Genomic DNA, 112519 nt, shown 5'->3' on the forward strand with positions numbered 1-112519 from the left:
TACCACCCCTTCCCATCCCGAACAGGACCGTGAAACGACTCCACGCCGATGATAGTGCGGATTGCCCGTGTGAAAGTAGGTAATCGTCAGGCTCCCATGCAGAAAACAGAAACCCCACCCAACAAGGTGGGGTTTCTGCGTTTACGGCCGCTTTAAACTCACTATAAGTGAGAGCTACGAGTTCGGAACAGTCAAGCAGGCCTTGACACAAAGCGGTTGTTCCCTCATAATCGTCAGTTCTCTGCGGAGGGGTGCCCGAGTGGCTAAAGGGGGCAGACTGTAAATCTGTTGGCTTACGCCTACGTTGGTTCGAATCCAACCTCCTCCACCAGAATGAAAGTTGTAGCAGTTGTTGGGAATCCATGAATCCTTGCGGGTGTAGCTCAATGGTAGAGCAGAAGCCTTCCAAGCTTACGACGAGGGTTCGATTCCCTTCACCCGCTCCAGTGACATAGAAGCAGCGCCCATGTGGCTCAGTGGTAGAGCACTCCCTTGGTAAGGGAGAGGTCGGCAGTTCGATCCTGCCCATGGGCACCAGTGATGCATAGTGATTGTTTGCGCGCGGCGCAACGTACGGATAAATCCTCTTAGGAGTCGAATATGGCCAAGGGTAAGTTTGAGCGGACCAAGCCGCACGTGAACGTCGGCACGATCGGTCACGTTGACCACGGCAAGACCACGCTGACGGCAGCGATCACGACGGTTCTGACCAAGAAGTTTGGCGGCGAAGCAAAGGCATACGACCAGATCGACGCGGCGCCGGAAGAAAAGGCGCGTGGTATCACGATCAACACGGCGCACGTCGAGTACGAAACGGCTAACCGCCACTACGCACACGTCGACTGCCCGGGCCACGCTGATTATGTGAAGAACATGATCACGGGCGCAGCGCAGATGGACGGCGCGATCCTGGTGTGCTCGGCTGCAGACGGCCCGATGCCGCAAACGCGCGAGCACATCCTGCTGGCGCGTCAGGTTGGCGTTCCGTACATCATCGTGTTCCTGAACAAGTGCGACATGGTGGACGACGCTGAGTTGCTGGAACTGGTCGAGATGGAAGTTCGCGAACTCCTGTCGAAGTACGACTTCCCGGGCGACGACACGCCGATCATCAAGGGTTCGGCCAAGCTGGCGCTGGAAGGCGACACGGGCGAGCTGGGCGAAGTGGCGATCATGAACCTGGCCGACGCGCTGGACACGTACATCCCGACGCCGGAACGCGCAGTTGACGGCGCGTTCCTGATGCCGGTGGAAGACGTGTTCTCGATCTCGGGTCGTGGCACGGTGGTGACGGGTCGCGTTGAGCGCGGCATCGTGAAGGTCGGCGAAGAAATCGAAATCGTCGGTATCAAACCGACGGTGAAGACGACCTGCACGGGCGTGGAAATGTTCCGCAAGCTGCTCGACCAGGGCCAGGCAGGCGACAACGTTGGTATCCTGCTGCGCGGCACGAAGCGTGAAGACGTGGAGCGTGGCCAGGTTCTGGCGAAGCCGGGTTCGATCAACCCGCACACGCACTTCACGGCTGAAGTGTACGTGCTGAGCAAGGACGAAGGTGGTCGTCACACGCCGTTCTTCAACAACTATCGTCCGCAGTTCTACTTCCGTACGACGGACGTGACGGGCTCGATCGAGCTGCCGAAGGACAAAGAAATGGTCATGCCGGGCGACAACGTGTCGATCACGGTGAAGCTGATCAACCCGATCGCGATGGAAGAAGGTCTGCGTTTCGCAATTCGCGAAGGCGGCCGTACGGTCGGCGCTGGTGTGGTTGCCAAGATCCTCGAGTAACGCCAGATAGTTCTCGTTGATCGGTAGTTTCGGGGTTGGCGGTGTCGCCAACCCCAAGTGGTTTAGGGGTATAGCTCAACTGGCAGAGCGTCGGTCTCCAAAACCGAAGGTTGGGGGTTCGATTCCCTCTGCCCCTGCCAAATCTCGCGTCATATGCGACGCTTCGTTAAGGTGTTATGGCGAATCCTTCCGTCGAAACTGTAAATACATCCAGCGACAAGCTGATGCTCGTCGCTGGCGTATTGTTGGTCTTGGCCGGGTTCGTGGGGTTCTTCTGGCTCAGCGGCCAGGAATGGTACGTCCGCGGAGCCGCCTTGGCTGTTGGTGCGGTAGCGGGTGTTGCAGTGGGTCTTCTCTCCGCGCCTGGCAAGGGTTTCATCGCTTTCGCCAAAGATTCGTACAAGGAAGTCCGTAAAGTTGTTTGGCCGACTCGCAAAGAGGCTACCCAAACAACACTGGTGGTATTCGGCTTCGTGTTCGTCATGGCTATCTTTCTTTGGGTGAGTGATAAATCCATCGAATGGGCGATTTTCTCGGTGATTCTGGGTTGGAAATGATATGAGTGATACTCCGGCATCCCCGAGCGGCAAGCGTTGGTATGTGGTGCACGCCTACTCCGGAATGGAGAAGAGTGTGCAGCGGGCGCTTCAGGAGCGCATCGAGCGCGCTGGCATGCAAGACCAGTTTGGTCAAATTCTCGTGCCGACTGAAGAAGTCGTCGAAGTGAAAGGCGGTCACAAATCGGTGACCGAACGTCGTTTCTTCCCGGGCTATGTGCTCGTAGAAATGGAAATGACGGACGAAACGTGGCACCTTGTGAAAAACACGGCAAAGGTTACAGGTTTCGTTGGCGGTGCGCGTAATCGGCCGAGCCCGATATCTCCGCGAGAAGTCGAAAAAATCATGTCGCAGATGCAGGAAGGCGTGGAAAAGCCGCGCCCCAAGACCTTGTTCGAAGTAGGCGAGATGGTGCGAGTGAAGGACGGCCCATTCACGGATTTCAACGGCAGCGTCGAAGAAGTGAATTACGAAAAGTCGCGCGTCCGTGTTTCCGTTACAATCTTCGGCCGCGCAACGCCAGTCGAGCTGGAATTCGGGCAAGTCGAAAAGTTGTGATCCAGAATTTTGCGGGGTGCGCCGATTGGCGCGCCTCGTCTTTCGCGCTTACGGTCCGCGTAATGACCGTTGAGGAGCGCAAGTAGTCGGCTATTCGGCGAACGCGCGCTACTACTCACTGAACGCTCGCACGCATCACAGCGGCGTTCCAACGAGGTTTTCAACATGGCAAAGAAAATCATCGGCTTTATCAAGCTGCAGATTCCTGCAGGTAAAGCCAACCCGTCGCCGCCGGTTGGTCCGGCACTGGGCCAACGCGGCCTGAACATCATGGAGTTCTGCAAGGCGTTTAACGCCCAGACTCAGGCTATGGAACCGGGTCTGCCGATTCCCGTCGTGATTACCGCGTTCGCGGACAAGAGCTTCACGTTCGTTCTGAAGACGCCGCCGGCTACCGTTCTGATCAAGAAGGCAGCAAAGATCGACAAGGGTTCGAGCAAGCCGCATACCGACAAGGTCGGTAAGATCACCCGAGCGCAAGCTGAAGACATCGCCAAAGCCAAGATGCCTGATCTGACGGCGGCTGATCTGGATGCGGCGGTTCGTACGATCGCTGGTAGCGCCCGCTCGATGGGCATCACCGTGGAGGGCGTGTAAATGGCTAAGCTTTCGAAGCGTCTGCAAGCATTTGCAGCCAAGGTTGATCGTCAAAAGCTTTATGCGATCGACGAAGCTCTGTCGCTCGTGAAGGAATGCGCAAGCGCGAAGTTCGATGAGTCGATCGACGTAGCAGTGCAACTCGGCATCGACGCGAAAAAGTCGGACCAGGTGGTTCGCGGCTCGGTCGTTCTGCCGGCGGGTACGGGTAAGTCGGTTCGCGTCGCTGTGTTCGCGCAGGGTGAAAAGGCCGAACAAGCGCGAGCAGCTGGCGCAGAAATCGTCGGCATGGAAGATCTGGCTGAACAAGTCAAGGCCGGCAAGCTGGACTTCGACATTGTGATCGCTTCGCCGGACACGATGCGCGTGGTCGGTACGCTTGGTCAGATCCTCGGCCCGCGCGGCCTGATGCCGAACCCGAAGGTTGGTACGGTTACGCCGGACGTCGCCACCGCAGTAAAGAACGCCAAGGCTGGTCAGGTGCAATTCCGTGTCGACAAGGCCGGTATCATCCACGCGACCATCGGCCGGGCATCGTTCGAGCCGACGGCTCTGCGTAGCAACCTGAACGCTCTTGTCGACGCGCTGCAAAAGGCAAAGCCGGCAACGAGCAAGGGTGTCTACCTGCGCAAGGTTGCGTTGTCGAGCACGATGGGTGTTGGCGTTCGCGTCGACCAGGCATCGATCGCAGCACAGTAAAAAATTTCATCGCCTCGGCGAGAGTCGGGGCAGTTTTTGGGCTTTGGGCGGTTGCGAAATGGCAGTCTGCATTGAGCAACCGGTTGTCAAAGACCGTTGGCGGGCACGCATCAGGTAGGCGAGTCCTTAATGCAAAGCCAACGCAGATGGCGAACCCGAAAAAGTTTTGTAGTGATGAAGCTGGTTGACGCCCGCAGCAATGCGGGTGTCAGGCGGTCGAAATACTCCTGACTGGTCGGACGCCGTTATTGAACGCGGTACGCAAGGCGCACGCTGCGCGTATCGAATCTGGAGGTTAACCGTGCCACTTAACAAAGAAAGCAAGCAGGCCGTCGTCGCTGAGGTTGCCGCGCAAGTCGCGAAAGCCCAGACCGTGGTTCTGGCTGAGTATCGTGGAATCGCGGTTGGCGATCTGACCAAGCTGCGCGCGAAAGCGCGTGAGCAACAGGTTTATCTTCGCGTGTTGAAGAACACGCTGGCGCGTCGCGCTGTTGAAGGTACCCCGTTTGCTTCGCTGGCAGAGCAGATGACTGGTCCCCTGATCTACGGCATCTCGGAAGATGCAATTGCAGCTGCTAAGGTCGTCAACGACTTCGGCAAAACCAATGACAAGTTGATCATCAAGGCTGGTTCCTACGAAGGCAAGGTGATGGACAAGGCTGGCGTGCAAGCGCTGGCAAACATCCCGAGCCGCGAAGAACTGCTCTCCAAGCTGTTGTACGTTATGCAAGCACCTGTTTCTGGCTTTGCGCGCGCTTTGGCCGCGTTGGCAGAAAAGAAACAAGGCGAAGAAACCGCTGCGTAACGCACTTCAGTCGAGCGTGATTGATCGCTGGCTGTATCCGAATTCAATTTAGGAGTATTTCAAATGGCAATCGCAAAAGAAGACATCCTCGAGGCAGTAAGCTCGATGTCGGTTCTGGAACTGAACGAGCTGGTTAAGGCGTTCGAAGAAAAGTTTGGCGTGTCGGCAGCTGCAGTTGCAGTGGCGGGCCCGGCGGGCGCAGCTGCGGCTGTTGCTGAAGAGCAAACCGAATTCACGGTTAACCTGACGGAAGTCGGCGCGAACAAGGTTTCGGTTATTAAGGCTGTTCGCGAACTGACGGGTCTTGGCCTGAAGGAAGCGAAGGACCTGGTCGACGGCGCACCGAAGCCCGTTAAGGAATCGGTACCGAAGGCTGCTGCTGAAGAAGCCAAGAAGAAGCTGGAAGAAGCCGGCGCGAAGGCTGAAATCAAGTAAGTTTCAGCGCGTTGTGCGAAGGCTGGCGGTTTTCCACCGCCGGCCTTTTTGTGCTTTGTGGGGGCCACGTTTTTGCATGAAGTTCTTGGCAAGAACGTGACACCCAGAAGCCAAAGAAAATCGCCTATCGGCAACATTGACCGGCGTTTCTCTTTGTCTTCTGAAGCGACTGCAGAAGGCAAGTTTGGTCGGGTAGCGGGCAACACAGGCATCCGCTGCCGTCAGCCAGCGGTTGGTAGCGGCCAACCACCAAGCTTCTAGGCTCGTTCAAGCCATCGGACGGCCATCGGGTCTCAGTCGGTGAACACTCGGGTTGTCTCATCAAGGTATCCTGCCTCGACAACAATGCCCGCCGTGATTCGGAGATCGTATGCAATATTCCTTCACCGAGAAGAAGCGTATTCGCAAGAGTTTTGCGAAGCGCCCCATCGTTCACCAAGTACCTTTCCTGCTGGCTACCCAGCTTGAATCATTCAGCACGTTTCTGCAAGCAGACACGTCGTCCACGCAACGCAAGCCGGAAGGCCTGCAAGCTGCGTTTACTTCCGTTTTTCCGATTGTTTCGCACAACGGGTTCGCTCGTCTGGAGTTCGTCAGCTACATGCTGTCGCCGCCGGCATTCAACATCAAGGAATGTCAGCAGCGCGGTTTGACTTACTGTTCGGCACTGCGCGCGAAAGTGCGCCTGGTGCTGCTTGACAAGGAATCGCCGAGCAAGCCAGTCGTCAAGGAAGTTAAGGAACAGGAAGTCTACATGGGCGAAATTCCGCTCATGACGCCGACTGGTTCGTTCGTCATCAACGGCACGGAGCGTGTGATTGTTTCGCAGCTCCATCGTTCGCCGGGCGTGTTCTTTGAACACGATAAGGGCAAGACGCACAGCTCGGGCAAGCTCCTGTTTTCGGCACGTATCATTCCTTACCGCGGTTCGTGGCTCGACTTCGAGTTCGACCCGAAAGATGTGCTGTACTTCCGCGTCGACCGTCGTCGCAAGATGCCGGTTACGATTCTGCTGAAGGCAATCGGCCTGACGCCGGAGCAGATCCTCGCAAACTTCTTCGTGTTCGACAATTTCACGCTGATGCCGGAAGGCGCGCAGATGGAATTCGTGCCCGAGCGTCTGCGTGGTGAAGTCGCGCGCTTCGACATCTCGGACCGTGACGGCAACGTGATCGTCCAGAAAGACAAGCGGATCAACGCAAAGCACATTCGCGATCTGGACAACGCCAAGACCAAGTTTATCTCGGTGCCGGAAGATTATCTGCTCGGCCGTGTGCTTGCGAAGAACGTTGTCGACGGCGACACCGGTGAAGTCATCGCGAATGCGAACGACGAAATCACGGAAACCGTCCTCGAAAAGCTCCGCGAATCGAAGATCAAAGACATCCAGACGCTCTACACGAACGATCTGGACCAAGGTCCGTACATCTCGTCGACGCTGCGTATCGACGAAACCGCGGATAAGATGGCCGCACGTATCGCGATCTACCGCATGATGCGTCCGGGCGAACCGCCGACCGAAGAAGCGGTCGAGGCGTTGTTCAACCGTCTGTTCTACAGCGAAGACGCTTACGACCTGTCCAAGGTGGGTCGTATGAAGTTCAATCGTCGCGTGGGCCGCGACGAGATCATCGGACCGATGACGCTGCAAGACGACGACATCCTCGCCACGATCAAGATCCTGGTCGAGCTGCGTAACGGCAAGGGCGAAGTGGACGATATCGACCACTTGGGCAATCGTCGTGTGCGTTGCGTCGGCGAACTGGCGGAAAACCAGTTCCGCGCAGGTCTCGTGCGTGTCGAACGTGCTGTGAAGGAACGCCTCGGCCAAGCCGAAAGCGAAAACCTGATGCCGCACGACCTGATCAACTCGAAGCCGATCTCGTCGGCAATTCGCGAGTTCTTCGGTTCGTCGCAGCTGTCGCAGTTCATGGACCAAACGAACCCGCTGTCGGAAATCACCCACAAGCGCCGTGTTTCGGCACTTGGCCCGGGCGGTTTGACGCGCGAGCGCGCTGGCTTTGAAGTCCGCGACGTGCACCCGACTCACTACGGTCGTGTGTGCCCGATTGAAACGCCGGAAGGTCCGAACATCGGCCTGATCAACTCGCTCGCTCTGTACGCGCACCTGAACGAATATGGCTTCCTCGAAACGCCGTATCGCAAGGTCGTGGACAGCAAGGTGACGGATCAGATCGACTATCTGTCGGCGATCGAAGAAGGCCGTTACGTGATCGCTCAGGCGAACGCGGCAGTGGCTGCCGACGGTTCCCTGACCGACGAACTGGTGTCGTCGCGTGAAGCAGGCGAAACGCTGATGGTCACGCCGGACCGCATCCAGTACATGGACGTGGCGCCGTCGCAGATCGTGTCGGTGGCAGCATCGCTGATTCCGTTCCTCGAGCACGATGACGCGAACCGCGCATTGATGGGTTCGAACATGCAGCGTCAGGCTGTGCCGTGTCTGCGTCCTGAAAAGGCCGTCGTCGGTACGGGTATCGAACGCACGGTGGCAGTCGACTCGGGCACGACGGTTCAGGCATTCCGCGGTGGTGTGGTCGATTACGTCGACGCAGGCCGTATGGTGATCCGCGTGAACGACGACGAAGCCGTTGCTGGCGACGTCGGCGTGGACATCTACAACCTGATCAAGTACACGCGCTCGAACCAGAACACGAACATCAACCAGCGCCCGATCGTGAAGGTCGGCGACATCGTGTCGCGTGGCGACGTGCTGGCTGACGGCGCATCGACCGACCTCGGCGAACTGGCTCTCGGCCAGAACATGCTGGTCGCGTTCATGCCGTGGAACGGCTACAACTTCGAAGATTCGATCTTGATCTCGGAAAAGGTGGTTGCTGACGACCGCTATACCTCGATCCATATCGAAGAACTGAACGTCGTTGCTCGCGACACGAAGCTCGGACCGGAAGAAATCACGCGCGACATCTCGAACCTGGCTGAAGTGCAACTCGGCCGTCTCGACGAGTCGGGCATCGTCTACATCGGCGCGGAAGTCGAAGCAGGCGACGTGCTGGTCGGTAAGGTGACGCCGAAGGGCGAAACCCAACTGACGCCGGAAGAAAAGCTGCTGCGCGCGATCTTCGGTGAAAAGGCTTCGGACGTGAAGGATACGTCGCTGCGCGTGCCGTCGGGCATGAGCGGCACGGTCATCGACGTGCAGGTGTTCACGCGTGAAGGCATTCAGCGCGACAAGCGTGCGCAACAGATCATCGACGATGAACTGAAGCGTTATCGCCTCGACCTGAACGACCAGCTGCGCATCGTGGAAGGCGACGCGTTCCAGCGTCTCGCGCGCATGCTCGACGGCAAAGTCGCGAACGGCGGTCCGAAGAAGCTGGCGAAGGGCACGAAGATCGAACAGGCTTACCTGCAAGATCTGGATCACTACCACTGGTTCGACATCCGCCTCGCGGACGAAGAAGCAGCGGCACAGCTCGAAGCGATCAAGGACTCGATCGAACAGAAGCGTCATCAGTTCGACCTGGCGTTCGAAGAAAAGCGCAAGAAGCTTACGCAGGGCGACGAATTGCCGCCGGGCGTGCTGAAGATGGTCAAGGTGTATCTGGCAGTCAAGCGCCGTCTGCAGCCTGGCGACAAGATGGCCGGTCGTCACGGTAACAAGGGTGTCGTGTCGAAGATCGTGCCGATCGAAGACATGCCGTACATGGCCGACGGCCGTCCGGCTGACGTCGTTCTGAACCCGCTCGGCGTGCCGTCGCGGATGAACGTGGGTCAGGTTCTCGAAGTGCATCTGGGTTGGGCCGCGAAGGGTCTGGGCTGGCGTATCGGCGAAATGCTGCAACGTCAGGCGAAGATCGCTGAACTGCGCGAATTCCTGATCAAGATCTACAACGAGTCGGGCCGCGCCGAAGAGCTAGACAGCTTCACCGACGACGAAATCGTCGAACTGGCAAAGAACCTGCGCGAAGGCGTGCCGTTTGCAACGCCGGTGTTCGACGGTGCGACGGAAGAGGAAATGTCGCGCGCGCTGGATCTGGCATTCCCGGACGACATCGCGAAGAACCTCGGCATGACGCCGTCGAAGAATCAGGTTCGTCTGTACGACGGCCGCACGGGCGAGATGTTCGAACGTACGGTGACGGTCGGCTACATGCATTACCTGAAGCTGCACCACCTGGTCGACGACAAGATGCACGCGCGTTCCACGGGCCCGTACTCGCTCGTGACGCAGCAGCCGTTGGGCGGTAAGGCGCAGTTCGGTGGCCAGCGTTTCGGTGAAATGGAAGTGTGGGCGCTCGAAGCGTACGGCGCATCGTACGTGCTGCAAGAAATGCTGACGGTGAAGTCGGATGACGTGACAGGCCGGACCAAGGTGTATGAGAACCTGGTCAAGGGCGATCACGTGATCGATGCAGGCATGCCGGAATCCTTCAACGTGTTGGTGAAGGAAATCCGCTCGCTGGGTATCGACATCGACCTCGACCGCAACTAATCGGACTACGGAGAGAAGGCAATGAAAGCTCTGCTCGATCTATTCAAGCAAGTCCAACAACCCGAAGTTTTTGACGCGATCAAGATCGGTCTGGCATCGCCGGACAAGATCCGTTCGTGGTCGTTCGGCGAAGTGAAGAAGCCGGAAACCATCAACTACCGGACGTTCAAGCCGGAACGCGATGGCCTGTTCTGCGCGAAGATCTTCGGGCCGATCAAAGACTACGAATGCCTTTGCGGCAAGTACAAGCGCCTGAAGCATCGTGGCGTGATCTGCGAGAAGTGCGGCGTCGAAGTGACGCTGGCGAAGGTGCGTCGCGAACGGATGGGGCACATCGAGTTGGCCTCGCCGGTCGCTCACATCTGGTTCCTGAAGTCGCTGCCGTCGCGTCTGGGCATGGTGCTCGACATGACGCTGCGCGACATCGAACGCGTGCTGTACTTCGAAGCCTATGTGGTGATCGATCCGGGCATGACGCCGCTGAAAGCGCGGCAGATCATGACCGAAGAGGATTACTACAACAAGGTCGAAGAATACGGTGACGAGTTCCGTGCCGAGATGGGCGCAGAAGGCGTTCGCGAGCTGCTGCGCGCGATCAACATCGACGAACAGGTCGAGATGCTGCGCACCGAACTCAAGAACACGGGTTCGGAAGCGAAGATCAAGAAGTACGCGAAGCGCCTGAAGGTGCTCGAGGCTTTCCAGCGTTCGGGCATCAAGCCTGACTGGATGGTGCTCGAAGTGCTGCCGGTGCTGCCGCCGGAACTGCGTCCGCTGGTGCCGCTGGACGGCGGCCGTTTCGCGACGTCGGACCTGAACGACCTGTATCGCCGTGTGATCAACCGTAACAACCGGTTGAAGCGTCTGCTCGAATTGAAGGCGCCTGAAATCATCGTCCGCAACGAAAAGCGGATGCTGCAGGAAGCTGTCGATTCGCTGCTCGACAACGGTCGTCGTGGCAAGGCCATGACCGGCGCAAACAAGCGTCCGTTGAAGTCGCTCGCTGACATGATCAAGGGTAAGGGCGGTCGTTTCCGTCAGAACTTGCTCGGTAAGCGCGTTGACTATTCGGGCCGTTCGGTGATCGTGGTCGGCCCGACGCTCAAGCTGCATCAGTGCGGTCTGCCGAAGCTGATGGCGCTCGAACTGTTCAAGCCGTTCATCTTCAACAAGCTTGAAGTGATGGGTGTCGCTACCACCATCAAGGCTGCGAAGAAGGAAGTCGAGAACCAGACGCCGGTGGTGTGGGACATCCTCGAAGAGGTGATCCGCGAACATCCGGTCATGCTGAATCGCGCGCCGACGCTGCACCGTCTTGGCATTCAGGCTTTCGAGCCGGTGTTGATCGAAGGCAAGGCGATCCAGCTGCACCCGCTCGTTTGCGCGGCGTTCAACGCCGACTTCGACGGTGACCAGATGGCTGTTCACGTGCCGCTGTCGCTGGAAGCGCAGATGGAAGCGCGCACGCTGATGCTGGCGTCGAACAACGTCCTGTTCCCGGCCAACGGCGATCCGTCGATCGTGCCGTCGCAGGATATCGTGCTCGGCTTGTACTACGCGACCCGCGAAGCGGTGAACGGCAAGGGCGAAGGCCTGACGTTCACGGGCGTCTCGGAAGCGCTGCGTGCTTACGAGAACAAGGAAGTCGAGCTGGCCTCGCGCGTCAACGTGCGGATCACGGAAATGGTCCACAACGAAGACAAGTCGGAAGGCGCGCCGGCGTTCGTGCCGAAGATCACGCTGTATGCAACTACCGTTGGCCGTTCGATTCTGTCGGAAATTCTGCCGCCGGGTCTGCCGTTCTCGGTGCTGAACAAGCCGCTGAAGAAGAAGGAAATCTCGCGCCTGATCAACACCGCGTTCCGCAAGTGCGGTCTGCGTGAAACGGTGATTTTCGCCGATCAGTTGATGCAGTCGGGTTTCCGTCTGGCAACGCGCGCTGGTATCTCGATCTGCGTCGACGACATGCTCGTGCCGCCGCAGAAGGAAACCATCGTCGGCGACGCCGCAAAGAAGGTGAAGGAATACGACCGCCAGTACATGTCGGGTCTCGTCACGTCGCAAGAGCGCTACAACAACGTGGTCGACATCTGGTCGGCAACGTCGGAAGCGGTCGGCAAGGCGATGATGGAGCAGCTGTCGACGGAACCGGTAGTCGATCGCGACGGCAACGAAACGCGTCAGGAATCGTTCAACTCCATCTACATGATGGCGGACTCGGGTGCTCGTGGTTCGGCAGTTCAGATTCGTCAGCTGGCCGGTATGCGTGGCCTGATGGCGAAGCCGGACGGCTCGATCATCGAAACGCCGATTACGGCGAACTTCCGTGAAGGCCTGAACGTGTTGCAGTACTTCATCTCGACCCACGGCGCACGTAAGGGTCTGGCTGATACGGCACTGAAGACGGCAAACTCGGGTTACCTGACGCGTCGTCTGGTCGACGTGACGCAAGATCTGGTGGTGGTCGAGGACGATTGCGGTACGTCCAACGGCGTCGCCATGAAGGCGTTGGTCGAAGGTGGTGAAGTCGTCGAAGCGCTGCGTGACCGTATCCTGGGTCGCGTGACGGTGGCTGACGTCGTCAATCCGGAAACGCAGGAAACGTTGTACGAGACGGGCACCCTGCTCGACGAAGACGCGGTCGAGGAAATCGAACGCCTCGGCATCGATGAAGTGCGCGTGCGTACGCCGCTGACTTGCGAAACGCGTTACGGCCTGTGCGCAGCCTGCTACGGCCGCGACCTGGGCCGCGGCTCGTCGGTCAACGTCGGTGAAGCAGTCGGCGTGATCGCCGCGCAGTCGATCGGTGAACCGGGCACGCAGCTCACGATGCGGACGTTCCACATTGGTGGTGCGGCATCGCGTGCGGCAGTGGCTTCGTCGGTTGAAGCGAAGTCGAACGGTACGGTGCGTTTCACGGCAACGATGCGTTACGTCACCAACGCGAAGGGCGAGCAGATCGTCATCTCGCGTTCGGGTGAAGCGATGATCACCGACGACCACGGTCGCGAGCGCGAACGTCACAAGGTGCCGTACGGCGCGACGCTGTTGCAACTGGACGGCGCGCAGATCAAGGCCGGCACGCAATTGGCGCAGTGGGATCCGCTGACGCGTCCGATCATCACCGAGTGGGGCGGTACGGTGAAGTTCGAAAACGTCGAAGAAGGCGTGACGGTTGCGAAGCAGATCGACGATGTGACGGGTCTCTCCACGCTGGTCGTGATCGACGTGAAGCGCCGTGGCTCGCAAGCTGCGAAGACGGTGCGTCCGCAGGTCAAGCTGCTCGACGCGAACGGCGACGAAGTCAAGATCCCGAACACCGAGCACTCGGTGCAGATCGGCTTCCAGGTCGGCGCTCTGATCACCGTGAAGGACGGTCAGCAAGTGCAGGTCGGTGAAGTGCTCGCACGGATCCCGGTTGAATCGCAGAAAACGCGTGACATTACCGGTGGTCTGCCGCGTGTGGCCGAACTGTTCGAAGCGCGCTCGCCGAAGGACGCTGGCATTCTGGCGGAAGTCACGGGCACGACGTCGTTCGGTAAGGACACGAAGGGCAAGCAGCGTCTCGTTATCACGGACCTCGAGGGCAACCAGCACGAGTTCCTGATCGCGAAGGAAAAGCAGGTTCTGGTGCACGATGGTCAAGTCGTCAACAAGGGCGAAATGATTGTCGACGGGCCGGCTGATCCGCACGACATTCTGCGTTTGCAGGGCGTCGAAGCGCTGGCGCGTTACATCGTGGACGAAGTGCAGGACGTGTATCGTCTGCAGGGCGTGAAGATCAATGACAAGCACATTGAAGTGATCGTCCGTCAGATGCTGCGCCGTGTGCAGATCGTCGATAACGGTGACACGCGTTTCATCATGGGCGAACAAGTCGAGCGGTCGGACATGCTCGACGAGAACGACCGGATGGCTGCGGAAGACAAGATCCCGGCAACGTACGAAAACGTCTTGCTCGGTATCACGAAGGCGTCGCTGTCCACCGATTCGTTCATCTCGGCGGCATCGTTCCAGGAAACGACCCGCGTGCTGACCGAAGCGGCGATCATGGGCAAGCGCGACGACCTGCGTGGTCTGAAGGAAAACGTGATCGTCGGCCGTCTGATTCCGGCCGGTACGGGTCTCGCGTTCCACAAGGCACGCAAGAGCAAGGAACTGTCCGACCGCGAGCGTTTCGATCAGATCGCAGCGGAAGAGTCGTTCGAATTCGGTACGCCGGAAACCCCGGCTGCCGAGCAGCAGCACTCTGGCGAATAAGTGCAGGCGGCGAGAGCCGCTTTCACTGAACGCTGATAAAACCGCCCGGTTTCGACCGGGCGGTTTTTTTTCGCCTTTTGATCGGGCGCGTCATTTGCCGGCAGTCGATTTGACGCAGCGCTGTTAGTCTCCGCTCAGTCATGGTCATGGGAAAAGACATGGCGAGATTGGGCGATTCGCACACACGCATCTTCAGATTTCCTAAGCCGAACGGCTAACGCGTGCAAACGTTTCGGGCGGCGTGCCGAGGGGTTGGTAAAATCCGCCCACCGGCATCGCGCTGTCCAACCTCTATCTCATGTCCCGTTCGCTCCAGATCCTCAACGAAGTCTTCGGCTATCCCGCGTTCAGGGGGCAGCAGGGCGAAATTGTCGAGCATGTCTCGGCCGGCGGCGACTGTCTGGTGCTGATGCCCACCGGCGGCGGCAAGTCGTTGTGTTATCAGATTCCTTCCCTGGTACGCCGCGAAGGCGGATTCGGCACGGGCATTGTCGTTTCTCCGCTGATCGCGTTGATGCAGGACCAGGTGGCGGCGCTCACCGAAGTGGGCGTGCGCGCAGCCTATCTGAACTCGACACTGTCGAGCGCCGAGGCAATGGCGACCGAGCGCGCGTTGCGCGAAGGCGAGATCGACCTGCTTTACGTGGCGCCCGAACGTTTGATGACGCCGCGTTTCCAGGAATTGCTTGAGCGCACGCGTATCGGCCTGTTCGCGATCGACGAAGCCCATTGCGTATCGCAATGGGGGCACGATTTCCGTCCTGAATATATTCAGCTGTCGGTATTGCACGAGCGCTTCCCGAATGTGCCGCGCATCGCGCTCACGGCTACCGCTGACGACATTACGCGCGACGAGATCATCCATCGTCTGGCGCTAGACGATGCGCGCATTTTCGTGTCGAGCTTCGATCGCCCGAACATCCGCTATCGCATCGTCGAAAAGGACAACGCGCGCACGCAGTTGCTCGACTTCATCCGCGCCGAGCATTCGAGGCCGGACGGCACCACCGACGCCGGCGTCGTCTATTGCCTGTCGCGTCGCAAGGTGGAAGAAACGGCGGAATGGCTCAAAGAGAAGGGCATGCGCGCACTGCCTTATCACGCCGGCATGGAGTTCGAAATCCGCCAGAAACATCAGGAAATGTTCCAGCGGGAGGAAGGCATCGTGATGTGCGCGACGATTGCGTTCGGCATGGGCATCGACAAACCGGACGTGCGCTTTGTCGCGCATCTGGACTTACCGAAGAGCGTCGAGGGCTATTACCAGGAAACCGGGCGCGCGGGCCGCGACGGCATGCCGGCGAACGCGTGGATGGCCTACGGTCTCGGCGACGTCGTGCAGCAGCGCAAAATGATCGACGAATCCGATGCGGACGACGCCCACAAGCGCGTGCAAACCGGCAAGCTCGACGCGTTGCTCGGTCTGTGTGAAGCCGCGACTTGCCGTCGGGTGCGCTTGCTCGCTTATTTCGGCGAGACGAGCAAGCCTTGCGGCAATTGCGACAACTGTATTGAGCCGCCAGACACATGGGACGCGACGCGTGAGGCGCAGATGGCGCTTTCCTGTGTATTTCGCGCGCAGCGAGCGAGCGGCTTTCATTTCGGCGCCGGGCATCTGATTGACATCCTGCGCGGCAACCGCAGCGAAAAGATCATGCAGCGCGGCCACGAGAAGCTGACCACGTTTGGAATCGGCGCGTCGTTGGGCGAGCCGGAATGGCGTGCGGTGTTCCGCCAACTGGTTGCGTTCGGCTACCTCACCGTGGATCACGAAGGTTTCGGCTCGCTGGTCCTGACCGAGGCCAGCAAGCCGGTGCTCAAAGGCGAACAGAACGTCACCATGCGCCGCTATGTGAAACCCACACGTAGCCGCCAGTCGTCCGCGCGTACCAGTGAGCGCGCCGACCCGACTATCGGTATGGGGCCGCGTGAACGCGCACGCTGGGAGCGTCTACGCACGTGGCGTACCGAAACGGCGAAGAGCGACGGCGTGCCCGCCTACGTGATTTTCCACGACGCGACGCTCGCGGAAATCGCTCGTAACGGCCCCGATTCCATTGAGGATCTGCGTGGCATACCCGGTATGGGCGTGCGTAAACTCGACCGTTTCGGCGACGAATTGCTCGAAGTCGTCGCGGCTGACTAAGGTCCGGTTGCTGTCCTTGCCGCTCGGCAGGGGTGCGAAACATCGCAACCTGTTGACTCCCTTAGTATTTTCGGAATATTATGCTAGGTTCCGGTTCTTGGAATGCCCGCGCGCGAAGATGATTTGTGCGCGAGTAACCGGGTCCGGAAGTTCGATGCGCAATCGTTTCTGCTTTGCCCGGAAACAGATGCGTCGATTTTGTTCAATTTCAGGAATAAACAATGCCAACCATCAATCAACTGGTTCGCAAAGGCCGCGCGTCGGAAACGACGAAGAGCAAGAGCCCGGCTTTGCAGGACTGCCCCCAGCGTCGCGGCGTGTGCACCCGTGTGTACACCACGACGCCTAAGAAGCCTAACTCGGCACTCCGTAAGGTTGCCAAGGTTCGTCTGACGAACGGCTTCGAAGTTATTTCTTACATCGGTGGTGAAGGCCACAACCTGCAGGAACACTCGGTCGTGCTGATTCGTGGCGGCCGTGTCAAGGACTTGCCGGGTGTGCGTTACCACATGGTTCGCGGCTCGCTGGATACTCAGGGCGTCAAGGATCGTAAGCAAGCTCGCTCGAAGTACGGTGCGAAGCGTGCCAAGGCTGGCAAGTAATTAGCCGGTCCGTAGTTTTAGGTCGCCTGTAAAGGCGGTATTAGCGGTGGTGCCGGATTCGCCGGTGCTGTCGAGTAAGTGGTCACCCGACCAGGCTGGTAAGTCGTAAGAGATGAATCGGGTTAGTTGGTGGCCGCGGGGCTGAATAGCTCCAACTGAAAAGTCAAAGGAAGAAACATGCCGCGTCGTCGCGAAGTCCCCAAGCGGGAAGTGTTGCCGGATCCGAAATTCGGTAACGTTGATGTAGCTAAGTTCATGAACGTGCTGATGCTCTCCGGCAAGAAGTCGGTTGCTGAGCGCATTGTGTACGGCGCTTTCGAACAGATCCAGACCAAGGGTGGCAAGGACCCGCTGGAAGTGTTCACGGTAGCGCTCAACAACGTCAAGCCGGTGGTCGAAGTGAAGAGCCGCCGCGTTGGTGGTGCGAACTATCAGGTTCCGGTCGAAGTGCGCCCGTCGCGTCGTATGGCATTGGCGATGCGTTGGCTGCGTGAAGCCGCGAAGAAGCGCAGTGAGAAGTCGATGGCCCTGCGTCTGGCAGGTGAACTCTCCGAAGCGGCCGAAGGCCGTGGCGGCGCAATGAAGAAGCGCGACGAAGTTCACCGGATGGCAGAAGCCAACAAGGCGTTCTCGCACTTCCGTTTCTAAGCTTCCCGGTTTCGGGTTAGCAAAAAACGGAAAGAAATTCCGGGCGGGTGCGCTTGCAAAGCGCCTCGCCCGTTTGTGTTACAGCGCGATGGGTATTTTCTCGCATCGCGTCATCCCAATAGAGGATCAAAGTGGCTCGCAAGACACCTATCGAGCGCTACCGTAACATCGGTATTAGCGCTCACATCGACGCCGGCAAAACGACGACGACCGAGCGCATCCTGTTCTATACCGGCGTGAACCACAAGATTGGTGAAGTTCACGACGGCGCTGCGACCATGGACTGGATGGAGCAGGAGCAGGAACGCGGCATCACGATCACGTCCGCTGCTACCACGGCGTTCTGGAAAGGCATGGCCGGCGACCGCGCTGAGCACCGTATCAACATCATCGACACCCCGGGCCACGTCGACTTCACGATTGAAGTTGAGCGCTCGATGCGCGTGCTCGATGGCGCGTGCATGGTGTACTGCGCTGTGGGTGGCGTGCAGCCCCAGTCGGAAACCGTGTGGCGTCAGGCTAACAAGTACCGGGTTCCCCGTCTCGCGTTCATCAACAAGATGGACCGTACCGGCGCGAACTTCTTCAAGGTCTACGATCAGCTCAAGCTGCGTTTGAAGGCCAACCCGGTTCCGGTCGTGGTGCCTATCGGCGCTGAAGAAACGTTCACCGGCGTGGTTGATCTGCTGAAGATGAAGGCGATCATTTGGGACGAAGCGTCCCAAGGCACGAAGTTCTCGTACGAAGACATCCCGGCAGAACTCGTCGACACGTGCAACGAATGGCGCGAGAAGATGGTCGAGGCTGCCGCTGAGTCGAGCGAAGAGCTGATGAACAAGTACCTCGAAGAAGGCGAATTGACGGAAGCTGAAATCGTCAAAGGCCTGCGCGACCGTACGATCGCTTGCGAAATCCAACCGATGCTGTGTGGCACCGCGTTCAAGAACAAGGGCGTGCAACGGATGCTGGACGCCGTGCTCGACTTCCTGCCGTCGCCGATCGACATTCCGCCGGTCACGGGTGAGCTTGAAAACGGTGAAAAGGCTGAGCGTCGCGCAGCTGACGACGAGAAGTTCTCGTCGCTCGCATTCAAGATCATGACCGACCCGTTTGTCGGCCAGTTGATCTTCTTCCGTGTCTACTCCGGCACGACGAAGTCGGGCGACACGCTGTTGAACGCGACCAAGGACAAGAAGGAACGTCTCGGTCGTATTCTGCTGATGCACGCAAACCAGCGTGAAGAAATCAAGGAAGTGCACGCAGGCGACATCGCTGCTGCCGTTGGCCTGAAAGATGCAACGACGGGCGACACGCTGTGTGATCCGCTGCACCCGATTGTGCTCGAGCGCATGATTTTCCCGGAGCCGGTGATTTCGCAGGCGGTTGAGCCGAAGACGAAGCCTGACCAGGAAAAGATGGGGCTGGCGTTGAATCGTCTGGCTCAGGAAGATCCGTCGTTCCGCGTTCAAACGGACGAAGAATCGGGCCAAACCATTATTTCGGGTATGGGCGAGCTCCACCTGGAAATTCTGGTCGACCGGATGAAGCGCGAGTTCGGCGTCGAAGCAACGGTTGGCAAGCCGCAAGTGGCTTACCGCGAAACGATCCGGGGCAAGGCGGAAGACGTGGACGGCAAGTTCGTCAAGCAGTCGGGTGGTCGCGGCCAATACGGTCACGCGGTCATCACGCTCGAGCCGAATGAGCAAGGCAAGGGCTACGAATTCCTGGACGAGATCAAGGGTGGTGTGATTCCGCGTGAATACATTCCGGCAGTCGACAAGGGTATCCAGGAAACGCTGAAGGCTGGCGTGCTGGCAGGCTTCCCGGTCGTTGACGTGAAGGTTCACCTGACGTTCGGTTCGTACCACGACGTTGACTCGAACGAAAATGCGTTCCGCATGGCCGGTTCGATGGCGTTTAAGGAAGCAATGCGCAAGGCTCAGCCGGTCATCCTTGAGCCGATGATGGCTGTTGAAGTCGAAACGCCCGAAGATTACATGGGCAACGTGATGGGCGACTTGTCGGGCCGGCGCGGTATTGTTCAGGGCATGGAAGACATGATTGGCGGCGGCAAGATCGTTCGTGCCGAAGTCCCGTTGTCGGAAATGTTCGGCTACTCGACGTCGCTGCGTTCGCTGAGCCAAGGTCGTGCAACGTACACGATGGAATTCAAGCACTACGCTGAAGCACCGCGCAACGTGTCGGAAGCGATCATCAACGCCAAGTCGAAGTAATCGCGCGGCAAAGTCATTCAACGATTAACTTTTTGAAAGAAGAGAAACATGGCTAAAGGTAAATTCGAACGGACCAAGCCGCACGTGAACGTCGGCACGATCGGTCACGTTGACCACGGCAAGACCACGCTGACGGCAGCGATCACGACGGTTCTGACCAAGAAGTTTGGCGGCGAAGCAAAGGCATACGACCAGATCGACGCGGCGCCGGAAGAAAAGGCACGTGGTATCACGATCAACACGGCGCACGTCGAGTACGAAACGGCTAACCGCCACTACGCACACGTCGACTGCCCGGGCCACGCTGACTATGTGAAGAACATGATCACGGGCGCAGCGCAGATGGACGGCGCGATCCTGGTGTGCTCGGCTGCAGACGGCCCGATGCCGCAAACGCGCGAGCACATCCTGCTGGCGCGTCAGGTTGGCGTTCCGTACATCATCGTGTTCCTGAACAAGTGCGACATGGTGGACGACGCTGAGTTGCTGGAACTGGTCGAGATGGAAGTTCGCGAACTCCTGTCGAAGTACGACTTCCCGGGCGACGACACGCCGATCATCAAGGGTTCGGCCAAGCTGGCGCTGGAAGGCGACACGGGCGAGCTGGGCGAAGTGGCGATCATGAACCTGGCCGACGCGCTGGACACGTACATCCCGACGCCGGAACGCGCAGTTGACGGCGCGTTCCTGATGCCGGTGGAAGACGTGTTCTCGATCTCGGGTCGTGGCACGGTGGTGACGGGTCGCGTTGAGCGCGGCATCGTGAAGGTCGGCGAAGAAATCGAAATCGTCGGTATCAAACCGACGGTGAAGACGACCTGCACGGGCGTGGAAATGTTCCGCAAGCTGCTCGACCAGGGCCAGGCAGGCGACAACGTTGGTATCCTGCTGCGCGGCACGAAGCGTGAAGACGTGGAGCGTGGCCAGGTTCTGGCGAAGCCGGGTTCGATCAACCCGCACACGCACTTCACGGCTGAAGTGTACGTGCTGAGCAAGGACGAAGGTGGTCGTCACACGCCGTTCTTCAACAACTATCGTCCGCAGTTCTACTTCCGTACGACGGACGTGACGGGCTCGATCGAGCTGCCGAAGGACAAAGAAATGGTCATGCCGGGCGACAACGTGTCGATCACGGTGAAGCTGATCAACCCGATCGCGATGGAAGAAGGTCTGCGTTTCGCAATTCGCGAAGGCGGCCGTACGGTCGGCGCTGGTGTGGTTGCCAAGATCCTCGAGTAAAATCGCGGGTTGAACTTGCAGTAAGTGGTGCCCGGAGCCGGGCGCCGGCCCACAGCGGGCGCCCGGCTCTACGTTCTTTTGCTATCTGGCGGCGCAATACCGCCTCGCTCTTTCCAAGGAATTGTCATGCAGAACCAAAAAATCCGCATTCGCCTGAAGGCTTTCGACTATCGCCTGATCGATCAATCGGCAGCTGAAATCGTCGACACGGCAAAGCGCACTGGCGCGATCGTTCGTGGTCCGGTGCCCCTGCCGACTCGCATCCAGCGCTTCGACATCCTGCGTTCGCCGCACGTCAACAAGACGTCGCGCGATCAGCTCGAAATCCGTACGCACCAACGTCTGATGGACATCGTTGACCCGACGGACAAGACTGTCGACGCACTGATGAAGCTTGATCTGCCGGCTGGCGTAGACGTCGAAATCAAGCTGCAATAAGGCTTCCAGCGGTTGCCTAGTCCGCAGGGCAACGCTAAGTCATTGATTGCTTGCGGAAAACGAAAGGCCTCGCTATAATAGTGGGCTTTTCGCGCATTTGCGCAAAAAAGTCGGTGTGCTGCAGCATGGATTCATGCCCGAAACGGCGCCGGCATTTTGTAAATTAGCCCCGACCAATCGCAGTCGGGAATGGAGAAAACGATGAGCCTTGGACTCGTAGGTCGCAAGGTTGGCATGACCCGTATCTTCACGGCAGAAGGGGATTCGATTCCCGTTACCGTGCTGGACGTGTCCGACAACCGCGTGACGCAGATCAAGACTGTTGAAACCGACGGCTACACGGCCGTGCAGGTTGCATTCGGTACGCGCCGTGCATCGCGCGTGACGAAGCCGTTGGCCGGTCATCTCGCCAAAGCCGGTGTTCAAGCCGGTGAAATCCTCAAAGAATTCCAGATCGATGCCGCTAAGGCCGCCGAGTTGTCGAACGGCACCGTGGTCGGTCCCGAGCTGTTCGAAGTAGGCCAGAAAGTCGACGTGCAAGGCGTGTCGATTGGTAAGGGCTATGCCGGTACCATCAAGCGGTACAACTTCGCATCCGGCCGTGCATCGCACGGTAACTCGCGCTCGCACAACGTGCCGGGTTCGATCGGTATGGCGCAAGATCCGGGTCGCGTTTTCCCGGGTAAGCGCATGACCGGTCACATGGGTGACGACACGGTAACGGTGCAAAACCTCGAGATCGCTCGTATCGACGCTGACCGCAAGCTGTTGCTGGTCAAGGGCGCCGTTCCGGGTGCGAAGGGCGGCAAGGTATTCGTTACGCCGGCCGTGAAGACTCGTGCCGTGAAAGGAGCGAAATAATGGAACTTAAGCTCCTGAATGCCAATGGTCAGGAAGGTGCAGGCGTTAGCGCGTCGGACGTCGTGTTCGGTCGCGATTACAACGAAGCCCTGATTCACCAGGTCGTGGTTGCGTACCAGGCGAATGCGCGTAGCGGCAACCGCGCGCAGAAGGATCGTGAGCAAGTCAAGCACACGACCAAGAAGCCGTGGCGCCAGAAGGGTACGGGCCGCGCTCGTGCCGGTATGTCGTCGAGCCCGTTGTGGCGCGGCGGTGGCCGTATCTTCCCGAATTCGCCGGAAGAAAACTTTTCGCACAAGGTTAACAAGAAGATGCATCGCGCAGGTCTCTGCTCGATCTTCTCGCAGCTGGCCCGCGAAGGCCGCATCTCGGTGGTCGACGAGCTGACGCTCGAAGCGCCGAAGACGAAGCTGCTGGCCGAAAAATTCAAGGCGATGGGTCTCGACTCCGTGCTGGTGATTACCGATACGGTTGACGAAAACCTGTACCTCGCGTCGCGCAACCTCGCCCACGTGGCAGTTGTCGAGCCGCGTTACGCCGACCCGCTGTCGCTGATCTACTTCAAGAAGATCCTGATCACGAAGGCTGCGGTCGCCCAGATCGAGGAGTTGCTGTCATGAGCGAGATTCGCAAGAACGATCATCGTTTGATGCAGGTCCTGCTCGCGCCGGTGATCTCCGAAAAGGCGACGCTGGTGGCCGACAAGAACGAGCAAGTTGTGTTCGAAGTCGCGCCCGATGCTACGAAGCAGGAAGTGAAAGCTGCAGTCGAGCTGCTGTTCAAGGTGGAAGTCAATTCCGTCAACGTGCTGGTCTCGAAGGGCAAAGCCAAGCGCTTTGGTCGCTTCATGGGCAAGCGCAAGGACGTGAAGAAGGCCTATGTCTGCCTGAAGCCCGGCCAGGAAATCAACTTTGAAGCGGAGGCCAAGTAATCATGGCAATCGTTAAAGTTAAGCCGACTTCGCCGGGTCGCCGCGCGATGGTCAAGGTGGTCAACAAGGATCTGCATAAGGGCAAGCCGTTCGCACCGCTGCTCGACGCGCAATCCTCGACCGCCGGCCGTAATAACAACGGCCACATCACCACGCGTCATAAGGGTGGTGGTCACAAGCATCACTATCGTGTTGTCGATTTCCGTCGCAACAAGGACGGCATCGCAGCGAAGGTCGAGCGCCTTGAGTACGATCCGAACCGCAGCGCGAACATTGCGCTGGTTCTGTACGCAGACGGCGAGCGCCGATACATCATTGCTCCGAAGGGTCTCACCGTCGGTCAACAACTGATGTCGGGTTCCGAAGCGCCGATCCGCGCTGGTAACACGCTGCCGATCCGCAACATTCCGGTCGGTACGACGATCCACTGCATCGAAATGTTGCCGGGCAAGGGTGCGCAAATGGCGCGTTCTGCAGGTACGTCGGCGATGTTGCTGGCTCGTGAAGGCATCTACGCACAGGTCCGCCTGCGCTCCGGTGAAATCCGCCGCGTTCACGTTGAATGCCGCGCGACGATTGGTGAAGTTGGCAACGAAGAGCATAGCCTCCGTCAAATCGGTAAGGCTGGCGCGAACCGCTGGCGCGGTATCCGCCCGACGGTGCGTGGCGTTGCAATGAACCCAGTCGATCACCCGCATGGCGGTGGTGAAGGCAAGACGGCTGCAGGTCGCGATCCGGTGAGCCCGTGGGGCACGCCTGCGAAGGGTTATCGCACCCGCAGCAACAAGCGCACGACGAGCATGATCGTCCAGCGCCGTCACAAGCGTTAAGGAGTAGGCAATGGCACGTTCTGTAAAAAAAGGTCCGTTCTGCGACGCCCATTTGCTGAAGAAAGTTGAGGCGGCAGCAGCTTCGCGGGATAAGAAGCCGATCAAAACCTGGTCGCGTCGCTCGACGATCCTCCCGGATTTCATCGGTCTGACGATCGCCGTCCACAACGGCCGTCAACACGTTCCGGTGTATGTTTCGGAAAACATGGTCGGCCACAAGCTTGGCGAGTTCGCACTGACCCGTACGTTCAAGGGTCATGCAGCCGACAAGAAGGCTAAGAAATAAGGGGCTCATGATGGAAGTGAAAGCAATTCATCGCGGTGCCCGCATCTCGGCGCAGAAAACGCGCCTTGTGGCTGACCAGATCCGCGGTTTGCCGGTCGACAAGGCGCTGAACGTTCTGACGTTCTCGCCGAAGAAGGCTGCGGGAATCGTGAAAAAGGTTGTGCTGTCGGCGATCGCGAATGCGGAGCATAACGAAGGCGCTGATATCGACGAGCTCAAGGTAACGAGCATCATGGTCGACAAGGCTGCCTCGCTGAAGCGTTTTACTGCGCGCGCTAAGGGCCGCGGTAACCGCATCGAGAAGCAATCCTGTCACATCACTGTGACGGTCGGGAATTAAGGGGTCATACGATGGGACAGAAAATTCATCCGACTGGCTTCCGTTTGGCCGTCAGCCGCAATTGGGCGTCGCGTTGGTACGCGAACAACAACAATTTTGCGGCAATGTTGCAGGAAGACATCGGTGTTCGTGAATACCTGAAGAAGAAGCTGAAAAACGCTTCAGTTGGCCGCGTCGTTATCGAGCGTCCGGCAAAAAACGCGCGCATCACGATTTACAGCTCGCGTCCGGGTGTCGTCATCGGTAAGAAAGGCGAGGATATCGAACTGCTGAAGTCGGAACTGCAACGCCGCATGGGCGTTCCGGTCCACGTCAACATCGAAGAAATTCGTAAGCCGGAAACCGATGCGCAACTGATCGCCGATTCGATCACGCAACAGCTTGAGCGTCGGATTATGTTCCGCCGCGCAATGAAGCGTGCAATGCAAAACGCAATGCGGCTGGGTGCTCAAGGCATCAAGATCATGAGCGCAGGCCGCCTGAACGGTATCGAAATCGCTCGTACGGAATGGTATCGCGAAGGTCGCGTGCCGCTTCATACGCTGCGCGCTGATATCGACTACGCAACTTCGGAAGCGAAGACGACGTACGGCATCATCGGTGTGAAGGTGTGGGTCTATAAGGGCGATACGCTCGGCCGCAACGATGCACCGGTGGTTGAAGAAGTCGCCGAAGAAAAGCGTCCGCGCCGCAATGCACGTCCGGGTGGCGATCGCCGTCCGCGTCGCGATGGTGAAGGTGGTGGTCCGGCAGGTGCACGCCGTGGCGCTCCTCGTCGTGCTGGCGGTGACGGTAAGACTGGAGAATAACGATGCTGCAACCGAAACGCAGAAAGTATCGCAAAGAACAGAAGGGTCGTAACACCGGTGTCGCCACCCGCGGTAACGCAGTGTCGTTCGGTGAGTTCGGCCTGAAGGCTATCGGTCGCGGTCGCTTGACTGCACGCCAGATTGAAGCAGCGCGTCGTGCAATGACGCGTCACATCAAGCGTGGTGGCCGTATCTGGATCCGCATTTTCCCGGACAAGCCGATCTCGCATAAGCCGGCTGAAGTACGGATGGGTAACGGTAAAGGTAACCCTGAGTACTACGTCGCAGAGATTCAACCGGGCAAGATGCTGTACGAAATGGACGGCGTAACCGAAGAGCTGGCACGCGAAGCGTTCCGTCTGGCTGCAGCTAAGCTGCCGCTTAAGACGACGTTTATCGTGCGTCAGCTCGGCGCCTAAGGAGCAAATGATGAAGGCTTCCGAACTTCACCAGAAAGATCAGGCCGCGCTCAACAAGGAGCTGTCGGACCTGTTGAAGGCGCAATTCGGCCTGCGCATGCAACTCGCGACCCAGCAGCTCACGAACACGAGCCAGCTGAAGAAGGTTCGTCGCGACATCGCACGTGTGCGGACCGTCCTGACTGAGAAGGCGAACCAGAAATGAACGATAGCGTAAAAACCTCGCTCAAGCGGACGCTGGTCGGCAAGGTCGTCAGCAACAAGATGGACAAGACGGTCACCGTGCTGGTTGAGCACCGCGTGAAGCACCCGATCTACGGCAAATACGTTGTGCGTTCGAAGAAGTACCACGCGCACGACGACGCGAACACGTACAACGAGGGCGACCTCGTTGAAATCCAGGAAACACGTCCGATTTCGAAGACGAAGGCCTGGGTTGTTGCTCGCTTGGTCGAGGCTGCTCGCGTCATCTGACGCCGCAAAGTTGTAGAAGTAATTGAAATCGCAGTAAGTTTCGCTTGCAAGACCGAGGTTATGTGATATGATCTCGGTCTTCCCTCTTTTATGGGAGCCCCGTCGCGGGCGAAGTTGGTGGGGGAAGCGGTTCGGGCGCCAGTCCGCTCCGTAGGATTCACCGGATTGCGATGGCGGGTTTCGTTTGCCGTCGCTGCTGTTCATACCCAAGCAGCCGATTGGCTGACGGGACCAAGACTGACCGGGTACGCCATGGTGGTGTGGCCGGATTAAGTTGGGAAAGATAAACCATGATCCAGACCGAAACTCGGCTTGAAGTGGCCGACAACACGGGTGCACGTGAAGTCATGTGCATCAAGGTGCTCGGCGGCTCGAAGCGTCGTTATGCCAGCATTGGCGACATCATCAAGGTGACCGTCAAAGAAGCAACGCCGCGCGGGCGCGTGAAGAAAGGCGAGATTTATAACGCCGTGGTGGTTCGCACCGCCAAGGGCGTGCGCCGTCAAGACGGCTCGCTGATCAAGTTTGATGGCAACGCCGCCGTGTTGTTGAATGCCAAGCTCGAACCTATTGGCACCCGTATTTTCGGGCCTGTCACGCGCGAGTTGCGCAGCGAACGATTCATGAAGATCGTTTCGCTGGCACCTGAAGTGCTGTAAGGAGTCGCGATGAACAAGATTCGCAAAGGTGACGAAGTTATCGTCATCACCGGCAAAGATAAAGGCAAGCGCGGCGTCGTGCTGTCCGTTGGCGAAAGCAAAGTTATTGTCGAGGGCATCAATCTCGTCAAGAAACACGTCAAGCCGAACCCGATGAAGGGTACGACGGGCGGTGTGGAAGCCAAGACGATGCCGCTGCAAATTTCGAACGTCGCATTGGTCGACGCGAATGGCAAGGCGTCGCGTGTAGGCATCAAGGTCGAAGGAGACAAGAAAGTCCGTTTCCTTAAAACGACCGGTGCCGAGCTGAGCGCCTGACGCTGCGGAGTAAAAAAATGGCTCGTTTGCAAGAGTTTTACAAAGACAAGGTTGTACCCGGCCTCATCGAGAAGTTCGGTTACAAGTCCGTGATGGAAGTGCCGCGTATCACCAAGATCACCCTGAACATGGGTCTTGGCGAAGCGGTCGCTGACAAGAAGATCATCGAAAACGCCGTCGGCGACCTGACGAAGATCGCAGGCCAGAAGCCGGTGATCACGAAGGCACGCAAGGCAATCGCTGGCTTCAAGATCCGTCAAGGCTATCCGATCGGTGCAATGGTGACGTTGCGCGGTCAGGCAATGTACGAATTTCTGGATCGTTTCGTGACGGTTGCGCTCCCCCGTGTGCGCGACTTCCGTGGCGTGTCGGGTCGTGCGTTCGATGGTCGTGGCAACTACAACATCGGTGTGAAAGAGCAGATCATTTTCCCCGAAATCGACTACGACAAGATCGACGCACTGCGTGGGCTGAACATCAGCATCACGACGACTGCGAAGACCGACGACGAAGCAAAGGCTCTGCTCGCCAGCTTCAAGTTCCCGTTCAGAAACTGAGGTTACCGTGGCTAAACTGGCACTGATCGAACGTGAAAAGAAGCGTGCTCGCCTCGCTGCTAAGTATGCTCCCAAGCGTGCGGAGTTGAAGGCGATCATTGGCGATATGAGCAAGTCGGACGAAGAGCATTACGCAGCACGTCTGGAACTGCAACAACTGCCGCGCAACTCTAACCCGACCCGTAAGCGCAATCGTTGCGCAATTACCGGTCGTCCGCGCGGTACGTTCCGTAAATTCGGGCTGGCGCGTAACAAGATTCGCGAAATCGCGTTCCGCGGCGAGATCCCTGGCCTGACCAAGGCGAGCTGGTAATAGGAGAAACGTAAATGAGCATGAGTGATCCTATCGCCGATATGCTGACTCGCATCCGCAATGCGCAGATGGTTGAGAAAGTCTCGGTGACTATGCCCTCGTCGAAAGTCAAGGTTGCGATTGCGCAAGTCCTTAAGGACGAAGGCTATATCGATGATTTCGCAGTGAAGTCCGAAGGTGCGAAATCTGAATTGAACATCGTGTTGAAGTACTACGCTGGCCGTCCGGTGATCGAGCGCATTGAGCGCGTCTCGAAGCCTGGTCTGCGTGTGTACCGCGGCCGCAACGACATCCCGGTGGTCATGAATGGCCTCGGCGTGGCAATCGTGTCGACGCCGAAGGGCGTGATGACGGACCGTAAGGCGCGTGCAACGGGCGTTGGCGGCGAAGTCATCTGCTACGTCGCTTAAGGCCGAAAGGAGAGAAACATGTCTCGAGTAGGTAAAAGCCCGATCGCGCTGCAAGGCGCAGAAGTGGCCCTGAGCGACGAACGCATTACCGTCAAGGGTCCGCTGGGTACGATTTCGCAGGCTGCTAACAGCCTTGTGAAGGTGGTGAACGACAACGGCACGCTGAAATTCGAGCCGGCTGACGAAAGCCGCGAAGCGAATGCGATGTCGGGCACGATGCGCGCACTGGTTGCGAACATGGTGAACGGCGTGACGAAGGGTTTCGAGCGCAAGCTGACGCTGGTTGGCGTCGGTTACCGCGCACAGGCGCAAGGCGACAAGCTGAACCTGTCGCTGGGTTTCTCGCACCCCGTGGTGCACCAGATGCCGGAAGGCGTCAAGGCTGAAACCCCGACGCAAACCGAAATCGTGATCAAGGGGATCAATAAGCAACAAGTTGGCCAGGTCGCTGCAGAAGTGCGCGGCTATCGCCCGCCGGAGCCCTACAAGGGCAAGGGTGTGCGTTACGCCAACGAGGTTGTGATCCTCAAAGAAACGAAGAAGAAGTAAGGGTGCGCAATCATGGATAAGACTCAATCTCGCCTGCGCCGCGCTCGTCAGACGCGTATCAAGATCGCTGAGCTGCAGGTCGCGCGTCTCGCCGTGCATCGCACGAACACGCACATCTATGCGCAAGTGTTCTCGCCTTGCGGCACCAAGGTGCTCGCTAGCGCGTCGACGCTCGAAGCCGAAGTGCGTGCGCAACTCGCTGATCAGACGGGCAAGGGCGGCAACGTCGCTGCTGCTACTCTGATTGGTAAGCGCATTGCAGAAAAGGCTAAGGCTGCCGGCATCGAATCCGTCGCCTTCGACCGTTCGGGTTTCCGTTACCACGGCCGCGTGAAAGCGCTGGCTGATGCGGCGCGCGAAGCCGGACTCAAGTTCTAAGGGAAGAATTCGTCATGGCAAAGATGCAAGCGAAAGTTCAGGCTGACGAACGCGACGACGGCCTTCGTGAAAAAATGATTTCGGTCAATCGCGTGACCAAGGTCGTGAAGGGTGGCCGGATTCTCGGTTTCGCCGCTCTGACCGTGGTTGGCGACGGTGATGGCCGCGTCGGTATGGGCAAGGGCAAGGCGAAGGAAGTGCCGGTTGCTGTTCAGAAGGCGATGGAACAGGCTCGCCGCAACATGTTCAAGGTGCCGTTGAAGAACGGGACTCTGCAACACGAAGTGCACGGTAAGCACGGCGCATCGATGGTCCTCTTGGCTCCGGCCAAGGACGGTACTGGTGTGATCGCTGGCGGTCCGATGCGCGCAGTGTTCGACGTGATGGGCGTGCAGAACGTTGTGGCCAAGAGCCACGGTTCGACGAACCCGTATAACCTCGTTCGTGCAACGCTCGACGGTCTGCGCAAGCAGTCGACGCCGGGTGATATCGCGGCGAAGCGCGGCAAGTCCGTCGAAGATATTCTGGGCTAAGGTGGACACCATGTCTGATAAAACTGTCAAGGTCCAGCTCGTCAAGAGCCTGATCGGCACCCGTGAAACGCATCGTGCAACGGTGCGTGGTTTGGGCCTGCGCCGACTCAACTCGGTTAGCGAGTTGCAGGACACGCCGGCTGTGCGTGGCATGATCAACAAGGTTTCGTACCTCGTTAAGGTCATCAGCTAAGCGGCTGACCAGGACTCAAGGAGTTGATAATGGAATTGAATAACCTGAAGCCGGCTGAAGGCGCGAAGCACGCAAAGCGTCGCGTTGGTCGCGGCATCGGCTCCGGCCTAGGCAAGACCGCCGGCCGTGGTCACAAGGGTCAGAAGTCGCGTTCGGGCGGCTTTCACAAGGTTGGCTTCGAAGGCGGTCAAATGCCGCTGCAGCGTCGCCTGCCGAAGCGTGGCTTTACCTCGCTGACGAAGGAATTCGTTGGTGAAGTGCGCCTCTCTGATCTCGAGAAGCTGCCGGTCGACGAAATCGATCTGTTGGCTCTGAAACAAGCCGGCCTGATTGGCGAGATGATCACGAGTGCCAAGATCATCAAAACCGGCGAGTTGAAGCGCAAGGTCGTTGTGAAGGGTCTGGGTGCGACGAAGGGTGCGCGCGCTGCTATCGAAGCAGCCAGCGGCTCGTTCGCCGAGTAACGCGCAAGTCGATTTTGCCGTCACTAGCATTAGCATCGGAGAAGGTACTTGGCTAACAGTCCGAGTCTCGCAAAACCCGGTCGCGGCGCGGCGAAGTTTGGCGATCTGCGTCGGCGAGCAGTGTTTTTGCTGCTGGCGTTGATCGTCTATCGTATCGGCGCGCATATTCCGGTGCCGGGTATTGACCCGGACCAACTGGCAAAGTTGTTCCAAAGCCAGTCTGGCGGCATCCTTGGCATGTTCAACATGTTTTCGGGTGGTGCGCTTTCGCGGTTCACGATTTTTGCGCTGGGGATCATGCCGTACATTTCGGCGTCGATCATCATGCAGCTGCTGGCGATTGTGTCGCCGCAGCTGGAGGCGTTAAAAAAGGAAGGGCAGGCGGGACAGCGGAAGATTACGCAGTACACGCGTATCTTCACGGTTCTGCTGGCGACGTTCCAAGCATTCGGCATTGCCGTCGCACTGGAAAATCAGCCGGGCCTAGTGATCGATCCGGGGATGGTGTTTCGTTTGACGACGGTCGTGACGCTGGTGACTGGCACAATGTTCCTGATGTGGCTGGGTGAGCAGATCACGGAGCGGGGGCTTGGCAACGGTATCTCGATCATCATTTTCGGTGGTATTGCGGCCGGTTTCCCGAACGCGATCGGTGGTCTTTTCGAACTGGTGCGAACCGGTTCGATGAGCATCATCTCGGCGATTATCGTGGTCGCGCTGATTGCTGCAGTGACGTATCTGGTGGTGTTCATTGAGCGCGGCCAGCGCAAGATTCTTGTGAATTACGCCAAGCGGCAAGTCGGCAACAAGATTTACGGCGGACAGTCCTCGCATTTGCCGCTGAAGTTGAACATGTCGGGTGTGATTCCGCCGATCTTTGCATCGTCGATCATTCTCTTCCCGGCAACCATCCTGAACTGGTTTAGTTCGGGGTCGCGTACCAGCTGGTTCGCAGACACGCTGCACAACGTGGCCGAAGCTCTTAAGCCCGGTCAACCCGTGTACGTGTTGTTGTACGCGTTGGCGATCGTCTTTTTCTGTTTCTTTTACACCGCGTTGGTGTTCAACAGCAGAGAAACGGCCGACAACCTGAAGAAGAGTGGCGCTTTCGTCCCAGGCATCCGCCCGGGCGATCAAACGGCGCGATACATTGACCGCATCCTTACGCGTCTAACGCTGGCCGGTGCGATCTATATCGTGTTTGTTTGTCTGCTGCCCGAGTTTCTGGTACTGCGCTGGAACGTGCCGTTTTATTTTGGTGGAACGTCGCTGCTGATCATTGTCGTCGTCACAATGGATTTCATGGCGCAGGTGCAGTCGTACGTTATGTCGCAACAGTATGAATCGCTGCTGAAGAAGGCTAATTTCAAAGGCGGCGGCGTCCCGATGCGTTGAAAGGACTTATGGCCAAAGACGATGTTATCCAGATGCAGGGTGAAGTCATCGAAAACCTGCCTAACGCTACCTTCAGGGTGAAGCTGGAAAACGGCCATGTCGTATTGGGACACATATCCGGCAAGATGCGGATGCACTACATCCGAATCTTGCCGGGCGACAAGGTGACGGTTGAATTGACGCCTTACGATCTGTCGCGTGCGCGGATCGTGTTCCGGGCGAAGTGATTTGAAAAAAGGGTAATATCATGAAAGTGATGGCATCGGTTAAGCGCATTTGCCGCAATTGCAAGATCATCAAGCGCAAAGGCGTTGTGCGCGTGATTTGCAGCTCTGATCCGCGCCACAAACAGCGTCAAGGCTGAACGCCACGCTTTTTGCTAGCGCTTTTTGTTTGAGGAAAAACAATGGCTCGTATCGCAGGGGTTAACATCCCGAATCACCAGCATACCGAAATCGGCCTGACGGCTATTTATGGTGTCGGCCGCACGCGCTCGCGCGACATTTGCGTCGCTGCTGGTGTGGCATTTTCGAAGAAGGTCAAGGACCTGAACGACGCAGACCTCGAAAAGCTGCGTGAAGAAGTCGGCAAGTTCATCGTTGAAGGCGATCTGCGCCGTGAAACGACGATGAACATCAAGCGCCTGATGGATCTCGGCTGCTACCGTGGCGTGCGGCATCGTAAGGGCTTGCCCCTGCGCGGCCAACGTACGCGTACGAATGCCCGTACGCGCAAGGGTCCGCGTCGTGCAGCGCAATCGCTGAAGAAGTAAGCGGAACTGACAGTTACAGGAAAACGTAATGGCTAAGGCTTCGAACAACTCCGCGGCGCAACGCGTTCGCAAGAAGGTCAAGAAGAACGTCGCCGAGGGCGTGGTTCACGTTCACGCGTCGTTCAACAACACCATCATCACGATCACCGATCGCCAAGGCAATGCACTTGCTTGGGCAACGTCGGGTGGTCAAGGCTTCAAGGGTTCGCGTAAATCGACCCCGTTTGCAGCTCAGGTGGCAGCCGAATCGGCGGGTCGCGTGGCGATGGAATACGGCGTGAAGAACCTCGAAGTGCGGATCAAGGGTCCCGGTCCTGGCCGTGAGTCGGCGGTGCGCGCGTTGCATGGTCTTGGCATCAAGATCACCGCGATCTCCGACGTGACTCCGGTCCCGCATAACGGCTGCCGTCCGCCGAAGCGTCGTCGTATCTAAGACGCCGATTTTACGAGCGCCTGTTGCCGCCCTGTGCGGCGGCAGGCCGCTTGTGCTATTGAACTGACTAAGCCCACCGTTCGACCCAAAGGGTTCGAACTAGCGTGAGTGCAAGCACTTACGTGATTAATCATAGAAGGAATCAACGTGGCACGTTATATCGGCCCTAAGGCCAAGCTGTCCCGCCGTGAAGGCACTGACCTCTTCCTGAAGAGCGCCCGTCGTTCGCTCGCTGACAAGTGCAAGCTTGACAGCAAGCCTGGTCAACATGGCCGCACTTCGGGTGCACGTACGTCCGATTACGGCACGCAGCTGCGCGAAAAGCAAAAAGTGAAGCGCATCTATGGCGTTCTCGAGCGTCAATTCCGTCGTTATTTCGCTGAAGCCGATCGCCTGAAGGGCAACACGGGTGAAAACCTGCTGCAGTTGCTCGAATCGCGTCTGGACAACGTCGTGTATCGCATGGGCTTCGGCTCGACGCGTGCTGAAGCGCGTCAGCTGGTCAGCCACAAGGCGATCACGGTGAACGGCGTCGTGTCGAACATCCCGTCGATGCAAGTGAAGGCAGGCGACGTCGTTGCCGTGCGCGAACAGAAAAAGAAGCAAGCGCGTATTCTCGAAGCGCTGTCGCTGGCTGAGCAAGGCGGTCTGCCGAGCTGGGTCGCTGTGGATTCGAAGAAGTTCGAAGGCACGTTCAAGTCGAAGCCGGAACGCAGCGACATCGCTGGCGATATCAACGAAAGCCTGATCGTCGAATTGTATTCGCGGTAATCGGATTAATGGCCGGGGCACCCCGATTGCGTTGCGCAAGGGGGCGTCTCGGCTGTTTATTTTCAGGTTGTTACCGGTCAGCCTTATCGGTGTAACGAGCCGAGGGTATTGAAAAGGAAAACCTATGCAAACCAGTTTGTTGAAGCCCAAGATCATCGCAGTTGAATCGCTTGGCGAGAGCCATGCGAAAGTGGTCATGGAACCGTTTGAACGCGGTTACGGCCACACCTTGGGTAACGCGCTTCGGCGCGTGCTGTTGTCGTCGATGATCGGCTATGCACCGACCGAAGTGACGATCGCAGGCGTCGTACATGAATATTCGACGCTCGACGGTGTGCAGGAGGATGTGGTCAACCTGTTGTTGAACCTGAAGGGCGTGGTCTTCAAGCTGCATAACCGTGACGAAGTGACGGTTACGCTGCGCAAGGATGGCGAAGGCGTAGTCACCGCTGGCGACATCGAACTCGCACACGATTGCGAGGTGATCAACCCGGATCACGTGATTGCGCATCTGTCGAAGGGCGGTAAGCTCGACGTTCAGATCAAGGTCGAAAAGGGCCGCGGCTATGTGCCGGGCAATGTCCGTCGTTATGGCGAAGAGTCGGCCAAGATCATCGGCCGTATCGTGCTGGACGCGTCGTTCTCGCCGGTTCGCCGCGTGAGCTACGCCGTTGAAAGCGCTCGCGTCGAACAGCGTACCGACCTCGACAAGCTTGTGATGAACATCGAAACGAACGGTGTGATCTCGCCGGAAGAAGCGATCCGCCAATCGGCTCGCATTCTGGTCGATCAACTGTCCGTGTTTGCTGCTCTGGAAGGCACCGAAGCAACGGCGGAAGCGCCGTCGCGTGCGCCGCAGATCGATCCGATCCTGCTGCGTCCGGTCGATGATCTCGAACTGACGGTTCGTTCCGCGAACTGCCTGAAGGCCGAGAACATTTACTACATCGGCGATCTGATCCAGCGCACGGAAAACGAACTGCTCAAGACCCCGAATCTGGGTCGCAAGTCGTTGAACGAAATCAAGGAAGTACTGGCGTCGCGTGGTTTGACGCTTGGCATGAAGCTCGAAAACTGGCCGCCGGCAGGTCTGGACAAGTAAGTCGAGAGTCATACCGGGACAGAACCCGCTGCTGCACTGGCAAAGACGCGGATTTTCCTTTAAAATCCGCGTCTTGTCTTTTTTCACTACCGGCCCGTGCACTCATACCTTCGGGTGAAGCGAGTGCGATAGAAGAGCTGGACCAAAACTCTGAATCGAAGGAATTAACATGCGTCACCGTCATGGTTTGCGGAAACTGAACCGCACGAGCAGTCACCGTCTGGCAATGCTCCGTAATATGTCCAACTCGCTGATCGCGCACGAAATCATCAAGACCACGCTGCCGAAAGCAAAAGAACTCCGTAAAGTTGTTGAGCCGCTGATCACGCTCGGCAAGAAGCCGTCGCTGGCAAATCGTCGTCTGGCGTTCAATCGCCTGCGCGATCGTGATTCGGTCACGAAGCTGTTCGAAGTTCTGGGCCCGCGTTACGCTACCCGTCCGGGCGGCTACCTGCGCGTGCTGAAGTTCGGCTTCCGCAATGGCGACAATGCGCCGATGGCACTGGTCGAACTGCTCGACCGTCCGGAAGTTGAAGAAGTTGAAGTGCAAGAAGCTGAGTAAGCTTTTAGCATCAAAAGAAAGCCAGGCGCCGGGCCTGGCTTTTTTGTTTTCGGGAGCCGAAAGCCGGCTGGATCAATATCCTTGCGACCAAACGCCCCGGGGTCCTCGATATCCTTGCGACCAAACACCCCGGGGTCCTCTGTTCGCCGTGGTCTCGTCTGCGAGAGCGTGGGGCTAGGTGATACGATATCGGCACCTGAATCGTGCGTCGCCGGAGCCTGTTGTGAGCCTGAGTGTGACCTTGATTCTGACAACGGTTCCGGATGCGGCCGTTGCTCAGAAACTTGCTACGGACGCGTTGGCCGCGCGGCTATGCGCCTGTGTCACGCAGCTAGGCGCCGTGCAGTCCAATTTTCACTGGCAGGGCACGATCGAGTCCGCGCAAGAGATCCAGTTGCTGTTCAAGACCAGTGCCGCGCGTGCGGTGGAACTCGAGCAGTACATTCGCACACACCATCCCTACGACACGCCGGAAATCCTCTCGTGGCAAGCGACGGCATCGGCCGCCTACGGCCAGTGGATCACCGCTGAAACCCAACGTCCCCTCCATGTTTAACGGTCTTGACCGGCGTGCGCGCGTGGCGCTGCACACCGTACTTCTGCTGCTCGCCAGCCTCGTCCTCGTTCAGTTCGGCACGTTGGCCCGCGCGGCAGACGACTTTCTGGACCCGGCCGTTGCGTTCAAATTCAGCGCGACGGAGAAACCGGGCGAGGTCGACGTGACCTACAAGATCGCGGACGGCTACTACATGTACCGTGAGCGCTTTGCCTTCGCGACCCGTAATGGGACGGCCACGATCGGTGAGCCGCAATTGCCGGCTGGACACGTCAAGTTCGATCAGACCTTCAACAAGAATGTCGAGACGTATCGTAACGAGTTGACGATACGCATCCCGATCAAACAGGCGGCCGGCCCTTTTGATCTGGCCGTGACGTCACAAGGCTGTGCTGATGCCGGCATTTGCTACCCGCCGATGGAACGCGTTTACCACGTCAGCGGTGATGCGTTGCAGGCAGCCGCGAGCACGGCGGCTCCAGCCGCCGCGCAGCAATCGGCGGCAGCCGCCGGCACGCCCTGGTATGAGCGCGCCACGAGCGCGGATTATGCGCAGTCGCTGCTGCAAGGCGGTGGGTTCTTCGCGATCATCGGGCTTTATTTCGTCGCCGGCGCGGTGCTCAGCTTGCTGCCGTGCTCGTATCCGATGATTCCGATCCTGTCGGCGATCATCATCGGTGAGGGAGCGCGAGTGACGCGCGCTCGGGGCTTTGCTTTGTCGCTGGCGTATGTGATCGGCATGGCGCTTGTGTACACCGCGCTGGGCGTTGCTGCTGCGATGGTCGGGCAGAGTCTCGGGGCGTGGCTGCAGAATCCCTGGGTGCTCGGCGCGTTCGGTGTTCTGCTGACGATTTTCGCGCTGACACTGATCGCGGGCTTTGACATCGCGTTGCCGCAGCGTTGGCAGGACGGTGTGTCGCGTGCATCGACGGGGCGCTCGGGTGGCAAGTTCGCTGCGGTCGCCGTGATGGGCGCGTTGTCGGCGCTGGTGGTCGGCGCCTGTATGACGGCGCCGCTGTTCGCCGTGCTCGCGTTCATCGCGCATACCGGCGACGCGGTGCTCGGCGGCGCGGCGCTGTTCTCGATGGGCCTAGGCCTTGGCGTGCCGTTGCTGATCCTCGGGCTGGGCGCCGGCACGCTGTTGCCGCGAGCCGGCGCGTGGATGGATGGCGTCAAGGTCTTCTTTGGCGTGGTGTTGCTCGCGGCTGCGCTGTGGATCGTCTGGCCGGTGCTCGGCGCGACCGCAACCATGCTGTTGAGTGCGCTCTGGCTGCTGATCGCCGCGGCGTCGCTCGGGCTGTTCTCGGCGCCGGGCGTGGACACCTCGGTCTGGCGTCGGTTGAGCCGGGGTTTCGGTGCGGCGCTTGCTATCTGGGCTGCGGTGCTGCTGGTCGGCCTGGCGGCTGGATCGTCCGACCCGCTGCGGCCGCTTGCCGTGTTGGCCGCGCGCGGTGAGCAGGCGTCTGTCGCGAATGCGTCCAATAAGCCTGGTACGGCGCCTCAGGACGATCTGACGTTCGCGACGGTCCGCTCTTCGACTGAGCTCGACCAGGCCGTTAAAACGGCCGCTCAACCCGCCATGCTCGACTTCTATGCTGATTGGTGCGTCAGCTGCAAGGAGATGGAGAAGTTCACCTTCAGCGATCCGCGTGTCCAGGCCAAATTGAAGCAGATGAATCTGCTGCGCGCGGACGTTACCGCGAACAATTCGGACGATCAAATGCTGCTCAAGCGTTTCAGCCTATTTGGCCCTCCCGGCATTATTTTCTTCGATCAGGCCGGAAAGGAAGTGCTGCGCGTGGTTGGGTACGAGTCCGCGGATAAGTTCTTGCGCAGCCTGGACCGGGCGAGCGCGCCGGGGGCGTGAGCTGACTGGCGCAGCTTGATGAGTTCCACGCGTGGCGTGGCCGGTGGCACGCAAGGGCGTCGAATTGCCTGCCGCGCTGTCAGATTCGACTCCCGTAACGCTCACGCGAATTCTGTTCAGGTGCAGTCGCAACACGCGGAATCCGAGAACGTCTGCACGTCAAAGTGAAAAGGCAACCGCGTCACCCGACCAAGGACGAACCGATGCGCTCCAGGAAAACAAACAACGCCGCGCGTCACCACCGCTGTGGGAAGTCGTCAAAAGTTGCCGGGGCGCTGACGGTCGCCCTTCTGCTGGCGCAAGTGCTGTTTACATCTCAGGCTTTTGCCGCGAGCGAATCGACCGTTCCGACCGAATCGCCCAACGCAACCACTTCAACGTCCGCCCCGGAAGTGATCCAGCGCGACGGCAAGTATTACCTCTACCAGAACGGCAAGCCCCTCACCGCCACTGGCTACGACGATCTCGAAATTGAACAACACGACAATTTTCCCGATCTCGCCGAAGCCCGGCTCGGCTCGGAATACGGACTGCTGGACGCGAAAACGGGCAAGGTCGTGCTGCCGTTCGTGTATCAAAGCGTCAAAACCGGCACGCTCGACAGCATCGGCCTGATTCAGGTGCGCAGAGACGATCGAATCAGCTTCGTCCAGGGCGATGGCCGTCCGGCAAAGTCCCCGAGCTACGACGCGATAGGCGATTTCGACGAATCCGGGCAAGCCCTCGCCGAACGTGACGGCAAGTTGTTCGTGCTCACGTTCGGCAATGGGCAGTTGCGAGGCGAGGACGCCGCGCCCCGATATCTGCCGAGCATCGTCTTGCCGCCTGGACTACGGGAACGCGCCACGAATCCGAACGGTCCGCTGAATGGTACCTACGTGGCGGCACCGTATCCGGATCTGAAAACGGCGTGGGACGCATGGCGCAAAGGGCAACTGCTTGAACCCGCGCAACCGGCAGTCGTGGTGAAGGGCGATATTGCCTACGTGTCGTTCGGCATCCTGGTGGGGCCGCAGTTGCCTGCCATGCCCAATACGTTGCGCGCCTGCCAGAGCGAGCATGGCCTGGTACTGCGCGGCATGTCTGAAGTACGGGGATGCGCATCGACTGCGAAGCCGCTGTTGCGCTTCCAGCGCGAGGCGGACGGTTCACTGCGGTGTAACGACTGCGACAGCGGTATGCCGCATAAATGGCTACGCCTGCCAGCGGCGACGCAGTCGCTGGTAGGCATCGGAGTCGGCATTGCGAGGCCGGTGAACGACACGGGCGCGTTGGTGCGCGCAGTGATGCCAGGGGCGCCGGCGCAACTCGCTGGCGTGAAGCCCGGCGATCGCATCACGAGCATCGACGGGCAGTCCACTGCGGCGATGTCGCTCGAACAGATCACCGCGTTGATTCGGGGTCAGCCTTCCACCACGGTGACGCTGGGGATCGAGCGAGAGTCGCGGCAACTTGAGTTACGTGTCGAGCGCAAGGCGATCGTGGTCGAGGCCGACTAGCCGGCGCCGGGCGGACAAGCGGGTTGCGGCGAGGAGGCTGGCGCATGGCGAATTGCGAGCAAGCGCCTAATGGCAGCGTCGCGACGCGCGTGCACCTGCAAGGGTCCGACAATACCCACGATACCCACAGCGCTCATCGCTCCCCCAGAGCGTGCTGCGCAGAGCGCAAAGCCGCCCCAAAAAAACGGAGGCGCGACCAAAGCCGCGCCTCCGTTTTTCTCCCTGCCTTAACTCACGCCAACAAGCTCACGCCAAAAGCTCACGCCAAAAGCTCACGCCAAAAGCGCACGCCAAAAGCGCAGCCGCATCAACTCACTTCTGCGAACGCAAAATCTTCGCGGCATCCAGCGCGAAATAGGTCAGCACGCCGTCCGCGCCAGCGCGCTTGAACGCCAGCAGCGATTCCATCATCGCCTTGTCGTGATCGAGCCAGCCGTTCTGCGCGGCCGCTTTCAGCATCGCGTACTCGCCGCTCACCTGATACACGTACGTCGGAAACTGGAACTCGTCTTTCACGCGACGCACGATATCCAGATACGGCATGCCCGGCTTGACCATCACCATGTCCGCGCCTTCGTTGATGTCCGCTTGCACTTCGCGCAGCGCTTCATTCGAATTGGCCGGGTCCATCTGGTAGGTCATCTTGTTGCTCTTGCCCAGGTTCGTCGCAGAACCCACAGCGTCGCGGAATGGGCCGTAAAACGCCGAGGCGAACTTGGCCGCGTAAGCCATGATCCGTGTATGGACATGGTCTTCGCTTTCGAGCATCTCGCGGATAGCGCCGATGCGCCCGTCCATCATGTCCGACGGCGCGACGATATCGACGCCCGCTTCAGCCTGCACACGCGCCTGTTCGACGAGGATCTCGACGGTTTCGTCGTTGATCACGTAACCGTTTTCGTCGAGCACGCCGTCCTGCCCGTGGCTCGTGTACGGATCGAGCGCCACGTCGGTCAGCACGCCGAGCTCGGGGAAGTGCTTCTTCAGTTCGCGAACCGCGCGCGGAATCAAACCGGCAGGATTGGTTGCTTCGCGGCCGTCGGGCGTTTTCAGCGTGGGTTCGATCGCCGGAAACAGCGACAGCACGGGCACGCCCAGCTCGACGCATTCTGCGGCCACGCCCATCAGCAGATCGACGGACACGCGCTCGACGCCCGGCATCGACGGTACGGCTTGCCGCACGTTGGTGCCTTCGACGACAAACACGGGGTAGATCAGGTCGTTGGTGGTGAGGATGTTTTCCCGCATCAGGCGACGCGAGAAATCGTCACGGCGCATGCGGCGCGGACGGTAGTGCGGATAAAAGCTCATATCGACTCGAAGATCGTGGATGTGTGGAGTGGGCAAGTAACGCCTGCCTCCGCTCCCGGAAACTTTTCGAGACAATGGTATATCATACCGATCGAGCAAGGCGCCCTGCGCTGACCTCCCCGCTTCTCCTCCCTGAGCGGGTGCCTGTCGTTTTTTCGATTAGGCTGTTTGACCCGCCGTTAAAGCGGCGGGTTTTTTTATGGGCGGCCGGAAAAGCCGTCTGGCCTTGCTCCCGGCAGCCGCAGGGATTATTGCGCGGCGTCCGCTTCGCCCGCCGCATTAGGGATCAGCCAGCTTTCAACCAGCTCGTGCGCTTCATCGATCCCAACGCGTTTGAGCGCCGAGAACAACTGGGCGGTCAACTCGCCCCGATAGCCGGCGGTACGATATTCAGCCAGGCCTTTCTGCGTTGCGCGTAACGCGTTCACGCTTTCCTGACGCGTCAATTTGTCGCATTTCGTGAGCAGCGTGTGGATCGGCTTGCCGGTCGGCGCGAACCACTCGATCATGCGCCGGTCCAGATCCGTCAGCGGGCGGCGCGAGTCCATCATCAGGATCATGCCGCGCAATTGCGAGCGCGATTGCAGATAGGTGGACAGCAGCGCCTCCCAGTGCGCCTTGGCTGCGCCCGGCACTTCCGCGTAGCCGTATCCCGGCAGGTCGACCAGATACGCGGTTGGCTCGTCTTCCTTGCCCACCGAGAAATAATTGATGTGCTGCGTGCGGCCCGGCGTCTTGCTGGCGAACGCGAGGCGCTTCTGGTTGCACAGGATATTGATGGCCGTGGACTTGCCCGCATTCGAGCGCCCGGCAAAGCAGATCTCGGGTTGCGCGGTGGCCGGCAGATCACGCAAGTGATTGACCGTCGTGAAAAAGCGGGATTGGTGGAGCAGGAAGGACATGATCAGGCCGGTATTCGAGACGCCGGGGAACCCGGAGTGGGGACGGGTCAAGCCCGACTGGCGTCTTAGCGATTAGCGAGTTATTGTACAATACGATGGTTTACTGAAAACCTGAGGGGGCCAGCCCGCGTGCCTTGGCGGCTCTTCACGGGTCTGTCGGTCGCTGTCGTAGTTTGCAAAATCTTCAAGAAAACGCTGGGCTGTCCCAGGTTTTCCGCCCCGAAGAAAGTCCCTCAGGGACTCTCTAAAAATCCCACAAGACGAGACAGGGTGTGCGAATGAATCGACTGAGCAAGACTCTGATGGTGCTTCATGTAGCGGCAGGTCTTTCAGGTTTGGCAATTCAGGCACGAGCAGCAGATCCGGCAAAACCGGACATCAATCGGGGGCAGGCAATCGCGGTGCAGGTGTGCGCGTCATGCCACGGGGCCGACGGCAACAGCGCCGGCAGTGCGTATCCAAAGCTGGCGGGCCAGCATCCCGAATATCTCGTCAAGCAACTCAAGGACTTCAAGACCCAGCCCGGCGCGAAGCAGCCCGCACGCAACAATGCGATCATGGCGGGCATGGCAGCCGCGCTGTCCGATCAGGACATGGTCAACGTCGCGGCCTATTTTTCGACGCAGACGCCTAAGCCCGGCTACGCGCACAACAAAGACACCGTGCCGCTCGGTCAGAAGATTTATCGCGGCGGGATCGCGGACAAGGGGGTGCCGGCGTGCGCGAGCTGCCACGGGCCGACCGGTCAGGGGATTCCGTCGCAGTATCCGCGGCTGTCGGGGCAATGGGCCGAGTACACGGTAACGGAGTTGCTGGCGTTCACGCAGGGTCCGGGCGCACGCAACAACAATGAGGCGATGCATGCCATTGCCACACGGTTGTCGGATAGTGAGATCAAGGCAGTCGCCGATTACATCGCGGGCCTGCATTAAAGGGTTCGCACGCAAATGCAACCGGCCCGCCGAGGCCGGTACAAAACAAGAAAAGGGTGGGGGCGTCGTGCCTACGACAGCCCTGCACCCTTTTTTGCTGTTCAGTCGGAGTATGAATGAGCGTCACCACGTCGGGTTTGCAGTCGAAGTCGGGCAATCGCATTGCGCGCAGTGTCATCGAAGTTTTGAGTTCGATGCGGTTCGCCATTTCGTTGCTCGTGATTTTGTCGATCGCCAGCATCATCGGCACCGTTCTCACGCAGGACGATCCGTATCCCAACTACGTCAATCAGTTCGGCCCGTTCTGGGCGGACATTTTCCGCTCGCTGAGCTTGTACACCGTGTACAGCTCGTGGTGGTTCATGCTGATTCTCGGTTTCCTGATGGTGTCGGTGTCGCTGTGCGTGATCCGCAATGCGCCGAAGATGCTTGCCGACGCGAAAAGCTGGAAGGACAAGGTTCGCGAAGGCAGCCTGCGCGCGTTCCATCACAAGGGCGAATTCGCGGTGAACGGCACGCGCGCGCAGACTTCGACGGTGCTCGCCACGCTCTCGGCCAGGCTTGGCTACAAATTCGTCACGCGTGAGTCGGAAGGCGCCACGCTGATCGCCGCGAAGCGCGGGGCGTTGACCAAGTTCGGTTATATCTCGGCGCACATCGCGATCGTCGTGATCTGCCTTGGTGGTCTGCTCGACAGCAATCTGCCGATCAAGCTGCAAATGTGGCTGTTCGACAAATCGCCGATCCGCGCCAATACGGTGATCAACGACATTCCGCCGGAGCATCGTCTGTCGCAGTCCAACCCGACGTTCCGCGGCTATGCGTGGGTGCCGGAAGGGCAGCATGTCTCCACGGCGATCCTGAACCAGCCGGACGGCTCGCTGATCCAAGACCTGCCGTTCTCGATCGAGCTGAACAAGTTCATCGTCGACTATTACTCGACGGGCATGCCGAAGCTGTTCGCGAGCGACATCGTCGTGGTCGACCACAAGACCGGCGCGCGCGTGCCGGCGCGCGTCGAGGTGAACAAGCCGTTCACTTACGACGGCGTGTCGATCTATCAGTCGAGCTTCCAGGACGGCGGCTCGCAGATGCAGATGACAGCCTTCCCGATGAGCGGCGCGAGCGCGAAGACTGCGCCGTTCGGCGGCACGATCGGCGGCAATGCGCCGTTGGGCACGGCCACGCCGCTGGCCGACGGCCAGACGGTGGAATTCACCGATTTCCGCGCGATCAACGTCGAAAACGTGTCGAACGGCAGTGGCCAGAACGACGCGCGCGGCGTCGCCGCGCATCGGACGTTGAAAGAGGCGTTCGACGAACGGCTCGGCTCCGGCGCGAAGTCGTCGAAACCGCTGGATCTGCACAATGTCGGCCCGTCGGTGCAGTACAAAGTGCGCGACAAGGACGGCCAGGCGCGCGAGTACAACAACTACATGCTGCCGGTGGATGTCTCCGGCGAGCGGATGTTCCTCGCCGGCATGCGCGTGAATCCGGACGATCCGTTCCGCTACCTGCGCATTCCCGCCGACAGCGGCGGCACGGTCAAGGAATGGATGAACCTGCGCGCCACGCTGGAAGATCCGGCCATGCGCGCCGCGGCCGCGCACAGCTTCGCGCTGCGCTCGGTGCCGGGTTCGAATACGGAACTGCAGCAGCATCTCGAAGAAAGCGCGCTGCGCGTGCTGACCCTTTTTGCCGGTGCGGACAACAGCATCAAGCTGCCGAATGGCCAACCGGTCGGCGGCTTCCAGGCGATTGCCGGGTTTATCGACCATTCAGTGCCGAAGGGCGAGCAGGAAAAGGCCGCCGGTCTGTTGCTGCGCATGCTGGAAGGCTCCACCTGGGATCTGTGGCAACTGTCCCGTCAGCAGCTCGGCGAGCCCGCGGCGACGGCCAACGCCGACGCGAGCCGTTTCATCCAGAGCTCGATCAACGCGATTTCCGACAGTTTTCTGTATGGTTCGCCGGTCTATTTACAGCTCGACTCATTCAAGCAGGTGCAAGCTTCGGTATTTCAGTTGACGCGCGCGCCGGGCAAAAAAGTCGTGTATCTTGGCAGCCTGCTTCTCGTATTGGGCATCTTCTCGATGTTCTATGTCCGCGAACGGCGCCTCTGGTTCTGGCTCAAAGACACCGATCACGGCACGAATGTCGTGATGGCCATGTCGAGCGCGCGTAAAACGCTCGACTTCGAGAAAGAGTTCGTCCAGACGCGCGACGCTGTCGGCGCCGCACTGGGCGCCAAACTCACTGAAGCATCCGGCGGCTCCGACAAGCCCGGCCACCCCGGCGCGCCGTCCGCAAGCTCACAAGATTCGACCCGGTAAGATCATGGACTTGACTCAGGTTTCCTCCTCCTCCTCACCCGCGCGCCCGAAAAAGGCCAGCGCGGAAGAGTCGTTCAACGCGCTGAATGTCGCGCAATACGACGAACGGCCGTTTTTGAAACGGCTCGGCGTCGTCGACTGGCTGTTTGCCCTCGCGATGGTCGCGGGAGCCGGGTTCGCGCTGTCGCGCTATCACCCGTTCATGAATTACTACGACAAGCTGGTGCTGGTGTGCGCGGTGCCGGTGTTCATGGTGCTCGGCTGGCGCTGGAAACCGGTGCGTCCGCTGATGGTGGGTATTGCGGCGCTGTCGTTGCTGGCCATTCAGATTTACCACGGCGACCTGAGCCGCGCGGATAACGCGTTCTTCCTCAAGTACTTCCTGTCGAGCCAGTCCGCGATTCTGTGGATGAGCGCGCTGTTCGTGTTCGCCACTGTGTTCTACTGGATCGGCCTGCTGTCGCGCTCGCCGACCGGCGCCGCGATCGGTTCGAAGATGACGTGGGCCGCGGTGCTCATGGGTTTCGTCGGTCTGATGGTGCGGTGGTACGAGTCGTACCTGATCGGCGCGGACGTCGGCCATATTCCTATCTCGAACCTGTACGAAGTGTTCGTACTGTTCAGCCTGATCACCGCGCTGTTTTATCTGTACTACGAGCAGCACTACAGCACCCGCGCGCTTGGCGCGTTTGTTCTGCTGGTGATCAGCGCGGCCGTCGGCTTCCTGATGTGGTACTCGGTCGCGCGCGACGCGCAGCAGATCCAGCCGTTGGTGCCGGCGCTGCAAAGCTGGTGGATGAAGATCCACGTGCCGGCGAACTTCATCGGCTATGGCAGCTTTGCGCTGTCGGCCATGGTGGGTGTCGCGTATCTGTCGAAAGAGCGCGGCGTGCTGGCCGACCGTCTGCCGCCGCTCGACGTGCTCGACGACCTGATGTACAAGTCCATCGCCGTCGGTTTCGCGTTCTTCACGATCGCGACGATTCTCGGCGCGCTGTGGGCCGCGGAAGCGTGGGGCGGCTACTGGAGCTGGGACCCGAAGGAAACCTGGGCGCTGATCGTCTGGCTGAACTACGCGGCCTGGCTGCATATGCGCCTGATGAAAGGCCTGCGCGGTGCGGTCGCGGCATGGTGGGCGCTGACCGGCCTGCTGGTGACGACCTTCGCGTTCCTCGGCGTCAACATGTTCCTGTCGGGCTTGCATAGTTACGGCAAGCTGTAAGATCTGCCGCTTCGAACCGACCAAGAACCGCCGCGTGCTTCGCACCGGCGGTTTTTTTATGGCTGGCGGAATATTTGCTGCATCCAGGGTGTTGGCTCTGAGAGTACCTACGGTGTGGCAGGACAGTGACCCGAACGAACAGGCGATTGCGCCGTCTGACCTGACAACCTGGACGACCTGGACAGGCCGAACAACCCGGCGGCGGACCAGTAAGGAGTTGCACGATGTGGATCAAGCGAAGCGACAGAATTCAACTCAGCGGCGACGATATCGCGCGCAGCGAAATCACGCCGCGGCGCGTCTTCGAGAATCGGCGGCGCGTGTTGCAGGCGGCCGGCGCGATGGCGCTCGGCAGTCTGATCGGCGTGAATGGCGAGGCGTTGGCGGCGTACTCGTCGCCGGATCCGAAGGCGCAGAAACTGGCGGCGAAGACCAACGCCCGATTCGTCGCGCTGGACAAGATCACGCCGTTCAAGGACATCACCACGTACAACAACTTCTACGAGTTCGGCACCGATAAAGCCGATCCCGCGCAGAACGCGGGGACGTTGCGGCCGCATCCGTGGAAGGTGAGCGTCGAAGGCGAGATCAAGAATCCGAAGGTGTACGACATCGACGAACTGCTGAAGCTCGCGCCGCTCGAAGAGCGCGTGTACCGGCTGCGCTGCGTCGAAGGGTGGTCGATGGTGATTCCGTGGATCGGCGTGCCGCTCGCCGAGTTGATCAAGCGCGTGCAGCCGACCGGCAATGCGAAGTACGTGCAGTTCATTACGCTGGCCGATCCGTCGCAAATGCCGGGACTGTCGGCACCAGTGCTCGACTGGCCATACTCCGAAGGTCTGCGCATGGACGAGGCGATGAATCCGCTCACGCTGCTGACCATGGGGCTGTACGGCGAGGTGTTGCCCAATCAGAACGGCGCGCCGGTGCGCATCGTCGTGCCGTGGAAATACGGCTTCAAGAGCGCGAAGTCGCTGGTGAAGATCCGCTTTCTCGACAAGCAGCCGAACACCAGTTGGAACACGTACGCGTCGAACGAATACGGCTTCTACTCGAACGTGAATCCGAATGTCGATCACCCGCGCTGGAGTCAGGCGACGGAGCGGCGCATCGGTGAAGACGGGTTCTTTACGCCCAAGCGCAAGACGCTGATGTTCAATGGCTACGGCGATCAGGTCGCGTCGCTGTATCAGGGCATGGACCTGAAGAAGAATTTTTGAGCGAACGGCTTCGACGATATGGCTTCCGATACGCAACCTGTCACTCAGACCGAACCACGCAAGGCGGCGCGTTCAGCTTCAACGGCGTCGAGGCGTCCGGCGAGCGGCGCGCGCTGGATCGTGCCGGCGAAAATCGCGGTGTTCATCGCCGCGTGGTATCCGCTCGCGCGCATCGTGCTGTTCGGCGTGACCGATCGGCTCGGCGCCAATCCGATCGAGTTCATCACACGCTCCACGGGTTTATGGACGCTGGTGTTCCTCTGCATCACGCTGGCGGTGACGCCATTGCGCAGGCTGACCGGTGTGGCCGCGTTCGTGCGGTTTCGGCGCATGCTCGGGCTCTACGCATTTTTCTACGCGACGCTGCATTTCACGACCTACCTTTGGTTCGACAAGTGGTTCGATGTCGCCGCGATTCTGAAGGACATCGGCAAGCGGCCGTTCATCACGGTCGGCTTCGCGGCGTTCGTGTTGCTGATCGCGCTGGCCGTGACGTCGCCGCGCGCGATGGTGCGCAAGCTCGGGCGACGCTGGCAGATGCTGCATCGTTCGATCTATGCGATCGGCGCGCTCGCGATCCTGCATTTCTGGTGGATGAAGGCGGGCAAACACGATCTGGTTTTACCGAAGATCTACGGCACCATCATGGTGGCGCTGCTGGGCTGGCGCTTGATCGTATGGTTGCGCGAACGGAGAGTGAAGGCGCGATAACCGGCGAGCTTCGCGTTCATCAGCAAAGCGCGCCGAAAGGAAAAAGGGCGATGCCATTTCACGCGGCATCGCCCTTTTTTGCTTGCTCGTGACTTATATCGTCACGACGCCGACGTTTACGCCGGCAAGATCGTTTCACCCGCAAACAACTGCTTGACCTCTTCGCGTGCGCGAACCAGATGCACCTGTGTACCATCCACCATCACCTCGGCCGCACGCGGACGGGTGTTGTAATTGGAGCTCATCACGAAGCCGTACGCGCCGGCCGAGCGAATCGCCAGCAGGTCGCCGGATTCGACCGCGAGCAGGCGCTCACGACCCAGCCAGTCGCCGCTTTCGCACACCGGACCCACCACGTCGTACACGTGAGCCGGCACGTCGCGTTTCAGCACGGGGTCGATGGCGTGATACGCCTCGTACATGGCGGGACGCGCGAGATCTGTCATCGCCGCGTCGACGATAGCGAAGTTCTTTTCCGCGCCCGGCTTCAGAAACTCGACGCGCGTAAGCAGCACGCCCGCATTGCCGACCAGCGAACGGCCCGGCTCGAAATACACTTCGCGATGGCCGTGGCCGCGCGCTTCGATACGATCCAGCACCGTGCGAACGAATTCGCCGATTTCCGGCGGCGTTTCATCGTCGTATGTAATACCGAGACCGCCGCCCACGTCGATGTGGCGAATCTTCACGCCGTCCTGCTCGATCTGCTCGACCAGTTCCAGCACCTTGTCGACCGCGTCCAGATAGGGCGCGACTTCGGTGATCTGCGAACCGATATGGCAGTCGATGCCGACCACCTCGAGATTCGCCATTGCCGCAGCCGCTTGATACGTGGCGCGCGCGTCTTCGAAAGCGACGCCGAACTTGTTCGACTTGAGCCCGGTGGAAATGTACGGATGCGTTTTCGCGTCGACGTCGGGATTGACGCGCAGCGAAACCGGCGCCTTCTTGCCCATTGCCGCAGCCACCGCGTTCAGACGATCAAGCTCGGGAATCGATTCGACGTTGAAGCATTTGACGCCGGCCGCGAGCGCGTCGCGCATTTCGTCCGCATGCTTGCCGACGCCGGAAAACACGGTGTTTTCCGCTTTGCCGCCAGCTGCCAGCACGCGCGCCAGCTCGCCGCCCGACACGATGTCGAAGCCCGCGCCGAGCCGCGCGAACACGTTCAGCACCGCGAGATTGCTATTGGCCTTGACGGCCACATGCACGGTGGCGCGACGGCCGGCGCAAGCGCCCGCATACGCGTTCCATGCAGCGGTGAGCGCGGCGCGCGAATAGACGTACAGCGGTGTGCCGAACTGCTCGGCGAGGGAGACGGCGGACACGCCCTCGGCGTGCAGCACGCCGTCGACGTAGTCAAATGCGGATCGAGTCATGCGAAAGTCTTATTGAACGGGTGTGGCGGCAGAGGCAGGCAGCGGTGCCGCCGTAGCGGAGGCAGCGGAAGCGGGCGGCGTGGCGAGTTCGGTTTCCGGCGCCAGCGAGAGCGGCGAGCCCGAGGTGTCCGGCACCTCGCCCATGGGGCTCGGCGTGTCCGGATTCACGGTGGGGTTGGTCGCGGCCGGTGGTGCCTGCGTGCGATCGGCCGGCTTCGCCGGTAGCGGCGGTACGGTCGGCAAATAGAGCGAACCGCGTTGTCCGCAGCCAGCCAGTGCACAACCTGCGAGAATGGCTAAACCCGCTACAATCGCGCGGCCGGGCGCCGCCGCGCGCATCCGAGATACGACTCGCATGACTGTCCCTGAATAAATAATCGATGGAGTTTAGCATGTCCGATAGTGATTACCTGACCCGCGCGGAAGCCGCGCTAGCCGCCATCGAACGCGCGGTTGACGACATCGCCGCCGACATCGAACTCGAGCGCAGCGGCAACGTGCTGACCCTCGAATTCGAGAATCGCACGAAGATTATCGTCAACCTGCAACCGCCCATGAGCGAGATCTGGATCGCCGCGAAAGCGGGCGGTTTCCACTTCCGTTTCGTCGACGGCGCATGGCGCGATACCCGCAACGGCACGGAGTTTTTCTCCGCGCTGTCGGAGTACGCGACACAACAGGCTGGCGAGCCGGTTCACTTCGAAGCGTAAGCGCGGCGTCGACCAGACTGCGTAAAGCGTAAGGCGTAAACGAAAACCGCCGCGTATCGAACGCGGCGGTTTTTGCATTTCTGGTGGCCTGAAAAACCGCCAAGCCAGGAAGAAACGGCCTCAGTGCCCGCGGAACAGATTCATGATGTCCTGCTTTTCCTGCTCCCCGACCTGCTCGGGCGCAGCCGCCGCACCGCTCGCTTCGGCGTCGAGCGCCGCCTGACTGACCCCTACCGTCGAAACGAAACCGTTGCCCGGGGTGAAGTCGTCGAAATACAACTCCGAGCCGATTTCGGTGACGCCTTCCGGCATGGGCATCTTGTACTCAGGCACGCCCTTGAGCGCGCGGCTCATGTACTCGATCCACACCGGCAACGCCAGGCCGCCGCCGGTTTCACGGTCGCCGAGACTGCGCGGATTGTCGTAGCCGATCCACGCGATCGCCGTGAGCGTGTGCTGATAACCGGCGAACCACGCGTCGCGCGAATCGTTGGTCGTGCCTGTCTTGCCGCCGAGGTCGGTGCGTTTCAACACGTTGGTCTTCGCGCCCGTGCCGCGTTGCGCGACGCTCAGCAGCAGGCTGTTCATCACGTAAGCGTTGCGCGATTCGATTGCGTGCGGCGCGCTTTGCGCGGCCACCAGCGGCTGCGCGTGCGCGACCACGATGCCGCGCTGATCGGTGACTTCGGCGATCAGATACGGATTGACGCGATAACCGCCGTTGGCGAACACCGAGAACGCGCCCGCCATCTGGAGCGGCGTGACGAGACCTGCGCCGAGGGCCATTGGCAGATAGGCGGGGTGACGGTCCGCGTCGAAGCCGAAACGCGTGATGTACTGCTGCGCGTACTTCGTGCCGATCTGGTTCAGGATCCGGATCGACACCAGGTTCTTCGACTTCTGCAGCGCGGTGCGCATGGTCATCGGGCCGTCGAAACCGCCGCCGTAGTTCTTCGGCTCCCATGCCTGGCCACCGGTCTCCGCGGCGCTGAAAAAGAGCGGCGCGTCGTTAATGATGGTGGCCGGTCCCAGTCCCTTTTCGAGCGACGCCGAATAGATGAACGGCTTGAAGCTCGAACCCGGTTGGCGCCATGCCTGGGTCACGTGGTTGAACTTGTTCTTGTTGAAGTCGAAGCCGCCGACCAGCGCGCGAATCGCGCCATCTTGCGGGATCACGGAAACGAACGCGCCTTCCACCTGCGGCAATTGCGTGACCGACCAGTTGCCGTCGTCGTTCTTCATCAGACGGATGATTGCGCCGGGGCGCACCCGCTGATTCGGCTGCGCGCGCGGACCGAGCGCGGCTTGCGCGAAGCGCAGGCCGTCGCCCTGAATGGTCGCGACGTTGCCGTCGATAAACGTGGCCTGCACCTGTTTCGGATTCGCCGAGGTCACGACCGCGGCAATGATCTCGCCGTTGTCCGGATGTTCGAGCAACGCGTCGTCGATCGCCTGTTCGCGGTCGTCCGCGTCGGACGGCAGATCGATGAACGCCTCCGGGCCGCGATAACCGTGACGCCGCTCGTAGTCCATCAGCCCTTTGCGCAGCGCGCGGTAGGCGACGTCCTGATCGGCCGAATCGATCGTGGTGACCACGTTCAGGCCGCGCGTGTACGCCTCTTCGCGGTACTGCGCGTACATCATCTGGCGCACCATTTCCGCGACGTACTCGGCGTGCACGCTGAACTCCTTGCCCGCGCCCTTGACCACGAGCGGCTGTTTGCTCGCTTCGTCGTACTGCTCCTGGGTGATGTAGTGCAGCTCATACATACGCTGCAGGATGTACTGCTGACGCACCTTCGCGCGCTTCGGATTGACCACCGGGTTATATGCCGACGGCGCCTTCGGCAGACCCGCGAGCATGGCCGACTCGGCCAATGTCAGGTCCTTCAGGTCCTTGCCGAAGTAGACCCGAGCCGCGCTCGCGAAACCGTAGGCGCGCTGCCCGAGATAGATCTGATTCATATACACCTCGAGAATCTGATCTTTCGTCAGCTTCGACTCGATCTTGTACGCGAGCAGCATCTCGTAAATCTTGCGCGTGTAGGTCTTTTCGCTCGACAGGAAGAAGTTGCGCGCCACCTGCATGGTGATCGTGCTCGCGCCCTGCGTGGCGTGGCCGTTGGTCAGCGCGACGATGCCGGCGCGCGCGATACCGGTGAGGTCGACGCCGCCGTGATCGTAGAAGCGCGCGTCTTCAATGGCGAGCACCGCCTTTTTCAGGCTATCCGGCACGTCCTGGATATGGACGATGTCACGCCGTTCTTCGCCGAATTCGCCGATCAGCACATGGTCTGCCGTGTAGATGCGCAGCGGCACCTTGGGCCGGTAGTCGGTCAATGCGTCAAGCGACGGCAGATTCGGCGTGGCGACGACCAGCGCATAGCCGAGCACCAGCAGCACGCACAGAATGCCTGCGACGATCAGACCGACAAAGCCGATGATGAGCTTCAGCCACAACGGGCGTTTGCGCTTCTGCGGCGCGGGCGGCGGGGACGTAGGAGACGTGGATTGCATAGTGGCACCAAAAAACAGTCCCGCGATTATAGCCGCCTCGCTTTTCAGCTTTCGGCCGGCTTACGGAGGTTGCCCGATAAGCCTGCGCGCCACGCGGGATTGACTTCACTGTAGCCGCTTTGATGCCGCGCGGGGGCGCGTGTCACGCAACGTTAGCCATTCGGCTGAGTGTCGCTCAACGCTGCGCTTGCGCACAATTCTTCCTCGTTACTCGCGTTCGAATGGTTCGCAGCGCGAGTCTGAGGGAGGGCATATGTCGTTAATAAATTCCTGGTTCGAGGTCTTGCAGACCGGCTCGCCGCGTTTCGCCGCGGGGATCGACGTGGGTTCTCAAAGCGTGCGTCTGGTCGTGATCAGTCAGCGAGCGTTGCCGGTTTCTGAGCTGCAGATCGAATACGTGTCGACCGTGCCGCTCGCACCCGGCGCGATGGCGGGCACCGAGATCGCCGACCGGCACGCGGTGGCGCGTGCCTTGCGCGAAGTGTTCGCCGGTCTGCCGCGCGCCTGTGCAGCGCAGGCGTTGCGTTGCGCCATGGCGGTGCCCGCCTCGGCCACGGTCATGACCTCGGTGCCGCTGGCGCGGCTTGCCGCACAAAGCGGCTGCGCGGAAGACGGCGGGCATGAACTGGTCGAGCTGGAGCCGGCGGTGATGAATGAGGTCGAGCGGATTGCGGGGCTCGAACGGCATGCGCTGGCGGTCGACTGGTACGTCGACGAAAGGCCCGGCGCGAGCCGCGCGGTGACGATCGCCGCCACCGCGCGCCAACATCTCGAGGCGCGTATGGAATGCGCGGCGGCGGCCGGCATTTCGCTGACCGCCGTCGACGGCGAGCCGCAAGCGGCTCTGCGCGCCATGCGCTATGCGGCAAGTCATGAACTCGATCCGCACCAGCCGTACATCGCACTGTGGATCGGTACGGACGGCGTCTACGGATGGCGTTTCGCCGAAGACTGTCTGGTCCACGAGATGCGTTATCCGGCACCCGAACACACGGATCTCGCCGATGCGTTGCGTGACCTGGGTCGTGGGACCGAGCTCCGCTGCGCGTTCCTGAGCGGCGAAGTGGATCTGCTCGACGGGGTCGGCTTTTCGATGGTGGATATCGCCGATGTGTTGAGCTGTCCGGTACTGCCCTTCGACCTGGCGCTGCTCGGCGACCTCCAGCGGGCGCAGACCGATGCGTTGTTGCACGAGCCGGAAGGCGCGGTGGCGTTCGGGCTGGCGTTGCGCGGGGTGTTCGAATGATGGGCGCCCGGTTGCTGGGAGCGGGCGCGCATCCGTCGGTGTATTCGTCATCGTCATCGCCTTCGCGCGGTGTGCGTTTCGTGCGGTCGTGGCTCGGAGGCTTCAATCTGCTGCCTTACCGGCAGCGCAATGCCCGGCTTGCGCGTCGGCGGTGTCTACTCGAATGGACCACCGCTGCGGTTGTCGGCAGCGCGGCCGTGCTGCCGTTGATCGGCTGGCAAGTGTTCGAGCGTATGCAGCTCGATGCGCAGCGAGCGTCGATCGATCAATCGTTCACGCGTCTGAGCGCGCCGCTTGCGGAGCACGCGACCTTGCTGCGCACGCGGGACGAACAACGCAAAAATGTCGCGCATGCAAGGCGTTTGTCCGACCCGCTCACTCATTTACGCGATCTGATCGATGCGCTGAGCTCGGAGCCGGGCGAGGGCGTGGTGCTACAGCAAATGCGTCAGCGTGAACACGAAACGCAAATGCTGGCGACGTCGCGTGGACATGCGGCGTCGGCGGCGTGGCTCAAACGCTTGAGCGGGATTCGCGGCGTGAAAGGCGCGGAGGTGAGCGATCTGCGTAGCCCGGCGACGCGTGCCGCAGGGCGCGCTGGTGCAGGTGCTGGCGCTGGCCTTGGCGCCGGCGTGTCTGGCCCAGTCGAGTTCGGCGCGCATTTGCGATGGGACGACGCGGCGTTGAAGGTAGCCGGCAAGGCGGGCCTGGCGCCTTCACTTTCCATCAAGTCCGAACTATCGAGAGGTGTGAAATGAGCACGACATTCGTTGAGCTTGGCGGCGCGGCCAGCACGCGGCCGTTCCTCTCGCATTGGATCAAGCGTGCGCGCGTGCCGTTCGCGGCGTGGAGCAGACGCCGTCGCTGGGTGATTGCCTTGCTGATTGCCGCGATCGTGTTCGCGCTCGGCACGCATGGATGGATCGTGGCGGATTTGTCCGGCGTCGCTGCGAGCCGGTCCGCCTTGGCGGCGAGCGCCCAACGGTTGGCGGACGCGCGGCATGCACTCGCACAGTTGCCCGTGCTGCGGCAAGAGATTGCGGCGATGGGCGCCGCGCGTTCATCCGCGTCATGGAGTTCGGCGGACGACGTGCGCGTCGTTTCCGAACTCGCTGTGCAGAGCGACGTCACGCTGCTGAGCCTGGAACCCGGCGCCGTCAGCGGCGTCGGTGTCGAAAGCATGCGCCCGCTGCAGTTCACCGCGCGCACGGATTTCGTCCACCTGATGGCGTTTCTGCGCGGGCTGTCGGATCTGCCGGTGCTGACCGTTCCCGTCGACGTGACCGTTAAACGCGACGCCGCGTCGCTCGTGATGAACGCGACGCTGAATATGTTCGGCGCGCTGCGGCCGGCGCCTTTGAATACGTTGGCGGACGCGTTCGTCGACGCCAGCCTCGATTCGGACGACGACGAGGACCTCGTGTTCTTCGATCCGTTCTCGTCGCCGCAAATGTTCGCCGCAGGTGGTTTGTCCGAGGGTTCGCCGTTGCGTCTGGTCGGATTGCTGCGCGATCGCACGCGTGGCCTGGCGTTGCTCGATACGGAGGATGGCGCGACGACGGTCGTGGCCGGTCAACTGATCGGCGCCGAGCGCGTCACGAAGCTCGACGCGCGTGGGATTACGCTCGCCAGAGGCGATGAGACGCGCACGTTGTCGCTGATGGAGGCTTCATGATGAGTGTGGAAAAATTGGCGCGGATCGCGCGGTCGTGTTGGGGTGTGGCGGCATCGGCGGGAGCGCGCGTTTTGCGTGGCGCTGACTTGTCTCGTGTATTTCGTGGTTCTCGTGGTTCTCGCGCATCTCGCGGATTTGGCTTGTCTCGCGTACGTGGCGTATCTCGCGGCGCTCGGGTCGCCGGCTCATCTTCTGGAGATTGTGCAATGGGCGTGTCTTGCTCACCTCGCGCGTGTGGGTCGCGACGCGGGCGGAGCGCGTATCTTGGGCTGGTCGTCGGTTCGGCGTTGAGCGTCGGTATCGCGCGGGCTTCGACGCCGCCGTTGCCGCCGCTCCCGGACTACCTGTTGCAGGACGATGCGGTCGCGTTGCCGGACGCACGGCACAACGCACCGCCCTTGCCGCGCGAGGTCGCTATCGAAGTGCCGAATCCGTTTCGCGACGACTCAGCGGAGACGACGGATGCGTCGAAAGCGGCTGCGTCCGCTGCCGGTAGCGCCGTCGGCGGTGCGGCCGGTGCGGCTGGTACGGCCGACGCTGCCGTCGGCGCCGATATCACCGCCGACGCCTCCCCACTGCCCGCACAAGCTTCAACTCCAACCCGAGACACCGCGCCCACCACCGCGCTCGAAGGCCCACCCACACCGCTACCGCCGCTCCCACGCCTCGGCAACGCGCCAAAAACCGCTGCCGACGCGCATCTCGCCACCGACGACAAAGCGATCTCGTTGAACTTCCAGCGCGCCGAACTGGGCGCCGTGCTCAACGCGTTCGCCCAGTTCACCGGCCTGAACATCGTCGCGAGCGAACGAGTGCGTGGTGCCGTCTCCTTGCGGCTCGACAAGGTGCCATGGCGCACGGCGTTCGACACCTTGCTGGACGTCAACGGCCTCGCCATGGAGCGTCACGGCAATGTGATCTGGGTCGCACCGCAGGCCGATCTGGCCGCGCGCGAGCGGCAGCGCTTCGAAGCGCATGCCCGCAGCGCCGATCTCGAACCGCTCGCCAGCCACACGTTCCAGCTGCACTACGCGCGCGCCGAGGACGTCCGGCGCCTGCTGACCGGCTCCGGCAATCAGCGCGTGCTGTCCAAACGCGGCGCCGCCACTGCCGATCCGCGCACCAACCTGCTGTTCGTGACCGACCTCGAGGCCCGCCTCGCGCAGATCGCCACGCTGCTCGGCTCCGTCGACCGGCCGACCCGGCAGGTGTTGATCGAGGCGCGGATCGTCGAGGGCGAACACGGGTTCTCGCGCAATCTTGGCGTGCGGCTTTCAATGGCAGCCACGAGCGAAGACGGCTCGGCGCGCGGCCTGACCGGCGGCAAGGAAGGCGCTGTTTATGATCTGTCGGCGCGGCCCATCGCCGGTTTCGACGCCGCGACCGCCGGCCTGACGCTGTTCGCGGCCGCCGCGACGCGGCTCCTGAACATCGAACTGAGCGCGCTGGAGGCCGAAGGCCGCGGGGAGATCGTCTCCAGTCCGCGGGTCGTGACGGCTGACCGGATGAAGGCGGTGGTCGAGCAGGGCACCGAACTGCCGTACCAGGCGAAGGTCGGGCAGGGCGTGTCGGGCGTGCAGTTCCGTCGCGCCACGCTCAAACTCGAGGTCGAGCCGCAAATCATGCCCGACGGTCGGGTCGTGCTGGACCTCGACGTCGCCAAAGACAGCGTGGGCGAACAGACCGACGCCGGTCCCGCGATCAACACCAAACACGTGCAAACGCGGGTCGAAGTCGAGGATGGTGGTACGGTGTCGATCGGCGGAATTTACGCCACCGACGACCGGGACGATGTGACTCGGGTGCCGCTCCTGGGCAAAATACCGTTTTTGGGGGCGCTTTTCCGCCATCGGGCACATCGCGACCAGCGCAGCGAACTGGCGGTTTTCATCACGCCGCGCGTCGTTCAGATAAATTAGGGGCATGCCGCCGCCGCTCTCCAGCGGCGGTGCGCAGGCTCGACAAGGCAGCCGCTTTGCCAGTAAGCTGCGGCACGAACTACACCGGATTAGCCAGAGGACACCGTTGCAAGCGCGGGACGCACACGCCAATGTATTTTTTGTAGGGCTCATGGGGGCAGGAAAAACCACCGTGGGCCGGGCCATTGCGCGCCGTCTCGATCGCCCGTTCTTCGATTCCGACCACGAAATCGAAGCGCGTACGGGCGCGCGCATTCCGGTGATCTTCGAACTGGAGGGCGAAGCGGGCTTTCGCGAACGCGAGGCGAGCGTGATTTCCGAGCTTACCGGGCGCGAAAACATCGTGCTGGCCACCGGCGGCGGCGCGGTGCTACGGCCGGAAAACCGTGAATCGCTGCAAAATCGCGGTGTGGTGATTTACCTGCGGGCCAATCCGCATGACCTTTGGCTGCGCACCCGGCGCGACAAAAATCGCCCGCTTCTGCAAACCGAAGACCCCAAAGCGCGTCTCGAAGCGCTCTACGAAGTGCGCGATCCGTTATATCGGGAATGCGCGCACTTCGTCATCGAAACCGGCCGGCCTTCGGTCAACGGCCTCGTCAACATGGTTCTGATGCAGCTCGAGATGGTCGGCGTCGCTAAACACCCTGCGTCATAATGGACCGTATGATTACCGTCAATGTCGAACTGGGCGAGCGCGCCTACCCCATCCATATCGGTGCCGATCTGATCGGCCAGACTGCATTGTTCGCACCGCATATTGCCGGTAGTTCGGTCACGATCGTCACGAATACCACCGTCGAGCCGCTCTATGGCGACAAGCTGCGCGCCGCGCTCGCGCCGCTCGGCAAGCAGGTCTCCACGGTCGTTTTGCCGGACGGCGAAGCGTATAAGAATCTCGAGACCCTGAACCTGATTTTCGACGCGCTGCTCGGCTCGCGCGCGGATCGCAAGACCACGCTGATCGCTTTGGGCGGCGGCGTGATCGGCGACATGACGGGTTTTGCCGCGGCCTGCTACATGCGCGGCGTACCGTTCATTCAGGTGCCGACTACGTTGTTGTCGCAGGTGGATTCGTCGGTGGGCGGCAAGACGGGTATCAATCATCCCCTCGGCAAGAACATGATCGGCGCGTTCTACCAGCCGCAAGCCGTGATCGCCGACATCGGCGCATTGCGCACGCTGCCGGCGCGCGAACTGGCGGCGGGCGTCGCCGAAGTGATCAAGACCGGCGCGATTGCCGACGCCGGTTTCTTCAACTGGATCGAGGCGAACGTCGCGGCGCTGAACGCCTGCGAGCCCGCGGCGCTAATCGAGGCGGTCAAGCGCTCGTGCGAGATCAAGGCGTCGGTGGTGGCGCAGGACGAGCGTGAAGGCGGACTGCGCGCGATCCTCAACTTCGGTCACACCTTCGGCCACGCGATCGAAGCCGGACTCGGCTACGGCGAATGGCTGCACGGCGAGGCGGTCGGCTGCGGGATGGTGATGGCGGCGGATCTGTCCGTGCGCATGGGCTATCTCGACGAAACCGCGCGCAAACGGCTGGTCGACGTGATCGTCGCCGCGCATTTGCCGACCCGGGCGCCCGCGCTCGGCGAGTCGCGCTACGTCGAACTCATGCAGGTCGACAAGAAGGCCGAAGCCGGGATGATCAAATTCATTCTGCTGAAGCGTTTCGGTGAGACGCTCATCACCCAGGCGCCCGACGACGCGGTGCAGGCCACGCTGGCTGCCGCGATTTAACGGCGGCAGAGCTAGCCGGGCACGGCATCACGCACCGCGTCACGAGGCGCCGTTTTTGTTTCGGAGAACCCGGTGACAGACAGGCGCAGCGACGATGTAAAGCACGACCCGGCGGATCCGGCCGGCACGGCGACGCTCGGCGTGCTGACCCAGGAAGCGCTCGAAGCGCACCTCGCGCCGTACGCGGCGCATTCGGCGCAATCGCGCGGTCGCCGTTATGCGGAAGCCGCGCCCAGCGCCCGCACCGAATTCCAGCGCGACCGCGACCGCATCGTCCACTCCACGGCTTTCCGCCGGCTCGAATACAAAACGCAGGTCTTCGTCAATCACGAGGGCGACCTGTTTCGCACGCGTCTTACGCATAGCCTCGAAGTGGCGCAGATCGCGCGTTCGGTTGCGCGCAATCTGCGGGTCAACGAAGACCTCGTCGAGGCGATTTCACTGGCTCACGATCTGGGCCACACGCCGTTCGGCCATGCCGGTCAGGACGCGTTGAACGAATGCATGCGCGAGCACGGCGGTTTCGAACACAATCTGCAAAGTCTCGCGGTGGTCGACGATCTGGAGGAGCACTACGGCGCGTTCGACGGCCTGAACCTGTGCTTCGAAACGCGTGAGGGGATTCTCAAGCACTGTTCGCGGGACAACGCCCGGAAGCTCGGCGCACTCGGCGAGCGCTTTCTCGAAGGCCGCCAGCCGTCCATCGAAGCGCAGATCGCCAACGTTGCCGACGAGATCGCGTACAACAACCACGACGTCGACGACGGCTTGCGCTCCGGCCTGCTCACGGTCGAGCAACTCGCCGAAGTGGAGTTATGGCAGACGCACTACGAATCGGCACGCCGCGATTTCCCGCGGATCGAAGGGCGCAGGCTGATTCACGAGACGGTGCGGCGCATCATCAATACGCTGATCGTCGATCTGATCGATACCACCAAGCTGAATCTGGTCCGCCACGCGCCGACCTCGCTCGACGCAGTGCGTGCCGCGCCCGTACTGGTCGCGCACAGCGAAGCGATCGCCGCGCAGGCGGCGGTGCTCAAGCGTTTTCTGTTCAAGAACCTGTATCGCCATTACCGCGTGATGCGGATGGCCAACAAGGCGCGGCGCGTCGTGATCGGCCTGTTCAACGCGTTCACGGAAGACCCGCGTCTGTTGCCGCCCGGTTACCTGTCCGCGGACGGAACGCGGCAAGCTCGTCTGATCGCCCACTACATCGCGGGGATGACAGATCGGTACGCGTTGAAGGAATATCAGCGGCTTTTCGTGATCGAAGATAACTGATCGCCTCGCGGACGCGGCGCCGGGATGGACCGGGCGCCGCGCGCTGCCTGCCTGCCGCACAAATTACGGCAAGCGACCGCAGGCTACTGCGCGTTACCGCAAGCGCGAGGCAAACAACGCCCCGGCAATGAGCGCAACGCCGCCGACGATCGCAATCGTCTGCCACGGGTTTTCATGCACGTAATCGTCGGCATCGGCGATCGCGACTTCAGCGCGCTCACGCACGGCTTCGCGCGTGTCGTTCAAACGAGCGCGCGCGGCTTCCAGTTGTTTGCGCAGTTTGCCGCGCAGCGCCACCGCGTCGGCCTGGGTGCCGTCGGCCAAAGTGGATTCAAGTTCGGACATCAGTGTGCGCAGTTCGCCCGCGATATCTTCGGCCGCGTGGCGGCCGTGGCGTGCAATACGTTTTGCACGGCGGCTCGTGCTGGTCCAGGATTCGCCGAGGGCGTCTCGCGTATTCGGAAGTGCTGTCATGGTCGCTCCGTCGATGAGGTGAAAGGTCCCACGCCTCGTCACACAGACGCACATCACGTCCACGACGCGGGAAACACCCTGCGGACGCAACTTTGGTGCCAAACCCGTCAGCGCGGCCCGATTCGCGCGCAGCCTTGTGGTTTGCGTCGCCGAACGGTGGCGATGTCAGCTTCTATTCGTCAGCAGATATTGCAAGAGCCGGTGCGATTGCGGGTCAAATTTACAATCACTCGCACCGGCCCGAAAATCGGGCGCACGCGGCCAGCGTGCGGCCCAGGAGCACACACGAAACGAAAAACGCCGTCATGGGATCGATGACGGCGTTGTCCAAGCCACGAAAATTCGACTACCCTAACTAAACGCGTCCCTATTTTCGCGAAGCGTTAGAAACGGTAACCGATGTTGACGTAGGAAACGATCGGGTTCAGCTTGATCTTGGTTTGCGACGTGGCCGTCAGCGTGCCGACCGGCGTGTTGGCGGCGGTGGTCAGCTTGGCGGTCGTGCTGAGCGGCAGATACGAGATCGAGACGCCCGCGAACCAGTGCTGGTTGAACGCGTAAGTGAAACCGGCATTAAACACCGGCTCCCACGAACTATCCGTACTCACGCTGGTCGGACCATGCAGAACATTGGCTTCAAACGCACCGTTGGTGATCTTCTGGTCGGTGAACCAGATGCGACTCACGCCAACCCCGAGATATGGGCGGAACGTGGCGGTCGGTGCGTTGAAGTAGTACTTGAACAGCAGAGTCGGGCTCCACTGTTTAGCCTGGCCCAGCTTGCCGAATTGTTCGAGGCTGCCCGTGCCGTTCAGGTCGAAAGAAGGCGGGACGCCGATCACGAATTCGGTTGCGATGTGATCAGTGACGAAGTAGCCGGCGGTGAAGCCGAGAGTATCGGCGGAACCCAGCGATGCACCGGTGTTGGGTTCGGTAATGTTGGCGGGGCTGCCGCCAAGACTTGTGATTCTCAACGGGTCGCTGCTCGATTGAGGCGCAAGATGGAACCAGCCTGTTGTGACGAAAAAGCTGCCGGCCGATTGCGCGTGCGCTGCCGTTGACATACAGGCTAGCGCCGCGAGCCCCGTTACGGCCTGTTTTAATTTCATATGTGCTCCTCCAGAAAAGGCCCGCTCATTATGACTACAACGTTTGAAACAAACCATACGCGGCGGTTAGAGTTTTCTCCCTAAGCGCCGCGCGGTTTCTGGCTTAGCCGCGCCGCGCCGAACGTAGAGCGCATGCGGCTTTTCGGACCTTCGGGTATGTACCAACGCGACTATCGGATACTCCAGCATGGCACGGCTTGCACGTCTCTATGTCCCTGACCAGCCGCAGCACGTCATCCTCCGCGGACTCGATCAGCAGCCCGCGTTCGTCGACGACCAGGACTACGAGCTTTTCATCGACTGTTTGAAAGCGGCTTCGCGCGACCATCACTTATCGATTCACGCTTATGCGTTGATGCCGGGCGCGGTGCAACTGCTCGTCACACCCACCGAGGAATCCAGCCTGCCGAAGGCGATGCAGGCCGTGGGGCGCCGCTACGTGGCGCACTTCAACCGACGTTACGCCCGTCGCGGCACGTTGTGGGAAGGACGCTACCGTGCCACGGTGATCGAAGGCGAGCGTTATTTTCTGCTGGCGAGCCGGGTCGTCGAAATGTGCCCGGTGCGGGCGCAACTGGTCAGCGCGCCGGAAGACTACCGCTGGTCGAGCTACCGTCATCATATCGGCCTGACGCTCGACAGCCTGATTACCGACCACCCCTTGTACTGGTCGCTCGGCAATACGCCGTTCGAACGGCAGCGCGCGTATCGCGATCTGTGCGAGCAGCCGCTCGACGAACGCGAAGCCAGCCAACTCCAGCAGGCCACGCTGAAAGGCTGGGTGTTGGGCAGCGATTCCTATCGGGAATGGGCCGCGCGAGCTGCCAATCGGCGCGTGTCGCCGCTGCCGCGCGGCCGGCCGCGCAAGGTGCGCGAGACGCCCCAGCAGCAATAAAAGCGTTTCGCGGCAAAGGGTTGTATCTGAACGGCATCTTCGTATGCCGTTTTCTTTTGCACTATTTTGATATGGCACCAATAAAAATGCATCGCAATGCACCAACTTGATAATTGGGGATCGACCATCACGTTTTATTTGCTATTCCTTTGATTCGTCGCGTATATTCCGAATTCCGGCGCTTTTTGATACGCGTAGCATTTCAGCGTGTCCCGCTCAAAGCGCCGTCGCGGTTGCGGTTGCGAGCCGCGGCAATAGAAAAATGGTTTAACGGCCTGTCCGGCCCCCTACAGACGGTGTCCCCATGAACGACCACCAGCAACCGACTCATCCGGTTCCCGCCGCACAAGGTCTGTACGACCCGCAAAACGAACACGACGCCTGCGGCGTCGGCTTCGTCGCTCATATCAAGGGCAAGAAAAGCCACGAGATCATCGAGCAAGGCCTGAAGATTCTCGAAAACCTCGATCACCGGGGCGCTGTCGGCGCCGATCCGCTGATGGGCGACGGCGCGGGCATCCTGATCCAGATTCCGGACGGTTTCTATCGTGAGGAAATGGCCAAACAGGGCGTGGTGTTGCCGCCGAGCGGCGAGTACGGCGTCGGCATGGTGTTTCTGCCGAAAGAACACGCGTCGCGTCTGGCCTGCGAGCAGGAGCTGGAACGTACGGTGAAGGCCGAAGGCCAGGTCGTGCTGGGCTGGCGCGACGTGCCGGTCGACCACACCATGCCGATTTCGCCGACCGTCAAGGCGAGCGAACCGCTGATCCGCCAGATCTTCATCGGTCGTGGCAAGGACATCATGGTGACCGACGCGCTGGAGCGGAAGCTGTACGTGATCCGCAAGACCGCGAGCCACCGCATCCAGGCGCTCAAGCTGAAGCACGGCAAGGAATACTTCGTGCCGTCGTGTTCGGCGCGCACGATCGTCTACAAGGGCCTGCTGCTGGCCGGCCAGGTCGGCGTGTATTACCGCGACCTGCAGGACGAGCGCACCGTCTCGGCGCTGGCGCTGGTGCACCAGCGCTTCTCGACCAACACGTTCCCGGCGTGGGAACTGGCTCACCCATACCGGATGATCGCCCACAACGGCGAAATCAACACGGTGAAGGGCAACGTCAACTGGCTGAACGCACGCACCGGCGCGATCGCGTCGCACGTGCTCGGCGACGACCTGCCGAAGCTGTGGCCGCTGATCTACCCGGGCCAATCCGACACCGCATCGTTCGACAACTGTCTCGAACTGCTGGTGATGGCCGGCTACCCGCTCGTCCACGCGATGATGATGATGATCCCGGAAGCCTGGGAACAGCACACGCTAATGGACGACAACCGCCGCGCGTTCTACGAATACCACGCCGCGATGATGGAGCCGTGGGACGGCCCCGCCGCGATCGCGTTCACCGACGGCCGTCAGATCGGCGCGACGCTCGACCGTAACGGTCTGCGTCCGGCGCGCTACATCGTCACGGACGACGACCTCGTCATCATGGCGTCGGAAGCCGGCACGCTGCTGATCCCCGAGTCGAAGATCGTCAAGAAGTGGCGTCTGCAGCCGGGCAAGATGTTCCTGATCGACATGGAACACGGCCGCATCATCGACGACAAGGAACTGAAGGACAACCTCGCGAACGCCAAGCCGTACAAGAGCTGGATCGACGCGGTGCGGATCAAGCTCGACGAAATCGAGCCGAAGGCCGAAGACGTCGCGACGGAACGCCGCGAAGCCGCTGCCTTGCTGGATCGCCAGCAGGCGTTCGGCTACACGCAGGAAGACCTCAAGTTCCTGATGGCGCCGATGGCGCAAGCCGGCGAAGAAGCCGTCGGCTCGATGGGCAACGACTCGCCGCTGGCAGTCATGTCCAACAAGAACAAGACGCTCTATCACTACTTCAAGCAGCTGTTCGCCCAGGTCACGAACCCGCCGATCGACCCGATCCGTGAAAACATGGTGATGTCGCTGGTGTCGTTCGTCGGTCCTAAGCCGAACCTGCTGGACACGAACAACATCAACCCGCCGATGCGTCTCGAAGTGTCGCAGCCGGTGCTCGACTTCAAGGACATCGCGAAGATCCGCGAGATCGATCAGTACACGGGCGGCAAGTTCAGCTCGTACGAACTGAACATCTGCTATCCGGTGGCGTGGGGCAAGGAAGGCATCGAAGCGCGCCTCGCTTCGCTGTGCGCGGAAGCCGTCGACGCCGTCAAGTCCGGCTACAACATGCTGGTCGTGTCGGACCGCAAGACCGACCGCGACAACGTGGCGATTCCGGCGCTGCTGGCCACCGCCGCGATCCACACGCACCTCGTGCAGCACGGTCTGCGCACCAGCGCGGGTCTGGTGGTCGAAACCGGCTCGGCGCGCGAAACGCACCACTTCGCGCTGCTCGCGGGCTACGGCGCGGAAGCCGTTCACCCGTACCTCGCGATGGAAACGCTCGGCCAGTTGGCCGCCGGCCTGAAGGGCGACCTGTCGCCGGAGAAGGCGGTCTACAACTTCACCAAGGCGGTCGGCAAGGGCCTGATGAAGGTCATGTCCAAGATGGGCATTTCGACCTACATGTCGTACACCGGCGCGCAGATTTTCGAAGCGGTCGGCCTGGCTGAAGATCTGGTGCAGAAGTACTTCAAGGGCACCTCGTCGAAGGTGGGCGGTATCGGTCTGTTCGACGTCGCGGAAGAAGCGATTCGTCTGCATCGCGACGCGTTCGGCGACAACCCCGTCCTCGCCAACATGCTCGACGCGGGCGGCGAGTACGCGTACCGCGTGCGCGGCGAAGAACACATGTGGACGCCGGACGCGATCGCCAAACTGCAACACTCGGCGCGCAGCAACTCGTACCAGACGTACAAGGAATACGCGCATCTGATCAACGATCAGACCAAGCGTCACATGACGTTCCGCGGCCTGTTCGAATTCAAGTTCGATCCGACCAAAGCCATCCCGCTCGACGAAGTCGAACCGGCGAAGGACATCGTCAAGCGTTTCGCGACCGGCGCCATGTCGCTAGGCTCGATCAGCACCGAAGCGCACGCCACGCTGGCGGTCGCGATGAACCGCATCGGCGGCAAGTCGAACACCGGCGAAGGCGGCGAAGATTCGGCGCGCTATCGCAACGAACTGCGCGGCATTCCGATCAAGAATGGCGACACGATGAAGTCCGTGATCGGCGAAGAAGTGATCGTCGACATTCCGCTGAAAGAAGGCGATTCGCTGCGCTCGCGGATCAAGCAGGTGGCGTCGGGCCGTTTCGGCGTGACGGCGGAGTACCTGTCGTCGGCCGATCAGATCCAGATCAAGATGGCGCAAGGCGCCAAGCCGGGCGAAGGCGGTCAGTTGCCGGGCCACAAGGTGTCGGAATACATCGGCAAGCTGCGTTACTCGGTGCCGGGCGTCGGCCTGATTTCGCCGCCGCCGCACCATGACATCTACTCGATCGAAGATCTGGCGCAACTGATCCACGATCTGAAGAACGCGAATTCGGCGGCCAGCATCTCGGTGAAGCTGGTGTCGGAGTCGGGCGTCGGTACGGTCGCCGCAGGTGTGGCGAAGGCCAAGGCGGATCACGTCGTGATCGCAGGCACGGACGGCGGCACGGGCGCTTCGCCGCTGTCGTCGCTCAAGCATGCGGGCACGCCGTGGGAACTGGGTCTCGCCGAAACGCAGCAGACCCTGGTGCTGAACCAGTTGCGCGGTCGCATCCGTGTGCAGGCCGACGGTCAGATGAAGACCGGCCGCGACGTCGTGATCGGCGCGCTGCTCGGCGCTGATGAATTCGGTTTCGCGACGGCGCCGCTCGTCGTCGAAGGCTGCATCATGATGCGCAAGTGCCACCTGAACACCTGCCCGGTCGGCGTCGCGACGCAAGATCCGGTGCTGCGTGCGAAGTTCCAGGGCCAGCCGGAACACGTCGTCAACTTCTTCTTCTTCGTTGCGGAAGAAGCGCGCGAAATCATGGCGCAACTGGGCATCCGCAAGTTCGACGACCTGATCGGCCACGCCGAACTGCTCGACATGAAGAAGGGCATCGAGCACTGGAAGGCGAAGGGCCTCGACTTCTCGCGCGTGTTCTATCAGCCGCAAGTGTCGGCAGATGTAGCGCGTAAGCATGTCGACGTGCAGGACCACGGTCTGGACAAGGCGCTCGACCACGTGCTGATCGAAAAGGCGAAAGCCGCGATCGAAAAGGGCGAGCACGTCTCGTTCATCCAGCCGGTGCGCAACGTGAACCGCACGGTCGGCGCGATGCTGTCCGGCACGATCGCGAAGAAGTATGGCCACGACGGCTTGCCCGACGACGCGATTCACATTCAATTGAAGGGCACCGCAGGTCAGAGTTTCGGCGCGTTCCTCGCGAAGGGCGTCACGCTGGATCTGGTCGGCGACGGTAACGACTACGTCGGCAAGGGCTTGTCGGGCGGGCGCATCATCATTCGTCCGACCAACGATTTCCGCGGCAAGTCCGAGGAAAACATCATCTGCGGCAACACGGTGATGTACGGCGCGATCGAAGGCGAAGCCTTCTTCCGCGGCGTGGCCGGCGAGCGCTTCTGCGTGCGTAACTCGGGCGCGACGGCGGTCGTCGAGGGCACCGGCGACCACGGTTGCGAATACATGACGGGCGGCACGGTCGTCGTGCTCGGCGAAACGGGCCGTAACTTCGCGGCCGGCATGTCGGGTGGCATTGCGTATGTGTTCGATCCGGACAACTCGTTCGCAGGCAAGTGCAACAAGTCGATGGTCGCGCTCGAACCGGTCTTGCAACAGGCCGAACAGGAACGCACGGTCGACAAGAGCCTGTGGCACACCGGCGCGACCGACGAAGCGCTGCTGAAGGGATTGATCGAGCGTCACTTCCAGTTCACGGGCTCGCCGCGTGCGAAAGCGCTGCTCGAAAACTGGGACGCGTCGCGCCGTCAATTCGTGAAGGTGTTCCCGACCGAATACAAGCGCGCGCTGGGCGAAATGGCCGCGAAGAAGGCGAACAAGGAAGTGCTCGCCGCTTGATCCGCCACACCGCCGCACCGCCGCTTCGCTGGCAGGTTGCCAGCGGGACGTCACCCTTAAGCCGTATCCGCCGCGCGCGGTCACCGTTCAACGGTGCCCCGCGGCGGATGTAGATCACCCCACCTGATACAGATAGAGAAGAGAACCACATGGGCAAGGCAACCGGTTTTCTCGAGTTCGAACGTCGCCACGAGACGTACGAAGCTCCGCTCACGCGTGTGAAGCACTACAAGGAATTCGTCGCCGCACTGAGCGACGACGAAGCAAAGATTCAAGGCGCGCGTTGCATGGACTGCGGCATTCCGTTCTGCAACAACGGCTGCCCGGTGAACAACATCATCCCGGACTTCAACGACCTGGTGTTTCATCAGGACTGGAAGAACGCGATCGAAGTGCTGCACTCGACGAATAACTTCCCCGAGTTCACGGGCCGCATTTGCCCGGCGCCGTGCGAAGCGGCGTGCACGCTCGGCATCAACAACGACCCGGTCGGAATCAAGTCGATCGAACACGCGATCATCGACAAGGCCTGGGCCGAAGGCTGGGTCGCGCCGCTGCCGCCGAAGCACAAGACCGGCAAGAAGGTCGCCGTGGTCGGGTCCGGCCCCGCGGGTCTCGCTGTCGCGCAGCAACTGGCGCGCGCGGGGCACGATGTGACGGTGTTCGAAAAGAACGACCGGATCGGCGGTTTGCTGCGTTATGGCATTCCCGATTTCAAGCTGGAGAAGTGGCTGATCGATCGTCGCATGCGTCAGATGGAAGCCGAAGGCGTGACGTTCCGCGCCAACGTGTTCATCGGCCGCGCGGATTCGCTGCCGGATCACATCGGCAACACGGCGAAGGAAACCGTCACGCCGGCCGAGCTGAAAGAACAGTTCGACGCCGTGGTGATTGCCGGCGGTTCGGAAACGCCGCGCGATCTGCCGGTGCCGGGCCGCGAGCTGGAAGGCATTCACTACGCGATGGAATTCCTGCCGCAACAGAACAAGGTCAATGCCGGCGACAAGGTCGCGAACCAGTTGCTCGCGAAGGCCAAGCATGTGGTCGTGATCGGCGGTGGCGATACGGGCTCGGATTGTGTGGGCACGTCGAATCGCCATGGCGCGAAGAGCGTCACGCAATTCGAGTTGCTGCCGCAGCCGCCGGAAGAAGAGAACAAGCCGCTCGTGTGGCCGTACTGGCCGATCAAGCTGCGCACGTCGTCGTCGCATGACGAAGGCTGCGAGCGCGATTGGGCGGTTGCGACCAAGCGCCTCGAAGGCAAAAACGGCAAGGTCGAGAAGCTGATCGCGGCGCGCGTCGAATGGAAGGACGGCAAGATGCAGGAAGTGCCGAACTCGGAATTCGAAATGAAGGCGGATCTGGTGCTGCTCGCCATGGGCTTCACGCAGCCGCTGTCGCCGGTGCTCGAAGCGTTCGGCGTCGACAAGGACGCGCGCGGCAACGTGCGCGCCGCGACCGAAGGCGACAAGGCGTATTACACGTCGGTGGACAAGGTGTTCACGGCGGGCGATATGCGGCGCGGCCAGTCGCTGGTGGTGTGGGCGATCCGCGAAGGCCGTCAATGCGCGCGTTCGGTGGACGCGTTCCTGATGGGGCATTCGGAACTGCCGCGTTAAACGTCTCCGGCCGGTTTGCGCTGCCGCGTCGTACGGCGGTGAAAACCGGCTACTGCTTGCAGGACGAGGTGGAGACGACAAGGCTGGATTTTCAAGCCGTGAAAAAACAAAGCCGGGCACCTGAGAGGGTGACCCGGCTTTTTACTTCGTTGCCGACCGCGCGTGGTTATCCGCGATACCGCGCCAACGTTAGCCCCTCCAGATCGATCTCCGGCTCACGCTGCGTCATCAGATCCGCGACCACACGGCCCGACCCCATCGACATTGCCCAACCCGTCGAGCCGTGTCCGAGGTTCAGCCACAGATTGTCCACGCCGCACGCGCCGAGTAGCGGCGCGCCGTCGGGTGTCATCGGCCGGCGGCCTACCCAGAAGTGCGCGGAGGTTGGATTCGCGGCGTGCGGGAACCAGTCCTTGAGGACTTTCATCAGCGTCTGCAACGCCTGCTCGCGCAACGTGGTCCGCCCGTTGCCGAGTTCCGCCGTGCCGGCGACGCGCAGGTTATTGCCGAAGCGCGTGATCGCCGTTTTCAGCGACTCGTCCATCAGCGCGGCGCGCGGAGCCTTTTCTTCGTCGGTGATGGGCAAGGTCGCCGAATAGCCTTTCACCGGATAAAGCGGCACCTTTACGCCGAGCGGCGCGAGCAACGCCGCGCTGTCGACACCCAACGCCACGACCACCGCATCGGCCGGCATGGTCTCAACGCCGCGATTGCTTTCCACACGCACGCCGCGCACCGCACCGCCTTGCACATCGAGCGACTTGATCGTCGTGTCGAAACGAAACTGCACGCCATTACGCTCGCACACCGCGCGCAGTTCTCGAGTGAAACGGGCGCAGTCGCCGGCTTCGTCGTCGGGCAGGTAGAGACCCGACAGCGGCGCCTCGCGCGCCCAGCGCAGCCCCGGTTCGATCTCGACGCATTGCTCCGCGCTGACTTGCCGATGCGCAATGCCCGCGTCGCGCAACACGGTCAGCGCCGGTTGCGCGAGCTCCACGTCGTACTCGCTGCGAAACAACTGCAGATAGCCCTGGCTACGCCCGTAATCGAACGGATGGCTCCGGCGGAATTCGTGCAGACAGTCGCGGCTGTAATAAGCGATCCGCTGCATCCGCTGTTTGTTGACGCGAAAGCGTTCGAGATCGCACTCCCGCAACCAGCGCGCGATCCAGCGCCACTGCGCCGGGTCGAGGGTCGGACGGAAGATCAGCGGCGAAGCCGGCTTGAACAGGTACTTGAGGATCTTGGTCGGCATGCCGGGCGCGGCCCACGGCGTCACGTAACCCGGCGCGATCACGCCGGCGTTGCCGAAACTGGTGGAAAGCGCAACGTCGGGTTCGCGCTCGATCAGCGTGACGTCGCAGCCCTGCTGGCGCAGGTAAAAAGCGGTGGCGACGCCAATCACGCCGCCGCCCAGAACTATCGTTTTCATGAATGTGTGCAGCGTGGTCAGGCGGCGGGGCTGGCCGCGCCGAGTACTTTGCCCTTGGTTTCCGGCAGACAGAGCGCCGCGACGATCACCAGCAGATAGCCGGAACCGGCCACGATGCCCATTGCCTTCACCAGCGTCATGGTTTGCGACAGTGTACCGACGAGTATCGGAAAGAACGAGCCGAGTCCGCGCCCCAGGTTGTAGCAGAAGCCTTGCCCCGATCCGCGTATCGCATTCGGATAAAGCTCCGACAGATACGCCCCCACGCCCGCGAAAATCCCCTGCACCACAATGCCGAGCGGAAACCCCAGCGCGAGCATCATGCCGTCGGTGATCGGCAGCATGGTGTAGGCCATGCCGAGCACGAACGAGCCGATCGCGAACAGCACGAACGATGCGCGCCGGCCGATCTTGTCGCAAAGAATCGCGCCGACGATATATCCGGTGAACGAACCGACGATCAGAACGATCAGATAACCACTGGTGTTGAACACCGAAAGATGGCGCACGGTTTTCAGATAGGTCGGCAGCCACGTGGTGATCGCGTAATAACCGCCGAGCATGCCGGTGCACAACACGCTGCCGAGCAAGGTGGTTTTGAGATGCGACGCCGAGAAGATCTGCAGGAAGTGCGAGGTATCGAAGCCGTGGTCGCGGGCGCGGCGCGTTTCCAGATAGATCTCCGGATCGCTCACGTTGCGGCGAATGTAGAGGATCCACGCCGCGGGCAGCAGGCCGATCCAGAAGCACGCGCGCCACGCAACCTGCTCGGGAAGCAGCGCGAAGAATGCCCAGTAGATGATCGCCGCGGCCGCCCAGCCGAACGACCAACTGCTTTGCACGGTGCCGACGGCTTTGGCGCGATGCTGTGGCGAGCGGATGGTCTCGGCCATCATGATCGTCACGACCGACCATTCACCGCCGAAGCCGATGCCTTGCAGCGTGCGCGTGGTGAGCAGTTGCCAGAACGAATGCGTGAAGCCGGACAGGAAGGTGAATAGCGCGAAGGTGGCAATCGTCCACTGGAGCACGCGGATGCGGCCGTAGCGGTCGGCGAGAATGCCGGCCAGCCAGCCGCCTATCGCCGACGAGATCAACGAACTGGTGGCGATCATGCCGGCTTCGCTTTTGGTCATGCCCCATGTCGCGATCAAGGTCGGAATGAGGAACGAGTAGATCATGAAGTCGAAGGCATCGACTGCGTAGCCGCCGAACCCGGCGTAAAGCGTGCGGCGCTCGCGCTGGGTCAATTCGGTGAACCATTGGAGAGAAGGCATGTTTTGTTATGGTCTCCAGGTCTTTTGGCCTGCCGGCGGCTGGAAAAAGGGGTGTTCGTATTCTACGGGGATGAGGCGTCCCGGGGCCAGTTGTGGTCAAAAATGGCGTTTCGGCGTAACAATCGATAAGAGACGCAACATTCGGGAAATCGCTGTAGGTAGCGACTCGCGGCGCATCCACGGCGCTCGACCCGCCGCAAGCACGCCGGCGCCAACCTCTCGTTTCCTTACCAACTACTACTCTGTAACGCAAAAGTTATTGTCGGCCGGTAAACTGCGCCGGCAGTGCCCATGCTGCGAACCACCCTCTCACGTCCGCGCCAGCCACGCCTAATGCCCGCCACCGCAAAAATCTGCTCGCCACTGCGCCGCTTCGCGAGCACGAGCTTGTCGCGAGCGAATGGGGCTGGCCCGAGAACGGTGTCCGATGTGGATTGTGCGTCGCGCCGGACCTTCCTCAAGGGCTCGGCCAGCGTGCTGCTGATGTCCGGCTTGAGCGCCTCGCTGCTGTCCGCCTGCGGCGGCGGCAATCTCGACGCCGATCAGCCGCCCACGCCGCGCCTCACCTCGGTCGCCAATTTCCGCGACCTCGCGGGCGCTGCCGCCGGCTATCCGACCGTCGACGGCAAACAGATGCGCCGTGGCGCGTTCTATCGCGCGAACGTGCTGACGCTCAGCAGCGCCGACGCTGCCACGATCGACAAGCTCGGCATCGCCACGGTCTACGACCTGCGCACGCCGGGCGAGATCGCGCGCACCGCCGACATCCTGCCGGGCGGCGCGATCGTGCAGACGTTCAATGTGCTCGGCACCAACGACTTCGTCGCTCCCGCTTTCGATTCCGCCGGCGCCGCGACCGCGTTCATGGAAGCGCAGGCGCGTGCGTATGTCACCGGCCCGGCGCAGCGCGCCAGTTTCGGCGCACTGCTGACGCATCTGGCCGATGGGGCCGGCGCGCAGTTATTTCATTCGAGTGCGGGCAAGGATCGCACCGGCTGGGTCGCGGCACTGCTGCTGAGCATCGCCAATGTGCCGCTCGACGTCATCACGCAAGACTATCTGCTGAGCAACGTGTATCTGGCGCCGTCGATCCAGACGCAGATCGAGACGCTGCGTGCGCAGGACGGCGACGCGGTCGCCACGGTCGAAACGCCGTTTCTGAATGTTCAGGAGAGTTATCTGCAGGCGGGCTTCGATCAGGTGCAAGCGAACTACGGCACGATGACGAACTATCTGACGCAAGGCTTGGGGCTCGCTCAGTCGACGATCGATAGGCTGCACAGCCGGCTCATAACCTGAACGTGGAGCGGTGAGCAGCGCGGCGTGACACGCGCCATGCGACACGCAAAAAAAGTCCGCCCCGATAAGCGGGCGGACGGAGAAAGGGCGGCATCGAGGTTGCCGGGGCTGACTATAAGGCCGCTACCCATGCAGCAGACCCTCCAGTAAGGCCGCGTAAGCGCACACGCCGGCTTCCCCTCTCCGTCACGTTAAAGCCGCCGTCACCGGCAGCTCGATTCGCACTTCCAACCCGCCTTGCGCGTGATTGCGCACGTGGCAGCGTCCGCCGCGATCATGCGCGAGCCGCGCCACGATCGCGAGACCGAGGCCGCAATGACCTTCGCCGCCCCGCGCGGCGTCGAGCCGCACGAAGGGTTTCATCGCGGCGGCAATGCGGTCGTCCGGAATGCCGGGCCCGTGGTCACGCACGCTGATGACCCAGTGTCCGTCGCTGCGCGCGGTCGCGATATCCACCGGCGGCGAGCCGTGTTCGAGCGCGTTATCCACCAGGTTCGTGACCAGCCGGTCGAGCAGCGTGCGCGGTAATTTGAAGGCCGGGCCCGCGCGCAGGTCGAGCGTGAATAATGGCGTTTCGGTGCTGTCGCCGGCGAAAAACTGTTCCTGTAAAAAATCTTCGACTTCGACTGGCGGCCCGGCGTCGGCGGACTGGCCGGCGAATTCAAGGAACTGCTGAACGATGTTGGTGAGCGAGTCCACGTCGCGGATCAGGCCGGCGCGCTCGCTTTCCGCGACCAGCACGCTGGCGCGCAATTTGAGGCGCGTGAGCGGCGCTTTCAGGTCATGCGCCACGCCGGCCAGCATCACGGCCTGGTCGTCGCCGGCTTCGTTCAGACGCCGCATCATGTCGTTGAACGAACCGATCAGATCGCGCAGTTCGCGCGGGCCTTGCACGGTGACGGGCTCAGGCCGGCCGCCCGAGCCGAATTCGCGAGCGGCGCCGGCCACCCGCGACAACGGCCGCTGCATCTGCCACACCGCGAGCAGCGACAGGATCAGCGCGCCCGCCAGCATCGAGACGGCTTCGATCAGAAAGCGCGGGCGCGGCGGCACGTCGACCGGCACCACCACCCAGTTCGATTTGCCGGGGAAGAGTACCCACAGTTGCGGCGGCCGTAAATCGTCGACGGCGATGCGGGTGCCGGGCGGCAGGTTGTCGTGCAGTTGCCGGCTCAATTCGGTCAGCGGATGCCGGGTCGGCTCGCTCAGATGCACGCTCGCCGGCATGTTCCAGGTCGGCACCAGATGCACGCGCATGGCGGGCGCGAGCGCGGCCCCCTTCATCGGCTCGCCGTTGACGGCTTGCAGCACCAGCAGAATGCCGCGCGCGAAACCGTCGATTTCATGACGCGGCGGCTGCATGACGATCAGCACGAACCAGCCGGCCTGAATCGCGAGCAACACCGCCGTCGAGAGCAACGCCATCCTGCCGAACAGCGTGTTCAGCGGGTTTCTCATGCGGTGGAGGCGGCCTCGTCGGCGAAGGGCGCGCCGTCGGCGTCGGGTACGAAAACGTAGCCTTTGCCGCGCACCGTTTGCACGTAGCAGGGGTTGGACGGATCTTCCTCGATCACGCGGCGCAGACGCCAGATCGGCACGTCGAGACTGCGGTCGCGGAAGGCCAGGTTGTCGCGATGCACGAGATCGTGAATCAGTACGCGCGACAGCACCTTGTACGGGTTGTTGACGAAGATCTTCAGCAGCGCGAACTCACTGTCGCGCAGCGCCAGCTTGGTGTCGTCGCGCGACAGCGAACGGGTTGCGAAGTCGAGTTCGAACGGCCCGAACCGGTATGGCTTGCGGGCTTCCGGCGCGCTGGTGGTGGACGGCCCGCGACGGCGCAGGACGGTATGGATGCGCGCAAGCAGTTCGCGTGGATCGAACGGCTTGGTCAGGTAGTCGTCCGCGCCGAGCGAAAGCCCGACGATGCGGTCGGCCACCGTGCCGCGCGCGGTCACGAAGATCACCGGAATGTCGTCGCCGGCGGCGCGCAACGCGGTGAGCGCGCGCAGGCCGTCGGTGTTCGGCATCATGATATCGAGCACCACGACGGAAGGCCGCTCGCGTTCGAGCCGCCGCTGAAGATGCGTGCCGTCATGCAGCACCGACGCGTCGAAGCCGTTCGATTGCAGAAACTTGCATAGCAGATCGCGTACGACCGGATCGTCGTCGACGATAAGGACCTGTGGATTCATGGCGAAATTCTAGACTGGCCCGCACAACGCGCGGCCGACTGTTTTCTTACCAATGCTTACGCTTGCCCGCACAACCTCTGCCGGCTGAAGCGTAAGGCCCGCTGCCGAAGGCTCATAGCGTATTTCACGCACGCCATATTTGGCAATGCGCGGCACGCCGTCCACACCCATTCAATTCGATAAGCATCGCCAAAAATTCCTCCGAAGAAACAATTGGCGCGTAATTGAAACCGCTCGCAACGGCTCGAAAGAACCGCTGGAAAGCGCGCTTTTCTTCGTGCATCGCCAACGTGTGCCCGGCGCGATGATTCGTCGTGCAGTACGTTGCGCCGCAAGCCGGAAACAGCCTGACGCATTGGGCCCACGGCAAGCGGCGTGAAATCGAAACCCAGCGCCACGCGAGGCTCATCATGTCCGTTCATAACAACTTCAGCTCAACCCGTTTTTCTTCGATGGCGCCGACGCCGCCGGCCCCCAAGCCTGCCGCTCAAAGCAACCTCGCCACGGCCCCGACCGCGCAGGAAGCCGCAGCCGAACCGCTGCCGTCGCTGCCGAGCGGACTCGTTGGGCATAACGTCAACACGACCGCCTGACGCACCGAGGCCCGTGTGTCGACCCCGAGAATCATTGACCGTTTCATTCGTGTCGTTGCGTGGTTGACGCTCGGCGCGGCGCTGCTGCCGGTCGGCGGCTGCGCCGTCGCCGCGCTGCCGTGCCGGCTGACCTCAGCCACGCTGAAAATCGTCCCGGTCGTCGGCCATGCCGCGGCCGCCCCGTTCGACATGTGTTCATCCGCGATCGACTGAATCATGACACTCAAACGGATTGCCTGTGCGTTGGCGCTGTTCGGTGGTTTGTTGTCGCTGGCCGCTTATGCGCAGCCGGTCGCGCGTGATGCGAATCCGAACGCGTCAGCAACCGCGCCCACGCAGAAGGAAGTCTCCGCCGAGGCGCGCCGGCGCTCGACCACGCAAGATGCGCCGTTCGCGTTTCGTGGCGTCGCGCTCGGCATGACGCTCGATGAATTCCGCGCGGGTTCAACCGTGCGGGCCACGCCGGTCGGCAGCGTGCCGGTCTGCGAGACGGACGTGCAGGCGGGCGCGCTCGGCATGCGTTTGAAGTCGCACGAGAGCCTGACGGTGGCGTGCCGCTGGGCGCATCGCGGCAATGACGGCTGGGCGGTGTCGCAAGCCGTGGTGGACGGCGCGCCGGCGCTGGAGCATGTGCTGCGCTTCGCGCGCGTCGACGGACAAAGCGCGCTGCGTCTCTACGAGATTTCCTTTGTGGTCGACGAGATCACCGCCGAAGACTTGCGCGACGCGCTCGCCGACCGCTACGGGCCGCCGCGCTTCGCGACGCGGAACGTGTCGGCCTCGGGCGCGCTGCCGACCTATGTCTGGGAAAACGCGGTGAGTTCGATCACCTTGTGTTTTCTGCCGGGCACGCGCAACGGCACGCTCACCTATCTGCTGAAGGGTTCGGATGCGTGGGTGAAGTCGGTCGTGCGGCAATGGCAGGCGAGCGGCGCCGAGGCGGGTTGATGCGCGACCTCGACCAGGCGGCGCGCTCTCGCCATGACTCGCGGCCCGTGTGCATTCGTCTTCATCGGAAGCGATCGCGCGGCAAGCGTGGCGCCCCGTTCAAAGCAAGCCGATCCGTTCAAGGAGCCTGCATGACCACGCTACCTCTCACGCTCGCGCTAGGCGCGGCGTTCTGTCTCGCCGCCTGCTCGGGCGGTCGGCAGCCTTCTATCGTCGACACGCCGATGGCGCCGCCACTCGCCTCCGCGCCGCTCAACGTGAACACGCAAGGCGCGATCTATCAGGCCGGCACGCCGCTGCTGCTGTACGAAACGCCGCGTGCGCAGCATATCGGTGATGTGCTGACGATTCGTCTGTCGGAGTCGTATAGCGGCAACAATAGTTCGACGGCGGCGGCGAGCCGTTCGAGCAGCATCACCGCCGCCGCCGCCGATCAATCGACCAACGCCGCCGCGCGGCTCGCCAGGCTGTTCAACATCGGCTCGGCGAGCACCGACTACAAGGGGCAGGGCAGTCTCACCGACGTGAGCGGCATGACCGGCACGCTGGCCGTCACCGTGATCGGCACGATGTCGACCGGCAACCTGGTGGTGTCGGGCGAGAAGATGATCGCGATGAGCGGTAACAGCGACCGCTTGCGCTTGTCGGGGATCGTCAATCCGAAAGACATCGAGGCGGGCAATTATGTCGCGTCGAGCAAGGTCGCCAATGCGCGGATCGAACAGGCTGGGGCGGGCATGGTGTCCGACGCGACGACGATGGGTTGGCTGCAGCGCATGTTCCTGAGTGTGTTGACGTTTTGATGCTTTAAGACGCGGGTGAGTGGCGCGAAACGAGCGGGACATGTGACCCAGCTGAGACGTGCACCGCGCCATGCCCGCGTCGTGCGCATTTAGCGAGATACCCGCGCCTCCTCTTCCCGCTACGCCAACGGCGCCGCGCTTCGCTCGGCCGCGCCGATTTCCCCGTCCGGCACGAACACATACCCGCGTCCCCACACCGTCTGCACGTAACGCGGCTCCGACGGATCCACTTCGATCAGCCGCCGCAATCGCCAGATCGACACATCGAGACTGCGATTGCGATGCGCCTCGCTATTGCCGTGCAGTTTCTCCAGCAACTGCGCGCGCGTCAGCACCGTCATCGAATGCGTGACGAACACTTTGAGCATGGCGAATTCGCTCGAGCGCAGCGTGATGCGCTCACCGTCGCGGCGCAATTCACGCGCCGGGAAATTCACTTCGAAACGTCCGAACCGGTATGGCGCGCGCTGTTCCGGCGCGCTCGGCGCAATCGTGCCGCGCCGGCGCAGCACCGTGCGAATTCGCGCGACCAGTTCGCTCGGCTCGAAGGGCTTGCCGAGATAGTCGTCGGCGCCGAGTTCGAGGCCGATCACGCGGTCGATCGGATCGGCGCGCGCAGTCAGCAGAATCACCGGAATGTCGTCGCCGGCCACGCGCAACGCGCGCAGCGCACTGATGCCGTCGAGCTCCGGCATCATGATGTCGAGCACGATCAGCGCCGGACGCTCGTCCTGCAATTTGCGCTGCAGCGCCAGGCCGTGTTCGAGCGTGACAACCTTGAAGCCGCGCCCCTGCAGATAATCGCTGACGAGCTCACGTACGACGGGGTCGTCGTCGACGACCAGAATGGATTGGTTCATTCAGGCCATCTTAGTGATCGGCATGGAGCGAGCCAAGCGCGTAACGCTTTCGAATCCTTTCCCATGTAAGAGACGGCAAGCAGTGCGGCGCGGCTAGTTCGCCTGCGAGGTCTGAATGGTTTGCATCGATTGGCGCGCGAAATCGGTTTGATCGACCACCATCCGTTCGATCAGACCATTGAGCTTGGTCGATGCCGACGAAAAGCGGTCGGTGTTGAGGCCGCCGGTCTGATAGCGCGCGGTGACGAGAATGCGGCCGTGCTGGATCAGCGTCAGGTCGATGATCGACAGGTACTGGATCGATTCGTCGCTGAACGAGCGGCGGCCGTAGTCGATCGCGGCGTTGTAGACGAGGCGCGCTTCGCAACCGGCGGGCGAGGTGCCCGGATTGTAGACGTCCGAACGAATGCCGCGCCGGTCGAGCGCGAGTTGCAGCGCCGGCACGAAATCGCCCACCGACACGGTCTGATTCACTTCGATGCAAACGTTATGCACGTCGGCCGGCCGGCCGTTGACGAAGGTCGGCGACGAGTAGTTCGCCGCAATCGCGTAGCCGGCCTGAATCACGGAGCCGGTGGCATCGGCAGCCTGGATCAGCGTCCACGCGCAGCCGTTCAGGCCGGCCGCCAGCATCGCGCCGACGGCCAGCCGCGCGCACGGCCGCCGCGTGACGCGCCACGCGGTGCGCGTGGCGCGTGAAGCTCGCGTGAAGGTGGCGGCGCGCAGGCTCGGCATGAATGTCATGAGACGGTGCCCGGTGGCGGTCAAAGGGGGCGGCCGGTCGACGCGCAGCGCGGCGGATCGCGGCGGCCGGCGCTGGGCGCGTTCGGGTTTGGGTTTGGGCTCAGGTGCGGGTTCACGCTCAACGCGCGAGGCGGGTCAAAGGATAGGAGCGGCGATCGAATGACATGAGCGAAGATTCCGGTAGCGTTGAATGACGTGGCGTGCCGCACGAGGTTTGGCACACATGGCTATCGTCGCTGGAGGAGCATGTCTTCAAAGCGCGGAACAGCTTGCCGGCTTCGCAAATGCTTTCGAACTCTTCGCGGGTCTTTCTGGATGTTGCGGCCGTGGGCGTTTTTCAGCCCAGCGTGAGGCCGCCGTCGACGTGAATCACCTGACCGGTGATATGCCGCGCTTCGTCGGAGAGCAGGAACGCGATCAGCGCGGCGATATCGGCCGGCTCGGCGACGTGGCCGAGCGGCGTCGCTTGCGCCGCGCGCTGCCACACCGATGCATTATCGGCACTCGGGCCGCGATCTTTACGGGTATAACCCGGCGCCACGCAATTCACGGTCACGCCGTGCGGCGCAAGTTCGGCTGCCGCCGTTTTCGCTAACGACTCCAACGCCGCTTTGGCCGCCGCCGTTGCGGCGAACGGCGTATCCGCGCGATAGCGGTGCGCGACGAACGAACTGAGCGCGACTACACGGCCGCGCTTCGACGTTTCCAGCGCGGGCGACGCACGTTTGACAAGCGCCGCGAACGCCGCCGGCATGGCGGCCCAGGCGGCGCTGAACGTATCGGGATCGAGCGCGTGCAGCGTTTGCCGCTGCGCGTGGCCTGCATTGGCAACCAGTTGATCGAGTGCGCCGAAGCGCGCCAGCGTTTGATGGATCACATGGTCCGCCGCGCCACGCTCGGCCAGGTCGGCGCACAGCGTTGCGCAGTGCGCGCCGTTCGCACTGCAGTCGGCGGCCACTTGCGCGAGACGTTCGCGCGACGCCTCGTCGGCGCCGCGTGCGTGCAGCATCAGCGCGGCGCGCGGCGCGGCGATGCGCCGGGCCAGCGCCGCACCGATACCGGAGCCCGCGCCGGTGATCAGCACGACGCGATCGACGCCGGCGGGACTCGGCACGCTCATGCCGCGACTGCTTCGCCGGAACGTTCGACGTCGAGCGTTTCGTCATGGAACGCCGCCAGCGATTCGCGATGCGCGACGCTAACGATCGCCGCCTGCGGCAAACGCTCGGTGAACAGACGGTAGAGCCGTGCTTCGTTTTCGGCATCGAGCGCGCTGGTCGCTTCGTCGAGGAACAGATAGTCCGGCTTGTGCAGCAGCACGCGGGCGGCGGCGAGACGCTGCTGTTCACCCGGCGACAGGATGCGGGTCCAGTGCCCCGATTCCGCCAGCCGGTCGGCGTACTCCGACAGATGGCAGGTGACCAGCGCTTCGCGGCATTCGTCTTCGGTGTAGGTGTCGGCCGAGGACGGGTAGGCTAGCGCTGCCTTCAGCGTGCCGATCGGCATGTAGCTGACCTGCGGGATGAACATCATGCGGGCGTTGACGGGCGCGTCGATCGAACCGTCGCCGAACGGCCAGAGGCCGGCCAGCGCACGCATCAGCGTGCTCTTGCCCGAACCGGACGGACCGCGCACCAGCCAGCGCGAACCCGGCGCGATCGCGATATCGCGAATGCGCGACAGCGGATTGCCGTTCGGCAGCGCGAGTTTGAGGCCCTCGGTGGAGAGCTTGTTGGCGTCGACGTAATGCAGGTTGATACCGCCGTGCTCGGTGGCTGGCGAGACCGATTCTTTCAGGTGCGGCGAGCGCAGAATGCGCTTGAATTCACGCAACCGGTTCACGGTGGCGCGCCATTCGACCAGGCTGCCGTAACTGTTGATGAACCACGAGAACGAATCGCTGACGGTGCCGAACGCGCTGGAAATCTGCATCAGCACGCCGAACGTGAAGGCGCCCGCGAAATAGCGCGGCGCGGCGACCACCAGCGGAAAGATGATCGCGATCTGGCCGTAGAAGCTGAGCACGAAGGTGAGCCGCTTGGTGTACTTCATCACCTGCCACCAGTTGTCGCGGATGCGTCCAAACAGCGACTGGGTGCTCGTCTTCTCCGTTTCCATACCGTTGTAGAAGGCGATCTGCTCGGCGTTTTCGCGCAGACGGATCAGGCCGAAACGGAAGTCCGCCTCGACTTTCTGCGCCTGGTAGTTGATCGGCACGAGCGGGTGGCCGACCTTCTGGATGATCAGCGAGCCGACCACTGCATAGAGCGCGGCGGCCCACACCATGTAGCCGGGAACCTGCACCGGCATGCCGCCGAGCGAGACGGTCAGTGCGCCGCCGATCGTCCACAGGATCGTGATGAACGACACCAGCGTGACGATCGTGGAGAGCAGGTCGAGGGTCAGCGACAGGGTGCTGGTGGCGAACGATTGCAGGTCGTCGCTGATCCGCTGGTCGGGGTTGTCGGCGAGGCGGTCGCGTTCGATCCGGTAGAAGGCGCTGTCGTGCATCCATTCGTTCAGATAGCGCGTGGTCAGCCACTGGCGCCAGCGGAAGCCGAGCATCTGGCGTAGATACCGCCCATATACCGCAAGGATGATGAAGGCGAACGCGAGTACCGAGAACACCATCAGCAGGTGCGGGAAATCGTGCACGTTCTTGGTCTGCAGCGCGTTGTAGAAATCGGCGCTCCAGCGGTTCAGGCGCACGTTGATCCACACGACCAGCAGGTTCATCACGATGATCGCGATGAGCAGGCCCCAGGCCGTTTTTCGTTCTTCTGAAACCCAGTAGGGTTTGATCAGGCTCCAGGCGGAGATCTTTTCGTCCGGCGGCAGCGCGGGGCTGGCTGAGGTATTCGGTGTCATGAGCATCCTGAAGAAGTGCTGGCCTGCATGCCCGGGCGTCGTGCTCGACGAACGCTCGTCCGGGCGAGTGTCCGATTCTGGCGCGCAGCCCTTAAGCGAAAATTAATTTGCGCCAGAAGGCTTCGCTGCCATGCGATGACGGCACGGGCGGCGGATCGTGGAATGCGTCCGGGCGCGCCGCGCCGTGGCGGCATGGGCTCGTTGCATTGTGCCAGAGCGCCGCGTCGGGCCGCATCGGCAATATAAAAGAAGGTGCCGGATCAAACCTGGCGCAAACGCGCCGGGCGCTGGTTTGCGGGCGTCGCGGCTTTTATGGTCTAATGGCCTTCGACGAAACAGGGGTGCTTTGCCCACAGGCGCGCATGATTTTCATGCCGTAGCGGCAAGGCTGAGAGAGACCCTTTGCACCCGATCCGGGTAATACCGGCGCGGGAAGTTTCCGGAAGCAGCCAGTCTTCCATTCCCCGCCGGGGTGGCGTGCGTCTTCAGAATGCGCGTCGTGCCCGGCCGGCCTCACCCGCCGGTTTCGTCCTGGGTACGTGCGTTTTTCTGCCGTACGGAAAGGACTCGATGACCGCCTATTCTTCAGTTATGTGTTTTGCTCTTCGTCACGCCGCTGCCGGCGCGCTGTGCTTTTGCCTGTTCAGCCTGATAGATCACAGTGAAACGGAGCGTGCGCAATGAGCCGTTCCGCGCAACCCGATTTCGCTGTTCTCGGCGGCGGCCTGTGCGGCCGGCTGGTCGCGTGGCGCCTTGCCGGTCAGGGGCATCGCGTGGCGCTGTATGAACGTGGCGACGCCGCCGGTTCGCAGGCGGCCGCATGGGTCGCTGCCGCGATGCTGGCGCCGCTCGCCGAAGCCGCCAGCGCCGAGTTGCTGATTACCCGTCTCGGCGCGAGTTCGCTCGATACGTGGCCGCAAGTGCTGGCCGAGTTGCCCGAGCCGGTGTTCTTTCAGCGCAATGGCACCCTGGTGGTCTGGCATCATGCCGACCGCACCGAAGCGCCGCTGTTCGAACGCCGGGTGCGCTCCAATGCACCGGCCGATTTGCTGGACGGCGGCTTCGTCACGCTGGCCGGCGCGCAGCTCGGCGCCGCCGAACCCGCGTTGGCCGGGCGCTTCAATCAGGGCTGGCTGCTGCCGCGCGAAGGTCAACTGGACAACCGCCAGGTGTTGGCCGCGCTGGCTGCGGGCCTCGCCCTGCGCGGTGTCGAAACGCACTGGAACACGCCGGTCGACGATCATTCGCTGCCGTCCGCGCGTATTACGATCGACTGCCGCGGGCTCGGCGCGAAGGCGGTGTTGCCCACGCTGCGCGGCATTCGCGGCGAAGTCGCGCGGGTGCACGCGCCCGGTATCAAACTGACGCGTCCGGTGCGCTTGCTGCATCCGCGTTACCCGCTGTATATCGCGCCGAAGCAGGACGATCTCTACGTGATCGGCGCCACCGAAGTCGAAGGTGAGGACATGTCGCCGGTCAGCGTGCGCTCCGCGCTCGAACTGCTGAGCGCGGCGTTTTCCGTGCATCCCGGCTTCGGCGAGGCTCGTATCCTCGAACTGAATTCGCAGTGCCGCCCGACGTTGCCGGACCACCGTCCGGCTTTGCTGTGGGATGGCGCGCAGACGCTGCGCGTGAACGGCCTGTACCGGCACGGCTACATGATCGTGCCCGAAGTCGCCGACGAAGCCGTGCGCTTCGCCGCGGCGCTGCTCGACGGCCGGATCGGCGACGCCGATGGGTTCGCCGACTGGCAACGCGACGCGCGCTGGAGCGAGCTGTTCCAGCTGGATTCCACGCGGGAGCCGGCATGAGCGTTGCGCGTTTTGCCGTGTTCGGCCTTGTGGCTTGATGGGCCTCGACACGTTTTAACGCTGCACGCTCTGTTGCTCCCGCCTTCGATTGAACCGCATTCGAACACCATGAACATTCATATCAATCAGAAGTCGTTGTCGTTGCCCGAGGGCGCGACGGTCGCCGACGCGCTGGTCGCGTTCGGCGCGCGCCCGCCGTTCGCGGTCGCGCTGAACGGCGATTTCGTGGCGCGTACCCAGCATGCGGCGCGCGCGCTGCAGCCGGGCGACAAGCTCGACGTCGTGCAACCCGTGGCCGGCGGTTAAGTCTGCCGCGTACCACCGCGTACCACCGCGTACCACCACGTACCGCTACCTCGCCACGACCTGCCGGAGACAAGCACAATGCCCACCACTTCCCCTCAAACCGCCGACGCGCTCACGCTCTACGGCGAGACCTTCGCAAGCCGTGTACTGCTCGGCACCTCACGCTATCCGTCGCTGCAATCGCTGTCCGATTCGATCGACGCCGCGCGTCCCGGCATGGTGACCGTCGCGCTGCGCCGGCAGATGAACGAAGGCGGCGCCGAAGCCGGCTTCTTCGATCTGCTCAAGCGCCACGGTGTGCCGCTGCTGCCGAACACGGCCGGCTGCCTGACCGTCGGCGAGGCGGTCACGACCGCGCACATGGCGCGCGAAATTTTTGAAACCGACTGGATCAAGCTCGAACTGATCGGTGACGACTACACGCTGCAGCCCGATCCGGTCGGGCTGATCGAGGCGGCCGCGCAACTCGTCAAAGACGGCTTCAAGGTGCTGCCGTACTGCACCGAAGATCTGGTGATCGGTCGCCGTTTGCTGGATGCCGGCTGTGAAGCGCTGATGCCGTGGGGCGCGCCGATCGGCACCGGCAAGGGCGTGATCAATCCGTACGGCTTGCGGGTGTTGCGCGAGCGGCTGCCGGACGTGCCGCTGATCGTCGACGCCGGGCTCGGTGTGCCGTCGCACGCGGCGCAAGTGATGGAATGGGGTTTCGACGGCGTGTTGCTGAACACGGCCGTCTCGCAAGCCACGCATCCCGATGCGATGGCGCGCGCCTTCGCGCTGGGCGTCGAGGCAGGCCGCCAGGCCTTTCTGGCTGGTCCGATGGCCGAGCGCGAAAGCGCGCACGCAAGCACGCCGGTGGTCGGCATGCCGTTCTGGCATCAGGATGAGGGCGGCGCATGACGCAGACTTTGGCCTTGGCGGGCCGCGATCTCTTCTGGCCGCCCGCCGACGAACTCACCGAAGCCGCCGAGCGGATTCGCGCCCGCCTCGGCGACTGGCCGCCGAGCCACGCGCCGTGGCGCATCTGCCTGACCGCGCCGGACGAGCCGAACGGCGGCGATCTGATCGTGATCGCCGACGCCCAGCAGCACGGCGAGCAGGTGGCGCGCTGGCAGGTGCGGAGCGCCGGTGTAATCGAGGCCGCGCAGAACCGGGCGGTGCTGCATCTGGGCGGCGAAACCTACCGTCTGGAAGGCCATCTGGCGGAAGACTGGGTCGCCGCACTGGCCGCGTTTCTGGATTGCGGTTTCGATCCGCACGACGCGCTGGTGCTGGCGCTCGCCTGGCGTGACGGCGACGAAACCCGCGCCGACGACGCCTTTCCGTCCGATCTCGGCCATTTCCCGCGCCTCGCCGGCTTGCCGGACGCGCCGGAGCCGGCCTTTCCGTCGTGCCCGCCGCGGCTCGGGCTGTATCCGGTGCTGCCGAGCGGGGAGTGGGTCGAGCGGGTTGCCGGCTTCGGCGTGAAGACAATCCAGTTGCGCCACAAATCGGCCGAACCCGCCGACGAACTGAAGCGCGAGATCGCGCTGAGCGTGGCGGCCGGTCGTCGGCACGACGCCCAGGTGTTCATCAACGACCACTGGCAAGCCGCGCTCGACGCGGGCGCTTATGGTGTCCACCTCGGCCAGGAAGACGTGCATACCGCCGATCTGGCGGCGCTCGCCGCCGGCGGCATTCGCCTCGGCCTGTCCACGCACGGTTTCTACGAGATTCTGAGAGCGCTGCATTTCCGCCCCAGCTACATCGCGGTGGGTGCGGTGTTTGCGACCACCACCAAGGCCATACCGACCGCGCCGCAGGGACTCAAACGTCTGGCGCGCTATGTGCGCCTGCTCGACGGCGTCGTGCCGCTGGTGGCGATCGGCGGTATCGACCTGCAGGTGTTGCCGGACGTACTGGCGACCGGTGTGGGCGGCGCGGCCGTGGTGCGCGCGGTGACGGAATCGGCTGATTTGGCCGCCGCCGTTTCTGCACTGCAACACGCGTTTACGCAATAATCGTCAGGCTTGGTAAAGGGACAGGGCACCTCACGGCAACTTTTGCATGATGGCCCTATAATTCGGCCTTCCGTTTCCGTGTAAAAGGACTGTCAGTTTCGTGTCTTCCTCCCCCGAGACCTTACTCGAGCTGCGCGACGTCGACTTCGGTTATGGCGACCGGCTCGTTCTGTCGAACCTGAACCTGCGCTTCAAGCGCGGCCAGGTGGTGGCCGTCATGGGCGGCTCGGGGTGCGGCAAGACCACGGTGCTGCGTCTGATCGGCGGTCTGGTGCGCGCGCAGCGCGGCCAGATCCTGTTCCAGGACCAGGACGTCGGCCAGCAAACCCGCGACGGCCTGTACGCGCTGCGCCGCAAGATGGGCATGCTGTTCCAGTTCGGCGCGCTGTTCACCGACATGTCCGTGTTCGACAACGTGGCCTTCGCGCTGCGCGAGCACACCGATCTCCCCGAAGACCTGCTGCGCGACCTCGTGCTGATGAAGCTCAACGCGGTCGGGCTGCGCGGCGCGCGCGACCTGCTGCCCTCGGAGATTTCGGGCGGCATGGCGCGGCGGGTGGCGCTGGCGCGCGCCATCGCGCTCGACCCCGAACTGATGATGTACGACGAGCCGTTCGCCGGCCTCGATCCGATTTCGCTCGGCATCACCGCGAACCTGATTCGCGCGCTGAACCAGGCGCTGGGCGCGACCTCGATCCTCGTCACGCACGACGTGCCGGAGTCGTTTGCGATTGCCGACTACGTGTATTTCCTCGCCAACGGCGGCGTGCACGCCGAAGGCACGCCCGCTGAGTTGCGCGCATCCACCGATCCGACGGTGCGCCAGTTCATCGACGGCGCGCCGGACGGCCCGTTCAAATTCCATTACCCCAGCAAGACGCCGCTCGCGGCGGACTTCGGCATCGGCGGAGGTCAGTCATGATCAGTGCGATCGGCCGCTCGGTGATCGGCGGGCTCGGCACGGCCGGCTACGCCACGCGTTTCTTTATCCGGCTGGTGCTCGAATTTTTCCCGTTGCTGCGTCGTCCGCGTCTTGTCACGAAGCAGATCCACTTCGTAGGTAATTATTCGCTGGTGATCATCGCCGTGTCGGGGCTGTTCGTCGGCTTCGTGCTCGGCTTGCAGGGGTATTACACGCTCAACCGGTACGGCTCCGAGCAGGCGCTCGGGCTGCTGGTCGCGCTGTCGCTGGTGCGCGAACTCGGACCGGTGGTCACGGCGCTGCTGTTCGCTGGCCGCGCGGGCACGTCGCTCACGGCCGAGATCGGCCTGATGAAGGCGGGCGAGCAACTCACCGCCATGGAAATGATGGCCGTCGACCCGGTCAAGGTCGTGGTGGCGCCGCGCCTGTGGGCCGGCATCATCGCCATGCCGGTGCTCGCGGCGATCTTCAGCGCGGTCGGTATTCTGGGCGGTTATGTGGTGGGTGTGTTGCTGATCGGCGTCGATTCCGGCGCGTTCTGGTCGCAAATGCAAGGCGGCGTCGATGTCTGGCGCGACGTTGGCGCCGGGGTCGTCAAGAGCGTGGTGTTCGGCCTCGCGGTGACCTTCGTCGCGCTGTATCAAGGCTATGAAGCCAAGGCGACGCCGGAAGGCGTATCGCGCGCCACGACCAAAACGGTCGTGTATGCGTCGCTGGCGGTACTCGGCCTCGACTTTCTGCTGACCGCACTGATGTTCAGCTAAGACTGCGTTCGCACGTTTCCAGCCGGCGCCGCGTCATGGGGCGCGCGCGGCGGGCAGCGTTGACGGCGTGGCGGATTCACTTTGGGATGACGATGAAAAAGACTGCTCTCGACTTCTGGGTCGGCCTGTTCGTGGTGTTGGGGTTCGTTGCGTTGCTGTTTCTCGCGCTGAAGGCCGGCAACATGAGCTCGTTGTCGTTTCAGGCAACGTACCCGGTCAAGCTCAAGTTCGACAATATCGGCGGACTGAAAGCCCGCGCGCCCGTGAAGAGCGCGGGCGTGACGGTCGGCCGGGTCGCGTCGATCGGCTTCGACAGCAATGCGTACCAGGCTGTCGTCACGATCGATATCGACAAGCAATACCCGTTTCCGAAAGACACGTCGGCGAAGATTTTGACCTCGGGTCTGCTCGGCGAGCAGTACATCGGGCTCGAACCGGGCGGCGACAGCGAAATGCTTAAAGCGGGCGACACGATCTCGATGACGCAATCGGCCATCGTGCTCGAAAACCTCATCGGACAGTTTCTGTATAGCAAGGCCGCGGATTCGGGCGCGTCCAAGCCTGGCGCGTCGCCGGCCGCACCGGCGCCGGGGGTTTCGGCCGCGTCGGCCGCCCCGGCAGCGAGCCTGCCTGCGTCCGGCACCGCCGGCCAATAAGGAGAATAAAAAATGCAGACCTCACGTACCGAGGGCGTGCGCGCCTTCCAGTTCGGCAAGCTGGCGGTCGCGGCCATGCTGCTCGCCGGCTGTACCACGGTGCAGACGCCGACCAAGGGCGATCCGCTCGAAGGCCTCAATCGCACCATCTTCACCGTCAACGACAAGCTCGACCAGTACGCGTTGAAGCCGGTTGCCAAGGGTTACGTGTTCATCACGCCGCAGCCGGTGCGTGACAGCGTGACGAACTTCTTCTCGAACATCGGCGACGTCTACATCGCGGCGAACAACCTGCTGCAGTTGAAGATTACCGACGGTGTCGAAGACATCATGCGGATCGTGATCAACACGGTGTTCGGCGTGGGCGGCCTGTTCGACGTGGCGACGCTCGCGAAGCTGCCCAAGCACGACAACGACCTCGGCCTGACGCTCGGCCACTACGGCGTGCCGGCGGGTCCGTACCTCGTGCTGCCGCTGTTCGGACCGAGCACGGTGCGCGACGCGGTGGGCTCGATCGGCAATTACTATGTGAACCCGCTCAGCTACATTCACCCGGACGGGTTGAGCTGGGCGTTGTACGGCATCAACGTGGTCAACACGCGCGCGAATCTGCTGAACGCGAGCGACGTGCTGGAAGGCGCCGCGCTCGACAAATATTCGTTCGTGCGTAACGCGTATCTGCAACGTCGTCAGTACCTGTTGTCGGACGGCAAGCAGTCCGCGTCGTTGCCGAACTACGGCGACGACGCACCGCTACCCAAATACGACGACGTCGACGGCGGCGCGGCCGCCGCACCGGCAGGCGCTTCGGGCACGCAGGGTGCTGCTGCGAAGCCGGCGGCGCCGCAGGCCGCTTCGGCGACGGGCGCGGCGGCGACGGGCGCGGCGGCGACGGGCGCGGCGGCGACGGGCGCGGCGGCGACGGGCGCGGCGGCCCCCGAGGCCGCCTCGGGCACCGCCGATACGCCGCCGCTGGACCTGAACGGCGGCCCGGAAACCACGCAGATCCCGGCCGGCCAGTTGGTCCCGCCGTCGCGTTTCAATTTCCCGTCATTCAAATTGCGCTGATCGTGCGGCCGTAACAGTTCGACACGACTCTCGCAGTTTGCGCGTGGATTGCCGCTGAACTCGCGTGTTAATGTCGGCTCAAACGGTTGCACTATTTATAAGGCAAGGCTCGATATGAAAAAATTCTTCCTCATTCCGTTGTTCGCTGCGTTGTTCTCGTTCGCCAGCGCCGGTGCATCGGCACAAACCGTGGACACCAATTCGCCAGACGGCATGATCAAGACGGTCACGCAGCAGGTGATCGACGCGGTACGCGCCGACAAGTCGATCCAGCAAGGCGACATCTCGCACATCACCAAGCTGGTGAACGAAAAGATCCTGCCGTACACCGATTTCCATCGCACCACGCAACTGGCCATGGGCCGCAACTGGCGTACGGCTACGCCTGAGCAGCAGGCGCAGATCGTCGATCAGTTCAAGATGCTGCTGATCCGCACCTACTCGGGCGCGCTCGCGCAAGTGCGCGACCAGCAGATCCAGTACAAGCCGTTCCGCATGAGCCCGGACGACACCGACACGGTGGTGCGCTCGGTGGTGATGAACAATGGCTCGCCGATCGAACTCGACTACCGTTTGTACAAGACGCCGCAAGGCTGGCGCGTGTATGACATCAACGTGCTCGGCGCGTGGCTGATCCAGGCGTATCAGCAGCAGTTCAACGAGCAGATCCAGCAGAAGGGCGTGGACGGGCTGATCCAGTTCCTCACGCAGCGTAACCAGCAACTCGCCGCGGGCAAGCAGTCGTGAGCGAAGTGCTGAGCCCCGTCGCGAACCGCTTCGACTGCGGCGCGACCCTCACCCACGCGAGCGCGAAGGCCGCGCTTGCGGCGGGTTTGCAGCGTATCGCGGCTGGCGCGACCGGCGTGGATTGCGCGCCGCTCGCGCAGTTTGACTCGTCCGCGCTGGCTGTTTTGCTCGCATGGGAACGCGCGGCGCAAGCGCGCGGCACACCGTTCGAGATCGTCAATCTGCCGGCTGGTCTCGCCAGCCTCGCGCAAGCGTACGGCGTCGATACCCTGATATCGTCGCGACATTGACGCTCCTGTAGCGTCGCGGCCAATCCCCCTGGCCGTCATGGGGCTGCTAATTTTTGCCCTATAATCAACCGTTTTTTGGGGCAGATCCGGTGATCTTTACCGGCCCCAATTCCGTCCCCCCCAGCACTTTGCGCCCCCATTCAGGCGCCGCGACGCACGCGGCCCATAGTCATGTCAGCCATAGAAATTCGTAACGTCAAGAAGCGCTACAAGGACTTGCAAGCGCTCAAGGGCGTCAGCCTCACGGTGGAAGAAGGCGAGTTCTTCGGACTGCTCGGTCCGAACGGCGCGGGCAAGACGACGCTGATCAGCATCCTCGCCGGTCTCGCGCGTGCCGACGAAGGCAGCATCGCGGTGCGCGGCCATGACGTCGTCGGCGATTTCCGCGACGCGCGCCGTGCGCTCGGCGTGGTGCCGCAGGAACTCGTGTTCGATCCGTTCTTCACGGTCCGCGAAACGTTGCGCATTCAGTCCGGCTACTACGGGCTGCGCAATAACGACGCGTGGATCGACGAAATCATGGCCAATCTCGACCTCACCGAGAAAGCCGACGTCAACATGCGCGCGCTATCGGGCGGCATGAAGCGCCGCGTGCTGGTCGCGCAGGCGCTGGTGCACCGGCCGCCGGTAATCGTGCTCGACGAGCCGACCGCCGGCGTCGACGTCGAATTGCGCCAGACGCTGTGGAAATTCATCTCGCGCCTGAATCGCGAAGGCCACACCATCGTCCTGACCACGCACTATCTGGAAGAAGCCGAATCGCTGTGCGACCGCATCGCCATGCTGCGGCGCGGCGAGGTGGTCGCGCTCGAGCGCACCAGCACGCTGCTACAGCGCTTCGCGGGCATGCAGTTGTTCCTGCGCTTCGCGCAAGGTGTGCTGCCGGCGGAACTGCGCCCGCTCGAGGTGGAAAGCGGCGCGGGCAACGGCAACGGCCGTCAGCATCTGCTGCGTCTCGCGAGTTACGACGACGTCGAGCGGATTCTCGCGCAGTGCCGCGCAGCCGGCTGTACGTTCGAGGAAATCGAGGTCCGCAAGGCCGACCTCGAAGATGTGTTCGTTCAGGTGATGAACGGTCCGGAAGTGATCGAGGGGCTGGCATGAGCGGTTTCCGCACGCTGTTTTACAAAGAACTTCTGCGGTTCTGGAAGGTGTCGTTTCAAACCGTGCTCGCGCCGGTCATTACCGCGCTGCTGTACCTGACCATCTTCGGCCATGCGTTGCGCGGTCACGTCGAGGTCTATCCGGGCGTCGAATACACGAGTTTTCTGATTCCGGGTCTCGTGATGATGAGCGTGTTGCAAAATGCGTTCGCGAACAGTTCGTCGTCGCTGATCCAGTCGAAGATCACCGGCAACCTGGTGTTCGTGCTGCTGCCGCCGCTGTCGCACTACGAGATGTTCAGCGCGTATGTGCTGGCGGCCGTGGCGCGCGGGCTCGCGGTCGGCTTCGGCGTGTTCATCGTGACGATCTGGTTCGTGCCGGTCAGCTTCAGTGCGCCGCTTTACATCATCGGTTTCGCGATTTTCGGCGCGGCGATTCTCGGCACGCTCGGTCTGATCGCCGGCATCTGGGCCGAGAAATTCGACCAGCTGGCGGCCTTCCAGAACTTTCTGATCATGCCGCTCACGTTCCTGTCGGGCGTGTTTTATTCGACGCATACGCTGCCGCCGGTGTGGCGCGAAGTGTCGCGGCTGAATCCCTTTTTCTACATGATCGACGGCTTTCGCTACGGTTTTTTCGGGATGTCGGATATCAATCCGCTCGAAAGCCTCGCGATCGTTGCCGGTTTCTTTGTGGTGCTGGCCGTGATTGCGATGCGCATGCTCGCTTCCGGCTACAAACTGCGCCACTGACAGGAGCTTCTCTCATGTTGCCGACTCCCGAACAGGTCAAGCAATACATCGCGGCTGGACTGACTTGCCAGCATCTCGAAGTCGAAGGCGACGGCCAGCATTTCTTTGCGACCATCGTTTCGCCGAGCTTCGAAGGCAAGCGTCTGATCCAGCGCCATCAACTCGTGTATGCGGCGCTCGGCGACCGCATGCGCGAAGAAATCCACGCGCTCAGCATGAAGACGCTGACGCCCGCCGAATGGCAGACCGCGTAATCTGGAAATTTAGTGCGAATTACTCAAGAAGGGCGCGACGCCGGCAGCGGCGCGTCGAACACAGTCAAAGCAGCCCCGGCCAAAGTCCAGGGCAATCAGGAAGTGACAGGCATGGATAAACTCGTCATTGAAGGCGGCTACCCGCTGTCGGGTGAAGTCGTCGTCTCGGGCGCGAAGAATGCGGCGTTGCCGATTCTGTGCGCGGCGCTGTTGACCGCCGAGCCGGTGCATCTGGAGAACGTGCCCGACCTGCAGGACGTGAGCACCATGCTCAAGCTGCTCGCCCAGATGGGCGTGCGTATCGAGAGCAGCGAAGGGCGTGTGACGCTGGACGCGTCGCAGATCGACAACCCCGTCGCGCCGTACGAAATGGTCAAGACCATGCGTGCGTCGATTCTCGTGCTCGGTCCGCTGGTGGCGCGCTTCGGCCACGCCCGCGTGTCGCTGCCGGGCGGCTGCGCCATTGGCGCGCGTCCGGTGGATCAGCACATCAAGGGTCTGCAGGCCATGGGCGCCGAGATCGCGATCGAGCACGGCTTCATCGAAGCGCGCGCCACGCGCCTGAAGGGTGCGCGTATCGTCACCGACATGATCACCGTGACCGGTACCGAGAATCTGCTGATGGCGGCGGTGCTGGCCGACGGCGAAACGGTGATCGAGAACGCGGCACGCGAGCCGGAAGTGGTCGATCTCACGAGCCTGCTGGTCGCGATGGGCGCGAAGATCGAGGGCATCGGCACCGATCGCCTCGTGATTCAGGGCGTCGAGAAGCTGCACGGCGCGACTCACACGGTGATTCCGGACCGGATCGAAGCCGGCACGTTCCTGTGCGCGGTGGCCGCTGCCGGTGGCGACGTCACGTTGCGCAAGGTGCGTCCGCTGATTCTGGAAGCGGTGACTGAAAAACTGCGCGAAGCGGGCGTCACGATCGAGGAAGGCGACGACTGGATGCGTGTGCGCATGGACAAGCGTCCGGGCGCGGTCACGTTCCGCACTTCCGAATACCCGGCGTTCCCGACCGACATGCAAGCGCAGTTCATGGCGCTGAATACGATCGCGGACGGCACCTCGCAGGTCGTCGAGACGATCTTCGAGAACCGCTTCATGCACGTGCAGGAGCTGAACCGCCTCGGCGCCAGCATCACGATCGACGGTAATACCGCGCTCGTGACCGGCGTCGACAAGCTGTCCGGCGCGAAGGTCATGGCCACCGACCTGCGCGCGTCCGCGAGTCTCGTGATCGCCGCGCTGCGTGCCGAAGGTGAGACGCTGATCGACCGCATCTATCACCTCGACCGCGGTTACGACCGGATGGAAACCAAACTCACCGCTATCGGCGCGAAGGTGCGCCGTATTTCCGGGAGCCAGGCATGAGCTCGATGCCGCAAACGTCGTCGTCGCCGGCAGTGAGCGCACCGCTCACGCTGGCTTTGTCGAAAGGGCGTATCTTCGAAGAGACGCTGCCGCTGCTGGCGGCGGCCGGCATCGAAGTGGCCGAAGACCCGGAAACGTCGCGCAAGCTGATTCTGCCGACCACCGACGCCAACGTGCGCGTGATCATCGTGCGCGCCACCGACGTGCCGACCTACGTCGAATACGGCGCAGCCGACTTCGGCGTGGCGGGTAAAGACGTGCTGCTCGAACACGGCGGCAGCGGCCTGTATCAGCCGGTCGATCTGGATATCGCGCGTTGCCGCATGTCGGTCGCGGTCGCGGCGGGTTTCGATTATGCGAACGCGGTGCGTCAGGGCGCACGCTTGCGCGTGGCGACCAAGTACGTGGAAACCGCCCGTGAGCATTTTGCCGCCAAGGGCGTGCACGTCGATCTGATCAAGCTGTACGGTTCGATGGAGCTGGCGCCGCTGGTGGGCCTCGCCGATGCAATCGTCGACCTGGTGAGCTCGGGCAATACCTTGCGCGCCAATAATCTTGTCGAGGTGGAGGAGATCATGCAGATTTCGTCGCGCCTCGTGGTGAACCAGGCCGCGCTGAAGTTGAAGCGCGCCGCGTTGCGGCCGATTCTCGACGCGTTCGAACGCGCGTCGAAAGCCGGCTGAGCAGTGCCGATCGTGCCGCTCGTGCCCGATAGTGGCAGCGTGACCACGCCCTGAAGCGCGCCTTACCGAAACGGATACCCGTATGTCTATCAAGATTCGCAAACTCGATTCCACCGCACCCGACTTCCAGAAGTCGTTGCACGCGGTGCTCGCGTTCGAGGCGAGCGAAGACGAAGCAATCGAGCGCTCGGTCGCGCAGATTCTGAACGACGTGAAGGCGCGCGGCGACGCGGCGGTGCTCGAGTACACGCAGCGCTTCGACCGGCTCGAGGCAAAGAGTGTCGACGCGCTCGAATTGCCGATGTCCGAACTCGAAGCCGCGCTCGAAAGTCTCGAGCCGAAGCGCCGCGCGGCGCTCGAAGCGGCGGCGGCGCGCGTGCGCGGCTACCACGAGAAGCAGAAGATCGAATGCGGCAGCCATAGCTGGCAGTACACGGAAGCCGACGGTACCGTGCTCGGCCAGAAGGTCACCCCGCTCGATCGCGCGGGCATTTACGTGCCGGGCGGCAAGGCGGCGTATCCGTCGTCGGTGCTGATGAACGCGATTCCGGCGCGGGTGGCCGGCGTGCGCGAAATCGTCATGGTCGTGCCCACGCCGGACGGCGTGAAGAATCCGCTGGTGCTGGCGGCCGCGCTGCTGGGTGGCGTGGATCGCGTGTTGACGATCGGCGGCGCGCAGGCAGTGGGCGCACTCGCCTACGGTACGGAAACGGTGCCGGCGGTCGACAAGATCTGCGGCCCGGGCAACGCGTATGTCGCATCGGCCAAGCGCCGCGTGTTCGGCACGGTCGGCATCGACATGATTGCCGGGCCGTCGGAGATTCTCGTGCTGTGCGACGGCACCACCGACCCGCGCTGGGTCGCCATGGACCTGTTCTCGCAAGCCGAGCACGACGAACTCGCGCAATCCATTCTGCTGTGCCCGGACGAGGCGTTTATCAACCGCGTACACGACGCGATCAACGAACTGCTGCCGACCATGCCGCGCCGCGACGTGATCAAGGCGTCGCTGGAAGGACGCGGCGCGCTGATCAAGGTGCGCGACATGGCCGAAGCCTGTGCGATCGCCAACGACATTGCGCCGGAGCACCTCGAAATCTCGGCGCTGGAGCCGCATCAGTGGGGCCAGTTGATCCGCCATGCCGGCGCGATCTTCCTCGGCCGCTACACGAGCGAAAGTCTCGGCGACTACTGCGCGGGCCCGAATCACGTGCTGCCCACGTCACGCACCGCACGGTTCTCGTCGCCGTTGGGCGTCTATGATTTCTTCAAGCGTTCGAGCGTCATCGAGGTCAGCGCGGAAGGTGCGCAGATGCTCGGCGAAATCGCCGCCGAACTCGCTTACGGCGAAGGTCTGCAGGCGCACGCCCGCAGCGCCGAATACCGGATGCGGCAAAACAACGACCGCGGCTGAGTCAGACAGAGCAAGGCAGCGCGCGGCGAATCGGCCGCGCGGAGCGAGGCAGCGGGCATTGCATCGAGTGGATGCCCGCGAACTTCGGCAACAGATTTCAATTGTTTTCCCGTTCAACCAAGACAACCCAGACCGGCCTGAGGCAGCCCGCGTGCCGCCGACGCCAGGCCGGAGACCTTCTCGCGACCGGTCCACTGTCCACAGACCTATGACGACACCTCAAGACATCATCCGCCGCGACGTGCTTGCCATGACGAGCTATCCGGTTTCGGACGCCACGGGCTACATCAAGCTCGACGCGATGGAAAACCCGTTCCCGCTGCCGCCGGCGCTGGCGACGAAGTTGGGCGAGCATCTGGCGGCCGTGGCGCTGAACCGTTATCCGGCGCCGCGTCCGGAAGCCTTGATCGAGAAGATCAAAGGCGTGATGGGCGTGCCGGCCGGTTGCGACGTGCTACTCGGCAACGGTTCGGACGAGATCATCGCGATGGTGTCGATCGCGTGCGCGCAGCCGGGCGCCAAGGTGCTCGCGCCGATGCCGGGTTTCGTGATGTATCAGATGTCGGCGAAGCTGGCGAATCTGGAGTTCGTCGGCGTGCCGCTGAACCCGGACTTCACGCTGGACGCCGACGCGATGCTCGCGGCCATCGCCGAGCATCAGCCGGCGATCGTCTATCTGGCGTATCCGAACAACCCGACCGGCACGATGTTCGACGACGCCGACATGGAGCGCATCATCGCCGCGGCCAGTAAGAGCCTCGTGGTGATCGACGAGGCCTACCAGCCGTTCGCGCAGCAAAGCTGGCTGCCGCGCGCCGGCGCGTACGACAACGTCGTCGTGATGCGCACGGTATCCAAGCTCGGGCTGGCCGGTATCCGCCTCGGCTATCTGGTTGGCAAGCCGGCATGGCTGACCGAATTCGACAAAGTGCGGCCGCCGTACAACACCAACGTGCTCACGCAGGCCGCCGCCGATTTCCTGCTCGACCATATCGAGGTGCTCGACGCGCAAGCCGCGCTGTTGCGCGAAGAACGCGCGAAACTCGCGCAGGCCGTCGCGGCATTGCCGGGCGCCGAAGTGTTCCCGAGCGCCGGCAACTTCCTGCTGGTGCGCGTGCCCGACGCGTCGGTTGTGTTCGAAACGCTGCTCTCAGCGCGGGTTTTGATCAAAAACGTGAGTAAAATGCATCCATTGCTGGCGAATTGCGTGCGTTTGACCGTCGGTTCCGCGGAAGAAAACGCGCAATTGATCGCCGCACTGAAACTCGTGTTGCATTGAGCGGCGTGCCGAATGGCCGCGCAAGCGCTTCCTCCTTGACGGAAAAGCGCGCGCGGCCGGCCGCTTCCCCCTCCCACCTACCCATCGCTTTCTAGCTCGATTCGAGGAATTACCATGCGCCTTGCGGAAGTCGTTCGCAACACCAGCGAAACGCAGATCCGTGTGAAGATCAATCTGGACGGCACCGGTCAGCAAAAGCTGGCCACCGGTGTGCCGTTTCTGGACCACATGCTCGACCAGATCGCACGGCATGGATTGTTCGACCTCGACATCGAAGCGCATGGCGACCTGCATATCGACGACCACCACACGGTCGAAGACGTCGGCATCACGCTCGGCCAGGCCGTCGCCAAGGCAATCGGCGATCGCAAGGGCATCGTCCGCTACGGTCATTCTTACGTGCCGCTCGACGAAGCGCTGTCGCGCGTCGTGATCGATTTTTCCGGCCGTCCGGGCCTCGAATTCCATGTGCCGTTCACGCGCGCGCGGATCGGTACGTTCGACGTCGATCTGTCGATCGAGTTTTTCCGCGGCTTCGTGAATCATGCTGGCGTCACGTTGCATATCGACAATCTGCGCGGCCTGAACGCCCATCATCAGATGGAAACGGTGTTCAAAGCGTTCGGACGCGCGTTGCGCATGGCCACCGAAATGGACGCGCGCGCGGCGGGGCAGATTCCGTCGACCAAGGGCAGCCTTTAAGCGCTTCGCGCATCCGTCAGCCGGCTTTTTTACCAGGACCGGGAGCTGCGCCGCGTTGGCGCTTGCATTCCGTGTGCAATGGACATTCTGAAGTCGTTTATCTCGCTGCTGGCGCTGATCAATCCGGTCGGCGCCATCCCGTTCTTTCTGAGCCTGACGATGCATCAGAGCGACGTCGAGCGGCGTAGAACCATCCGCATCGCGGCGATTTCGGTGTTCTGCGTGATTGCGGTGACCACGCTGCTCGGGCAGCAGATCATCAGCTTCTTCGGCATTTCGGTCGGCTCGCTCGAAGTGGGCGGTGGGATCATCATGTTGCTGATGGCGATCAACATGCTGAATGCGCAGATCGGCAACAGCCGGTCGACGCCGGAAGAGCGCCACGAAGCCGAGCAGAAGGACAACATCGCGGTCGTGCCGCTGGCGATTCCGCTGTTGACCGGGCCGGGCGCGATCAGCACCACGATCATTTACGCGGCCGGCTCGGCGCACTGGTACGACCGGCTCAGCCTCATCGCGATCGGCGCGGTATTGGCGACGCTCTGTTTTTTTTCGCTGCGGTTGGCCGAACCGATTGCCCGGTGGGTGGGTCGCACGGGTATCAATATCGGCACGCGGCTCATGGGTTTGATGTTATCGGCGCTGGCGGTGGAATTCATCGTCGATGGATTGAAGGCATTGCTGCCTAACTTGAAATGAAAACTTCGATAGCGATTGTGGATTACGGCATGGGCAACCTGCGGTCGGTGGCCCAGGCATTGCGCAAAGCAGCGCCGGAAGCAGACGTGGCAATCGTCGACCAGCCGGACGCGATCCGTGCGGCCGACCGCGTCGTGCTGCCCGGCCAGGGCGCGATGCCCGACTGCATGCGCAGCCTCGGCGAGTCCGGCCTGCAGGAAGCGGTGCTCGAAGCGTCGCGCAGCAAGCCGCTGATGGGTGTGTGTATCGGCGAGCAGATGCTGTTCGACTGGAGCGCCGAGGGCGATACGACCGGCCTCGGGCTATTGCCGGGCAAGGTGCTGCGCTTCGACCTGGCTGACCAGGTGCAGGACGACGGTTCGCGCTTCAAGGTCCCGCAAATGGGCTGGAACCGCGTGCGCCAGGCGCAGCCGCATCCGCTGTGGGACGGCGTGGCCGACAACGCCTTTTTCTATTTCGTGCATAGCTACTATGTTGTGCCCGACAATGCCGCCCATACGTCGGGCGAAACGGTGTACGGTGTGCCCTTTACCTCGGCGGTGGCGCGGGATAACATCTTCGCGACCCAATTCCACCCGGAAAAGAGCGCCGAAGCGGGGCTGCGTGTGTATCGCAACTTCGTGCACTGGAACCCGTGAGCGCTTTTCTTCATTCTGTTGCCGTGTGCCGTTTCGCCACAAGCGGGGCGTGCGCCGCGCGCCACGACCGTAACACCCAGACCCAGCTGCCGGACGGCGCTCGGCTGGAGCGTCGAAAGAGTTGTACTAAACTAGCGAAACGGCGTTCCGGCGGGCTGGCTCACCAGCCGCTGCCGCCGACCATCAACCCCTTCCCAGACAACACCCGATTGCTATGCTGCTGATTCCCGCCATCGACCTGAAAGATGGTCACTGTGTACGCCTCAAACAGGGCGATATGGACCAGGCGACGATATTTTCCGAGGAACCGGCGGCGATGGCCCGACATTGGGTCGACCGCGGCGCCCGGCGTCTGCACCTCGTCGACCTGAATGGCGCGTTCGCCGGCAAGCCGAAGAACGAAGACGCGATCCGCGCGATCATCGAGGAAGTGGGCGGCGAGATTCCCGTGCAACTGGGCGGCGGCATTCGCGACCTGAACACGATCGAACGCTATCTCGACGACGGCCTCTCGTACGTGATCATCGGCACGGCGGCGGTGAAGAATCCGGGCTTTCTGCAGGACGCCTGCACGGCGTTCGGCGGCCATATCATCGTTGGTCTCGACGCGAAAGACGGCAAGGTCGCGACCGACGGCTGGAGCAAGCTGACCGGCCACGAAGTCGCCGATCTGGCGCGCAAGTTCGAGGATTACGGCTGCGAGTCGATCATCTATACCGACATCGGCCGCGACGGCATGCTGCAAGGTATCAACATCGAAGCGACGGTGCGTCTTGCTCGCGCGGTGAAGATTCCGGTGATCGCAAGCGGCGGTTTGTCGAACCTCGCGGACATCGAGTCGCTGTGCGAAGTCGAAGACGAAGGCATTGAAGGCGTGATCTGCGGTCGGGCGATCTACTCCGGCGATCTCGACTTCACGGCCGCGCAGACGCTCGCGGACCGGCTGCGCGAATCGGACGACGCTTAAGCGCGTTTTTAAGGCACGGCTGGGACTTCAGGCATGCGCCCTGATTCACGCTTGCGCGGGCGCGCGTGTTGGGCGCGTGCCTTGGTCAGACCTTGCCGGCGGCGAATCGCCGGCGTCTGACGCTGTGGTGGCCGCGCCGCTCAAAGCGAGCGCGCTCATGCCGTCGGCATAAAACACCCCGGCGGCGCGGCACCTCGCAACCGGCCGCGCCGGCCCCGCGCCGCTCGCCCACGCGAGCGGCCTCATCAGCGGTATTGGCAGAATTGCACGATCATGGCTCTAGCTAAACGCATCATTCCCTGTCTCGACGTCACGGCTGGCCGCGTGGTCAAGGGCGTCAACTTCCTCGAACTGCGCGATGCCGGCGATCCGGTCGAAATCGCCCGCCGCTACGACGATCAGGGCGCCGACGAACTCACCTTCCTCGACATCACCGCGACCTCGGATCAGCGCGATCTGATCCTGCCGATCATCGAAGCGGTCGCTTCGCAGGTGTTCATTCCGCTGACGGTCGGCGGCGGCGTGCGCGCCGTCGAAGACGTGCGGCGTCTGCTGAACGCGGGCGCGGACAAGATCAGCATGAACTCGTCGGCGGTGGCGAATCCGCAACTCGTGAAAGACGCGACGGATAAATACGGCTCGCAATGCATCGTCGTCGCGATCGACGCGAAGCGCGTTTCGGCAGACGGCGAAACGCCGCGCTGGGAAGTCTTTACGCACGGCGGGCGCAAGGCCACGGGCCTCGAAGCGGTCGAATGGGCGCGCAAGATGGCCGAACTCGGCGCCGGCGAAATCCTGCTGACCAGCATGGACCGCGACGGCACCAAGAGCGGCTTCGACCTCGCGCTCACGCGCGCGGTGTCCGACGCGGTGCCGATTCCCGTGATCGCGTCGGGCGGCGTGGGCAACCTGCAGCATCTGGCCGACGGCATCAAAGACGGTCACGCGGATGCGGTGCTGGCCGCCAGCATCTTCCACTATGGCGAGCACACGGTCGGCGAGGCCAAGCGCTTCATGGCCGAACAAGGCATTTCGGTGAGGTTGTAACGTGGTGAACCCAACGGCCGTGACCTGGCTCGACAAGGTCAAGTGGGACGCGAACGGCCTCGTGCCGGTGATCGCGCAGGAAGCGTCGACGAACGACGTGCTGATGTTCGCGTGGATGAACCGCGAAGCGCTGGCGAAAACCATCGAAACGAATCGCGCGGTGTATTTCTCGCGCTCGCGTCAGCGGCTGTGGTTCAAGGGCGAAGAGTCCGGCCACGTGCAGCACGTGCATGAAGTGCGGCTCGATTGCGACGAAGACGTCGTGCTGCTGAAGGTGGAGCAGGTATCCGGCATTGCTTGCCACACCGGCCGTCACTCGTGCTTTTTCCAGAAATTCGAAGGCTCGGTGGACGATGGCGACTGGGTTGCCGTCGATCCCGTGCTGAAAGACCCTGAACACATCTACAAATGACGCAATCCACGCCCACCACGGAATCCGCTTCGTCTACCACCGACACGCTGATGCGCCTCGCAGCGATCATCGACAGCCGCAAGGGCGGCGATCCGGACGTCTCGTACGTGTCGCGCCTGTTCCACAAGGGCGACGACGCGATCCTCAAGAAGATCGGCGAAGAAGCCACCGAAGTCGTGCTGGCCGCGAAAGACACGCGCCACGGCGACGCGCCGAAGGCGCTGGTCGGCGAAGTCGCGGATCTGTGGTTTCACTGCCTCGTGATGCTGTCGCACTTCGACTTGAGCCCGGCTGACGTGCTCGCCGAACTCGAGCGCCGCGAAGGCCTGTCGGGTATCGAGGAAAAGGCGCTGCGCAAAAGCCGCGAGCGCGAGCAGAACGGCGACTGAGCGGCGACTGAATGCCGCGAGTGTTTGCCTCGCCTTGAATTGGCGGGCGGCGGCGCTCATAGGGCAGTTGAGTACATCGATCGCATCCACGGGAGGACGCCAGCATGGAACAGTCGCACGAAAGCTACCCGCCGCCGACCTATCGCAACGCCATCGAGCCGGATCGCGAACGCAGCCTGCGCACGCTCACGCACATTCTGTACGCGTTGTACGCGGTGCATTGGCTGACGGGTGGGGTGTCGATCCTGGTCGCGATCATCATCAATTACATCAAGCGGCCCGACGTAGCGGGCACGCCGTACGAAGCTCACTTCGAATGGCAGATCCGTTCGTTCTGGGCGGCGCTGGTGGGTTATGCGATCGGCGGCGTGCTGCTGTTCGTGCTGGTCGGCATTCCGATCCTGTGGGCCGTCAGCATCTGGATGTTGTACCGTATTATCAAGGGCTGGCTGTATCTGTACGATAACAAGCCGTTTGCGAATCCGCGTAGCTGGGTTTGAACGTCGTCCGATCATGGGTCGGACCTGAGTTCTGCCTCTTGCCGCGTTGCGCTTCACGCTTTGGCCCCACTGCGTCAGGAATACGATGAGTCACGACCCGAACTGCCTTTTCTGCAAGATCGCCGCCGGCGAAATTCCGTCGACCAAAGTCCACGAAGACGAAGAGTTTCTGGCCTTCCGCGACATCCGTCCGGCAGCCGAAACGCATGTGCTGGTGATTCCGCGCCAGCACCTGCCCACGCTGTCGAATTGCACCGAAAACGATGCACCGCTGCTTGGTAGAATGCTTGTCTTGGTGGCGCGTCTGGCCGACCAGTTGGGCGTGGCATACACCGGCGGCGAAACGGGTTTTCGCACGGTGATCAACACCGGGCCGGGCGGTGGGCAAGAGGTCTATCACCTGCATGCGCACATTCTTGCGGGGCCGCGTCCATGGCAACGCATGGGCTGATAGCGCGGCCGCGGTTTTTTACGGCATTGTAATAACGCCGACGCGGTCGGCCGCTCACAATGCCGTTCGCTGGTTGAATCGGAATAGCTCGCGGTAACGTATAGATGAAGCGGCAGCGCTTCGAGTCACGCCGCAAGGCGCAAGAGTTTTGCCGCTCACTGGGCGGCGTCGGGGTTAAGGAGAGTAGTCATGGGTTCGTTTAGCATTTGGCATTGGCTCATCGTGTTGCTGATCGTGGCACTCGTGTTCGGCACGAAGAAGCTGCGCAATATCGGCACCGATCTGGGTGGCGCGGTGAAGGGCTTCAAGGAAGGCATGAAAGAAGCCGAAACGCCCGCAGGCGAAGCGCAGCAGCGTGAACTGCCGCGCAACGGCGCGGTGGACGTGGAAGCGAAGGAAAAAGCGCCGCGTTCCGGCGATTACCGCTAAGCCGCGGCTTACCCGCGTTACTGACGGACATTCCACTTCATGCTGGACCTCGGTCTAACCAAGATGGCGCTGATCGGCGTCGTCGCGCTGGTCGTACTCGGGCCTGAGCGCCTGCCACGCGTCGCCCGCACGGCCGGCGCACTGTTCGGCCGTGCGCAGCGGTATATCAACGACGTCAAGGCCGAAGTCACGCGCGAAATCGAGCTCGACGAACTGCGTCGCATGAAAACCGAGTTCGAAGCAGCGGCGAGCAATGTCGAAACGTCCGTTCAGGACAATCTGCGCAAGCACGAAACCGAACTGAACGACGCGTGGAACAGCGGCACGTCGGTGTCGCCGAGCATTGCCGGCGGCGCGCTCGAAGACGTCGGCACCACGTCGTGGCCCAGCAGTACGCCGCCCGCCGGCCCGAAGCGCAAGAACTGGCGCGTCAAGCAGGGGGCCATGCCCACCTGGTACAAGCGCGCCACCGTGCGCCGCACGCGCGTGCAGTCGGGTGCGGCGCGCGTCGCGCGTCACACGCCGGCCACCATGCGTCGTCCGACGCGGTTCTTCTGATGATCAGAACGACAATCTCTAAACGAGGGCCGGCGTGAGCGACCCCCAGCAAACCCAGGACGAAGGCACTGAAGAGACCTTCATTTCCCACCTCGTTGAATTGCGCGACCGCATCATTCGCGCCGGCCTTGCCGTCATCGTGGTGTTCGTCGGGCTCGTGTATTGGGCGCCGGATATTTTCCGGCTGCTGGCGCGCCCGTTGATGCAGAACTTGCCGAAGGACGGCAAGATGATCGTCACCGACGTGACCGGCTCGTTCTTCGTGCCGATGAAGGTGACCATGCTGGTCGCTTTCGTGATCGCGCTGCCTATCGTGCTTTATCAGATCTGGGCTTTCGTCGCGCCGGGTCTTTATCAGCACGAGAAGAAGCTGGTCGGGCCGCTGGTGGGCAGCAGCTACACGCTGTTCCTGTGCGGCATGGCGTTCGCGTACTTCGTGGTGTTTCCGACCATCTTCCGCGTGATGGCGCATTACAACGCGCCGCTCGGCGCGGAGATGACGACCGACATCGACAATTACCTGAGCTTCGTGCTGACCATGTTCATCGCGTTCGGCGTGACGTTCGAGGTGCCGATCATCGTGGTGTTGCTGGTCCGCATGAATGTGCTGACCATCAAGAAGCTGAGGGAGATTCGCCCGTATGTGATCGTCGGTGCGTTTATCATTTCCGCCGTGGTGACGCCGCCGGACGTGTTCTCGCAACTGATTCTGGCGATTCCGCTGATCGTGCTGTACGAGGCGGGGATCATCGCGGCGCGGTTGATCGTCGGCAAGCAACCGGCGGCGGTGACCGACGAGGCAAGTCCGCCGAATTGAGTTCGGTTCTGATTCGCTGGCGAGGTTTCGTTGCAGCGAGGCGGTTTAATCAGAAAGGCCGCAAGGCAAACAAAAAGGGCAGTCCGCAATGGACTGCCCTTTTTGTTTTTGCTGCGGTGGTCTGTGGTTTCAGCCGCCGTCGTCGTCCTGCTGATCGCCGCCGCCATTGTCGTTATCTTCAGCAGGCTGCTTGGGCGGCGCGGGGCGCTTGCCGATGGTCACATCCAGATCCATTTCGTGGCCCTTGCGCACGAGGTGCACCTTCGCGGCCGTGCCCGGCTTGATCTGCGCAATCACGTTCAACAAACGGGTGGTGTCCGTAATCTCCTGACCGTTCACGCTCACCAGAATGTCGCCCGGCTTGATGCCCGCGCGGTCGGCAGGACCATTCTTCAACACACCGGCGACGATCGCCCCCGACTTCTGCTCGAGCCCGAACGACTCGGCGATTTCCGGCGTCACGTCCTGCGGCTCGACGCCAATCCAGCCACGCGTGACCGACCCGGTCGTGATGATGCTTTCCAGCACGCTGCGCGCCGTCGACACGGGAATCGCAAAGCCGATGCCCAACGAGCCGCCGGAACGCGAATAAATCGCCGTGTTGATGCCGAGCAGATTGCCGTTCACGTCGACCAGCGCACCACCTGAGTTGCCCGGATTGATTGCCGCGTCGGTCTGAATGAAGTTTTCGAACGTATTGATGCCGAGGTGGCTGCGCCCGAGCGCGCTGACAATGCCCATGGTCACCGTCTGGCCGACACCGAACGGATTACCGATCGCCAGCACCACGTCGCCCACGCGCGTCTGGTCCATACGGCCGAGCGTGATGGTAGGCAGGTTGGTCATGTTGACCTTCAGCACGGCCAGGTCTGTTTCGGGATCGACGCCGATGACCTTCGCGTTCGTGGTTCGACCGTCGGCCAGCGCGATTTCGATCTGATCGGCGCCGTCCACGACGTGCTGGTTCGTTAGAATGTAACCTTCCGAACTCACTATCACACCCGAGCCCAGGTTGGATGCGGGCTCCTGCTGCTGCTTACGGTTGTTCTTGTCGCCGAAGAAGTAGCGGAACAGCGGATCTTTCGCGCGCGGGTCGGGTGGCAGTGAGCCATCCTTGCTGGAGAACACGTTGACGACCGCGGGCATCGCCTTCTGGGCGGCGTCTGCATAAGACGCCTGAGCGGGGCCGCTGCCGATGCCAGGCGCCACTTCCCGGAGGGCGACGATCGGTTCGGCGAGTTGCTTGCCGAATTGCCCTTGACGCTGGAGCCACTGCGGTTTGAGCGTCGCAATGATGAACATCAGCGCCAACAGCACAGTCACCGCTTGGGCAAAGAACAGCCAAAAGCGTCTAAGCATCTGAAGACTAGAGGTTTATATGGATCGGATCGAACTTGAATTGTACTTGAACAATCTCCTTGAAACCGCGCGCTTCAAGGACTATTGCCCCAATGGATTGCAGGTCGAAGGGCGACGTCGCATAAATAAGCTCGCGACCGGCGTGACCGCGTCGGTGGCCTTTCTGGCGGCCGCGCTCGAGTGGGGCGCGGACGCCGTGCTGGTCCATCACGGCTACTTCTGGCGCAACGAAGCGCCGCAGATCACGGGCCGCAAACACGCGCGCCTGAAGCTGCTGATCGGCAACGATCTGAACCTGTTCGCCTACCATCTCCCGCTCGACGACCATCCGCTGTTCGGCAACAACGCGCAGATCGGCGAGAAGATGGGCTGGATCAGCGACGCGCGCTTCGGCGACAACGACCTCGGCTGGCTCGCCACGTTTCCGATGCCGATCACGCTCTCGCACCTCACCGCCGAAATCGAGCAGACGCTCGGCCGCATGCCGCTCGTGTTCGGCGACCCGGACCGCGAGTTGCGCCGCGTGGGCTGGTGCACGGGCGCCGCGCAAGGCATGTTCGAGGCCGCCATCAACGCGGGCGCCGACGTCTATCTGACCGGCGAGGTGTCGGAGTCGGTCATGCACACGTCGGCGGAAAGCGGCGTGGCGTTTCTTGCGGCCGGCCATCACGCGACCGAGCGCTTCGGTGTGCAGGCGGTGGGCAAGCATCTGTCCGAGCAATTCGATATCGAGCACGTGTTTATCGATATCCCTAATCCGGTTTGAATCGCCCGGTAGGAAAAACCTGGCAAAAGCAATCCAAAAGCGGCGAAATGCCGCAGTCGGCGTATTAGCGAAGAAAAAGGTACGAATAACGCATAAGACGCTTAAAAGGCGGTGCGAAAAAGTTTGCGATTTGTACGGAGAAACCCTGATCTATCAAGGGCTTCGCACGGTTTTTGGCACTCGGCCCTTGTAAATGGCGACTCCATTCGCGCACACTAGCGGCGGTAGAAGCGACGTGAAGGAAAAATCCAACTCAGAAGTGGGGCGTGTGATGCGAGACAAGGAAGATGAACGCGTCGACGGCGGCCGCCGTACCTGGCTGATTGCGACGACCGTAGCAGGTGGCATAGGAGGTGTTGCCACTGTCGTACCCTTTGTTAGTTCGTTTGCACCATCTGAAAAGGCCAAGGCAGCAGGTGCCCCGGTCGAAGTCGATATTAGTGATCTCAAGCCGGGCGACATGAAGACCGTTGCCTGGCGCGGTAAGCCGGTGTGGATCATCAACCGCACCGACAGAATGCTCGCCGATGTCCAGAAAGCCGATAACGAAGTAGCGGATCCCCACACCAAGAATCCTTTTTCGATGCCGTTGCCGGAGTACTGCAACAACGAATTCCGTTCACGCACCGATCACAAGAACCTTTTTGTCGCCGTCGCCGTGTGCACCCATCTGGGCTGCACGCCGACACCGCGCTTCCAGGAGGGCGCGCAGCCCAATCTGCCGGACGACTGGCCAGGCGGCTTCCTATGCCCTTGCCACGGCTCGACCTACGACATGGCCGGCCGCGTCTTCAAGAACAAACCTGCGCCGCAGAACCTCGACATCCCGCCCTACATGTTCACCACGGCCACCAGCCTCGTGATCGGCAAGGACGAGAAAGGAGAAGCGTAATGGCGATCGAACACGAAGTAGAGACGACCGGGCTGGTCGGCTGGATTGACCGGCGCTTTCCGCTGACTTCCACCTGGAAAAAGCACGTTTCCGAGTACTACGCGCCGAAGAATTTCAATTTCTGGTACTTCTTCGGTTCGCTTGCGCTGCTGGTGCTGGTCAATCAGATCGTCACCGGCATCTTCCTCACCATGAACTACAAGCCCGACGCGACGCTCGCGTTCTCGTCGGTCGAGTACATCATGCGTGAGGTGCCGTGGGGCTGGCTGATCCGTTATATGCACTCCACGGGCGCGTCGATGTTCTTCGTCGTCGTGTATCTGCATATGTTCCGCGGGCTGATGTACGGCTCGTACCGCAAGCCGCGCGAACTGGTGTGGGTGTTCGGCTGCGCGATCTTTCTGTGCCTGATGGCCGAGGCGTTCTTCGGCTATCTGTTGCCGTGGGGGCAGATGTCGTTCTGGGGCGCGCAGGTGATCGTGAACCTGTTCTCGGCGATTCCGTTCATCGGACCGGATCTGTCGCTGTGGATTCGCGGCGACTATGTGGTCTCGGACGTTACGTTGAACCGCTTCTTCGCGTTTCACGTGATCGCGATTCCGCTGGTGCTGATCGGGCTGGTGGTCGCGCATCTGGTGGCGCTGCACGAAGTGGGGTCGAACAACCCGGACGGCATCGAGATCAAGGCGAAGAAGGACCCGGACGGCATTCCGCTCGACGGTATTCCGTTTCATCCGTATTACTCGGTGCACGATTTCATGGGCGTGTCGGTGTTCCTGTTTATTTTCGCCGCGATCATCTTCTTCGCGCCGGAAATGGGCGGGTACTTCCTGGAAGCGAATAACTTCATTCCGGCTAATCCGCTGCAAACGCCGCAGGAAATTGCGCCAGTGTGGTACTTCACCGCGTTCTATGCGATGTTGCGCGCCACGACGGATCAGTTCAAGTACGTGCTGATGATCGCGATCGCGGCGCTCGGGCTGCTTGCACTGGTGCGCGCGCACGGCAAGTGGAAGCTCGGCTTGCCAGTGCTCGCGGTGCTGGTGATTCTGGCCATGGCTTTCACCGAATCGAAGTTCTGGGGTGTGGTGGTGATGGGCGGCGCGGTGATCTCGCTGTTCTTCCTGCCGTGGCTCGACCGCTCGCCGGTCAAGTCGATCCGCTACCGGCCGTTTTTTCACAAGGTGTTCTACGGGATCTTCGTGGTCGTCTTCCTGACCCTCGGTTTCCTTGGCACGAAACCGCCGTCGCCGGCGTCCACGTTGATCGCGCAGATCTGCGCGCTGATCTATTTCGCGTTTTTCCTCGGTATGCCGTTCTGGACGCGGCTTGGCACGTTCAAGCAGCCACCCGAACGGGTGCGGTTCAAGCCTCACTAATCGCAAGCCAGGAGAACACGAAATGAAAAAACTGCTTAGGAAGTGCGCGTTGATCGGCGCGACACTGCTCGCGGTGCTGGGTACACCGGCGCACGCGGACGAGAATTTCCCTCTCGACCGCGCGCCCGATAACGCGGAGAATTTCGCTTCTTTGCAGCACGGCGCGCAATTGTTTGTAAACTATTGCCTGAATTGCCATAGCGCGAACCTGATGCGCTACAACCGGCTGACCGACCTCGGCATCAAGCCGGCGGAAATTCAGTCGAACCTGCTTTTTACTACCGACAAAATCGGCAACACCATGACCGTGGCAATGCGCCCGGACGACGCGAAAGCGTGGTTCGGCGCAACGCCGCCGGATTTGTCGGTGGAAGCGCGGGCGCGCGGCAAAGACTGGCTGTACACGTATCTACGCAGTTTTTATCGCGACGATACACGGCCGACCGGCTGGAACAATCTGGTGTATGAAAACGTGAGCATGCCGCATGTGCTGTGGCAGCTTCAGGGGCAACGTACCGCGAAGTTCGGTGACGATACCGACGAAAAAACGGGTGAGACGGTACACAAATTTGTCGGCTACCAGCAGGTCACTCCGGGGACGATGTCGCCGGTAGATTATGATTCTGCTGTGGCCGACCTCGTGTCGTACCTGTCATGGATGTCCGAACCGACGCAGAAAACCCGCAAACAGCTTGGCGTGTGGGTACTGATGTTCCTCGGCGTCCTGAGCTTTTTCGCCTGGCGACTGAACGCCGCGTACTGGAAACATATCAAATAATCACGCCGTCACGCGGCGTGGGGCCGGCGCCAGGAAAAACCTGTTGAACGGTTTTTCCGCGCGCTGGCCTTTCAGCTTTTTGAGGAAACGTAAACATGATGGTTCTGTATTCCGGCACAACTAGCCCGTTCTGCCAGCGCTGCCGGCTGGTGTTGTTCGAAAAGGGCATGGACTTCGAAATCCGCGACGTCGACCTGTTTAACAAGCCGGAAGACATCGCCGTGATGAATCCGTATGGTCAAGTGCCGATTCTCGTCGAACGGGACCTGATTCTGTATGAATCGAACATCATCAACGAGTACATCGACGAGCGCTTCCCGCACCCGCAACTGATGCCGGCCGATCCGGTTCAGCGCGCGCGCGCCCGTCTGTTCCTGCTGAACTTCGAAAAGGAACTGTTCGTTCACGTCGGCACGCTCGAAAACGAAAAGGGCAAGGCCGCCGAGAAGAATCACGAGAAGGCTCGCCTCGCGATCCGCGATCGCCTGACGCAGCTCGCACCGATCTTCCTCAAGAACAAGTACATGCTCGGCGAAGATTTCTCGATGCTCGACGTCGCGATCGCGCCGCTGCTGTGGCGTCTGGATCACTACGGCATCGAACTGTCGAAGAACGCAGCACCGCTGATGAAGTACGCCGAGCGCATTTTCAGCCGCCCGGCTTATATCGAAGCGCTGACGCCGTCGGAAAAGGTGATGCGTCGTTGAGTTTGGCTTTAGGGTGCGGGCGTCGCGCGCCAAGGGTGGCGCGGCCCCGCATCCGGTAAGAGGACAGTAGATGCCAGAGATTTCCACCAAGCCTTATCTGTTGCGCGCGTTGTATGAGTGGTGCACGGATAACGGCTATACGCCGCACATCGCGGTTCGGGTCGACAATCAGACGCGCGTGCCGCGTCAGTTTGTGCGCGACAACGAAATCGTGTTGAACATCAGCTTCGAGGCGACCAGCCAGCTGCAGATGGGCAACGAGTGGATCGAGTTCAGCGCGCGCTTCTCCGGCAAGTCGCACAAGATCGAGGTGCCGATCGCCAATATTCTCGCGATCTACGCGCGTGAAAATGGGCAAGGCATGGCGTTTCCGGTCGAGTCGGCAGGCGGTGAGGCGCAAGATTCCGGTGCCGACGCGGAACTGGCGGACGAAACCGAAGCGCCCGCCGCACCGCGCGCGGTCGAAACGTCGGCGGCCGACGCTGCGGCCAAAGCCGAGACCGCCACGGACGGCCCGCAGCCGGACGACGATGGTTCAAAAGGTGGCGGAAGGGCTCGCCTCAAGATCGTAAAATGAAGTAGAATCACGGCCTCATGCCGGCTTAGCTCATC

General features: G+C 61.8%; 118 protein-coding genes, 5 tRNA genes, 1 rRNA gene and 1 riboswitch (1 of these 125 cut by a window edge). Of the genes, 108 read left to right on the forward strand and 16 right to left on the reverse strand.

Annotation, left to right across the window (positions count from 1 at the left end; all coding sequences use genetic code 11):
• The 51 genes from rrf to BX591_RS19410 all read left to right on the forward strand — a co-directional run.
• Positions 1 to 92: ribosomal RNA gene (gene rrf, locus BX591_RS37415) — 5S ribosomal RNA — on the forward strand; the annotation flags it as partial.
• A 153-nt stretch (positions 93 to 245) separates the two neighbouring features.
• Positions 246 to 331 (forward strand) — tRNA-Tyr (locus BX591_RS19165).
• A gap of 41 nt (positions 332 to 372) precedes the next feature.
• Positions 373 to 446: transfer RNA gene (locus BX591_RS19170), tRNA-Gly, on the forward strand.
• Between the two features lie 16 nt (positions 447 to 462).
• Positions 463 to 537 (forward strand) — tRNA-Thr (locus BX591_RS19175).
• Between the two features lie 63 nt (positions 538 to 600).
• Complete coding sequence (tuf, locus tag BX591_RS19180; RefSeq protein ID WP_111932934.1) at positions 601 to 1791, forward strand: elongation factor Tu; 1191 nt, start codon at positions 601 to 603, stop codon at positions 1789 to 1791.
• A gap of 64 nt (positions 1792 to 1855) precedes the next feature.
• Positions 1856 to 1931, forward strand: a tRNA-Trp gene (locus BX591_RS19185).
• 36 nt (positions 1932 to 1967) lie between these two features.
• A complete protein-coding gene (gene secE / locus BX591_RS19190) occupies positions 1968 to 2348 on the forward strand; it encodes a preprotein translocase subunit SecE (protein ID WP_111932935.1) in 381 nt (126 codons plus the stop codon).
• A gap of 1 nt (position 2349) precedes the next feature.
• Positions 2350 to 2907, forward strand: coding sequence for a transcription termination/antitermination protein NusG (gene nusG / locus BX591_RS19195; protein ID WP_007180147.1), 558 nt, complete (start codon positions 2350 to 2352; stop codon positions 2905 to 2907).
• A gap of 165 nt (positions 2908 to 3072) precedes the next feature.
• A complete protein-coding gene (gene rplK / locus BX591_RS19200) occupies positions 3073 to 3504 on the forward strand; it encodes a 50S ribosomal protein L11 (RefSeq protein WP_111932936.1) in 432 nt (143 codons plus the stop codon).
• Positions 3505 to 4203, forward strand: coding sequence for a 50S ribosomal protein L1 (rplA, locus tag BX591_RS19205; RefSeq protein WP_035554727.1), 699 nt, complete (start codon positions 3505 to 3507; stop codon positions 4201 to 4203). It begins immediately after the preceding gene.
• A gap of 301 nt (positions 4204 to 4504) precedes the next feature.
• A complete protein-coding gene (gene rplJ / locus BX591_RS19210; protein ID WP_035554729.1) occupies positions 4505 to 5008 on the forward strand; it encodes a 50S ribosomal protein L10 in 504 nt (167 codons plus the stop codon).
• 63 nt (positions 5009 to 5071) lie between these two features.
• A complete protein-coding gene (gene rplL, locus BX591_RS19215; RefSeq protein WP_105511078.1) occupies positions 5072 to 5443 on the forward strand; it encodes a 50S ribosomal protein L7/L12 in 372 nt (123 codons plus the stop codon).
• 370 nt (positions 5444 to 5813) lie between these two features.
• Positions 5814 to 9920, forward strand: a complete 4107-nt coding sequence (rpoB, locus tag BX591_RS19220; RefSeq protein WP_111932937.1) for a DNA-directed RNA polymerase subunit beta — start codon at positions 5814 to 5816, stop codon at positions 9918 to 9920.
• Between the two features lie 21 nt (positions 9921 to 9941).
• Complete coding sequence (rpoC, locus tag BX591_RS19225) at positions 9942 to 14180, forward strand: DNA-directed RNA polymerase subunit beta' (protein ID WP_111932938.1); 4239 nt, start codon at positions 9942 to 9944, stop codon at positions 14178 to 14180.
• A 298-nt stretch (positions 14181 to 14478) separates the two neighbouring features.
• A complete protein-coding gene (gene recQ, locus BX591_RS19230) occupies positions 14479 to 16326 on the forward strand; it encodes a DNA helicase RecQ (RefSeq protein WP_111932939.1) in 1848 nt (615 codons plus the stop codon).
• Between the two features lie 221 nt (positions 16327 to 16547).
• A complete protein-coding gene (rpsL, locus tag BX591_RS19235) occupies positions 16548 to 16928 on the forward strand; it encodes a 30S ribosomal protein S12 (RefSeq protein WP_006998493.1) in 381 nt (126 codons plus the stop codon).
• Between the two features lie 177 nt (positions 16929 to 17105).
• Entirely contained in the window at positions 17106 to 17576 is a 471-nt protein-coding gene (gene rpsG, locus BX591_RS19240) for a 30S ribosomal protein S7 (RefSeq protein ID WP_006053291.1), read from the forward strand.
• A 131-nt stretch (positions 17577 to 17707) separates the two neighbouring features.
• A complete protein-coding gene (fusA, locus tag BX591_RS19245; protein ID WP_111932940.1) occupies positions 17708 to 19810 on the forward strand; it encodes an elongation factor G in 2103 nt (700 codons plus the stop codon).
• Between the two features lie 48 nt (positions 19811 to 19858).
• Positions 19859 to 21049: an elongation factor Tu gene (gene tuf / locus BX591_RS19250; RefSeq protein WP_111932934.1), complete on the forward strand. Its 1191-nt coding sequence runs from the start codon at positions 19859 to 19861 to the stop codon at positions 21047 to 21049.
• A gap of 126 nt (positions 21050 to 21175) precedes the next feature.
• A complete protein-coding gene (gene rpsJ / locus BX591_RS19255) occupies positions 21176 to 21487 on the forward strand; it encodes a 30S ribosomal protein S10 (protein WP_006998489.1) in 312 nt (103 codons plus the stop codon).
• Positions 21488 to 21688: 201 nt separating this feature from the next.
• Complete coding sequence (gene rplC / locus BX591_RS19260; protein WP_074301417.1) at positions 21689 to 22348, forward strand: 50S ribosomal protein L3; 660 nt, start codon at positions 21689 to 21691, stop codon at positions 22346 to 22348.
• Entirely contained in the window at positions 22348 to 22968 is a 621-nt protein-coding gene (gene rplD / locus BX591_RS19265) for a 50S ribosomal protein L4 (protein WP_007180136.1), read from the forward strand. Before rplC ends, rplD begins: the two co-directional genes overlap by 1 nt.
• Positions 22965 to 23279 (forward strand): 50S ribosomal protein L23, encoded by a 315-nt coding sequence (gene rplW, locus BX591_RS19270; protein ID WP_007180135.1) that lies wholly within the window; start codon positions 22965 to 22967, stop codon positions 23277 to 23279. Before rplD ends, rplW begins: the two co-directional genes overlap by 4 nt.
• A gap of 2 nt (positions 23280 to 23281) precedes the next feature.
• Complete coding sequence (gene rplB, locus BX591_RS19275) at positions 23282 to 24109, forward strand: 50S ribosomal protein L2 (RefSeq protein ID WP_035554746.1); 828 nt, start codon at positions 23282 to 23284, stop codon at positions 24107 to 24109.
• Positions 24110 to 24119: 10 nt separating this feature from the next.
• The gene (gene rpsS / locus BX591_RS19280) at positions 24120 to 24395 is read left to right on the forward strand and encodes a 30S ribosomal protein S19 (RefSeq protein WP_035554748.1); all 276 of its coding nucleotides are present in this window, start codon (positions 24120 to 24122) and stop codon (positions 24393 to 24395) included.
• Between the two features lie 7 nt (positions 24396 to 24402).
• Positions 24403 to 24735 carry a 50S ribosomal protein L22 gene (gene rplV, locus BX591_RS19285; RefSeq protein ID WP_197070230.1) on the forward strand — a complete coding sequence of 111 codons (333 nt, stop codon included), beginning with the start codon at positions 24403 to 24405 and terminating at the stop codon, positions 24733 to 24735.
• Between the two features lie 11 nt (positions 24736 to 24746).
• Entirely contained in the window at positions 24747 to 25544 is a 798-nt protein-coding gene (gene rpsC, locus BX591_RS19290) for a 30S ribosomal protein S3 (RefSeq protein ID WP_035554750.1), read from the forward strand.
• Between the two features lie 2 nt (positions 25545 to 25546).
• Positions 25547 to 25963 (forward strand): 50S ribosomal protein L16, encoded by a 417-nt coding sequence (gene rplP / locus BX591_RS19295; RefSeq protein WP_013340739.1) that lies wholly within the window; start codon positions 25547 to 25549, stop codon positions 25961 to 25963.
• Positions 25964 to 25973: 10 nt separating this feature from the next.
• On the forward strand, positions 25974 to 26168 hold the full coding sequence (rpmC, locus tag BX591_RS19300; RefSeq protein ID WP_007180130.1) for a 50S ribosomal protein L29: 195 nt from the start codon (positions 25974 to 25976) through the stop codon (positions 26166 to 26168).
• Positions 26165 to 26437: a 30S ribosomal protein S17 gene (gene rpsQ / locus BX591_RS19305; RefSeq protein ID WP_007180129.1), complete on the forward strand. Its 273-nt coding sequence runs from the start codon at positions 26165 to 26167 to the stop codon at positions 26435 to 26437. Before rpmC ends, rpsQ begins: the two co-directional genes overlap by 4 nt.
• Positions 26438 to 26727: 290 nt before the next feature.
• Positions 26728 to 27096: a 50S ribosomal protein L14 gene (rplN, locus tag BX591_RS19310; protein ID WP_006052212.1), complete on the forward strand. Its 369-nt coding sequence runs from the start codon at positions 26728 to 26730 to the stop codon at positions 27094 to 27096.
• Positions 27097 to 27105: 9 nt separating this feature from the next.
• On the forward strand, positions 27106 to 27414 hold the full coding sequence (gene rplX, locus BX591_RS19315; protein WP_035554751.1) for a 50S ribosomal protein L24: 309 nt from the start codon (positions 27106 to 27108) through the stop codon (positions 27412 to 27414).
• Positions 27415 to 27431: 17 nt separating this feature from the next.
• Positions 27432 to 27971: a 50S ribosomal protein L5 gene (gene rplE / locus BX591_RS19320; protein WP_111932941.1), complete on the forward strand. Its 540-nt coding sequence runs from the start codon at positions 27432 to 27434 to the stop codon at positions 27969 to 27971.
• Positions 27972 to 27978: 7 nt separating this feature from the next.
• Positions 27979 to 28284, forward strand: a complete 306-nt coding sequence (rpsN, locus tag BX591_RS19325; RefSeq protein ID WP_006052215.1) for a 30S ribosomal protein S14 — start codon at positions 27979 to 27981, stop codon at positions 28282 to 28284.
• A 14-nt stretch (positions 28285 to 28298) separates the two neighbouring features.
• Positions 28299 to 28694, forward strand: a complete 396-nt coding sequence (gene rpsH, locus BX591_RS19330; protein WP_006052216.1) for a 30S ribosomal protein S8 — start codon at positions 28299 to 28301, stop codon at positions 28692 to 28694.
• An 18-nt stretch (positions 28695 to 28712) separates the two neighbouring features.
• Positions 28713 to 29243: a 50S ribosomal protein L6 gene (gene rplF / locus BX591_RS19335; RefSeq protein WP_074281989.1), complete on the forward strand. Its 531-nt coding sequence runs from the start codon at positions 28713 to 28715 to the stop codon at positions 29241 to 29243.
• Between the two features lie 12 nt (positions 29244 to 29255).
• Positions 29256 to 29621, forward strand: coding sequence for a 50S ribosomal protein L18 (rplR, locus tag BX591_RS19340; RefSeq protein WP_006052218.1), 366 nt, complete (start codon positions 29256 to 29258; stop codon positions 29619 to 29621).
• A gap of 14 nt (positions 29622 to 29635) precedes the next feature.
• Positions 29636 to 30154, forward strand: coding sequence for a 30S ribosomal protein S5 (rpsE, locus tag BX591_RS19345; RefSeq protein ID WP_006052219.1), 519 nt, complete (start codon positions 29636 to 29638; stop codon positions 30152 to 30154).
• Between the two features lie 10 nt (positions 30155 to 30164).
• Complete coding sequence (rpmD, locus tag BX591_RS19350; protein ID WP_007180126.1) at positions 30165 to 30347, forward strand: 50S ribosomal protein L30; 183 nt, start codon at positions 30165 to 30167, stop codon at positions 30345 to 30347.
• A gap of 29 nt (positions 30348 to 30376) precedes the next feature.
• Positions 30377 to 30811, forward strand: coding sequence for a 50S ribosomal protein L15 (rplO, locus tag BX591_RS19355; protein ID WP_111932942.1), 435 nt, complete (start codon positions 30377 to 30379; stop codon positions 30809 to 30811).
• Positions 30812 to 30859: 48 nt separating this feature from the next.
• Entirely contained in the window at positions 30860 to 32206 is a 1347-nt protein-coding gene (gene secY / locus BX591_RS19360) for a preprotein translocase subunit SecY (RefSeq protein ID WP_035554756.1), read from the forward strand.
• 8 nt (positions 32207 to 32214) lie between these two features.
• The gene (infA, locus tag BX591_RS19365; protein WP_004521905.1) at positions 32215 to 32433 is read left to right on the forward strand and encodes a translation initiation factor IF-1; all 219 of its coding nucleotides are present in this window, start codon (positions 32215 to 32217) and stop codon (positions 32431 to 32433) included.
• Positions 32434 to 32453: 20 nt separating this feature from the next.
• The gene (gene rpmJ, locus BX591_RS19370; RefSeq protein WP_004199844.1) at positions 32454 to 32570 is read left to right on the forward strand and encodes a 50S ribosomal protein L36; all 117 of its coding nucleotides are present in this window, start codon (positions 32454 to 32456) and stop codon (positions 32568 to 32570) included.
• 42 nt (positions 32571 to 32612) lie between these two features.
• Positions 32613 to 32978, forward strand: coding sequence for a 30S ribosomal protein S13 (rpsM, locus tag BX591_RS19375; protein WP_012434566.1), 366 nt, complete (start codon positions 32613 to 32615; stop codon positions 32976 to 32978).
• Between the two features lie 28 nt (positions 32979 to 33006).
• A complete protein-coding gene (gene rpsK, locus BX591_RS19380; protein WP_006052224.1) occupies positions 33007 to 33411 on the forward strand; it encodes a 30S ribosomal protein S11 in 405 nt (134 codons plus the stop codon).
• A 147-nt stretch (positions 33412 to 33558) separates the two neighbouring features.
• Entirely contained in the window at positions 33559 to 34182 is a 624-nt protein-coding gene (gene rpsD, locus BX591_RS19385) for a 30S ribosomal protein S4 (protein WP_027800372.1), read from the forward strand.
• A 124-nt stretch (positions 34183 to 34306) separates the two neighbouring features.
• Complete coding sequence (locus tag BX591_RS19390) at positions 34307 to 35284, forward strand: DNA-directed RNA polymerase subunit alpha (protein WP_111932943.1); 978 nt, start codon at positions 34307 to 34309, stop codon at positions 35282 to 35284.
• Positions 35285 to 35453: 169 nt separating this feature from the next.
• Positions 35454 to 35846, forward strand: a complete 393-nt coding sequence (gene rplQ, locus BX591_RS19395) for a 50S ribosomal protein L17 (RefSeq protein WP_111932944.1) — start codon at positions 35454 to 35456, stop codon at positions 35844 to 35846.
• Positions 35847 to 36069: 223 nt separating this feature from the next.
• Positions 36070 to 36402 carry a divalent-cation tolerance protein CutA gene (gene cutA, locus BX591_RS19400; RefSeq protein WP_111932945.1) on the forward strand — a complete coding sequence of 111 codons (333 nt, stop codon included), beginning with the start codon at positions 36070 to 36072 and terminating at the stop codon, positions 36400 to 36402.
• A complete protein-coding gene (dsbD, locus tag BX591_RS19405) occupies positions 36395 to 38269 on the forward strand; it encodes a protein-disulfide reductase DsbD (protein ID WP_111932946.1) in 1875 nt (624 codons plus the stop codon). Before cutA ends, dsbD begins: the two co-directional genes overlap by 8 nt.
• A 302-nt stretch (positions 38270 to 38571) precedes the next feature.
• Complete coding sequence (locus BX591_RS19410; RefSeq protein WP_167444585.1) at positions 38572 to 39768, forward strand: PDZ domain-containing protein; 1197 nt, start codon at positions 38572 to 38574, stop codon at positions 39766 to 39768.
• Positions 39769 to 40080: 312 nt separating this feature from the next.
• Here the strand turns inward: BX591_RS19410 and hemB are convergent, their stop codons facing one another.
• Complete coding sequence (gene hemB / locus BX591_RS19415) at positions 40081 to 41079, reverse strand: porphobilinogen synthase (protein WP_111932948.1); 999 nt, start codon at positions 41077 to 41079, stop codon at positions 40081 to 40083.
• Positions 41080 to 41327: 248 nt separating this feature from the next.
• Positions 41328 to 41981 (reverse strand): ribosome biogenesis GTP-binding protein YihA/YsxC, encoded by a 654-nt coding sequence (yihA, locus tag BX591_RS19420; protein WP_111932949.1) that lies wholly within the window; start codon positions 41979 to 41981, stop codon positions 41328 to 41330.
• A 278-nt stretch (positions 41982 to 42259) separates the two neighbouring features.
• Between yihA and BX591_RS19425 the strand changes: the two genes are divergently transcribed.
• The 5 genes from BX591_RS19425 to msrQ all read left to right on the forward strand — a co-directional run bounded on the left by BX591_RS19425 (position 42260) and on the right by msrQ (position 48396).
• Entirely contained in the window at positions 42260 to 42913 is a 654-nt protein-coding gene (locus BX591_RS19425) for a c-type cytochrome (RefSeq protein ID WP_111932950.1), read from the forward strand.
• Positions 42914 to 43029: 116 nt separating this feature from the next.
• Complete coding sequence (locus BX591_RS19430; protein WP_111932951.1) at positions 43030 to 45243, forward strand: cytochrome c biogenesis protein ResB; 2214 nt, start codon at positions 43030 to 43032, stop codon at positions 45241 to 45243.
• A gap of 4 nt (positions 45244 to 45247) precedes the next feature.
• Positions 45248 to 46465: a c-type cytochrome biogenesis protein CcsB gene (ccsB, locus tag BX591_RS19435; RefSeq protein ID WP_111932952.1), complete on the forward strand. Its 1218-nt coding sequence runs from the start codon at positions 45248 to 45250 to the stop codon at positions 46463 to 46465.
• Positions 46466 to 46689: 224 nt separating this feature from the next.
• Positions 46690 to 47685, forward strand: a complete 996-nt coding sequence (gene msrP / locus BX591_RS19440) for a protein-methionine-sulfoxide reductase catalytic subunit MsrP (protein WP_111932953.1) — start codon at positions 46690 to 46692, stop codon at positions 47683 to 47685.
• 18 nt (positions 47686 to 47703) lie between these two features.
• The gene (gene msrQ, locus BX591_RS19445) at positions 47704 to 48396 is read left to right on the forward strand and encodes a protein-methionine-sulfoxide reductase heme-binding subunit MsrQ (RefSeq protein ID WP_111932954.1); all 693 of its coding nucleotides are present in this window, start codon (positions 47704 to 47706) and stop codon (positions 48394 to 48396) included.
• A gap of 116 nt (positions 48397 to 48512) precedes the next feature.
• Here the strand turns inward: msrQ and lysA are convergent, their stop codons facing one another.
• Complete coding sequence (gene lysA, locus BX591_RS19450) at positions 48513 to 49775, reverse strand: diaminopimelate decarboxylase (RefSeq protein ID WP_111932955.1); 1263 nt, start codon at positions 49773 to 49775, stop codon at positions 48513 to 48515.
• A gap of 9 nt (positions 49776 to 49784) precedes the next feature.
• Positions 49785 to 50132, reverse strand: coding sequence for an LPS translocon maturation chaperone LptM (gene lptM / locus BX591_RS19455; RefSeq protein WP_111932956.1), 348 nt, complete (start codon positions 50130 to 50132; stop codon positions 49785 to 49787).
• Positions 50133 to 50167: 35 nt separating this feature from the next.
• On the opposite strand from lptM, the gene cyaY reads away from it, so the two are divergent.
• Complete coding sequence (cyaY, locus tag BX591_RS19460) at positions 50168 to 50485, forward strand: iron donor protein CyaY (protein ID WP_111932957.1); 318 nt, start codon at positions 50168 to 50170, stop codon at positions 50483 to 50485.
• A 120-nt stretch (positions 50486 to 50605) separates the two neighbouring features.
• Here the strand turns inward: cyaY and BX591_RS19465 are convergent, their stop codons facing one another.
• Complete coding sequence (locus tag BX591_RS19465) at positions 50606 to 53002, reverse strand: penicillin-binding protein 1A (RefSeq protein ID WP_111932958.1); 2397 nt, start codon at positions 53000 to 53002, stop codon at positions 50606 to 50608.
• 253 nt (positions 53003 to 53255) lie between these two features.
• Between BX591_RS19465 and pilM the strand changes: the two genes are divergently transcribed.
• The 7 genes from pilM to BX591_RS19500 all read left to right on the forward strand — a co-directional run bounded on the left by pilM (position 53256) and on the right by BX591_RS19500 (position 60869).
• Positions 53256 to 54248, forward strand: coding sequence for a type IV pilus biogenesis protein PilM (pilM, locus tag BX591_RS19470; RefSeq protein WP_111932959.1), 993 nt, complete (start codon positions 53256 to 53258; stop codon positions 54246 to 54248).
• Positions 54245 to 55006: a fimbrial assembly protein gene (locus BX591_RS19475; RefSeq protein WP_244147060.1), complete on the forward strand. Its 762-nt coding sequence runs from the start codon at positions 54245 to 54247 to the stop codon at positions 55004 to 55006. The genes pilM and BX591_RS19475 overlap by 4 nt, the downstream gene beginning before the upstream one ends.
• On the forward strand, positions 55003 to 55923 hold the full coding sequence (locus BX591_RS19480; protein ID WP_111932961.1) for a hypothetical protein: 921 nt from the start codon (positions 55003 to 55005) through the stop codon (positions 55921 to 55923). The genes BX591_RS19475 and BX591_RS19480 overlap by 4 nt, the downstream gene beginning before the upstream one ends.
• Before the next feature lie 206 nt (positions 55924 to 56129).
• Positions 56130 to 57842 carry a type IV pilus secretin PilQ gene (locus BX591_RS19485; protein ID WP_111932962.1) on the forward strand — a complete coding sequence of 571 codons (1713 nt, stop codon included), beginning with the start codon at positions 56130 to 56132 and terminating at the stop codon, positions 57840 to 57842.
• A 106-nt stretch (positions 57843 to 57948) separates the two neighbouring features.
• Positions 57949 to 58500 (forward strand): shikimate kinase, encoded by a 552-nt coding sequence (locus tag BX591_RS19490; protein ID WP_035554795.1) that lies wholly within the window; start codon positions 57949 to 57951, stop codon positions 58498 to 58500.
• An 8-nt stretch (positions 58501 to 58508) separates the two neighbouring features.
• Positions 58509 to 59585, forward strand: coding sequence for a 3-dehydroquinate synthase (gene aroB / locus BX591_RS19495; RefSeq protein ID WP_420849399.1), 1077 nt, complete (start codon positions 58509 to 58511; stop codon positions 59583 to 59585).
• A gap of 72 nt (positions 59586 to 59657) precedes the next feature.
• Positions 59658 to 60869, forward strand: coding sequence for a deoxyguanosinetriphosphate triphosphohydrolase (locus BX591_RS19500; RefSeq protein ID WP_111932964.1), 1212 nt, complete (start codon positions 59658 to 59660; stop codon positions 60867 to 60869).
• Between the two features lie 93 nt (positions 60870 to 60962).
• Here BX591_RS19500 and BX591_RS19505 read toward each other — a convergent pair whose 3' ends face one another.
• Together BX591_RS19505 and BX591_RS19510 are read right to left on the reverse strand one after the other, a co-directional pair.
• Positions 60963 to 61343: an ElaB/YgaM/YqjD family protein gene (locus BX591_RS19505; protein ID WP_035554801.1), complete on the reverse strand. Its 381-nt coding sequence runs from the start codon at positions 61341 to 61343 to the stop codon at positions 60963 to 60965.
• Positions 61344 to 61726: 383 nt separating this feature from the next.
• The gene (locus BX591_RS19510) at positions 61727 to 62452 is read right to left on the reverse strand and encodes an OmpW/AlkL family protein (RefSeq protein ID WP_111932965.1); all 726 of its coding nucleotides are present in this window, start codon (positions 62450 to 62452) and stop codon (positions 61727 to 61729) included.
• A 187-nt stretch (positions 62453 to 62639) separates the two neighbouring features.
• Here BX591_RS19510 and BX591_RS19515 point away from each other — a divergent pair, with 187 nt between their 5' ends.
• The 3 genes from BX591_RS19515 to BX591_RS19525 all read left to right on the forward strand — a co-directional run bounded on the left by BX591_RS19515 (position 62640) and on the right by BX591_RS19525 (position 69974).
• On the forward strand, positions 62640 to 63347 hold the full coding sequence (locus BX591_RS19515) for a transposase (RefSeq protein WP_111932966.1): 708 nt from the start codon (positions 62640 to 62642) through the stop codon (positions 63345 to 63347).
• Between the two features lie 304 nt (positions 63348 to 63651).
• Positions 63652 to 68355: a glutamate synthase-related protein gene (locus BX591_RS19520; RefSeq protein ID WP_111932967.1), complete on the forward strand. Its 4704-nt coding sequence runs from the start codon at positions 63652 to 63654 to the stop codon at positions 68353 to 68355.
• A gap of 149 nt (positions 68356 to 68504) precedes the next feature.
• On the forward strand, positions 68505 to 69974 hold the full coding sequence (locus tag BX591_RS19525; RefSeq protein ID WP_105511110.1) for a glutamate synthase subunit beta: 1470 nt from the start codon (positions 68505 to 68507) through the stop codon (positions 69972 to 69974).
• Between the two features lie 166 nt (positions 69975 to 70140).
• Here the strand turns inward: BX591_RS19525 and BX591_RS19530 are convergent, their stop codons facing one another.
• Both BX591_RS19530 and BX591_RS19535 read right to left on the reverse strand, forming a co-directional pair.
• On the reverse strand, positions 70141 to 71406 hold the full coding sequence (locus tag BX591_RS19530) for a D-amino acid dehydrogenase (RefSeq protein WP_111932968.1): 1266 nt from the start codon (positions 71404 to 71406) through the stop codon (positions 70141 to 70143).
• Positions 71407 to 71423: 17 nt separating this feature from the next.
• The gene (locus tag BX591_RS19535; RefSeq protein WP_111932969.1) at positions 71424 to 72683 is read right to left on the reverse strand and encodes an MFS transporter; all 1260 of its coding nucleotides are present in this window, start codon (positions 72681 to 72683) and stop codon (positions 71424 to 71426) included.
• A gap of 333 nt (positions 72684 to 73016) precedes the next feature.
• On the opposite strand from BX591_RS19535, the gene BX591_RS19540 reads away from it, so the two are divergent.
• Entirely contained in the window at positions 73017 to 73982 is a 966-nt protein-coding gene (locus BX591_RS19540) for a tyrosine-protein phosphatase (protein ID WP_111932970.1), read from the forward strand.
• A gap of 186 nt (positions 73983 to 74168) precedes the next feature.
• Here the strand turns inward: BX591_RS19540 and BX591_RS19545 are convergent, their stop codons facing one another.
• Complete coding sequence (locus BX591_RS19545) at positions 74169 to 75440, reverse strand: ATP-binding protein (protein ID WP_111932971.1); 1272 nt, start codon at positions 75438 to 75440, stop codon at positions 74169 to 74171.
• The gene (locus BX591_RS19550) at positions 75437 to 76177 is read right to left on the reverse strand and encodes a response regulator (protein WP_111932972.1); all 741 of its coding nucleotides are present in this window, start codon (positions 76175 to 76177) and stop codon (positions 75437 to 75439) included. The genes BX591_RS19545 and BX591_RS19550 overlap by 4 nt, the downstream gene beginning before the upstream one ends.
• Positions 76178 to 76587: 410 nt before the next feature.
• On the opposite strand from BX591_RS19550, the gene BX591_RS19555 reads away from it, so the two are divergent.
• The 4 genes from BX591_RS19555 to BX591_RS19570 all read left to right on the forward strand — a co-directional run bounded on the left by BX591_RS19555 (position 76588) and on the right by BX591_RS19570 (position 78521).
• Positions 76588 to 76770, forward strand: a complete 183-nt coding sequence (locus tag BX591_RS19555) for a hypothetical protein (protein WP_111933053.1) — start codon at positions 76588 to 76590, stop codon at positions 76768 to 76770.
• Between the two features lie 45 nt (positions 76771 to 76815).
• The gene (locus tag BX591_RS19560) at positions 76816 to 76983 is read left to right on the forward strand and encodes a DUF6726 family protein (protein ID WP_338068903.1); all 168 of its coding nucleotides are present in this window, start codon (positions 76816 to 76818) and stop codon (positions 76981 to 76983) included.
• Positions 76984 to 76986: 3 nt separating this feature from the next.
• Positions 76987 to 77718 carry a hypothetical protein gene (locus BX591_RS19565; protein WP_111932974.1) on the forward strand — a complete coding sequence of 244 codons (732 nt, stop codon included), beginning with the start codon at positions 76987 to 76989 and terminating at the stop codon, positions 77716 to 77718.
• Between the two features lie 131 nt (positions 77719 to 77849).
• Entirely contained in the window at positions 77850 to 78521 is a 672-nt protein-coding gene (locus BX591_RS19570) for a flagellar basal body L-ring protein FlgH (protein ID WP_111932975.1), read from the forward strand.
• A 119-nt stretch (positions 78522 to 78640) separates the two neighbouring features.
• Here the strand turns inward: BX591_RS19570 and BX591_RS19575 are convergent, their stop codons facing one another.
• The 4 genes from BX591_RS19575 to BX591_RS19590 form a co-directional block, all read right to left on the reverse strand.
• Positions 78641 to 79381, reverse strand: a complete 741-nt coding sequence (locus BX591_RS19575) for a response regulator (RefSeq protein WP_111932976.1) — start codon at positions 79379 to 79381, stop codon at positions 78641 to 78643.
• 93 nt (positions 79382 to 79474) lie between these two features.
• Positions 79475 to 80125: a hypothetical protein gene (locus tag BX591_RS19580; protein ID WP_111932977.1), complete on the reverse strand. Its 651-nt coding sequence runs from the start codon at positions 80123 to 80125 to the stop codon at positions 79475 to 79477.
• Positions 80126 to 80462: 337 nt separating this feature from the next.
• Positions 80463 to 81245 carry an SDR family NAD(P)-dependent oxidoreductase gene (locus tag BX591_RS19585; RefSeq protein ID WP_111932978.1) on the reverse strand — a complete coding sequence of 261 codons (783 nt, stop codon included), beginning with the start codon at positions 81243 to 81245 and terminating at the stop codon, positions 80463 to 80465.
• Positions 81242 to 82993 (reverse strand): ABC transporter ATP-binding protein/permease, encoded by a 1752-nt coding sequence (locus BX591_RS19590; protein WP_111932979.1) that lies wholly within the window; start codon positions 82991 to 82993, stop codon positions 81242 to 81244. The genes BX591_RS19585 and BX591_RS19590 overlap by 4 nt, the downstream gene beginning before the upstream one ends.
• A gap of 327 nt (positions 82994 to 83320) precedes the next feature.
• A riboswitch (TPP riboswitch) is annotated at positions 83321 to 83445 on the forward strand.
• Between the two features lie 228 nt (positions 83446 to 83673).
• Between BX591_RS19590 and BX591_RS19595 the strand changes: the two genes are divergently transcribed.
• The 29 genes from BX591_RS19595 to tatC all read left to right on the forward strand — a co-directional run bounded on the left by BX591_RS19595 (position 83674) and on the right by tatC (position 106026).
• Entirely contained in the window at positions 83674 to 84804 is a 1131-nt protein-coding gene (locus tag BX591_RS19595; RefSeq protein WP_111932980.1) for an FAD-dependent oxidoreductase, read from the forward strand.
• A 108-nt stretch (positions 84805 to 84912) separates the two neighbouring features.
• Positions 84913 to 85110, forward strand: a complete 198-nt coding sequence (thiS, locus tag BX591_RS19600; protein WP_111933054.1) for a sulfur carrier protein ThiS — start codon at positions 84913 to 84915, stop codon at positions 85108 to 85110.
• 78 nt (positions 85111 to 85188) lie between these two features.
• Positions 85189 to 86010: a thiazole synthase gene (locus tag BX591_RS19605; protein WP_111932981.1), complete on the forward strand. Its 822-nt coding sequence runs from the start codon at positions 85189 to 85191 to the stop codon at positions 86008 to 86010.
• The gene (gene thiE, locus BX591_RS19610) at positions 86007 to 87110 is read left to right on the forward strand and encodes a thiamine phosphate synthase (protein ID WP_111932982.1); all 1104 of its coding nucleotides are present in this window, start codon (positions 86007 to 86009) and stop codon (positions 87108 to 87110) included. The genes BX591_RS19605 and thiE overlap by 4 nt, the downstream gene beginning before the upstream one ends.
• Before the next feature lie 100 nt (positions 87111 to 87210).
• Positions 87211 to 88032, forward strand: coding sequence for an ABC transporter ATP-binding protein (locus tag BX591_RS19615; RefSeq protein WP_111932983.1), 822 nt, complete (start codon positions 87211 to 87213; stop codon positions 88030 to 88032).
• On the forward strand, positions 88029 to 88796 hold the full coding sequence (mlaE, locus tag BX591_RS19620) for a lipid asymmetry maintenance ABC transporter permease subunit MlaE (RefSeq protein WP_111932984.1): 768 nt from the start codon (positions 88029 to 88031) through the stop codon (positions 88794 to 88796). Before BX591_RS19615 ends, mlaE begins: the two co-directional genes overlap by 4 nt.
• A 92-nt stretch (positions 88797 to 88888) precedes the next feature.
• Positions 88889 to 89452, forward strand: a complete 564-nt coding sequence (gene mlaD, locus BX591_RS19625; RefSeq protein WP_111933055.1) for an outer membrane lipid asymmetry maintenance protein MlaD — start codon at positions 88889 to 88891, stop codon at positions 89450 to 89452.
• A 12-nt stretch (positions 89453 to 89464) separates the two neighbouring features.
• Positions 89465 to 90520, forward strand: a complete 1056-nt coding sequence (locus tag BX591_RS19630; protein ID WP_111932985.1) for an MlaA family lipoprotein — start codon at positions 89465 to 89467, stop codon at positions 90518 to 90520.
• Between the two features lie 114 nt (positions 90521 to 90634).
• Positions 90635 to 91267, forward strand: coding sequence for an MlaC/ttg2D family ABC transporter substrate-binding protein (locus BX591_RS19635; RefSeq protein WP_111932986.1), 633 nt, complete (start codon positions 90635 to 90637; stop codon positions 91265 to 91267).
• A complete protein-coding gene (locus BX591_RS19640; RefSeq protein ID WP_111932987.1) occupies positions 91264 to 91557 on the forward strand; it encodes an STAS domain-containing protein in 294 nt (97 codons plus the stop codon). Before BX591_RS19635 ends, BX591_RS19640 begins: the two co-directional genes overlap by 4 nt.
• Before the next feature lie 171 nt (positions 91558 to 91728).
• On the forward strand, positions 91729 to 92661 hold the full coding sequence (locus BX591_RS19645) for an ABC transporter ATP-binding protein (protein WP_111932988.1): 933 nt from the start codon (positions 91729 to 91731) through the stop codon (positions 92659 to 92661).
• The gene (locus BX591_RS19650) at positions 92658 to 93413 is read left to right on the forward strand and encodes an ABC transporter permease (RefSeq protein ID WP_111932989.1); all 756 of its coding nucleotides are present in this window, start codon (positions 92658 to 92660) and stop codon (positions 93411 to 93413) included. Before BX591_RS19645 ends, BX591_RS19650 begins: the two co-directional genes overlap by 4 nt.
• Positions 93414 to 93427: 14 nt before the next feature.
• A complete protein-coding gene (locus BX591_RS19655) occupies positions 93428 to 93667 on the forward strand; it encodes a BolA family protein (protein WP_035554861.1) in 240 nt (79 codons plus the stop codon).
• A 111-nt stretch (positions 93668 to 93778) separates the two neighbouring features.
• On the forward strand, positions 93779 to 95041 hold the full coding sequence (gene murA / locus BX591_RS19660; RefSeq protein WP_111932990.1) for a UDP-N-acetylglucosamine 1-carboxyvinyltransferase: 1263 nt from the start codon (positions 93779 to 93781) through the stop codon (positions 95039 to 95041).
• Complete coding sequence (gene hisG / locus BX591_RS19665) at positions 95038 to 95724, forward strand: ATP phosphoribosyltransferase (RefSeq protein WP_105511134.1); 687 nt, start codon at positions 95038 to 95040, stop codon at positions 95722 to 95724. Before murA ends, hisG begins: the two co-directional genes overlap by 4 nt.
• An 82-nt stretch (positions 95725 to 95806) precedes the next feature.
• Complete coding sequence (gene hisD / locus BX591_RS19670; RefSeq protein ID WP_111932991.1) at positions 95807 to 97138, forward strand: histidinol dehydrogenase; 1332 nt, start codon at positions 95807 to 95809, stop codon at positions 97136 to 97138.
• A 208-nt stretch (positions 97139 to 97346) separates the two neighbouring features.
• Positions 97347 to 98417, forward strand: a complete 1071-nt coding sequence (gene hisC, locus BX591_RS19675; protein WP_111932992.1) for a histidinol-phosphate transaminase — start codon at positions 97347 to 97349, stop codon at positions 98415 to 98417.
• A 114-nt stretch (positions 98418 to 98531) separates the two neighbouring features.
• A complete protein-coding gene (gene hisB, locus BX591_RS19680; RefSeq protein WP_105511137.1) occupies positions 98532 to 99119 on the forward strand; it encodes an imidazoleglycerol-phosphate dehydratase HisB in 588 nt (195 codons plus the stop codon).
• 78 nt (positions 99120 to 99197) lie between these two features.
• Positions 99198 to 99818, forward strand: a complete 621-nt coding sequence (locus BX591_RS19685) for a MarC family protein (RefSeq protein WP_111932993.1) — start codon at positions 99198 to 99200, stop codon at positions 99816 to 99818.
• A complete protein-coding gene (hisH, locus tag BX591_RS19690) occupies positions 99815 to 100456 on the forward strand; it encodes an imidazole glycerol phosphate synthase subunit HisH (RefSeq protein WP_111932994.1) in 642 nt (213 codons plus the stop codon). The genes BX591_RS19685 and hisH overlap by 4 nt, the downstream gene beginning before the upstream one ends.
• 214 nt (positions 100457 to 100670) lie before the next feature.
• Positions 100671 to 101423 (forward strand): 1-(5-phosphoribosyl)-5-[(5-phosphoribosylamino)methylideneamino]imidazole-4-carboxamide isomerase, encoded by a 753-nt coding sequence (gene hisA / locus BX591_RS19695; protein ID WP_074282042.1) that lies wholly within the window; start codon positions 100671 to 100673, stop codon positions 101421 to 101423.
• Positions 101424 to 101696: 273 nt separating this feature from the next.
• Positions 101697 to 102470 carry an imidazole glycerol phosphate synthase subunit HisF gene (hisF, locus tag BX591_RS19700; protein WP_111932995.1) on the forward strand — a complete coding sequence of 258 codons (774 nt, stop codon included), beginning with the start codon at positions 101697 to 101699 and terminating at the stop codon, positions 102468 to 102470.
• A gap of 1 nt (position 102471) precedes the next feature.
• Positions 102472 to 102882, forward strand: a complete 411-nt coding sequence (gene hisI / locus BX591_RS19705) for a phosphoribosyl-AMP cyclohydrolase (protein ID WP_176343101.1) — start codon at positions 102472 to 102474, stop codon at positions 102880 to 102882.
• Positions 102879 to 103271, forward strand: a complete 393-nt coding sequence (locus BX591_RS19710; RefSeq protein ID WP_111932996.1) for a phosphoribosyl-ATP diphosphatase — start codon at positions 102879 to 102881, stop codon at positions 103269 to 103271. The genes hisI and BX591_RS19710 overlap by 4 nt, the downstream gene beginning before the upstream one ends.
• A gap of 104 nt (positions 103272 to 103375) precedes the next feature.
• The gene (locus tag BX591_RS19715) at positions 103376 to 103771 is read left to right on the forward strand and encodes a DUF4870 family protein (RefSeq protein ID WP_111932997.1); all 396 of its coding nucleotides are present in this window, start codon (positions 103376 to 103378) and stop codon (positions 103769 to 103771) included.
• Between the two features lie 85 nt (positions 103772 to 103856).
• The gene (locus BX591_RS19720) at positions 103857 to 104222 is read left to right on the forward strand and encodes a histidine triad nucleotide-binding protein (protein ID WP_111932998.1); all 366 of its coding nucleotides are present in this window, start codon (positions 103857 to 103859) and stop codon (positions 104220 to 104222) included.
• A 189-nt stretch (positions 104223 to 104411) separates the two neighbouring features.
• Positions 104412 to 104651, forward strand: a complete 240-nt coding sequence (gene tatA / locus BX591_RS19725) for a Sec-independent protein translocase subunit TatA (RefSeq protein WP_105511144.1) — start codon at positions 104412 to 104414, stop codon at positions 104649 to 104651.
• A gap of 39 nt (positions 104652 to 104690) precedes the next feature.
• Positions 104691 to 105209 (forward strand): Sec-independent protein translocase protein TatB, encoded by a 519-nt coding sequence (gene tatB / locus BX591_RS19730; RefSeq protein WP_111932999.1) that lies wholly within the window; start codon positions 104691 to 104693, stop codon positions 105207 to 105209.
• A gap of 34 nt (positions 105210 to 105243) precedes the next feature.
• A complete protein-coding gene (gene tatC / locus BX591_RS19735; protein WP_111933000.1) occupies positions 105244 to 106026 on the forward strand; it encodes a twin-arginine translocase subunit TatC in 783 nt (260 codons plus the stop codon).
• A 129-nt stretch (positions 106027 to 106155) separates the two neighbouring features.
• Here tatC and BX591_RS19740 read toward each other — a convergent pair whose 3' ends face one another.
• On the reverse strand, positions 106156 to 107385 hold the full coding sequence (locus BX591_RS19740) for a Do family serine endopeptidase (protein WP_111933001.1): 1230 nt from the start codon (positions 107383 to 107385) through the stop codon (positions 106156 to 106158).
• 19 nt (positions 107386 to 107404) lie between these two features.
• On the opposite strand from BX591_RS19740, the gene BX591_RS19745 reads away from it, so the two are divergent.
• The 7 genes from BX591_RS19745 to BX591_RS19775 form a co-directional block, all read left to right on the forward strand.
• On the forward strand, positions 107405 to 108151 hold the full coding sequence (locus tag BX591_RS19745) for a Nif3-like dinuclear metal center hexameric protein (RefSeq protein WP_111933002.1): 747 nt from the start codon (positions 107405 to 107407) through the stop codon (positions 108149 to 108151).
• A 271-nt stretch (positions 108152 to 108422) separates the two neighbouring features.
• On the forward strand, positions 108423 to 109043 hold the full coding sequence (petA, locus tag BX591_RS19750) for a ubiquinol-cytochrome c reductase iron-sulfur subunit (protein WP_105511149.1): 621 nt from the start codon (positions 108423 to 108425) through the stop codon (positions 109041 to 109043).
• Positions 109043 to 110422 carry a cytochrome b gene (locus tag BX591_RS19755; RefSeq protein WP_111933003.1) on the forward strand — a complete coding sequence of 460 codons (1380 nt, stop codon included), beginning with the start codon at positions 109043 to 109045 and terminating at the stop codon, positions 110420 to 110422. Before petA ends, BX591_RS19755 begins: the two co-directional genes overlap by 1 nt.
• A gap of 22 nt (positions 110423 to 110444) precedes the next feature.
• Positions 110445 to 111200: a cytochrome c1 gene (locus BX591_RS19760; RefSeq protein ID WP_111933004.1), complete on the forward strand. Its 756-nt coding sequence runs from the start codon at positions 110445 to 110447 to the stop codon at positions 111198 to 111200.
• A gap of 95 nt (positions 111201 to 111295) precedes the next feature.
• Complete coding sequence (locus BX591_RS19765; RefSeq protein WP_111933005.1) at positions 111296 to 111907, forward strand: glutathione S-transferase N-terminal domain-containing protein; 612 nt, start codon at positions 111296 to 111298, stop codon at positions 111905 to 111907.
• 70 nt (positions 111908 to 111977) lie between these two features.
• Entirely contained in the window at positions 111978 to 112484 is a 507-nt protein-coding gene (locus tag BX591_RS19770; RefSeq protein ID WP_111933006.1) for a ClpXP protease specificity-enhancing factor, read from the forward strand.
• 19 nt (positions 112485 to 112503) lie between these two features.
• A tRNA-Thr gene (locus tag BX591_RS19775) sits at positions 112504 to 112519 on the forward strand; it runs 60 nt beyond the window's last position.

Source organism: Paraburkholderia bryophila (assembly GCF_003269035.1).
GTDB classification, from domain to species: Bacteria; Pseudomonadota; Gammaproteobacteria; order Burkholderiales; family Burkholderiaceae; genus Paraburkholderia; species Paraburkholderia bryophila.

Excerpts from the sequence above, each read along its gene's own strand:
- tuf (WP_111932934.1), top strand. The coding sequence starts at position 601 with ATGGCCAAGGGTAAGTTTGAGCGGACCAAGCCGCACGTGAACGTCGGC.
- secE (WP_111932935.1), top strand. The coding sequence starts at position 1,968 with ATGGCGAATCCTTCCGTCGAAACTGTAAATACATCCAGCGACAAGCTG.
- nusG (WP_007180147.1), top strand. The coding sequence starts at position 2,350 with ATGAGTGATACTCCGGCATCCCCGAGCGGCAAGCGTTGGTATGTGGTG.
- rplK (WP_111932936.1), top strand. The coding sequence starts at position 3,073 with ATGGCAAAGAAAATCATCGGCTTTATCAAGCTGCAGATTCCTGCAGGT.
- rplA (WP_035554727.1), top strand. The coding sequence starts at position 3,505 with ATGGCTAAGCTTTCGAAGCGTCTGCAAGCATTTGCAGCCAAGGTTGAT.
- rplL (WP_105511078.1), top strand. The coding sequence starts at position 5,072 with ATGGCAATCGCAAAAGAAGACATCCTCGAGGCAGTAAGCTCGATGTCG.
- rpoB (WP_111932937.1), top strand. The coding sequence starts at position 5,814 with ATGCAATATTCCTTCACCGAGAAGAAGCGTATTCGCAAGAGTTTTGCG.
- rpoC (WP_111932938.1), top strand. The coding sequence starts at position 9,942 with ATGAAAGCTCTGCTCGATCTATTCAAGCAAGTCCAACAACCCGAAGTT.
- recQ (WP_111932939.1), top strand. The coding sequence starts at position 14,479 with ATGTCCCGTTCGCTCCAGATCCTCAACGAAGTCTTCGGCTATCCCGCG.
- rpsL (WP_006998493.1), top strand. The coding sequence starts at position 16,548 with ATGCCAACCATCAATCAACTGGTTCGCAAAGGCCGCGCGTCGGAAACG.
- rpsG (WP_006053291.1), top strand. The coding sequence starts at position 17,106 with ATGCCGCGTCGTCGCGAAGTCCCCAAGCGGGAAGTGTTGCCGGATCCG.
- tuf (WP_111932934.1), top strand. The coding sequence starts at position 19,859 with ATGGCTAAAGGTAAATTCGAACGGACCAAGCCGCACGTGAACGTCGGC.
- rpsJ (WP_006998489.1), top strand. The coding sequence starts at position 21,176 with ATGCAGAACCAAAAAATCCGCATTCGCCTGAAGGCTTTCGACTATCGC.
- rplC (WP_074301417.1), top strand. The coding sequence starts at position 21,689 with ATGAGCCTTGGACTCGTAGGTCGCAAGGTTGGCATGACCCGTATCTTC.
- rplD (WP_007180136.1), top strand. The coding sequence starts at position 22,348 with ATGGAACTTAAGCTCCTGAATGCCAATGGTCAGGAAGGTGCAGGCGTT.
- rplW (WP_007180135.1), top strand. The coding sequence starts at position 22,965 with ATGAGCGAGATTCGCAAGAACGATCATCGTTTGATGCAGGTCCTGCTC.
- rplB (WP_035554746.1), top strand. The coding sequence starts at position 23,282 with ATGGCAATCGTTAAAGTTAAGCCGACTTCGCCGGGTCGCCGCGCGATG.
- rpsS (WP_035554748.1), top strand. The coding sequence starts at position 24,120 with ATGGCACGTTCTGTAAAAAAAGGTCCGTTCTGCGACGCCCATTTGCTG.
- rplV (WP_197070230.1), top strand. The coding sequence starts at position 24,403 with ATGATGGAAGTGAAAGCAATTCATCGCGGTGCCCGCATCTCGGCGCAG.
- rpsC (WP_035554750.1), top strand. The coding sequence starts at position 24,747 with ATGGGACAGAAAATTCATCCGACTGGCTTCCGTTTGGCCGTCAGCCGC.
- rplP (WP_013340739.1), top strand. The coding sequence starts at position 25,547 with ATGCTGCAACCGAAACGCAGAAAGTATCGCAAAGAACAGAAGGGTCGT.
- rpmC (WP_007180130.1), top strand. The coding sequence starts at position 25,974 with ATGAAGGCTTCCGAACTTCACCAGAAAGATCAGGCCGCGCTCAACAAG.
- rpsQ (WP_007180129.1), top strand. The coding sequence starts at position 26,165 with ATGAACGATAGCGTAAAAACCTCGCTCAAGCGGACGCTGGTCGGCAAG.
- rplN (WP_006052212.1), top strand. The coding sequence starts at position 26,728 with ATGATCCAGACCGAAACTCGGCTTGAAGTGGCCGACAACACGGGTGCA.
- rplX (WP_035554751.1), top strand. The coding sequence starts at position 27,106 with ATGAACAAGATTCGCAAAGGTGACGAAGTTATCGTCATCACCGGCAAA.
- rplE (WP_111932941.1), top strand. The coding sequence starts at position 27,432 with ATGGCTCGTTTGCAAGAGTTTTACAAAGACAAGGTTGTACCCGGCCTC.
- rpsH (WP_006052216.1), top strand. The coding sequence starts at position 28,299 with ATGAGCATGAGTGATCCTATCGCCGATATGCTGACTCGCATCCGCAAT.
- rplF (WP_074281989.1), top strand. The coding sequence starts at position 28,713 with ATGTCTCGAGTAGGTAAAAGCCCGATCGCGCTGCAAGGCGCAGAAGTG.
- rplR (WP_006052218.1), top strand. The coding sequence starts at position 29,256 with ATGGATAAGACTCAATCTCGCCTGCGCCGCGCTCGTCAGACGCGTATC.
- rpsE (WP_006052219.1), top strand. The coding sequence starts at position 29,636 with ATGGCAAAGATGCAAGCGAAAGTTCAGGCTGACGAACGCGACGACGGC.
- rpmD (WP_007180126.1), top strand. The coding sequence starts at position 30,165 with ATGTCTGATAAAACTGTCAAGGTCCAGCTCGTCAAGAGCCTGATCGGC.
- rplO (WP_111932942.1), top strand. The coding sequence starts at position 30,377 with ATGGAATTGAATAACCTGAAGCCGGCTGAAGGCGCGAAGCACGCAAAG.
- infA (WP_004521905.1), top strand. The coding sequence starts at position 32,215 with ATGGCCAAAGACGATGTTATCCAGATGCAGGGTGAAGTCATCGAAAAC.
- rpmJ (WP_004199844.1), top strand. The coding sequence starts at position 32,454 with ATGAAAGTGATGGCATCGGTTAAGCGCATTTGCCGCAATTGCAAGATC.
- rpsM (WP_012434566.1), top strand. The coding sequence starts at position 32,613 with ATGGCTCGTATCGCAGGGGTTAACATCCCGAATCACCAGCATACCGAA.
- rpsK (WP_006052224.1), top strand. The coding sequence starts at position 33,007 with ATGGCTAAGGCTTCGAACAACTCCGCGGCGCAACGCGTTCGCAAGAAG.
- BX591_RS19390 (WP_111932943.1), top strand. The coding sequence starts at position 34,307 with ATGCAAACCAGTTTGTTGAAGCCCAAGATCATCGCAGTTGAATCGCTT.
- rplQ (WP_111932944.1), top strand. The coding sequence starts at position 35,454 with ATGCGTCACCGTCATGGTTTGCGGAAACTGAACCGCACGAGCAGTCAC.
- dsbD (WP_111932946.1), top strand. The coding sequence starts at position 36,395 with ATGTTTAACGGTCTTGACCGGCGTGCGCGCGTGGCGCTGCACACCGTA.
- hemB (WP_111932948.1), bottom strand. The coding sequence starts at position 41,079 with ATGAGCTTTTATCCGCACTACCGTCCGCGCCGCATGCGCCGTGACGAT.
- yihA (WP_111932949.1), bottom strand. The coding sequence starts at position 41,981 with ATGTCCTTCCTGCTCCACCAATCCCGCTTTTTCACGACGGTCAATCAC.
- BX591_RS19425 (WP_111932950.1), top strand. The coding sequence starts at position 42,260 with ATGAATCGACTGAGCAAGACTCTGATGGTGCTTCATGTAGCGGCAGGT.
- BX591_RS19430 (WP_111932951.1), top strand. The coding sequence starts at position 43,030 with ATGAGCGTCACCACGTCGGGTTTGCAGTCGAAGTCGGGCAATCGCATT.
- ccsB (WP_111932952.1), top strand. The coding sequence starts at position 45,248 with ATGGACTTGACTCAGGTTTCCTCCTCCTCCTCACCCGCGCGCCCGAAA.
- msrP (WP_111932953.1), top strand. The coding sequence starts at position 46,690 with ATGTGGATCAAGCGAAGCGACAGAATTCAACTCAGCGGCGACGATATC.
- msrQ (WP_111932954.1), top strand. The coding sequence starts at position 47,704 with ATGGCTTCCGATACGCAACCTGTCACTCAGACCGAACCACGCAAGGCG.
- lysA (WP_111932955.1), bottom strand. The coding sequence starts at position 49,775 with ATGACTCGATCCGCATTTGACTACGTCGACGGCGTGCTGCACGCCGAG.
- lptM (WP_111932956.1), bottom strand. The coding sequence starts at position 50,132 with ATGCGAGTCGTATCTCGGATGCGCGCGGCGGCGCCCGGCCGCGCGATT.
- cyaY (WP_111932957.1), top strand. The coding sequence starts at position 50,168 with ATGTCCGATAGTGATTACCTGACCCGCGCGGAAGCCGCGCTAGCCGCC.
- BX591_RS19465 (WP_111932958.1), bottom strand. The coding sequence starts at position 53,002 with ATGCAATCCACGTCTCCTACGTCCCCGCCGCCCGCGCCGCAGAAGCGC.
- pilM (WP_111932959.1), top strand. The coding sequence starts at position 53,256 with ATGTCGTTAATAAATTCCTGGTTCGAGGTCTTGCAGACCGGCTCGCCG.
- BX591_RS19475 (WP_244147060.1), top strand. The coding sequence starts at position 54,245 with ATGATGGGCGCCCGGTTGCTGGGAGCGGGCGCGCATCCGTCGGTGTAT.
- BX591_RS19480 (WP_111932961.1), top strand. The coding sequence starts at position 55,003 with ATGAGCACGACATTCGTTGAGCTTGGCGGCGCGGCCAGCACGCGGCCG.
- BX591_RS19485 (WP_111932962.1), top strand. The coding sequence starts at position 56,130 with ATGGGCGTGTCTTGCTCACCTCGCGCGTGTGGGTCGCGACGCGGGCGG.
- aroB (WP_420849399.1), top strand. The coding sequence starts at position 58,509 with ATGATTACCGTCAATGTCGAACTGGGCGAGCGCGCCTACCCCATCCAT.
- BX591_RS19505 (WP_035554801.1), bottom strand. The coding sequence starts at position 61,343 with ATGACAGCACTTCCGAATACGCGAGACGCCCTCGGCGAATCCTGGACC.
- BX591_RS19510 (WP_111932965.1), bottom strand. The coding sequence starts at position 62,452 with ATGAAATTAAAACAGGCCGTAACGGGGCTCGCGGCGCTAGCCTGTATG.
- BX591_RS19515 (WP_111932966.1), top strand. The coding sequence starts at position 62,640 with ATGGCACGGCTTGCACGTCTCTATGTCCCTGACCAGCCGCAGCACGTC.
- BX591_RS19520 (WP_111932967.1), top strand. The coding sequence starts at position 63,652 with ATGAACGACCACCAGCAACCGACTCATCCGGTTCCCGCCGCACAAGGT.
- BX591_RS19525 (WP_105511110.1), top strand. The coding sequence starts at position 68,505 with ATGGGCAAGGCAACCGGTTTTCTCGAGTTCGAACGTCGCCACGAGACG.
- BX591_RS19530 (WP_111932968.1), bottom strand. The coding sequence starts at position 71,406 with ATGAAAACGATAGTTCTGGGCGGCGGCGTGATTGGCGTCGCCACCGCT.
- BX591_RS19535 (WP_111932969.1), bottom strand. The coding sequence starts at position 72,683 with ATGCCTTCTCTCCAATGGTTCACCGAATTGACCCAGCGCGAGCGCCGC.
- BX591_RS19540 (WP_111932970.1), top strand. The coding sequence starts at position 73,017 with ATGCCCGCCACCGCAAAAATCTGCTCGCCACTGCGCCGCTTCGCGAGC.
- BX591_RS19545 (WP_111932971.1), bottom strand. The coding sequence starts at position 75,440 with ATGAGAAACCCGCTGAACACGCTGTTCGGCAGGATGGCGTTGCTCTCG.
- BX591_RS19550 (WP_111932972.1), bottom strand. The coding sequence starts at position 76,177 with ATGAATCCACAGGTCCTTATCGTCGACGACGATCCGGTCGTACGCGAT.
- BX591_RS19555 (WP_111933053.1), top strand. The coding sequence starts at position 76,588 with ATGTCCGTTCATAACAACTTCAGCTCAACCCGTTTTTCTTCGATGGCG.
- BX591_RS19565 (WP_111932974.1), top strand. The coding sequence starts at position 76,987 with ATGACACTCAAACGGATTGCCTGTGCGTTGGCGCTGTTCGGTGGTTTG.
- BX591_RS19570 (WP_111932975.1), top strand. The coding sequence starts at position 77,850 with ATGACCACGCTACCTCTCACGCTCGCGCTAGGCGCGGCGTTCTGTCTC.
- BX591_RS19575 (WP_111932976.1), bottom strand. The coding sequence starts at position 79,381 with ATGAACCAATCCATTCTGGTCGTCGACGACGACCCCGTCGTACGTGAG.
- BX591_RS19580 (WP_111932977.1), bottom strand. The coding sequence starts at position 80,125 with ATGACATTCATGCCGAGCCTGCGCGCCGCCACCTTCACGCGAGCTTCA.
- BX591_RS19585 (WP_111932978.1), bottom strand. The coding sequence starts at position 81,245 with ATGAGCGTGCCGAGTCCCGCCGGCGTCGATCGCGTCGTGCTGATCACC.
- BX591_RS19590 (WP_111932979.1), bottom strand. The coding sequence starts at position 82,993 with ATGACACCGAATACCTCAGCCAGCCCCGCGCTGCCGCCGGACGAAAAG.
- BX591_RS19595 (WP_111932980.1), top strand. The coding sequence starts at position 83,674 with ATGAGCCGTTCCGCGCAACCCGATTTCGCTGTTCTCGGCGGCGGCCTG.
- thiS (WP_111933054.1), top strand. The coding sequence starts at position 84,913 with ATGAACATTCATATCAATCAGAAGTCGTTGTCGTTGCCCGAGGGCGCG.
- BX591_RS19605 (WP_111932981.1), top strand. The coding sequence starts at position 85,189 with ATGCCCACCACTTCCCCTCAAACCGCCGACGCGCTCACGCTCTACGGC.
- thiE (WP_111932982.1), top strand. The coding sequence starts at position 86,007 with ATGACGCAGACTTTGGCCTTGGCGGGCCGCGATCTCTTCTGGCCGCCC.
- mlaE (WP_111932984.1), top strand. The coding sequence starts at position 88,029 with ATGATCAGTGCGATCGGCCGCTCGGTGATCGGCGGGCTCGGCACGGCC.
- mlaD (WP_111933055.1), top strand. The coding sequence starts at position 88,889 with ATGAAAAAGACTGCTCTCGACTTCTGGGTCGGCCTGTTCGTGGTGTTG.
- BX591_RS19630 (WP_111932985.1), top strand. The coding sequence starts at position 89,465 with ATGCAGACCTCACGTACCGAGGGCGTGCGCGCCTTCCAGTTCGGCAAG.
- BX591_RS19635 (WP_111932986.1), top strand. The coding sequence starts at position 90,635 with ATGAAAAAATTCTTCCTCATTCCGTTGTTCGCTGCGTTGTTCTCGTTC.
- BX591_RS19645 (WP_111932988.1), top strand. The coding sequence starts at position 91,729 with ATGTCAGCCATAGAAATTCGTAACGTCAAGAAGCGCTACAAGGACTTG.
- BX591_RS19650 (WP_111932989.1), top strand. The coding sequence starts at position 92,658 with ATGAGCGGTTTCCGCACGCTGTTTTACAAAGAACTTCTGCGGTTCTGG.
- BX591_RS19655 (WP_035554861.1), top strand. The coding sequence starts at position 93,428 with ATGTTGCCGACTCCCGAACAGGTCAAGCAATACATCGCGGCTGGACTG.
- murA (WP_111932990.1), top strand. The coding sequence starts at position 93,779 with ATGGATAAACTCGTCATTGAAGGCGGCTACCCGCTGTCGGGTGAAGTC.
- hisG (WP_105511134.1), top strand. The coding sequence starts at position 95,038 with ATGAGCTCGATGCCGCAAACGTCGTCGTCGCCGGCAGTGAGCGCACCG.
- hisD (WP_111932991.1), top strand. The coding sequence starts at position 95,807 with ATGTCTATCAAGATTCGCAAACTCGATTCCACCGCACCCGACTTCCAG.
- hisC (WP_111932992.1), top strand. The coding sequence starts at position 97,347 with ATGACGACACCTCAAGACATCATCCGCCGCGACGTGCTTGCCATGACG.
- hisB (WP_105511137.1), top strand. The coding sequence starts at position 98,532 with ATGCGCCTTGCGGAAGTCGTTCGCAACACCAGCGAAACGCAGATCCGT.
- BX591_RS19685 (WP_111932993.1), top strand. The coding sequence starts at position 99,198 with ATGGACATTCTGAAGTCGTTTATCTCGCTGCTGGCGCTGATCAATCCG.
- hisH (WP_111932994.1), top strand. The coding sequence starts at position 99,815 with ATGAAAACTTCGATAGCGATTGTGGATTACGGCATGGGCAACCTGCGG.
- hisA (WP_074282042.1), top strand. The coding sequence starts at position 100,671 with ATGCTGCTGATTCCCGCCATCGACCTGAAAGATGGTCACTGTGTACGC.
- hisF (WP_111932995.1), top strand. The coding sequence starts at position 101,697 with ATGGCTCTAGCTAAACGCATCATTCCCTGTCTCGACGTCACGGCTGGC.
- BX591_RS19710 (WP_111932996.1), top strand. The coding sequence starts at position 102,879 with ATGACGCAATCCACGCCCACCACGGAATCCGCTTCGTCTACCACCGAC.
- BX591_RS19715 (WP_111932997.1), top strand. The coding sequence starts at position 103,376 with ATGGAACAGTCGCACGAAAGCTACCCGCCGCCGACCTATCGCAACGCC.
- BX591_RS19720 (WP_111932998.1), top strand. The coding sequence starts at position 103,857 with ATGAGTCACGACCCGAACTGCCTTTTCTGCAAGATCGCCGCCGGCGAA.
- tatA (WP_105511144.1), top strand. The coding sequence starts at position 104,412 with ATGGGTTCGTTTAGCATTTGGCATTGGCTCATCGTGTTGCTGATCGTG.
- tatB (WP_111932999.1), top strand. The coding sequence starts at position 104,691 with ATGCTGGACCTCGGTCTAACCAAGATGGCGCTGATCGGCGTCGTCGCG.
- BX591_RS19740 (WP_111933001.1), bottom strand. The coding sequence starts at position 107,385 with ATGCTTAGACGCTTTTGGCTGTTCTTTGCCCAAGCGGTGACTGTGCTG.
- BX591_RS19745 (WP_111933002.1), top strand. The coding sequence starts at position 107,405 with ATGGATCGGATCGAACTTGAATTGTACTTGAACAATCTCCTTGAAACC.
- petA (WP_105511149.1), top strand. The coding sequence starts at position 108,423 with ATGCGAGACAAGGAAGATGAACGCGTCGACGGCGGCCGCCGTACCTGG.
- BX591_RS19755 (WP_111933003.1), top strand. The coding sequence starts at position 109,043 with ATGGCGATCGAACACGAAGTAGAGACGACCGGGCTGGTCGGCTGGATT.
- BX591_RS19760 (WP_111933004.1), top strand. The coding sequence starts at position 110,445 with ATGAAAAAACTGCTTAGGAAGTGCGCGTTGATCGGCGCGACACTGCTC.
- BX591_RS19765 (WP_111933005.1), top strand. The coding sequence starts at position 111,296 with ATGATGGTTCTGTATTCCGGCACAACTAGCCCGTTCTGCCAGCGCTGC.
- BX591_RS19770 (WP_111933006.1), top strand. The coding sequence starts at position 111,978 with ATGCCAGAGATTTCCACCAAGCCTTATCTGTTGCGCGCGTTGTATGAG.